This window comes from Variovorax sp. RCC_210 (assembly GCF_041355175.1).
In the GTDB taxonomy this organism is placed as follows: domain Bacteria; phylum Pseudomonadota; class Gammaproteobacteria; order Burkholderiales; family Burkholderiaceae_C; genus Variovorax.
On the sequence record NZ_JBFUPJ010000001.1, the window covers coordinates 1132835 to 1247289 of the forward strand.

Genomic DNA, 114455 nt, shown 5'->3' on the forward strand with positions numbered 1-114455 from the left:
AGCTCAGGGCGCTGCCGGTGCCGGAGCTGGCGGCGCTGGAGCCGGCTGCGCTCGAAGAACCGGTCGACGTGGAAGTGGCCGCAAGGGCCGAGCTGCCCGTTGCCGAAGCAACGCTGCCGACCAGGACCACTGCGATGGCGATGAGAGTCTTCTTCATGATGCTGCCTCTATAGATGTGTGAACAAACCTGACGACCGGACCATCCGGTCATCAGCTGACGGTCAGTGGCACAGAAAAAGAATGCTTCCGTGACGACCGAGGTGCAGTTTCTGCGTCGGGCAGGGAATGAAAAATGCCCCAGGCTGGGTAATGCGAGGCTATGGCGAAAGGTGAGGTCGAAGCGGTTGCGGACCGTCACAAGAAACCGCTTCCACATGCGGAGCCAGGAGTAAAAAATACAACTTTCGATGGACACAAACCGCGATTCGCAACAAGATGCAACCAAAGTAATCAAATAAGCTGAATCTCAAAATTTGAGTAGAAATGAATTAACTTTTGGTCACGAACACGGTGTGCTAGTTGTCACAAAGGGGTTGGAATGGAAAGCGAACTCGACATTTCGTTGACAGACGTCGGTACCGGGGGTAGGAAATATGCCGCCCCAGGCCAATTCGGTGGGTTGCTCTCACCGTCCGCCGACACGCTGCCTTGGCCGGACTTTCTGACCGGCCAGCAAACCAAGCCGGTGCGCGTCCTGCTGGTGGACGACGACCCGTTCGTGCGACGCGTCATCGCCCAGGAATTGCTGGGCGACCTGCGCATCCAGCTCGAAGGGCAGGCCGGCACCTTGCGCGAAGGGCGCAGGCTGCTGCTGCAGCACGAGTTCGACGTGCTCATGGTGGACATCCGCCTCGGGGACGGCAGCGGTTTCGAGCTGATCGAGGAGGCCAAGCGCCACCGCAGCGCGGCCGAGATCATCGTCATTTCCGCGCTCGAGGACGAACCCCAGGTGCTGCACGCCTTCGAGCTCGGCGCCTCCGGCTACCTGGTGAAGAACGCCTGGTTCCAGAGCTACGCCCAGGCCGTGCTGCAGGTAGTGAACGGCGGGGCCGCCATCACGCCGCGGCTGGCGCGCCGGCTGCTCGTGCACCTGGACCACAAGCGCTCCAACGTGAACCCGGTGCGCCCGCCGGACAGCAAGGCGACGTTATCGGCACGGGAGCGCGAAGTGTTGCGACTTGTAGCCACGGGGTACGTCACCGAAGAGATCGCCCTGCAGCTCACCATCAGTGCCCAGACGGTTAACGCGCACGTGAAGAACATCTACCGCAAGCTGCACGCCCACACCCGGGCCCAGGCAGTGAGCTTTGCCTCTCACCGCGGGCTTTTGTAGGGCATCGGATGTTCGCGCAGCAGGTCCTTCACTCACCGCACTTTCTGGAAGACCAGTACGTGTGGCTGTCGATCGGGGCCTGGGCCGCGTTGCTGATCTGGCTGCGGCACCGCGCCTCGCCGCGGCGCCTGGCGATGTGGGCCGCGCTGGCCGGCGCGCTCCACCTGACGCCGGTGGCGGCGCAAGTGCTGCGCGCCGGGGGCGCCGAAAGCCTGCTGCCGGCCGAGCTGCCGCTCGCGTTCTGGACGCTGCAGGCCCTCAATCTGGTGGTGCTGGGCACCATCGTGGGCATCGGTTACTTCTCGCTGCGCCGTGTTGCCCAGGGGCGGCAGACGCAGGCGGTGATGGCCGAGCGCCGCCGCATCGCCAACGACCTGCACGACGGCGTCGGCTCCCGGCTGGTGGCCCTGCTGGCCAGCCAGGACCCGAAGGCTGCGCGCTCCGACGGCCTGTCGATGGCGCTGCAGGCATGCCTGCTGGAGCTGCAGATGACCGTCGACGACCTGGACGACCAGAGCAGCGCCACCGTCTTCGAGCGGCTGGGGCACCTGCGCTACCGGCTGCGCCCGGCGTTTGACCGCATGGGCATCGCCCTTGAATGGAACATCGCGCCCGAGGCGCTGGACTGCACCGTGCCGGCGGACACCGCCACGCAGGTCTGCCGGGTGGCGCAGGAGGCCATGTCCAACGCGCTGCGGCATTCGCGGGCGAGCCGGGTCGAGCTGCGCATCGGCGTGGGCCTCGGGGCGCGGGGCCGGGGGCAGGCGCTGGTGCTGGAGGTGCGCGACAACGGCACGGGGCTCGAAAGCGCCACCGACCCGCGTGGCCTGCAAGCCAGCCTGGGCAAGGGCCTGCGCAGCATGCGCGCCCGCGCCGAAGCCATCGGCGGCGAACTGAGCGTTGCAAGCCTGCGGGCCGCCACGCCGCATGGCCTGTGCGTGCGGCTGGTGGTGCCCTGCGAGGCCGCGGCGCCCGAGCCGCACGGCAAGGACAGCGTGCGGCCCGAGGCCGAAAGCATGCTGTAACACGCCGGCCGGGCCGCCCGGCGGGAGGCCGTGCGCGCCTATGGCAAACTCCCGCGCTTTGCCAGGGACGCGCTCAAGCATGCAGAAAATCATTCGCCAGCTCGCCGCCGAAATCAAGGTCGGCGAGCATCAGGTGAAGGCCGCCGTCGAACTGCTCGACGGAGGCGCCACGGTTCCATTCATCGCCCGCTATCGCAAGGAAGTGACCGACGGCCTGGACGACATCCAGCTGCGCGAGCTGGAAGCCCGCCTTTCGTACCTGCGCGAACTCGAAGACCGCCGCGGCGCGGTGCTGAAAGCCATCGACGAGCAGGGCAAGCTCACCCCCGAACTGCGCGCGGCCATCGAATTCGCCCCGACCAAGCAGGAGCTCGAAGACCTGTACCTGCCGTTCAAGCAAAAGCGCCGCACCAAGGGCCAGATTGCCCGCGAATTCGGCATCGAGCCGCTGGCCGACAAGCTGCTGGCAGACCCCTCGCTCGACCCCGCCGTGGAAGCCAAGGCCTTCCTGCAGCCCGCCACCACGCTGGACGACGGCAAGCCGGGCCCCGATTTCTCGACCGTGCAGCTGGTGCTGGACGGCGTGCGTGACATTCTTTCCGAGCGCTGGGCCGAAGACGCCGCGCTGGTGCAGGGCCTGCGCGAATGGCTCTGGAACGAAGGCCTGCTCAAGTCCAGCCTGATGGCCGGCAAGGACGAGAACAACGCCGACATCGCCAAGTTCCGCGACTACTTCGAATACGACGAACCCATCGGCCGCGTGCCCTCGCACCGCGCGCTGGCCGTGTTCCGCGGGCGCGCGCTCGACATCCTGGACGCCAAGCTGGTGCTGCCGGTGGAGCCCGAGCCGGGCAAGCCCAGCATCGCCGAAGGCCGCATCGCGCTGCACCTGGGCTGGAGCCACGCCGCTCGCCCGGCCGACGACCTGCTGCGCAAGTGCGTGGCCTGGACGTGGCGCGTGAAACTCGCGCTTTCCACCGAGCGCGACCTGTTCACCCGGCTGCGCGAAGAGGCCGAGAAGGTCGCCATCAAGGTGTTCGCCGACAACCTGCGCGACCTGCTGCTGGCCGCGCCCGCCGGCCCGCGCGTGGTGATGGGGCTGGACCCCGGCATTCGCACCGGCGTGAAGGTGGCCGTGGTCGATTCCACCGGCAAGCTGGTCGAGACCGCTACCGTGTTCCCGCACGAGCCGCGCAAGGACTGGGAAGGCTCGCTGCACACGCTGGGCAAGCTGTGCGCCAAGCACGGCGTGAACCTGATCGCCATCGGCAACGGCACCGCCAGCCGCGAGACCGACAAGCTGGCCGCCGACCTCATCAAGCTGCTGGCCAAGATGGCCGAGCAGGCCGGCGCGCCGGAAATGAAGGTCGACAAGGTGGTGGTGAGCGAAGCGGGCGCGTCCGTGTACTCCGCCAGCGAGTTCGCCTCGCAGGAAATGCCCGATGTCGACGTGAGCCTGCGCGGCGCTGCCTCCATTGCGCGCCGCCTGCAAGACCCGCTGGCCGAACTCGTGAAGATCGACCCCAAGAGCATCGGCGTGGGCCAGTACCAGCACGACGTGAACCAGAGCGAACTCGCGCGCACCCTGCAGGCCGTGGTCGAAGACTGCGTGAACTCGGTGGGTGTCGACCTGAACACGGCCAGCGTGCCGCTGCTGAGCCGCGTGTCGGGCCTGTCGGGCAGCGTGGCCAAGGCCGTGGTGCGCTGGCGCGAGGCCAACGGCGCGTTTTCCACCCGCAAGCAGCTGCTCGACGTGAGCGGCTTCGGCCCCAAGGCTTTCGAGCAGAGCGCGGGTTTCCTGCGCATTCGCGGCGGCGCCGACCCGCTGGACATTACCGGCGTGCACCCCGAGACCTATCCGCTGGTCGAGCAGATCATCGTGAAGACCGGCAAGCCTATCGCCGAGCTGATGGGCCGCGCCGACATGCTCAAGACGCTGAAGCCCGAGCTGTTCGCCAACGAGAAATTCGGCGTCATCACCGTCAAGGACATCCTGGGCGAGCTCGAAAAGCCCGGCCGCGACCCGCGCCCCGACTTCAAGGTGGCGCGCTTCAACGACGGCGTGGACGACATCAAGGACCTGGTCGAGGGCATGATCCTCGAGGGCACCGTGAGCAACGTGGCCCAGTTCGGCGCCTTCATCGACCTGGGCGTGCACCAGGACGGCCTGGTGCACGTGAGCCAGCTGAGCCACAAGTTCGTCAACGACGCGCGCGAAGTGGTGAAGACCGGCGACATCGTCAAGGTCAAGGTGATGGAAGTCGACGTGGCGCGCAAGCGCATCGGCCTGTCGATGAAGCTCGACGCAGCGCCCGCAAGGCGCGACGGCCCGCGCGACAACCGCTTCGAAGGAGCGGGGCGCGGCCAGCAGCAGCAAGGCCGCCGCGACAGCTCACCGCAGCCCGCGGGGCAGATGGCGAGTGCGTTTGCGAAGCTGCAGGGGCTGCGCAAGTAGCATCCAGCAAGGTTGCAACCCACCTGTTAAACTAGTCATCTAACTAGTTTGATGGGTGGTGTTATGAAAACCTGGCCTGTTCAGGACGCTAAAGCGCGTTTCAGCGAGTTTCTTGATGCCTGTTTGGCCGATGGGCCCCAAATGGTCACCAAGCGCGGCACCGAGGCGGCCGTGCTCGTGCCTGCTGCCGAATGGCGTCGATTGCATGCAACCGCCAAGCCCTCCTTGAAGGAGTTGCTGCTTTCTACCGACGCCCGCACCGAATTCCTGGTTCCCCAGCGCGGCAACGCACGCCGGCGCCAGATCACGCCCATGCGCTGAGGTGTGCATGTACCTGCTGGACACGAATGTCATCTCGGAACTTCGCCGGCCTCGACCCCACGGCGCGGTCGTCGCGTGGCTCACACCCATTGCGGACAGCGATCTTCACTTGTCCGCGGTAACGCTGGGGGAGATCCAGGCAGGCATCGAGCTCACCCGTGAGCAGGACACCGCAAAGGCCGAAGAAATCGAGCAATGGGCTGCCTTGGTCGCCGGGTCTTACAACGTGCTGTCCATGGACGCGGAGACATTCAGGCTGTGGGCGAAGCTGATGCATCGCAGTTCCAACACGCTGTACGAAGACGCGATGATTGCCGCGACCGCCAAACAGCATGGGCTGACCGTGGTGACGCGCAACGTGACTGACTTCGCGGGTTTCGGCGTCGAGGTGTTCAACCCGTTCGAGCCGGCACAGGCATGAAAGCCCTGCGCATCTACGCCGGCCCCGCGGCCCGCAAGCACATCGAACAGCATGGCCTGCGCCCGCAGGACGTGCGCATCATCCCTGGCGCGGCCGGCGGCCCGAAAGGCCTGATCCTCGGGCCGCTCGACCGCTTCATCTTCGGGCGCTGGCTGCCGCAGTCGACACAGCAGGTGCACCTGGTGGGCGCGTCCATCGGCGCGTGGCGGCTGTCGACGGCTTGCCTGTCGAACACCGAAGCGGCGTTCGAGCGCTTCGAGCACGACTACGTGCACCAGCAGTTCGAAGTGCCGCCGGGCCAGAAGCGGTTGAGCCCGCGCCAGCTCAGCGAGCAGTTCGCGCTGAGCCTGGAGACCTTCTATGGCGGGCGCATCGCCGAGGTGCTGAACCACCCGCGCTACCGCCTGCATGTGGTGACCTCGCGTGGGCGCCACATCCTCGGGCGCGAGGGCAGGGCGCGCACGCCGGTGGGCTACCTCGGCGCCTTCGCGACCAACAGCCTGCACCGCAAGAGCCTGGGCGCGTGGCTCGAGCGCTGCGTGTTCTCCACGCCCGGCGCGTCATTGCCCTTCGGCACGCGCGACTTCCGCACGCGCCAGCATGCGCTGAGCGAGGCCAACTTCAACATGGTGCTGCAGGCGTCGTGCTCCATTCCGTTCCTGCTGGCGGCGGTGCACGACATTCCGGGTGCGCCGCGTGGCGCCTACTGGGACGGCGGCATCACCGACTACCACCTGCACCTGGACTACCGGACTGCCCATGACGGTGGCGGAAATGGTGCCGACGAAGGCATCGTGCTGTACCCGCACTTCCAGCAGGCGGTGGTGCCGGGCTGGCTGGACAAGGGGCTGCGCTGGCGCCACAAGGCGACGGGCTTCCTCGACCGCATGGTGGTGATCGCGCCCGACCCGGAGTGGGTGCGCTCGTTGCCCAACGGCAAGCTGCCCGACCGCAAGGACTTCATTCATTTCGCCAACGACGCGCAGGCGCGCATCGCGGCTTGGGGCAAGGCCACACGCGAGGCGCAGCGGCTGTCCGATGAGTTCGAGGGCTGGCTTGACAGGGGCGAGCCGACGGAGATGCGTTCGCTCTAGGCCCTGGGCCCGGCTTTCCGAGGCCGGGGCGACTTGGTCGACCTGGTCGACTTGGGCGACCGCGAAGGCGCCGCAGCCGCCGCGCAACGCTCGGCGTGCGCCTCGAAATTGCGCCGCACCATCTCCACCAGCACATCGGCCAACGGCGGCAGCCGCTTGCCGGCCAGCCGCACGATGCCGAAGCGGCCCGTGCCGGCGAAAGGCGGCGCAAGCGGGATCTCCTTCAGGCCGTGCGCGCGCGGCGTGTTCTCGACCACCGGGCGGCTGGCCACCAGCACCACGTCGCTGGCTTCGGTGGCCGGCACCAGGTCGTCGAAGCTGTCGCTTTCCATCACCAGCCGGCGCGCGAAGCCCTCGTGCGTGCCCAGTTCGCGCTGCATCGACGCCAGCGCGAAGGTCGACAGCCGGGTGCTCGCGAACTGGAACGTCGCCAGTTCGGCGCGCGACACGGGCCGCCCCGTCAGCAAGGGGTGGCCCTTGCGGCAGAACAGCGCCACCGGCCACTGCGGCAGCGGTTCGATGTGGAGCCGGCTGCGGTCTTCCAGCGCATCGAGCGGAGCGATGTCGGCGCAGAAGATGTCGATCTCGTCGTCGTACAGCATCTGCAGCAGCGTGTCGCTGGCGCCGCGCTTCACCGCCACGTAGCTGCCCTGCGGCAGCCCGCTGGTGGCCGTGAGCATCTGCGCCGCCAGCAGCACGGCGGGCGTGGCGCCCAGCCCGAAGGCCACGCTGCCGTAGCCGCCCGTGGCGAGCAGCTGCAGTTCGTTGCGCATCTGCGCCGCCTCGAAGAGGATGCGGCGCGCCCGCTCGACCACCACCGCGCCGAAGGGCGTGACCTCCACATGCCGCGCGTCGCGCACGAACAGCTGCACGCCCAGCGTTTCTTCCAGCGACTGCAGGCTGCGCGACAGCGCCGGCTGGCTCAGGTGCACGCGGGCGCAGGCGCGGCCGAAGTGCAGCGTTTCGGCGAGCGCGACCACGTGTTCGAGTTTTCGCAGGTCGGGAAGGTGCATGGGAGGCAGGTGCAAGGGGAGGGTGCAGAGGGGACCGCGGCGAGCGTTCTGGACGATGCGTATTCTGCATCCTCGAACGCGAAATATCTCATTGGCCTGCATTCTTGATGCCACCTAGCATCCGCGGCATTCACAGCTCCAAGAACGACGAGACCATGGACACCGCAACGCAACGCACCTCCCAAACCCCCGGCGGCGGCCGGCGCCAGCCGATGCGCGCCGCGCTCGGCGCCTTCGTCGGCACCGCCATCGAGTGGTACGACTTCTACATCTTCGCGACCGCCGCCTCGCTGGTGTTCGCCACGCTGTTCTTCCCGCAGGGCGACCCCTTCCTGGCCACGCTGAGCGCGCTGGGCACGTTCGCGGTGGGCTTCTTCGCGCGGCCCGTGGGCGCGGTCATCTTCGGCTCCATCGGCGACCGGCTCGGGCGCAAGCGCGGGCTGGTCATCACGCTGCTGATGATGGGCGGCTCCACCTTCGCCATCGGCCTGCTGCCCACCTACGAGAGCATCGGCCTGGTGGCGCCGCTGATGCTGGTCCTGCTGCGCATCTTCCAGGGCATCGCCGTGGGCGGCGAGTGGGGCGGGGCGGTGCTGCTGGCCGGCGAGCACGGCGACGCGAAGCGCAAGACCTTCTCGGCCTCGTTCGCGCAGTTGGGCAGCCCGGCCGGAATGATCCTGTCGATCCTCGCGTTCCGCGCGGTGTCTTCGCTGGACACGGCGCAGCTCATGGCCTGGGGCTGGCGCCTGCCGTTCCTGGCCAGCGCGCTGCTGATGATCGTGGGCATGCTCATTCGCCACGGGGTCGACGAGACGCCCGACTTCGCCAGGGCTTCGAGCCGCGCGCGCCTCCAGCGCGCACCGGCGCTGGAGGTGGTGCGCAGCATGCCGCGCCTGCTGCTGCTGGTGGCCGGGGCCAACGCCATCGGCATTGCGGCGGTGTACTTCCTGGTGGTCTTCATGATCACGTACACCACGCACTACCTCTCGGTGCCGCGCACCGTGATCCTCGACTGCCTGTTCTGGTCGACCGTGCTGCAGCTGTGCATCCAGCCCATCGGCGCGTGGATTGCCGACAAGGTGGGCGTGGGCCGCTTCGTGCTCACGATGAGCTGCGCCACCATCGTCACGCCGTTCCTGCTCTACCCGCTGGTGAACGTGGGCACGCCGGGCGCCATCCTGGCCGGGCTGTGCATCGCCACGCTGTTCGGCGGCTGCTTCTACGCGGCCATCGCGGGCTTCTCGGCCTCGTTCTTTCCGCCGGAGGTGCGCTACTCGGCCATTTCCATCGCCTACCAGGGTTGCGGCGCCATCGCGGGCGGGCTGACACCGCTGCTGGGCACGGTGCTCGCCGAGCGCTTTCCGGGCAACTGGGTGCCGCTGGCGCTGGCGTACGCGGGCATCGCCACCTTGTCGAGCGTGTGCATCGCGCTGCTGATCCGGCGTTCGGCAAGCGCCACCGCGCCCGCCGCCCAAGCCCTTGCCTGACCTGTCTTCACCTGTTCCACACGACTTCATGACCTCCACAGACACCCTCATCGACCTCCCATCCCTGGCCGCCGCCGTGCGCGAACGGCGCGACGCGCACGTGCGCATGCTGTGCGACCTGGTGGCCTTTCCCTCGCTGCTCGGGCAGGAGGGAGACGCCCAGCGCTACATGGCGCAGACCTTCGAGCGCATGGCGCTGCAGGTCGACGAGTTCGAGATCGACGATGCCGCCCTGCGCGCCCACCCCGGCTACTCGCCCTCGCTGATGTCCTACGCCGGCCGGCCCAACGTGGTCGGCATCCACACGCCGCGCGGCGCGGCCACGGGGCGCTCGCTGATCCTCAACGGCCACATCGACGTGGTGCCGGTCGGCGACGAGCGGCTGTGGAGCCACCCGCCGTTCTCGCCCGTGGTGCGCGAAGGGCGCGTGTACGGCCGCGGCAGCGCGGACATGAAGGCGGGCATCGTCTCTTACACCCTGGCCATGCAGACGCTGGCCGCGCTGGGTTTCGAGCCCGCGGCGCCGGTGTTCCTGCAGTCGGTGGTGGAAGAGGAATGCACCGGCAACGGCGCCCTCGGCTGCCTGGTGCGCGGCTACCGCGCCGAGGCGGCCATCATTCCCGAGCCCACGCCCGGCATCATGGACGCGCAGCTCGGCGTCATGTGGCTCACGCTGCAGGTGCAGGGCATGCCGGTGCACGCGGCCTATGCGTCCGAAGGCTCCAGCGCCATCGACTTCGCCCAGCACATGTTCGATGCGCTGCGCCGCCTGGCCGACCAGTGGAACCACGCGGGCTGCCGCCATGCGCGCTATGTGGACCATGCGAAGCCGATCAACTTCAACCTCGGCAAGCTGCAGGGCGGGGAGTGGGCTTCTTCGGTGCCCACGCAGTGCGAAGCGCAGATCCGCGTCAGCTACTACCCGGGCGTGACCGCCGACGACGCGCTCGCCATGATCCGCGCCGCGCTGGCCGAGGCCTTCGAGGCGCACCCCAACAAGCAGGCCTTCCACTGGACGATAGAGAACACGGCCGGCTTCCGCGCCGACGGCTTCGTGCTCGACACGCAGATGCCGCTCATTCGCACGCTCTCGCAGTGCCACGCCGACCTGCACCACCGCGGGCCCGACATGGTCGCCTTCACCGGCACGACGGACGCGAAGTTCTTCAACCTCTACGGAAAGACGCCGGCCGTGTGCTACGGCGCGGCGGGCACGTCGATCCACGGCATCGACGAGTCGGTGGCCATCGACGACATGCTGGACACGACCACCGTCATCGCCTGGTTCATCGCGCGCTGGTGCGGCCTGAACGCGATTTGAATCGGGCCGGTTTCAGCGCCGCGCCTTGTCGGCGTGCTGCGCCGGCGTCATCAACGGCGCGCCGCAGTCGAGCACGTTGGCATACACCGTGTCCCCCACATGCAGCACGCCGCCCTCGGGCAGCCGGCCCGTGCCGAGCGAGCGCGAGTGCACGCCGCCCGCGCGGTAGCGCACGAGGGCGTAGCGCGCCGAGGGCCCGCCGTCGGCGCCGCAGTCCTGGTCGGCCAGCACGGCCAGCTCGCCGGCATTGCCGAGGCGTACCACCTGCGCCGCATGCCAGCCAGTGTCGATACTGGTATGGGTGTCGTTGGCCGCAGAGCGGCCGTTGGAATGCGCGTCGAGCGCCGTGCAACCGCCCAGCGCCACGGCCAGGGCCGATGCCCACAGCAACCCGGCACGGCCGGCGGTTGTCACGGCTTCACCCCCACGGCCGCGGTGGCCTGGATCTCGACGCGGTATTCCGAGTCGATCAGCTTCGCGCCCACCGTGGCGCGCGCGGGCGTGTGGCCCTGGGGCACCCACTCGTCCCACACCGAGTTCATGGCGGCGTAGTCGCCCACGGTGCGCAGGTAGATGGTCACGCTCACCAGGTCCTGCTTGGTGGCGCCCTGGGTGGCGAGCATGTCGTCGATGTGGTGGAGGATCTCGCGCGTCTGCCCGGTGATGTCGAGCGACGGGTTCTCCGCCACCTGGCCCGACAGGTACAGCAGGCGGGCGCTGCCCAGGTCGACGGTCACCATCTCGCTGAAGCGGGGGCCCATCTCGTGGCGAATGAGGTTCATGGCTGTGCGGGCTTTTGTGTGGTGTTTGCGGAAGACGAATCGGCGAGCTGCGCGGGCGGTGCGTTCCACCAGCCGCCGCCCAGCGCCTGGAAGAGGGCGGCCGCGTCGGTCAGCCGCAGCGCGCGCGCCTGCACCAGGTTGAGCTGCGCCTGCTGCTGCGCCTGCTGCGCCACGCGCAGCGAAAGCGCGCTGGCATCGCCGAGCCGCACCTGCGTGCGCGTGCGCGCCAGGCTTTGCGACGCGGTGCGCTCGGCCTTCAGCGCGGCCTGCAGGGTGCGCGTGTCGGCGTCGATGGCCTCCAGCGTGTTGGCCACGTCCTGGAAGGCGCCGAGCACGGCGGCGCGGTACTGCGCGGCGGCCTGGTCGAAGGCGGCGCGGGCAGCGGCCTCCTTGTGCCTGAGCGCGCCGCCGTCGAACACGGGCTGCGTCACGCTGGCCGCCAGCGTCCAGAACAGCGACGACGACTTGAACAGCTGCGACAGCGTGTACGCCGACGAGCCATAGTTCACGCCCAGCGTCACGTTGGGCAGCCGGGCCGCCACGGCCACGCCGATGGCCGCGCTCGCGGCCTGCAGTTGCGCCTCGGCGGCACGCACGTCGGGGCGGTGCTCGACCAGCGTGGAGGGCAGCGTCAACGGCAGCTCGGTGGGCAGTTGCAACGCATCGAGGTCGAACTGCGCGGTCACGCCCTCGCTCGGGTAGCGCCCGGCCAGCGTGGCAAGCAGGTTGCGCTGCTGGGCCAGTTGCTTGTCCAGCGGCGGCAGCGTGGCCTCGGTGGCGGCCAGCGAGGCCTCTTGCGCATCGACGTCGGCCAGCGCCACCTGCCCGAGCTGTTGCTGTTTGCGGTAAGCCTGCAGCACCTCTTTCTGGTCCGCGACGATGGCCTGCGTGGCGCGCTGCTGCGCGCGCAGCGAGGCCTCGGTGATGGCCGCGGCCACCACGTTGCTGCTCAGCGAGAGCTTGGCGGCCACCGCCTGGAAGCGTTGCTGCTCGGTCTGCGCCTGCGCGCTTTCCACCTGCCGGCGCGTGCCGCCGAACACGTCGGGCGCGTACGACACGGTCACCTGCGCGGTGTGCAGCGTGTACAGGTTGGCGTTCGACGCCACCGGGCTGGCCACCGCGTCGGCCACGCGTTGCCTCGTGGGCGAGTAGCCCACGCCCACGCTGGGCCAGAAGGCGGCGCGGTCGGCCGCCTCGTTCTCCTGCGCCACGCGCAGGGCGGCGTCGGCGGCCTCGATGTTGGGGTTGCCCGCCAGGCTCTGCACCACCAGCGCGTTCAGCGGCTCCGAGCGAAAGGCCTGCCACCACTGCGCGGGCACGTCGAGCTCCGGCGACAGGCGGGACAAGGGCACGCCCTCGGCCTGCGCCGGGTCTGTTGAAGCGGGCGCAGGCGTGGCCGTGTAGCTCGCGGGCAGCTTCAGCGGCGGGCGCACGTAGTCGGGCCCGACCGCGCAGCCGCCCAGCGTTGCAATGCTGGCCGCGGCCGTGGCCGCCAGCAGCAGGCCCGAGGGTCTAGCAAGGCGTGTGTTCTTCATGTGGTTGTCTCCAGCCTTCTCACCGGTCGCGCCGGGAGCGCGCGCCCCAGCCCTTGCGCTCGAAGAAGCGTTCGAGCGCGAAATACAGCGTCGGCAGGATGAACAGCGTCAGCAGCGTCGACACAACCAGCCCGCCCACCACCACCGTCGCCAGCCCGCGCTGCACGTCGGTGCTCACGCCGGTGGCCAGCGCGGCCGGCAGCATGCCGACCGAGGCCACGGTGGCCGTCATCAGCACCGGGCGCAGCCGCTCGGCCGCGCCTTCGAGCACCGACTCCTGCAGCGCCAGCCCTTCGCCGCGCACGCGGCGGAAGTTCGCGACCATGATGATCCCGTTCTGTATGGACACGCCGAACAGCGCGATGAAGCCCACGGCCGTGGCCACGTTCAGCGTTTCGCCCGCCACGTGCACCGCGATGAGCCCGCCCAGCGTGGCCATCGGCACCACGCCCAGGATGAGCGCCACCTGCCGGATCTTGCCGAACTGGAAGAACAGCAGCACCGCCATGATGCTCACCACGATGGCCAGCGAAATGCCCAGGCGCGACTGCGCGCGCTGCTGGTTCTCGAACTGGCCGGCCCACTGCAGGCGGAATTTTGCGGGGTCGAACTTCACTTCCTTGGCGATGCGTTCTCGCGCCTCGTCGAGGTAGGAGGCCAGGTCGCGGTCGCGGTTGTCCACCCGCACGGTGATCTGCCGCTCGTTCATCTCGTGCGAGATGGTGCTTTCGCCGGTCTGCAGCCGGATGTCGGCCACCTGCGAGAGCGGCACCTTCGCGCCGCTGGAGCTGTTGAGCAGCAGCGCGCCGATGGCCTCGGTGTTGCCCTTGGCGCTTTTTGGCATCTTCACCGACACGTTGTAGGTGCGGTTGCCCGCGTACACCGTGATCACCGGGGCGCCGCCGATGCCGGTCTGAATGAGGTTGGCCACGTCGTTCGCGTTCACCCCGAAGCGCGCCGCCGCCTCGCGGTTCAGCTCGATCACCACCTGCGGAATCGGCGGCTCCTGGAAGAGCGACGCCGAGGCCGTGCCGCGCACCGTGCCCAGCAGCTCGACGATCTGGTTGCCGATGCGCCGGCTCTCCTTCAGGTCGTCGCCGTAGATGCGCAGCACCAGCGGGCTGTGCGCGCCGCCCACGGCGTCGTTCACGCCGTCGATGATCGGCTGGCTGATGCCCACGTCGAAGCCCGGCATCTTCGCGAAGCGCTCGGTGAGCGTGCGCACGAAGGCCGCCTTGTTCACGCCCGCCGGCCACTCGCTGTAGGGCTTCAGGCCCACGGGCACTTCCATGTGCGAAGGGGTCCACGGGTCGGTGCCGTCGTCGTTGCGGCCCAGCTGCGTGACCACGTACGACACCTCGGGGTACTCGAGCAGCACGTGGCGCATTTCGGTCGCCATCTCGCTGGCCTTGTCCAGCGACAGGCCCGAGGGCAACTGCACCTGCAGCCACAGCGCGCCTTCGTCGATGTCGGGCAGGAATTCGCGTCCCGCCGTGGCGCCCAGCACCACCACCGCGGCCAGCGCCAGCGCGCTCAGGCCGTAGGCAATGGCGGGCACGTCGAGCAGCCTGGTCAGCACGCGGCGGTAGGCGCGCGTGAGCCACTCCAGCGGCTTGTTCACGAAGGGCTTGCTCGGCTTGCGCAGCGCCACGTAGGCCAGGCTCGGAATGAGCGTGAGCGCGCAGAGCAGGGCGCCCACCAGCGCATAGCCCACGGTGAAGGCCATCGGCTTGAACAGCTTGCCCTCCGCGCGTTCGAAGGCGAAGAGCGGAAAGTACGCCGTGATGATGATCAGCGTGGCGAAGAAGATCGGCCCCGACACATGGCTCACCGTCTCCAGGATGTTGCCTTCGGTGAGCGTGGCGTTCGGCTCTTCTTCGCGCCGGCGAAGAATGGCCTCCATCACCACGATGGCCCCGTCCACGATGATGCCGAAGTCGATCGCGCCCAGCGAGAACAGGTTGGCCGGCATGCGCGTGAAGTGCATCACGATGAACACCGTGACCAGCGACATCGGAATGGCCACTGCGGCCACCACCGCGCTGCGCGGGCTGCCCAGGAAAAGAATGAGCACGAAGCACACCAGCGCCATGCCTTCGAGCACCGTGTGCGTCACCTTGTCGACCGTGAGCTTCACCAGGTCGTCGCGGTCGATGTAGGGCACGATCTTCACGCCCATCGGCGCGAGCTCGGCCTGCAGCGCGTCGATCTTCTTGTGCACGCCTTCGAGCACGCGCGAGGGGTTCTCGTACTTCAGCATCAGCACGATGCCTTCGATGGTGTCGGGGTTGGTGTCCTTGCCCAGGATGCCGCCGCGCTCCTGGTGGCCGAACTGCAGCCGCCCCAGGTCGCGCACCAGCACCGGCGAGCCGCCGTTTTGCGCCACCACCACCGTGCCCAGGTCGTCCAGCGTGTGGATCTGCCCGATGCCGCGCACCACGTAGCTCTGGTCGCCGCGCGCGATGCGCCCGCCGCCCGCGTTGGCGCTGTTGTTGTTGATGGCCGTGACCACGTCGTTCAGCACCAGCCCGTAGGTCTGCAGCCGCGCCGGGTCCAGCTCCAGCTGAAACTCCTTGGTGAAGCCGCCGAAGTTGTTGATGTCCACCACGCCCGCCACCTGCTTGAGCGCGGGAATCACCTTCCAGCGCTGCAGCTCCGACAGCTCCATCAGGTTCTTTGTGTCCGATTCGAGCGTGTAGCGGTAGATTTCGCCCGCCGGCCCCGCGACCGGCCCCAGCCCGGGCTGCGCCCCCGAGGGCAGCGTGACCTGGCCGATGCGCTCGGTGACGCGCTGGCGCGCGAAGTAGTCGTCGGTGCCGTCCTTGAAGCTCAGGTTGATCAGCGACAGCCCGAAGGTGCTGCTAGAGCGGATCGACGCGAGGCCGGGCGTGTTGCTCAGCGCGCGCTCCAGCGGCGTGGTGATCTGCTGCTCGATTTCTTCGGCGGCCAGGCCGTTGACCTGCGTGGTGACCTGCACCGTGACGTCGCCGAGGTCGGGGTAGGCCTCGACCGTCATCTGCGTCCACGACCAGGCGCCGAACAGCACCAGCGCGATCGACATCGCCCAGGCGAGGTGCCTGCGGCGAAAGAACTGGGTGATGATGAGATTAATCATTCAGCAGCACACCACCACGCACCACCACGCGCTCGCCCGCGGCCAGGCCGCTGCGGATGCGCACGCTGTCGCCGTCTTCGCGGCCCAGCTCCACCATGCGGCGCACGAAGGTCCAGGGCTCGGCCTCCACGAACACGCTCACGCTGTCGTTGTTCATCAGCAGGGCCGAGGCCGGCACCTGCGCCTGCGCCGCCTGCGGCACGCCGAGCACGGCGGTGGCGTACATGTTGGGCTTGAACAGGCCCTCGGGGTTGGCGAAGACGATGCGGGCGCGCGCGCGGCGCGTGTCGGCGTCGAGCACCGCGCTGACGAAGCCCACCTTGCCGCTGAAGCTGCGCCCCGGGTAGGCCGCCAGGGTGACCACCGCGTTCTGCCCCGGCGCCACCGAGCCCACCACGCTCTCGGGCACGTTCACCGTGACCCAGACCGCGTCGAGGTTCGACACCGTCATGAGCGCCGCGTTGGCGTCGTTCAGGTTCGCGCCGGCGGCGGCGTTCAGCGCCGTGACGGTGCCGGCCATGGGGGCGACGATCTTCAGCACCTGGCCTGACGGGGCGTTGCTTCCACCATTGCTGCCATTGCCTCCGGTGCCTACGGTGCCGTCCGCGCCCAGGCTGCGCAGCCGCGCCTCGCTGCGGCGCAGTTCCGCGCCCTGCTGCGCGACGCTGCTCTGCGCGGCCTCCACGTCTTTCACGGCGTTGGAGCCGGCCTCGTTCACGCCGCGGGCGCGCACCAGCGCGCGCTGCGCCAGGTCGAGCGCGTCGCGGGCTTTCTGCGCATCGGACACGGCCTGTGCCAGGTCGGGCGAGCTCATGGTGGCCAGCACCTGGCCGCGCTTCACCGTGTCGCCCAGGCGCACTTTCAGTTCCAGCAGCTTGCCCGTCAGCGGCGGCAGGATGTTGACCGTGTTCGCCGGGTTGGCCTCCACCGTGGCGGGCAGGCTCACCTCGTGCGGCGAGGTCTGCTGGCCCACCGTGGCCACCAGCAGCCGGTCGCGCAGCGGCGAGCCGGCCGGCACGCTCAGTCGGTTGCCCTGGCGCACCAGCATCGGCGCGGGGGCGGCGGCCACCGCGGTGGCGGCATGGGCCGTGTTGTCGAACGAGTCCACGCACAGGGCGGCGCAGGCCAGCACCCCGAAGAAGATGCGGGCGTTGGTCACCTGGTAGAGGGATTTCTTTTTCATCGCAATGCGTCCGTCGCGGGACGGGCGCGCCGTGCACGAAATGCCTTTTCGTGCCCTCGATTCGCTCCCGTCTCCTTTCCGGGGAGCGTATGAAGGCGTGGCTGAAGAAGTCCCCAAGATTTCCTGAAGATTTCTTCAGGATCGGCGCGTTAGGCCGGGCTCGGCGCGAGGGTCCGGGGCAGAACGGCCTGCAGTCAGGAAGACGCGGCATGATCCGCGCCATGAGAATTCTGCTGATCGAAGACGACCGCAAGGCCGCCCGGCTGCTCGCGCGCGGCCTGCAGGAAGAGGGCTTCGTGGTCGACGTGGTGCACACGGCCGAGGAGGGCGACGAGGAGGCCTTCGTCATCGCCTACGACCTCATCGTGCTCGACTGGATGCTGCCCGGCAAGGACGGCCTCACCCTGTGCCGCGACCTGCGCCAGCGCGGCTGCAAGACCCCCGTGCTGATGCTCACCGCCCGCGACGCGCTCAGCGACCGCGTGGCCGGCCTGAACACCGGCGCCGACGACTACCTGACCAAGCCCTTCGCCTTCGACGAGCTGCTGGCGCGCGTGCGCGCCTTGCTGCGCCGCTCGGAAATCACGCGGCCCGTGGTGCTGTCGCTGGCCGACCTGAGCCTGGACCCGGTGAGCCAGCGGGTGCTGCGCGGCGGCATGGTGCTGGAGCTGACGCACAAGGAGTTCGCCATCCTGCAGATCCTGCTGCGCCACGTGGGCGAGGTGGTGAGCCGCTCGCGCCTGGCCGAGCAGGTGTGGAAGGACGACCTGATCGCCATCGACAACCTGATCGACGTGCACATCGGCAACCTGCGCCGCAAGGTCGATGCGCCGCCGGCGGTGCCGCTGATCCACACCGTGCGCGGGCGCGGCTTCAGGCTGGCGGTGGCCGAAGAAAGCACCGGCACCATGGGCGCCCATGCTTAGTTTTCGCAAGCGGCTGGCGCTGGCCCATGTGAGCGCGATCGTGGTGGTGATGGCGATTGCCGCCTTCGCCTCCTACCTGGTGTTCGCGCGCAACGTGCACCGCGAGCTGGACGCGGCCCTGCTCGCGCTGGCCGAAACCGAGATGGGCATGCTGCTGTCGGCCGGCGAGGGCGACACGGTGATCGTGCACGAGGCTCCGCCAGGGCCCGGCGCGCCGTCTTTCGTGCGGCTCGACCGGCTGGTGCAGATCGTCGACGCCGAAGGCCGCGTGCTCGCGCGCAGCGCCAACCTGGGCGAGGCGCAGTTGCCCATACCACCCGTGCTGCGCGAGCGGCTGGCCGCGGGCGAGACCGTGTTCGAAACGCTTAACGGCTTCGGCGAGGAGCCGACGCGCATGGTGTCGGTGCCGGTGCGGGGCAGGGACAACGAAAAAGGCCAGGCCCCGTTGCTGGTCGTGCAGGTGGCCGGCTCGCTCGACGACGTGAACCGCACGGTGGCGATGGCCAGCGTGCTGTTCGTCATCCTCGGTGGCGCGTTGCTGCTGGCGCTGGGCGCGGCGGGCGCGTTGATCACGCGCCGCGCCTTCGGCGCCATCGACGACGTGGTGCAGCAGGCCCACCGCATCGGCGACGCCAACCTGGGCGAGCGGCTGCCGCACCCGGGCACGAATGACGAGATCGGCCGGCTGGTCGACACGCTCAACGCCATGCTGGCGCGCATCGAGCACGGCATGGAGGCGCAGCGCCGCTTCACCTCCGACGCGTCGCACGAGTTGCGCTCGCCGCTGTCGCGCCTGCGCACCGAGCTGGAGCTGGCCTTGCGGCGCCCGCGCGAGCCGGCGGCGTATGTGGAAACCTTGCACTCGTCGCTCGAGGAGGTGGAATCGCTCACGCTGCTGGTCGAAGAACTGCTGGTGCTCGCGCGGCTCGACGCGGGCCAGGAGCGCGACGCGGTGGAAACCGTGTCCCTCAACGTGCTGGCCGAGGAGGCCGTGCGCAGGCTGGAGCCGATGGCGCGGGAGCGGCGGTTGGAACTGCTGCTGGAACCCGCAGCGCCGGTGGCTGCGCGGGTGGCCCGCGGCGCGGCGAGCCTGGCGTTGGCCAACCTGCTTGACAACGCTTTGAAGTTTTCACCCGCCGGCACCACCGTGCGCGTGAGCCTGCGCGCGGATGCCCAAGCGAACGAGGCGGTGGTCAGCGTGTCGGACCGCGGACCGGGCATTCGCGGCGACGAACTGCCGCACCTGTTCGAGCGGTTCTACCGCGGCGCCACGGCGCGTTCGGACGAGAAGACGCCCGGTCTCGGGCTGGGCCTGGCGTTGTCGCAGGCGGTGGTGCATGCGCATGGCGGGCGCATCGAGGCCGCGAACGAGAGCGGTGGTGGGGCGCGGTTCGACATGCGGTTGCCGTTGGCTCGTTGAGCTGTTCTTGTGCCAGCGATGTTGAATGCCGGTTCCGGGACGGGTGAACAGGCCGCCGGGTGCTTCCCTCCGCGAATGTCCCCCGCCTTCGGCTCCTCCTTGATTTCGCTGCGGGAAGCACCCGACGCCCTGTTCACTTGGGCACGCTGCTGGTGAACCGCTCCGGCGTGATCGCGCCCTGAAGGCGGCCCGCATCAGCTACCTGGCACGACCGCTGCTTGGCAAGACGCATGAAGCACTTCATCGTTGAAATCAACTACCTCGTTCCCCTGGCCCGCGTCCAGGAATCCGTGCCCGCGCACCGCGCCTATCTACAGACAGGCTACGACGCTGGCTTGCTGCTGTGCTCCGGGCCGAAGGTGCCTGCCACCGGCGGCTTCATGTTGGCGCGCGCGGCCTCGTTCGAGGCGTTGCAAGACTTCTTCGCGCAAGACCCGTTCAGCACCGAGCGACTGGCGAGCTTCGCGTTCAGCGAGTTCCAGCCCGTGAAGCGACAAGGCTGGGCCGAGGCCTGGTTCAGCGAGGCCTGAGGGTGCAAAGCGCCGGGTGCGTGCTCAAGAGCTTGGCGACCTTGAAATGCCCCGCGCGCATCAAGGCGCCAGCACCAGCACCTTGAACTGGCTCGGCACGATGCGCATGCCCACGATGTTGCTGCGGTTCTGCACCGTGAGGCTGGTCATGCGCGTGCACGGCGAGCCCTTCAGCAGCACGGTGAACGCGCCGGTGATGTGGCGCGACGGCCCCATCACCGTCTGCGACACCACGCCCATCAGCACGCCCGCGTTGTCGCCGTTGGTGATGGGCGTGGTGGTTGCCAGGTTGTGTGCGGGCGTGCCGCCGTACAGGATGTTCCAGGCATTGGGAATGGCCGTGGGGCCCAGCGCGAAGTTGGGGTAGGGAATGGGGACGGCCGGCGGTGTCTTGCAGACATCGGGAAAGGCGAGGTCCATGCCCATCATCTGGGCGTTGGCGAACATGGCGGGTGGCTCCTTGTGGTTCTGGGGCGGTCAGCCCATGTGGATCTGCTCGGCATCGACCTTGACCAGCTCCTTGCTGGTCACCAGCGTGTTCTTCGCGTGCAGGCGCAGGGTGCTCGACGCCTGCATGTCGATCTGGCCGGCGCGCACCTGCTCGACCTCTTCTGTCAGGCGAAAGCTGGAGCGCGTGAGCAGGTGCAGCCGGTCGAGCACCACCTCGCAAGCGCGCCCGACGAAGCGCGAGACCAGCACGCTGAAGCGCACCTCGGCGCCCTGGTAGTCGAGCGTGTCGACCTTGCACTGGGCGCGCTCGGCGTGCAGCTGCCATTCGGGCGCGTGGGTGTGAACGGCGGTGTCCGACTGCAGCGCCAGCGCGCCAGTGCTGCGCAGCGTGAGCTCGCCGCTGACGGCCAGGGTCGCGTGGCCCGGTTCAGCTTGCGCGATGACGGCGATCAGGTAGAGCGCGTCTTCGCTCGCGCCGGCGACCATGACGGTGTCGCCGGGTGCGGGCACCAGCAGGCAGCTTGCGGCGCGGCGGCAGGGCAGGGGATGGGGTGCGCCTGTTGCACTGGACACGCGCACGTCGTGGCTGTCGTCCGAATGGCTGGCCACGACCGTGGCGATGGTGATGCCTTGCACCGATGCGGGTGACGCTTCGGCCTGTCGCGTCGCGGCGGACGCTTTGCGCAGCAAAGGGGCGAGCTCGCTCTCGCTCTCGCGCTCGGTTTTGGGCAATGCGGCAGCAGGCAAGGGTGGCAGGGGCGGCAGGGGCGTTCTCGCGGTCATCGTCATGCGGTGTCCTTCGCGTCGGGGGTAAAGCGGCCGTGGTCGTGGCGCATGCGGCCGTCGATGTCGCGGTCGAGGCGGGTGGCGCGTGCGGGCCGTTGCCAGGCGACCTGCTCGGCCTGGTGCAGCGCGGGGTCGTTGTCGAGCACGCCGATGCGGTCGCTCCAGCGCGAGCCGGCCAGCGTGGCCCGGTGCAGCTGGGTGCGCTGGCACACGGCCTTCTCGAAGTCCGCGCCGCGCAGGTCGGCATAGGAAAAGTCGGCGTACGGGAGCTGGCAGCGCGCAAAGCGCGCGTTCTCGCAGCGGGCGCGATGGAACACGCCCTGCACCAGGCTGGCGCCCGAAAAGTCGGCCGCGTCCAGCCAGGCATCGACCCACAGCGACTGGTCGAGCATGGCGCCGCGGAAGTCTGCGTCGCGCAGGTCGGCTTCGGGGAACAGGCATTGCGGTGCCTGCACGCGCGCCATGCGGGCGCCGTCGAGCGCGGCGCCCTTGAAGTTGCATTGCGTGAGGCGTGCATCTTCGAACCCGCAGCCGGACATGCGCGCGTCCGTGAACTGGCACAGCGCAAGGTGCTGCCCCGCGAACGACTGGCCGCTCAGGTCGGCCTCGGAGAACACGGCGTTGTGAAAGCGCGCGCCCTGGAACCCGACGTCGCGCAGGTCGGCGCGAAAGAACACGGCGCTGGTCAGCGCGGCGTCGCGCAGGCTCGCGTTGCCCATGCGGCTGGCGTTGAAGAGGGTCTTGGTGAGCGTGCCGCGCTCGAAGCTCGCGCCTTGCAGTTCGCAGTCGTAGAACACGGTCTCGGCCAGTTCGACGCCTTCGCAGCGGGCGTCGCGCAGGTCGCACTCCGCGACCACCGCGCGCGGCCAGTGGCTTGCCTCTGCGTTCACGCCGCGCAGGCTGCAGCGCAGCAAAGACACGCCGTCCAGCCGCGCCGCCGACAGCGTCGCGCCGTCGAAGCCGCAGCGCTCGAACACCGAATCGTCGAGGCGGCAGCCGGCCATGTCGGCCTGTGCGAACCTGCACTCGCTGAACATGCCGCCCGACAGGTCGAGGCCCGCGAGCGCCATGCCGCTGAAATCTTCGTGCTCCATGCGCACGCCGCTGCGAATGCGGCCGGCCAGCTCCTGCGGACTCATCGGCCGGGCGCGGTGCGCAAGGCAGGCACGGTCTTGGCCTGCTCGATGTACGCGCCCTGGGTGGCCGTGACGGTGTCGATGCGAATCTGCGACATGTCGGCGCGAAACAGGTTGGCCTCGCGCAGGTCGGTGCCGGCCAGCAGGGCCTTGTTGAAGTTGGCGGTCATGAGGTTGGCGCCGCGCAGGGACGCGCGGCTCAAGTCGGCGCGAATGAACAGGCTGTCGGGTGCCAGCGTGTCGCTGAGGTCGGCGGCGCACAGGTTGCAGGAAGAAAAGTCGCAGGTGTCCAGCGTGGCGCGGGCCAGTCGCGCGCCTTCGAGCGAGATTTCCCTGAGGCTGCATTGCACGAGCGTCGCGCCCTCGAAGCTGGCGTTGCGCAGGCTGCTGTTGCCGGCGAAGCAGGTGGTGCGCAGCAGGGCTTGCGCGAACACCATGCCGTCGTCGCAGGCGGTGTGGGTGAACGCGCAGGCTTCGAGCGTGGCGCCGGTGAAGTCCAGCCGTGCGACGTGGCACGAGAGAAACGCGGCCTTGAAGAGCCGCGCGCCGCGAAAGCTGCAGCCTTCCAGCGAGGCATCGGACAGGAAGCCGACATAGGCGATGTCGGCCGAGCCGAAGTCGCATCCTTGCAGGCGCGAGTCGAGCACGTGCAGCTGGTGCAGCCGCGCGCCTTCGAAGCTGCAGGCCTTGAGCGTCACTTTCTCCAGCTTGGCGCCTTCGAGGTCGGCATGCGAGAAATCGGCCTGCTCGCAGTCGATGCCCGCCAGGTTGGTCTCGCGCAGCACCGCGCGCTGAAAGCTCCCGCCCGAGAGCTGGGCGCGCACCAGCACGGCTTCGCTGAAGTCGGCGCTGTCGCAGCGCGCGCCGCGCAGGTCAGCACTTTCGAGCAGCGCACGGCGAAAGCAGGCGCCGCGCAGGTCCATGCCGGACAGGTCGGCGGCGGTGAGGTCCATGCCGGTGAAATCGCGGTCGCCTTCGAGCACCGACTTGACCTGGGCGCGCAGCGCGGCAAGGCGTTCGGCCGTCGGCGGGTCGACCGTGGCCTGGTGCTGCGCGGTGCTGCGGTACAGCGCGAGCAGGCCACGCTCGCCGGCCTCGGCCATCCGGCGCATCGACTCGACCTGAACCGCGGGCGCGGGTGCGGTGCCTGTTGCGGCAGCGATGCCGGTGAAGCCGCTGAGCACCGACGCGCCGTCCACGCGCGGCGGCCCTTTCACCTCGGTGCGGTCGTGCTCGCGCACCAGCTTGCCGGTGTCGAAGCCGACCTTTCTGGATTCCTTGGCGTTGGCATCGGCCTCGCGCTGCAGCCGCTCGCGCTCGACGGCGCCTTGCGCGCGCTGGGCGCGGGCGTAGGCATCGGCCTGCTCGACGAACTCGGGCAGCTCGTGCAGCGTGGGCAGGCGCTGGAATGGCGCGGGAAGAGGGCGCTCGCGAAAGTGGCGGGCCTTGTGGCCGGCGTCCAGCGCCATCTGCTTGAGCTCGTCGCGGGCCTGGGCGCCGCGTTCGCGCATGTTGCGCACCAGCGCGGATTCAACCTGGTCGGCCTGGTCGAGCCACGGGCCGATCGCGGTCGCCGGCACCAGCTCGTCATCGCGGAACATGTAGAGCGCCCCCTTCTCGGGGTCGCAGCGCTGGCGCAGCACGTTGGCGTAGTGCGCGAGGCCGCGCGGCGTATCGGCCGCTTCCAGCGCGGGCATCACGTGCGTGATGTCGCTGGCGTCGTCTTCCTCGATGGTGGTTTCACCGTGGAACACCAGCGCGATGCGCTCCAGGTGCGGAAAGAACCACGCCGTGGTCAGCCGCTGCGCAATCTCCTCCACGTGACCGGGCGACCCGCGCCGGGCGATGAAAACCAGCGCGCGCCAGTCCGGCAGGCGCCCCTGCTGCACGGCAATGGCCGGGTGCATGTTCCACACGGCGTAGGGCGTGCCGGGCGCGATCTCCATCGCATCGGGCAGGCGCTGGTCGGGCGGCGCGGCGTTGAAGAGCTGCCAGTCCATGTCCTGCGCGAAGCCCGGAAAAAGCTGCGTGCGCCAATGCTCGTCGTGCTGCTTGCCGATCAGGCGCAGGCGCCGCGGCCACGCGATGTCGAGCGGCCCGAAGCTGGCGGGTTCGGGCTGCTCGTCGGGCCGGTGCACGCGGCGCGAAGGGTGCTCGACGTTGGGCAGGCGCTGCACCTCGCGGCCATCGACCGGCTCGCGTTCGTGGCCGCGGCCCAGCGGGTTGTCCGCGAACGAGGGACCGCCGTAGGCACGCGTCCAGTCGACGCGCATGGCCTCGAAGGGCTGCGGCGGTGTCGGGCGCCCGCCGACCCAGTAGCGGTCGCCGAAGACCGCCAGGTCTTTCGAGAGCCCGCCGAGCTGCAGGCGCACGCCGCACATCGTCTTTTCCTGCTGGTGCGCGGTGTAGGCGAAGCCGGTGGCCAGCACCTCGGCGCGGACCTTGGGCAGCCCCATGTCGATGGCGGTGGCCGGGCCCAGCTCGTCGGACAGCGTCTTCCAGAACACCGGTTCGGGCGTGAGCAGGTGCGGCTCGCCCATGGACACCGTTGGCACCATTGGCACCATCGACACCATGCACATCGTGGTCACGGCCAGCCGCTGTTCGCCCGCGCGCAGGAAGGGCCGCGTGATGACGCTGAGGCGCAGCGGCTTGACGGTCTTCATGCGTGCGGCGCTCTGGGGCTGTATCCGTGCCCACGCTCAGGACGCACGCGGAATCTCCAGCGGCGTGCGCTCGCGGTCGATGGCCACCGACGCGGCGTTGCGCGGGTCGTAGCGCAGGTGCACGATCTTCATCGGCTCCTGGAAACGCGGCACCAGCGCGTCTTCGATGAAGGTGCGGATCGACGCGGTGCGCGGCGTGCCGGCGGCGTCGGCGTAGTCCACCTCGAGCACCACGGCGCACACCGTCTGCCCGCGCGAGCCGGCGCGGGTCATGTTGTCGGGGTGAATGCGAAAGCTGCGCAGTACGCCGTCGGCCGGCTGGCCCTGGCCCGCCGTGGCCAGCGACTTCCATAGCGCCTGCTCGGCCGTGTACAGCCGGTTTTCGCGCCGCATGTAGCCGACCGCGCCGATGGCGCACACGATCACCACCGTCATGACGACCGCGAAGACTCCCCACATCAACGTTTCCCACACAGGCATCGGGTCCTTCACATCACGATATGCATGGCCTGCGCATAGGTCGCCAGGCCGTCCATGTAGAAACGCAGCGCGGCCTTGGCGACTTCGGTGGCCTTGTTGGTGATGTCGATGCCCTTGTTGGCGATCTTGAAGGTGATGAAGTCCACCTTCAGCACCGCGTACTGCGAGTTGACGCCGTAGAACTGCTGGCGCACACCCCAGAAGTCGAGCGACAACCCCACCGCGCCGAAGCGAAACCCCGCGCCGCCCGCGCGCGCCAGCCGCCAGTCGCTGCTCTTGGCGTAGTTGTTGGTGTAGCTGACCGAGTTGTTCGTGTAGCTCACCGCCAGGTTGTTGTAGGTGTTCGACGTCGTGTTGTAGACGTTGGTGTTGATGACGTGCTGCGTCGTGTTGTGGATGTGGTTGGTAGTGTTGAAGGTCACGTCCGGCGAGGTGTGCACGGTCGGGCCCGTCACGGTGGTGGTCGAGGGGCCGTTCACCAGCACGATGTTCGAGGTGTCGATGGTGTCGTTGCGCCCGTCGCTCACGAAGCGCACCTCTTTTCCGTCGATGGTGCCGTGGTAGCCGCCGGTGATGGCCGAGTCGACACCGCCGGTGATGGTGTCCTTCAACCCGCCGCCGAGCACGCGGGTCTTGCCGCCCGAGATGGTCTGGCTCACGCCGCCCGTCACCGTTTCGGTGAAGCCGCCGGTCACGCTGCGGGTGTCGCCGCCGGTGATGCTTTCCTTGGCGCCGGCGGTGATGTCGCGCGTTTCGCCGCTCTGGTAGGTGGCCGATTCGTGGCCCTTGATGAGCGTGGTGCGGGTGCCGTCGGTGGTGTGGGTTTCGTCGGCTTCCACCTCGACGTCGAGGTTGCGCTCGGCGTGCAGCAGGATCTGCTCGGCGCCCGCGCGGTCCTCGAAGCGCAGCATGTTGGCCTGGTTGGCCGCGCCGCCGCTGCTCGAGCGCGTGAGGATGCCGCTGGCCGTGGCGTTGGCCGGCAGCTCCCAGGGCGGCATCTGGTCGCTGTTGTAGACGCGGCCGGTGATGAGGGGGCGGTCGGGCTCGCCGCCGATGAAGTCGACGATCACCTCCTGGCCCACGCGCGGCATGTGCATGGTGCCGAAGTTTGCGCCGGCCCAGTTGCTGGACACGCGCACCCAGCAGGAGCTGTTCTCGTCGGACTGGCCGTAGCGGTCCCAGCGAAACTGCAGCTTCACGCGGCCGAAGCGGTCGGTCCAGATTTCTTCGGGGCCGACCACCGTGGCGGTCTGCGGGCCGTTGGTGCGCGGGCGCGGCGTGGTGCGCGCGGGGCGGTAGACCACGCTGGAAGGCAGCACGCTGAAGTCGAACTCGCACACCGATTCGCTGCTGCCGCCCGAGGAGTATTCGGGCTCCTGCAGGTCGTAGCGCGTTTCGATGACCAGGTACTCGCGGTTGTCCGACTCGCGCGGGCAGTGCGTCATCTCGAACAGGTAGCCCGGCGCCATGCCGACGACGTTGGTGTGGCCCGCCGCCAGCTCGTGCGCGCACTGCAGCTCCTGCAGGCGAATGCGCGCGTAGCTGTCGCCCTGCTGGTGCTCGGTGTAGCCGCCGAGCCATTCGTACACCTCGTAGCTCGAGTGGTCGTGCGGCTTGGGGTCTTGCTGCACGCTTTGCAGCGAGGCGCGCGACTTCTTGAAGTCGAAGTCGTCGAGCATCACGCGGCCCGAGGTGATCTGCTCGGCCACGCGCCAGCGGTCGATGCAGGGCTCCAGCGCGTTCAGCACGCGGTCGCGCGGGCGGTAGGGAATGCTGGCGTGGCCGGGCAGGGGCGTGTAGCTGCCGGTGTCGTCGGCCAGCACCAGCAGGTGCGTGCCGTTGCCGTGCTCGAAGTGGTAGGCAATGCCTTCGTGCTCCATGAGGCGGCTCGCGAAGGCGAAGTCGCTCTCCTGGTACTGCACACAGAACTCCCAGGCGGGGTAGCTGCCTGAAAGGCGCTTCTCGAACTGGAAGCCGTACTTGCCCAGCACCTCGTCGAGCACCTCGGGCACGCTCTTGTTCTGGAAGATGCGGCTGTCGGTGGTGCGCGTGAGGTACCACAGCCACGGCTGCACCAGCGCGCGGTAGATGTAGTGGCGGCCGGTTTCGTTGGCGCGGCCCACCAGCTCGAAGCGCACCACGGTGCCGTTCAGGAAGCGCGGGCCGGCCTCGTCGGCCAGCTCCATGGTCAGCGACGTGCCCAGCAGCTGCTTCAGGTCGAGGCTGAAGCTGGTGCTGACCATGTCCACCTCGAACTCGAAGAGCTGCGAGAGCCCTTCGCGTCCCCGCATGGCGCGGAACTTGAGCTGCTCGGCGCTCAGGACGGTGTGGACTTGAACGGTGCGCGGCATTCGGAACTCCCCCTGACCCTGTGGGCTTTCGCGGGTGCGAAGCCTTTCAGGGCAGTCTAGAAATTCCTCATGTCATCGGGATGACTCGCAAGGCGTAGAAGAAGCCCTTACATGCGTGCATGGCCGCACGCTCGCAAGCTCACATGGACGCTTCGAGCATCGCCTTGTAGTCGTCGCGCGTGGCCAGCCGCGGATTGGTCTTGTGGCAGTGGTCGGCCATGGCGCCGTCGATGATCTTCTCGAACAGCGCGGGCGTCACGCCCACCTCGGCCAGGCCCTTGGGCAGGCCCAGGCGCGCGTTCATGTCGCGAATGGCGTCGCCCAGGTCGCCGGCCGAGTCCAGGTGCATGGCCTGCGCCATGCGTTGCAGGCGCTGCTCTTTCTGCACCGACTCGGCGCCTGCGTTGAAGTGGATCACCGCGGGCAGGAACAGGGCGTTGAGTGTGCCGTGGTGCAGCCGCGGATCGACCCCGCCCAGGCTGTGGCTCAGCGAATGCACGCAGCCCAGGCCCTTCTGGAAGGCCATCGCGCCCTGCATCGATGCGCTCATGAGGTTCAGGCGCGCCTCGCGGTCGCTGCCGTCCTTGGTCGCGCGTTCGATGTGGCCCCAGGCGCGCTCCAGCCCGTCGAGGCCGATGCCGTCGGCCGGCGGGTTGAACGCGGCCGACATGAAGGTTTCCATGCAGTGCGCAATGGCGTCCATGCCGGTCGCTGCCGTGAGCTTGGGGGGCAGGCCCAGCGTGAGCTCGGGGTCGCAGATGGCGGCCTTGGGCATCAGGAACCAGCTGTGAAAGCCCAGCTTGCGGTGGTCGTCCACGATGACGATGGCGCCGCGCGCGACCTCGCTGCCGGTGCCGCTGGTGGTGGGCACTGCAATGAGCGGCACCACGCGCTCGGTGATCCTGGGAGACCCGCCTTCGATGGTGGCGTAGGTCTTCAGCGGGCCTTCGTGCGTGGCCGCGATGGCCACGCCCTTGGCGCAGTCGATGGCCGAGCCGCCGCCCACCGCGATGAGCCCGTCGCAGCGGCCGCTGCGGTACAGCTCGACGGCCGCGCGCACCGCGGCTTCGGTCGGGTTGGAGGGCGTCTGGTCGAACACCGACACCTCGAGATCGGCGATGGCATCGAGCGCTTTCTGCAGCACGCCGGCCGCGCGCACGCCCGCGTCGGTCACGATCAGCGGGCGGTTGATGCCGATGCGCGCGCACTCGCTGGACAGCAGCTTGATGGCGCCGAATTCGAACTGGATCTGAGTGAGGTACTGGATGAGGGCCATGGGGTGTGGGGTGCTCCGGAATGCATGGGGAATGCTGGGGGCAGTACGATTGCCGACCAGCCAAATCTAACAAGAGCGAGCCGTCTTGCACACGAAAGAAACCCTTGCCGCTGTCGCGCCCGCAACACCCCGCGCTATGCCGTCCAGCCCGCGCCTCACACCGAAGATGGCCAGCGTGGTCGAACGCATGGCGCGCGCCGGCCATCCGCCGCTCGACCAGCTGACGCCTGAGGAAGCGAAGGCGTCCTACGAGAAGGGCGCGGGCGTGCTCGAGGTGCCCAAGCCCGCGTTGGCACGCGTAGAAGACTTCAGCATCGCCGCGCGAGACGGCGCCGCGCTGCCCGCGCGGCTGTACGCGCCTTCGAACGACGCGCTGCCCGTGCTCGTGTACTTTCATGGTGGCGGCTTCACCGTCGGCAACATCCGCACGCACGACACGCTGTGCCGCGTGCTGAGCCACAAGAGCGGCTGCGCGGTGGTGTCGGTGGACTACCGGCTGGCACCGGCGCACAAGTTTCCGACCGCATCGAACGACGCGTGGGACGCCTTCGAATTCATCGCGAAACAAGGCGCGAACCTGGGCCTGGACCCGCGCCGCATGGCCGTGGGCGGCGACAGTGCGGGCGGCACGCTGGCGGCCGTGTGCGCCATCCTGGCGCGCGACGCGGGCCTGCCGCTGGCGCTGCAGATGCTGGTCTACCCCGGCACCACCGCGCGCCAGGACACCGCCTCGCACGCGCGCCATGCCGACGGCCCGTTGCTGACGAAGGCCATGATCGATTTCTTCTTCGCGCAGTACGTGCGCACCGACGCCGACCGCGACGACTGGCGCTTTGCGCCGCTGCTGGCCGACGACGTCGACGGCGTGGCGCCCGCATGGATCTGCCTCGCCGAATGCGACCCGGTGGTCGACGAAGGCATCGCCTACGCCGACAAGCTGCGCGCCGCGGGCGTGCCGGTCGACCTGGAGATCTACCGCGGCGTGATCCACGAGTTCATCAAGATGGGCCGCGCGATTCCCGAGGCGCTGCAGGCGCACGACGATGCGGCGCGGGCGCTGCGCGAGGCGTTGCAGCCTTGAGCCTGTAGGCCGGGCTCGCGCCGCGTTCCCTTTTTTCCTTTTTTTTCAAAACCGTTCCGGAGACAAGAATGCAACGTAGCGATTTCCGCTTTTTTCACCGCCTGCGCGTGCGCTGGGCCGAAGTCGACATGCAGAAGATCGTGTTCAACGCGCACTACCTGATGTACTTCGACACCGCCATTTCCGACTACTGGCGCGCGCTCGCGTTGCCGTACGAGGAAGCGATGCAGTCGCTGGGCGGCGACCTGTACGTGCGCAAGGCGACCATCGACTTTCGCGGCTCGGCGCGCATGGACGACATGATCGACGTGGGCATGCGCTGCGTGCGCGTCGGCACCTCGTCGATGGTGTTCGAGGGCGGGCTGTTCCGGCAAGACCAGTTCCTGGTCGGCTGCGAGCTGGTCTACGTGTTTGCCGACCCGGCCACGCAGACCTCGAAGCCGGTGCCGCAGGTGCTGCGCGACGTGCTCACCGGCTACGAGGCCGGCGAGCCGATGCGCACGGTGGAAACGGGCTCGTGGTCCGCGCTGGGCGACGGCGCGGGCGCGCTGCGGCGCGCGGTGTTCATCGAGGAACAGAACATTCCCGAATCGATGGAATGGGACGAACACGACGCGGTCGTGCTGCACGCGGTGGCGCGCAACCGGCTGGGGCAGGTCATTGCCACGGGGCGGCTGCTGCACGCGGAAGACGGGGTGTCGCACATCGGGCGCATGGCGGTGCACCGCAACCTGCGCAGCGGCGGCCATGGGGCCGCGGTGGTGCGTGTGCTGGAAGAAGCCGCGCAAGCGCGCGGCGACCGCGAAGTGGCGCTGAACGCGCAGCGCAGCGCCGAGCGCTTCTATGCGCGGCTCGGCTATGCAGTGCATGGCGAGTCCTTCGAGGAAGCCGGCATCCCGCACATCGAGATGCGGCGCGCGTTGCGCTGAAACGAACCGCTTCGAACTTCGATAGCGTCAATAGCGTCAGTAGCGCGGAGGCGGGTCGGGCACGTAGCCCGTGTCGGAGCCGGGGAACGCGGAAGGGCCCGTCGGACGCGGCCAGCGCGGCGGCGGTGGCGGCACCGGGATCACGCCCGCGGCGACCAGGTTTTCGCGGCTGTCGTAGCGAATGCGCACCACCTCGTCGGGCGACGACTGCGCGCGCTCGAAGGTGGTCTTGCCGACATACGAAGTCTCGCGGCGGCCGTGCGCGGTGCCCAGGCTGGGGGCCGGGCGGGCGAGCCTGCCGGCCGGGGCTTCGGCGGCGGCGGCACTCTCTGCCGGTGCGGACTTTGCGCGCGCGTCGCCCATCGACGACGACTCGCTGCGGCGCTCGCGCTCGCCGTATTCGTCGCGGCGCGGATACGGGGTGACGGGCGCCACAGGCGGCGGCGGAGGCGGCTCGGCCACGCGCTCGCGGAACATGGCGACGCCGATCACGCCCACGTCGTCGGGCCGGCCGGTGCGGCTGGCGTACGAGTTGCCGGCCGCGGCGAACTCGAAGGCCGCGATCTGCGAGTCGCTCTTGCGCCAGCCGGTGATGTCGCTGCGCTCGCGCGGGCCGTACACGTAGCCGTTCTGGCCCACGCCGGCGGTTTCGCCGGTGACCACATTGACGCCGTCCACCGACATCACGGCCATGACGCGTTCGCCCATCGCATTGCGCGCCCGGATGGCGTAGCGCGCGCCAGGGCGGCCGGCCACCCAGTATTCGCCGCGGTGAAAGTACAGCGGCAGTTCGGCGCCGGTGCCGCGGTCGACCACGCTGATCTGCATGAGCGAGCCGATGCGGCCTGAAGGTTGGAGCTGAGGCTGGGGCTGCGCCCATGAGGGAAGGGCCGAGGCCGCGGCCAGGGCGCCCAGGGCCAGTGCGGTGGTCGAAAAGAATCTGCGCTTCATGGTGTCTTCCTTGCCGGGAGTGGATCGATGCAGGCTTCTACGGACCAGCATCGGCAGCAGGGTTAAACGTCGCGCAAAAAAAATGGCGCCATCTTTTCGATGGCGCCATGCGGCCCGCTGAACCGGGTGTCAGCGGGCGATTCTTGAGGAGGGCCTCAGATGTCTTCGAGCAGTGCGTAGGGCAGCGGCTCGACCTGCAGCACAGGCCCGTCGGCCGCGCCGGCACGCAGGCCGCCGGCTTCGAGCGCCGAGATCTGCATGGAAATGAGCGCGGCCCAGCCGCCGCCCGGGGCCGAAGCGGCCTGCGCGACGGTGCCCACGGGTTGCTCGGCGTCGTTGGCGGCGAACACCTCTTGGCCGGCGGCCAGGGGCGCGTCGGCCTTCACGAGGTAGGTGCGGCGCTTGAGCGTGCCGCGGAACTGGCTGCGCGCCACCACTTCCTGGCCGGGGTAGCAGCCCTTCTTGAAGTTGACGCCGCCCACCGACTCGTAGTTGATCATCTGCGGCACGAAGGCGTCGATGACCGGCGTGGTCAGCGTGACGATGCCGCTGCGCACCTCGCTCCATTGCCACAGTTGCAGGTCGAGCGCCGGGCCGACGGGCGCGGGCAGGCCGGCCGGCGCGATCCACAGCGCGCGGGGCACGCCGTCGGCCGGGTAGAGGGACACCACGCTCACCTCGTCACTCACCTCGTCACTCACCTCGCCACCCACAGCGGTGCGCTTGCCGGGCAGGGCGGCGGCGTCGAGCCCGTTGGCGGGGAGGGCGGTGCCGGCCAGGCCGTACACCGCGTACTGCTCGGAGGCATCGGTCAGCTTGACCTTGGCGCGCAGCACATACATGGACAGGCGCTTGAGCGTGGCGGCCAGGATGTCGCGGCTGCACACCAGCAGGATGAGTTCGGGTTGCGGCTTGATGCCGATGAAACTTGCAATCACACGGCCCTTGGCGGTGCACAGCGCGGCGAGCCGGGCGTCGGCGTTGCCGAGCAGGGAAAAGTCCTGCGTGAGCTGGCCGTGCAGGAAGCTGGCGGCATCGGGGCCTTCGGCGCGGATCACGCCGAGCGGGCCTGACATGCCAGACAAGGAAGTGGCGGTAACGCCATTGAGTACGACTGTGGTCATCGCTGAATTATCATGGCCGGGCCTGTTCCTTCGGGACGGCAGGGCCTGATGCCCCGCGGCCCGCAGGGCCACCGTTCGTTCCCCGGTCTTCTTCCCACATTCCTCTCCACATCGGACTCGTGCGCAGCTTTTTCCTCACGCTTTTCCTGCTCGCCGCCCTGGTCGCGCTCGCGCTCGGCGGGGCCGGGCTCTGGTGGGTGCACCAGCCGCTCAAGCTGCCGGCGCCCAGCGTCGACCTGTCGGTCGAGCCCGGCACCACGCCGCGCGGCATCGCGCAGGCCGTGGCCGACACCGGCGTCGCCGTGCAGCCGCAGTTGCTCTATTGGTGGTTCCGCGTGTCGGGTCAGGACCGGCAGATGCGCGCCGGCAGCTACGAGCTGGAGCCCGGCGTCACGCCCAAGCTGCTGCTCAACATCCTGGTGCGCGGCGAGGAAGCCACGCGCAGCCTGGTGCTGGTCGAGGGCTGGAACTTTCGCCAGGTGCGCGCCGCGCTCGCCAAGGCCGACCAGCTCAAGCCCGACAGCGTCGGCCTGAGCGACCAGGACCTGATGACCAAGCTCGGGAAGTCGGGCATGCACCCGGAAGGGCGCTTCTTTCCGGACACCTACACGTACTCGAAGGGATCGACCGACGTGGCCCTGCTGCAGCGCGCGATGCGGGCCATGGACAAGAAGCTGGAAGCCGCCTGGGCCGCCCGCGCCTCCGACTTGCCGCTGAAATCGGCCGATGAGGCGCTTATTTTGGCCAGCATTGTCGAAAAGGAGACAGGCAAGGCCAACGACCGCGCGGAAATCGCGGCCGTGTTCACCAATCGCTTGCGCATCGGCATGCCGCTGCAGACCGACCCGACCGTCATCTACGGCATGGGCGCGGGCTTTGACGGCAACCTGCGCAAGAAAGACCTGCAGGCCGACACGCCCTGGAACACCTACACGCGCGGCGGCCTGCCGCCCACGCCGATTTCGATGCCCGGCAAGGCGGCGCTGCTGGCGGCCGTGCAGCCGGCGCAAAGCAAATCGCTGTATTTCGTTTCTCGTGGCGACGGCACCAGCCAGTTCAGCAGCTCGCTCGACGACCACAACCGCGCAGTCAACCGCTACCAGCGAGGCGGCGGCGACCCAAAAACCAAGGCGACCCAATGAGTGGTAATTCAGGCCGCGACACCGCGCCGGGACTGTTCCTGACGCTGGAAGGCATCGACGGCGCGGGCAAGTCCAGCCACCTCGATGCGCTCGAGGCGCTGTTTCGCGCGCAGGGCCGCGCGGTGGTGCGCACGCGCGAACCCGGCGGCACCGCGCTGGCCGAAACGCTGCGCGGGCTGGTGCTGGAGCAGTCGATGGACCCGCTGACCGAGTCGCTGCTGGTGTTCGCCGCGCGGCGCGACCACATCGTGCAGGTCATCGAGCCGGCGCTGCTGCGCGGCGACGTGGTGCTGTGCGACCGGTTCACCGACGCCACCTTCGCCTACCAGGGCGCGGGCCGCGGCTTCGACGACGGCGTGCTGGCCACGCTGGAGCAATGGGTGCAGGCGGGCAGGGCGGGGCGCCCTGCCACGGTGCTGCTGCAGCCGCACATCACGCTGTGGTTCGACCTGGCGCCCGCCATTGCCGCGCAGCGGCTGGCCGGAGCGCGCGTGCCCGACAAGTTCGAGTCGCAGCCGGTCGAGTTCTTCAGCCGTGTCGCGCAGGGCTATGCGGCGCGGGCCGCGGCGGACGCGCAGCGCTTCGTGCGCATCGACGCCAGCCAGGCGCGGGACCAGGTCTGGCAACAGGTCGAGACCGCGCTGGTGGCACGCGGCGTGCTCGGAGGCACGCCACGATGAGCGGAACGATGAGTGCCACGATGAATGCTCCCATGCTGTCCCCTTGGCTGCGCCAGCCGCTGGCCGAACTGCTGCGCCAGCGCGGCCACGCCTGGCTGTTGCAAGGCCCGTCGGGCATCGGCCAGTACGAACTGGCGCTGGCGCTGGCCTCCGCCTGGCTGTGCGAACAGCCGACGCAGGAAGGCACGGCCTGCGGCCATTGCGCCAGCTGTCACGCCATCGAGGTTCGCACCCACGCCGACCTGTGCGTGCTGATGCCCGAAGTCGCCATGCAGGAACTCGGCTGGCCGCTCGACGAGAAGGCGCAGTCGGACATCGACGACAAGAAGCGCAAGGCCAGCCGCGAGATCCGCGTCGAGGCGATGCGCGACGCGGTCGGCTTCGCCCAGCGCACCAGCGCGCGCGGCCGCGGCAAGGTGGTGCTGGTGTATCCGGCCGAGCGCATGAACAACATCACCGCGAACGCGCTGCTGAAGACGCTCGAGGAGCCGGTCGGCGACGTGCGCTTCGTGCTCGCCAGTGAAGCCGCGTGGCAGTTGCTGCCGACCATTCGCAGCCGCTGCCTGGGCTTCACGCTGCCGTGGCCCGAGACCGCCGAGGCTGAGGCCTGGCTGGCCGCGCAGGGCGTGCCGGCCGCCGATGCATCGGCCCTGTTGCGTGCCGCCGGCGGCCGCCCCAGCGACGCCTTGCGGCTGGCGCGCTCGGGGCAGTCGCCCAAGGCGTGGTCGTTGCTGCCCAAGGCCATGAGCCGTGGCGACGTGGGCGCGCTGGCCGACCATGCGCCGGCCCAGGCCGTGGGCGCGCTGCAGAAGCTTTGCCATGACCTGATGGCCATCGGCCACGGCGCCGAACCCCGTTTCTTCGAGGCGGCCGACCTGCCGGCGGCGCCGTCGCGGCTGGCGCTGGCGCGCTGGTCGAAGTCGCTGGCAAGTGCCGCGCGCACCGCCGAGCACCCGTTCAACGCGGGCCTGATGCTGGAAGCGCTTGTGAGCGAGGCGCGAACCACCCTAAACTCTGCCGCTCGTCGCCCATGAACCAACCTGTCGCCCCCGCAGCCCCCGCCCCGTCGCCCGCCCGGCCGAGCGTGATCCAGCTCGCCATCAAGGAAAAGGGCGCGCTGTACGCGGCGTACATCCCGTTGTTCGCGGAGGGCGGCATCTTCATTCCGACCTCGCGCGAGTACCGGCTCGGCGACGACGTGTACGTGCTGCTCACGCTGCCCGAAGACCCGCAGCGCTATCCGGTGGCCGGCAAGGTCGCCTGGATCACGCCGCCGCGCGCCGCCGGCAACCGGGCGCCCGGCGTGGGCATCCGCTTTCCGTCGGACGAAAAATCGCGCCAGCTGAAGGCGCGCATCGAAGCCGCGCTCGGCGGCTCGATGGCCTCCGACCGGCCCACCCAAACCATTTGATGCTTCCGGCGTCCTCGTGACGCGGAACTCCGTTCACGGCGCCATCTCCCACAGGAGCGAGCGCCGCAGCTCGCCATTTCCGATGTTCACAGACTCCCACTGCCACCTCACGTTCCCCGAGTTCGCCGACCAGATGCCGCAGATTCGCGCCGCCATGGCGGCCGCGCAGGTCGACCGGGCCCTTTGCATCTGCACCAAGCTCGAGGAGTTCGACGACGTGCAGGCGCTGGCCGCCAGCTACGACAACTTCTGGGCCAGCGTGGGCGTGCACCCCGACAACGAAGACATCGCCGAGCCCAGCTTCGAAGACCTCGTGCGGCTCGCCGCCCGGCCGCGGGTGGTCGCCATCGGCGAGACCGGGCTGGACTACTACCAGATGGAAGAGCGCAAGGGCGGGCGCAGCATTTCGGACATGGAATGGCAGCGCGACCGCTTTCGCGTGCACATCCATGCAGCCCGGCAAACGCGCAAGCCGCTGATCATCCACACCCGCGAAGCCTCGGCCGACACGCTCGCGATATTGAAGGAGGAGGGCGAAGACGCCTCCCCCGGTTCTGCCGGCGGCGTGTTCCATTGCTTCACCGAGACCGCCGAGGTCGCGCGGGCTGCGCTGGACCTGGGTTTCTACATTTCGTTCTCGGGCATCCTGACCTTCAAGAAGGCGCAGGATCTGCGCGACGTGGCGGCTTTCGTGCCGCTGGACCGCATGCTGATCGAAACCGACAGCCCGTACCTGGCGCCGGTGCCGTACCGCGGCAAGACCAACAACCCGTCGTACGTGCCGTATGTGGCGCAGCAGATCGCCGAGCTGCGAAAGATGCCCGTGGAGGCCATCGCCAAGGCCACGAGCGACAACTTCGACAACCTGTTCAGGGACATCAAATGATGAAAAACTACTTCAAGACATCGGTCTATCTGCTTGTCGTTGCTGCATCTTTTACAGTGCACGCAGGCTCGTTCGACGACTTTTTCAGGGCCGTGCGCGGCGACAACGCGAGCGGCGTGCGCACCCTGCTGCAGCGCGGTTTCGATCCGAACACGCTCGACGAACATGGGCAAACCGGCCTGCTGATCGCGCTGCGCGAGCCGTCGCCGAAGGTGATCCAGGTGCTGATCGATTCGCCGCAGACCAACGTCGACCTCGCCAACCCCAAGGACGAAACGCCGTTGATGCTGGCGGCCATCAAGGGCCAGCAAGACCTGGTCAACCAGCTGCTCAAGCGCGATGCCGCTGTCAACAAGACCGGCTGGACGCCGCTGCATTACGCCGCGACGAGCGGGCAACTGACGATCATGAAGGTGCTGCTCGACAACTACGCGTTCATCGACGCGCAATCGCCCAACGGTTCGACGCCGCTGATGATGGCGGCGATGTATGGGTCGAGCGAAGCCGTGAAGCTGCTGCTGGCCGAAGGCGCGGACACGACGATGAAGAACCAGCTGGGCATGACGGCGGTTGATTTCGCGAACAAGGCGAACCGGTCGGAAGCTGCGTCGTTGATCACGCAGGCTGAGGCTGCGAGGGCCAATGCGCCGAAGCCTGTGCCGAAGGATGGCAAGTGGTGAGCTTTGGGGACCTCCTCAAACTCAACACAATGATGATTATGTTAAATTGAATATTCATATTCCAGCCGGATTGCCAGAAGCAGCCTTCCTCGACGAAGGCCGCTTCCCTCAACCGCTTCCCTAAGGAATGCTCCGCGCCACCACCCCCAGGTCTCTCCAGGCTTGCGGATGGCAACTCAGGATCAGTATCTGGTGCCGCGTCGCAGCGTCGTACAGCACGCGTTTCATCTGACCCAGGCGCTCTTCGTCGGTGTGCACCAGCGCGTCGTCCAGGATCAGCAGCGTCGGCTTGTTCGCTTCCTTGAGCAGATCGGCATACGCCAGCCGCGCGACGACGCCCATCTGTTCCCGCGCGCCCACGCTCAGCTCCTCGAAAGCACCGCTTTGCGCGCCGCGCAGCCCGGGCCGCGTGATGCGACCGGGTGACAGGTCATCGCCGACCTCGACCTGAGCGCCCGGAAACAGAATCTGCAGGTAGTGGTCCAGGTGCTTCTGCAAGGGCGCGCGCAGCCGCCGCGCCAAGGCCGAGCGTTTCTCGCGCAGCAGCTTCAGCAGATGGTCCAGCGCCTTGGCGTGCCGATCGAGTTCCGCGCACCGCCTTGCCACGTGGTCGAGTTCACGCTGCTTTTCCGACGCGATTTCTTCCTGTCCCAGCGCACCTTTTGTCTCCAGCTCGACTTCGAGCCGCGTGATCTCGTTGGCCCGCTGGCTGTGCGCCGACTCGGCCTGCCGCGCGCTGCGCTCCAGCCGCTCCACGTCCTGCGCGAGCACTGGCAGGTTGACGGTCTGCAGCTGCAGCGCCAGGTCGCCAGCCTTTTGCTCGATGGCCGATTGCTGGGCCAGCGCATCGGTCAGCGCCTCGCTGGCTTCGCGCTTGCGGCCGGCGCGCATCGGGTCCGCCAGCGTGGCGCGGACCGCGGCGAGTTCGTCTTCGGCCGCCTTGACCTGTTCTCGGGCATTGCCGGCCTGCACCTTCGCGTCGTTGAGGGCCGAGGAGGCCGCTTCCAGCGCGGCGCGGGCGGCGCCCTCCTCCGCTTCGGCTTGCGCGGCCGATGGCACTGCCGTGGCGTCGGCCGGCGCCATGGTCAGCAGCACCGCCTTGGCCTCGGCCAGCCGCGCCTCGCGCAAGGCCACGTCAGCCGAGAGCGCGCCCAGGCCCTTGGGAGCCAGCGCCGACAACACCGCCTCCGCCGCGCCGGCCTCGGCCTTTCGCAGCGCATGCAGCCGCGTGCGTTCCTCGACGGCGGCCACGTTGTCCGCGCGCAGGGCTTGCAGTTGGCTGGCGAGCGCGTCGCGGGCGCGGTCGCGCTCCACGCCCAGGCTTTCCAGGTCGGCGCCGCCGGGCAGCACCGTGATGCGTCCGACGCCGTCAATATCGATCTCGGTCCGAGCGATGACGGTCTGTCGCGCCGAGCCCGCCACCTCGGCGCCGCCCACGCGAACCCGCGCACCGGGCTGCAGTTCGAAGGCCAGCGCGGTCGACACCGCATCGAGCCGGGCCTGCGCCGTGCGCAGCATGTCGGCGGTGCGTTGCAGCCGCTTCAGGTCGCCATCGGGCACGGCCAGGGCTTGCGCGTCGGCCTGCAGGCGGGTGACCTTGTCCTGCTCGCCCTTGGCCTTGTCCAGGCTTCGCGCCAGCGCGGCGAGCTGTTCGGCCAGGCTTTCGACAGCCTCTTGCTGCGCGACACGCGACGCTGCCTGGCGCGCCAGCCGCAGGCTGTTGCGCGCGCCGGCATCGGCCTGCGCCGCCGCCGCATGGCGCGGCTCCCAGGCCTGCAGCTCGATCAGCGCCTTCTCGAGGCCCAGCCTGACCGCTTCGAGGTTTTTCTCGCGCTGCGCGACCGTGGCCTCCTCGCGCTCCATCGCCTGGAGCTGCGTGCGCCACGACGCCACCTGCGCGGCGACCTGCTTCAGCGCCGCGTCCTGCGCGGCCTTTCGCTCGGCCAGGCCCTTGCCGTCGTTCAACCGCTGTTGCGCCAGCGCGAGTTGCTCGCGCAGCGCCACCCAGGGCCGTGCCGCGTCGTCGCGCTGGTGCTCGCGCCGCAGGCCCGAGAGCCGGTCGACTCCCGAGCGATAAGCCTCGATGTCCGCATGCAGGCGCGCCAGTTCACCCTCGAGTTCGCCGCGCAGCTTGATCGCCTCCGCGAACACGCCCTTGGGCGCGCCGCTGGCGGGCGTCAGCAGCTCGTTGCGCTCCGTTTCGACCGCCTTCAGCACCGCGTCGCCCTGGCTCGAAGCCAGCTCGCCCAGCGATTCGCCGAGCGCATTGCGCAGGTGGTCGCTGGCGAAGCCGACGGCGTTCGAAATGTCGTGCGAGGTGCCCTGCTTGATCCACAGCAGCCCCGGAATGCCCATGTGCTCCGGCGCGCTCGCGCCCTTGCTCGGAAAGCGAAAACCCAGCAGCGCCGCCAGGTGGTCTTCGGCCACGGCGCCGTCCATCGCCTTGCCGTCGATGACGAGCTCGCAGCGCTTCTTGCCGAGAAAGGCCTTGGTGAGCTTGCAGGGCTTGCCGTCGAGTTCGAAGTCGAGCTCGACCGTGGGCGTGACCGAGCTTTCGCCCCAGGGCCGCAGATGCTCCACCACGTTCGAGCGATGGCGCTCGAAGAACGCGGCGCGAATCGCCTCGGCGATGGTCGACTTGCCCGATTCGTTCGGCGCAGCGAACAGGTTCAGCCCGTCCGTGAAGCCGGTGATTTCGAGCGGCGCGCGAAACAGCTTGAAGTTCTCGATGCGAAGGCGTTGCAGCTTCATGCGCCGGCCCCCGTGCGCGCAGCTTGCGCGTCGAGGATGCGCGCCAGCGTCAGCAGCGCGTCGCGTGCCAGCTCGGCGTCGGCATCGCCTTGCTGCGCGCGCAGGTCTTGCAGCGCTTCGCCCACGAAGCCGTCGGCGTGCAGCGCCTGGATGTCTTCTTCCGTCGGCTCCAGCCGCAGCGCCTCGCCGTCCCACACCAGCGCGCGGGCGCGGGCGCGTGCCGCATCGAGCGCGGCGACCAGCTTGTTGTGCCCGCCCAGGTCGCAAGAGCCGACCGCGCGCAGTTGCAGCACGTCGTGGCCACCGACCTGTTCCAGCTTTTCCACCAGTTCGTCGATGTCCGATGCCACCGCGAGCCGGGGTTCAAGCTGCTGCCAGGTGAACTGGCCCGTGCGGACAGGTTCCACCTCGGGCACGGCGCCGGCGCCCGCGATCGACACCAGCAGCGCCTGCCCCGAATCGTTGGCGCGGAAGCGGTCGGTCTCGGGCGTGCCGGCGTACCAGGTGCGCTCGTCGATCTGCCGGGTGCCGTGCCAGTCGCCCAGCGCCAGGTAGTCGAGACCGGCCTCCCCTGCCCGGCCCGCGGCAATCGGGTTGGTCGAGTCGATGTCGTCCGAAAGAATGCCCTGCACGCAGCCGTGCGCCAGGCCGATGCGCGGCAAGGCGTTGCCGTCGGGTGTGTTGCCCTCGGAAGCACCTTCGTTCGGCGCGGTGACGAACCAGTCGGTGAGGTCGCCATAGGTGTGGCGCTGCGTGAGCGGCGCGGGCAGCAGCACGAACTTGCCGGCCACGGTGTGCGGCCTGGGCTCCAGGCAGCACACCACGTTGGCGGGCACGGCGCCCAGCCTTTGCGCCCGGCTCCACACCGATTCGCTCAGCGCCGAATCGTGGTTGCCCGGAATCAGCAGCCACGGGCCGCTGAAGCCCTGCATGGCGTTGAACATGCGGCGGATGGTCTTGTCGGACACGGTCTGCAGGTCGAACACATCGCCCGCGACCAGCACGGCGTCGACATGTCGTTCGGCCGCGATGCCGGCCAGCCGCTCGACCACCTTGAAGCGCGCCTCGAACAGCGCCGCGGCGTCGTCGGGCTCGAACTGCGAGAACACGCGGCCTGTTTGCCAGTCCGCGGTATGGAGCAAAGAAATCATGCGTGGCCCTCCCTTTGCCTCTCGCGTCTTCTCAAAACAGCGAGCATCTTAGAGGGCAAGGCGGACGACTTTGCCGGGCGACCTTGAGGAAATGACGCGAGCAGGCCGCGTCAAGAGACCGCGAAAGCCTCAGGTGCGCGGCGCGGCGCCCGAAGCGCACTCCTGCACCAGCGCGGCCGACTGCGTGACCTGCTCGGCGATCTGGTCCCTCATGCGCTGTGCGTCGCGGCCGGCCGGCCCCTGCAGCAGCCAAAGCGCCATGACTGCCAGGGCGAAGCCGCCGATGACGAACATCCAGTGCGTGAGTTCCATGTAGGCCCCTTCTGACAGAGTGAGGGCCGGAGTCTGCGCATTTCGCGGGCTGCGCGGTATCACCAATTCGGGGGATGCCTTTCGTGGGATGCGATGAATGCCACCGAGGGGCCGCGTGCTCAGCGTGCAGTCAGGTACTGCCTCGGATCCACGGCGTTGCCGCGGTAGCGGATCTCGAAATGCAGCTTGGCCTTGCCGCCCTCGCCGCCGCCGATGTCGGCGATCTTCTGGCCGCGCTCCACGCGCTGCCCCTGCTTGACCAGCACCGTGCGCAGGTTGGTGTAGACCGACATGTACGCGCCACCGTGGTCCACCATGACCACGCTGCCGTAGCCGCGCAGCATCTCGGTGACCGCGACCTTGCCCGCGCCCATGGACACCACCGGGTCGCCGGGGTTGGCGGCAATGTCGATGCCCTTGTTGCTCGAGCCGTTGAAGCCCGCAATCACCTGCCCCGGCGCGGGCCAGCCCCAGTCGCTGCGGCGCGACGCGGGCGGCATCACGGTTTCGGGCTCGCGCGGGCGCGGTGGCCGGGCGCGATCGGCGCCCGCGCTGCGGGTCGGCGGCGAAGCCTCGGACGAGGAGCCCGACGCCGGAGCTGGCCCCGCCGCTGCGCCGCCCGGCGGCACCACGCGCAGCACCTGCCCTGCTTCGAGCTTGTCGGGGTCCTGCAGGTTGCTCCAGCGGGCGATGTCGCCGGCGGAGCGGCCGGTTTTGGAGGCGATGCGGTACAGCGTGTCGCCGGGCTGCACCACGTACTCGCCGGGGCCCGCCACCGGGGCCTTGGGCGAGGTGGAGCAAGCCGCCAGCGTCAATGCCGCGACCAGCGCGAGGGCTGCGCGCCAGTGGCTGCGCGTGTTCGCTGTCCTGCGTGTCTGGCTTGCGTGGCTTGCCTGGCTTGCCTTGTCGGGATGGGGGATGCCTGCTGCTGTCACAACCACTGATGGAGTCCTTCCTGGATGACCTGAAGATCGTGCCCCGCAAGGGGGCGCGCGTTCGAAGAATCCGGGGAGGCTACCAGCAGTCGCGGGCCGTCAAGCACGCGAGCCCAGCCCAGCGCTCGGCCAGGCAAACAGGTCTTCACGCCATCTCGTGCGCGCCGACCGTGCTCCCGGCATGGGCGGGCCGCGTCATGCGCATGCCGGCGGGCAGCCGTTCTTCACCGCCCTTCTTCGCGATGCACATCAGCGACAGCGCGCTCGCCGACGCGCCCGGGTCGCGGCCCGACAGCGCATTGCCCATGCGGTACTTCCAGTGCGCGGGGCCGACCTGCCCCTGGAGTGCATCGGCACCGATCTGGTGGTTGTGCGCATGCACGCGCACGTCGAAGCCCAGCGGCGCCAGCGTCGAGGTGAAGAACTCGCGCGTCACGCCATCGCCGGGCCGGTGATGGATCTCGGTGCGCAGCCCCCACGACTGCTGGCTGCCGGTCTTGTGGAAGCCGTGGCGCGTCACGCGGTACACCCACAGCCGCGCGTCCCACATGAACTTGGCCAGCCCCTTGTAGTCCCAGGCGGTCAGTTGCGGGTCGTGGTCGGTGATGAGCAGGCCCCCGGGCTTCACCAGCCGCGCGCCCTCGCGCAGCACCGCGTGCATGTCGTCGCAGTGGTGCAGCGACGCATTGATGACCACGATGTCGGCCACCTCCGAGCGAAACGGCGTGTGCGCCGCATCGGCCAGCACCGCCGTGTAGCCCTGGCGCGCCGCCAGCTCCAGCGAGCCCGCGGCCACATCCACCCCCACCAGCAACCTCGGCTTGCCGCCCAGCGTGGCGAACACGTTGCCGGGCCCGCACCCCAGGTCGATCACGGTCTTGCCCGTCCAGTCGCCGCCGGCGGCAAGCCAGCGGCTCCTGAAGTGCGCGTCGCGGTGACAAAAGTCCAGATACTCCTGCGCCCACCCCGCATTGCCGAAATAAGTGGCATTGGCGCGCAGGCCTTCCGAATTATTCGGTATATGCCATTCGCAATAGAGATCGCGGCTTTGAAGCACTACGCCGGGTAATAGGATGTCGCTGAGCATGTCGGACCCTCCAATGAATTGGATCTGCAAAGTTGCAGGCGCACCTGAAGTTTTTGCGCTTTTCCGGTTTTGTACAGCGATTTTTTATCCGGTTACAGACTTGGCAATTCAATAACAGCACGAATTCGGGGCGATGTTTCATTTTGCGGGCACCGTGCCCGTGCGTTTTTCGCATGACTCCCCTGTGACGCGCATGCACCAACACCGTTATGCATGCAAACCATCGGGCACCCCCCTCCCACCCGGTATTCCCCCCTGCGTCTCCCCATGAGTACCCCGCCTCGGTAGACCCGTTTCGGCCCAAAAACGAAGCTGAGCACTCACTCGCCTTCTTCAAACCACGCATCAGTTACCTTGTACTGGACAGTTCGGGTAGTACGTTTTCGAAATAACCTTGTCTGGATGTAACGTAGCCCAAAAGACCACACATTGGCCGAAGCAAAACTCCTAGGATCGGGTCAGGAAAAACACCAACAACAGATCCACAGGGCCAATTGAACGGGCGCTATTTTCGCTCATTCAATTAATTCCATCGTATTTCGTCGCCGGGTAATTACATGGAAATTCAAACTGTTTCGACAGTGCGCAAAGAGGCTCCAGACCTGCTTCTGGCAGACCTCTTTTCAATGCGCATCGACCCGGCAGCCTCCCCCGCGCGCCACGCGGTTTCCCTGGCGCTCGAACCCCTGCTGGCCACCGGGCTGCTGCCCGACACCCTGTTCGCCGGTGCCTGGCTGCTGCTGCAGTCGCGCTGGCTCGGCGGTCTCTGGCCCGTGCTGCACGAGGCCGGCCGCGCCCACCGCGTGTCGACCACCGCCGCCTACGACGCCACCCGCGCCGCGGGCGACTGGCTGGCGGAGCTGGACGCGGCGCGCCGTGCCGCCCTGCCCTCCGCTGGCGAACACGACGCACGCCCGGTTGCTTCGCTCTGGCTGCGGGACGACATCGGCGCTGCATATACAGAGCAGACAACCGAGCAAGCAGGCCAGGCCGCACCGCTGCACCTGGGCTACGACGCCGCTCGCGCCTGCCTTCATATAGATGCGGCCGCCAGCCTGATGGACGCCGCCGCGGCCGACGCCCTGCTCGCCGCGCTGGCCGACACCGCCGCCGACCTGCTGGCACGCCCCGACGCACCGCTGGGCGACATCCGCACGCTGCCGCGCGACCATGGCCAACAGCAGGTCGCCACCTGGAACACGGCGGTCTCGCCGCTGGACCGCTCGCTCACCGTGCCCGGCGTGTTCGCCCGCCAGGCGCAAGCCACTCCCGATGCCATCGCCCTCGCGGAGGGCGATGCGCGCATGAGCTACGCCGAGCTGGCCGCCCGCTCCGACGAGCTCGCCCACCGCCTGCAGCGCCTGGGCGTGCGCGCCGGCGACGCCGTGGGCATGCTGCTCGACCGCTCCATGGCCGCCATCGTCGCGCAGCTGGGCATCCTGAAGGCCGGTGCCGCCTACGTGCCGGTGCCCACCGATTTCCCGGCCGAACGCATCGCCTACATGCTGGGCGAGGCCCGCGCGCACCACGTGCTGACCACGCAGGCGCACCACCACCTGGTGTCCACCGCACGCGGCGAACACGCCATTCTTCTGCTCGACGAGTACGCGGACAAGGCAGACCGCAGCGCTTGGAATTCCCCGGCCATCGACGGCGAATCGGTCGCGTACGTGATGTACACCTCGGGTTCGACCGGCACGCCCAAGGGCATCGAGATCGGTCACCGCGCCATCCTGCGGCTGGTGGTCGGCGTGGACTACGTCGCGCTGGCCCCGGGCCGCGCGATGCTGCATGCCGCCCCCCTGGGCTTCGACGCCGCCACGCTCGAGGTGTGGGGCCCGCTGCTCAACGGCGGCTGCTGCGTGGTGCATGAAGAACGCGTGCCCACCGGCCCCGGCCTGGCGCGCACCATCGCGCGGCACGACGTGCACACCGCCTGGCTCACCGCCGCGCTGTTCAACGCCGTGGTCGACGACGACCCGGCCCACCTGGCCGGCCTGCGCCACCTGTTCACCGGCGGCGAGGCGCTGTCGGTGCCGCACGTGCGCCGCGCCCAGGCCGCGCTGCCCGGCCTGGCGCTGAGCAACGGCTACGGCCCGACCGAGTGCACCACCTTCGCGGCCACGCACCGCATTCCCGCTTCCCTGCCGGACGACCTGCGCTCCGTGCCGCTGGGCCGCCCCATCAAGGACACGGTGCTGCGCGTGCTGAGCCCGTCGATGGCGCTGCTGCCCACCGGCTTCATCGGCGAGCTGTGCATCGGCGGCCACGGCCTGGCGCGCGGCTACCTGCGCCAGCCCGAGCTCAGCGCCGAGCGCTTCGTGGCCGACCCGTTCGGCGGCCCGGACGATCGTCTCTACCGCACCGGCGACCTCGCGCGCTGGCTGCCCGACGGCACGCTCGAGTTCATCGGCCGGCGAGACGGCCAGGTCAAGATCCACGGCCACCGCATCGAGACCGGCGAGGTCGAGGCCGCCGTGCTGAGCCACCCCGCCATCCAGTCGTGCGCCGTGGTCGCGCGGCCCGACGGCAACGGCCAGCTGCGGCTGGTCGCCTACCTCGTCGCACGCCCGGGCGCGCAGCAGGTGGCGTGGGACGCCCTGCGCACGCACCTTGCAGCCCGCCTGCCCGCCGCCCTGGTGCCCACGGCCCAGGTGTGGCTCGCGCAGCTGCCCGTCACGCCCAACGGCAAGCTCGACCGCAAGGCGCTGCCGGAGCCCGCGAACGAGCGCCCCGACCTCGCGCAGCCTTTCGAAGAAGCGCAGGACGCCGTCGAGCAGCAGGTGTGCGAGGCCTTCGCGCGCGCCCTGCGCATCGACAAGGTCGGGCGCAACGACAACTTCTTCGACCTCGGCGGCGACTCGCTGCTGGTGCTGCAGGTGCTGGGCGACCTGCAGCGCGGCAGCGGCATGGCGCTGTCGACCAATCTTTTCTTCCGCAATCCCACGCCAAAAGCAATGGGTGCGCGGATGCAGGTGGCGGGCGACCCGTCCGCCACGGCCGCCGCGGTCGGCTCCCAAGCACGCCCGACCGCGGCGGCCCTTTTTGACAAGGCAGCGGCCCGGCAAGGCGCCGGGCTCGACGACGCCGTCGCGCTGGTGGGCACCGCCGGCCGCTTTCCCGGCGCCGCCGACGTGGAGCAGTTCTGGGCCAACCTGGTGGCGGGGCGCGACACCATCAGCTTCTTCGACGACGCCACGCTGGACGCGGGCGTGAGCCAGGCGCTGCGCGACGACCCGCTGTACGTGCGCGCACGCGGCGTGATCGACGGCATCGAAGATTTCGACGCCGCCTTCTTCGGCATCAGCCCGAAGGAAGCGCAACTGATGGACCCGCAGCAGCGCGTGTTCCTGGAGATCTGCTGGGAGTGCCTGGAGCGCGCCGGCTACGTGCCCGACGCCGCCCCCGGCCCGGTGGGCGTGTACGGCGGCATGTACAACGCCAGCTACTTCCAGCGCCATGTGTCCACCCGGCCCGACCTGGTGGAGAACGTGGGCGAGTTCCAGGTGATGCTGGCCAACGAGAAGGACTACATCACCACCCGCGTGGCCAACCGGCTCAACCTGACCGGCCCGGCCGTCAGCGTGCACACCGCCTGCTCGACCTCGCTGGTGGCCGTGGCCAACGCCTTCCATGCGCTGCGCACGGGCCAGTGCTACATGGCACTGGCCGGCGGTGCGTCGGTGACCTGCCCGCCGCGCAGCGGCTACCTCTACAACGAGGGCTCCATGCTCTCGCCCGACGGCCGCACGCGCAGCTTCGACGCGCAGGCCCAGGGCACCGTGTTCAGCGACGGCGCGGCCGTGGTGCTGCTCAAGCGCCTGGCCGACGCGGTTGCCGACGGCGACACCATCTATGCCGTGCTGCGCAGCGCCGCGGTGAACAACGACGGCGGCGCCAAGGCCAGCTTCACCGCGCCCAGCGTCGACGGCCAGGCCGCGGTGATTCGCGCCGCGCTGGCCGCCGCCGACATCGACGCGCGCAGCATCTCGTACGTGGAGGCGCACGGCACCGCCACGCCGATGGGCGACCCCATCGAGGTCGAGGCGCTGGCCGTGGCCTACGCGGAGCACACCGACGCGCTCGACTTCTGCACGCTGGGCTCGCTCAAGAGCAACGTCGGCCACATGGTCACGGCGGCCGGCGCGGCCGGCCTCATCAAGACCGCGCTGGCGCTGCACCACGAAGTGATTCCGCCGACGGTGCACTTCAACGCGCCGAACCCGGTGATCGACTTCGCGCGCACCCCCTTCCACGTGAGCAGCCAGCTGCAGCCGTGGCCGCGCGCCGACCTGCCGCGCCGCGCGGGCGTCAGCTCTTTCGGCGTGGGCGGCACCAACGCGCACGTCATCGTCGAAGAAGCACCGCCGCGCGCGGCCTCGCCGGCTGCCACGGGCGACCAGCTGCTGTCGCTGTCGGCGCGCTCGGAAGCCGCGCTCGCCGTGGCCACCGAGCAGCTCGCCGCGCACCTCGAAGCCACGCCCGGCCTGCCGCTGGCCGATGTCGCCTACACGCTCGCCGTGGGCCGCAAGGCGCACGCCTTCCGCCGCGTGGTGGTGGCCGGCGACACGGCCGACGCCGTGGCCGCCCTGCGCGCCGCCGATTCGCCGTGGCGCGCCAGCGCGCGCACCGCGGCTCGCGCACCCCAGCTGGTGCTGATGTTCCCCGGCCAGGGCGCGCAGTACGCCGGCATGGGCAAGCAGCTGCACGCCGCCGACCCCGTGTTCGCGGCCGCCTTCGACGACTGCATGAACGCCTTCGAAGGCGCGGTCGATTTCGACCTGCGCGCGCGCATGTTCTCCGACGACCCGCAGTCGCTGGCGCCCACCGCAGCCACGCAGCCGGCGCTGTTCGCGCTCGAGTACGCGCTGGCGCGGCGCGTGCTGTCGCTGGGTGCGAAGCCGCAGGCGCTCATCGGCCACAGCGTGGGCGAGTTCGTCGCGGCCGTGCTGGCCGGCGTGATGCGCCTGGAAGACGCCGCGCAGCTCGTGGCCCGGCGCGGCGCGCTCATGCAGGCACAGCCGCCCGGCGCCATGCTGTCGGTGCGCCTGGGCGCGGCCGAGCTGCAAGGCCGGCTGGGCCCGCAGCTGTCGCTCGCCGCAGAAAACGGCCCCACCGCCTGCGTGGCTGCCGGCCCCTTCGAGGCCATTGCGGCGCTGCAGGCCGCGCTCGAAGCCGACGGCATTCCCAGCCGCGCGCTGCAGACCTCGCACGCCTTCCACTCGGCCATGATGGACGCGGCCGTCGCGCCCTTCGAGGCGCTGGTGAACGGCGTGGCGCTGCACGCGCCGCACACGCCCATCTTCTCGACCATGACCGGCCGCCTGCTCGAAGCGGCCGAAGCCACCAGCCCCACCTACTGGGCGCAGCACCTGCGCGGCACGGTGCATTTCTCGCCCGCGGTGCGCAGCGCCATGGCGCAGCTGGCCAACCCGCTCTTCGTGGAAGCAGGCCCGCGCAACATGCTCGCCACGCTGGTGCGCCAGCACGGCGCCACCGGCGTGGTGTCGCTGCTGCAGGGCGAGCCTGCCGGCGAGGCCCGCGCCCTGCACCTGTCGCTCGGGCGCCTGTGGACCCTCGGCGCCGACGTCGCCTTGTCGCGCCTGTGCGCGCGGCCCGGCGCGCAGCGCGTGCAACTGCCGACCACGCCGTTCGAGCGCAAGCGCTTCTGGGTCGATATCGCGGCCGTGCCGGCCGTAGCGGCTGTTGATGCGGCCGTGCCGGCCGCAGTGACTGCTGATGCGGCTGTTTCGACTGTGCCCGCCGCCCCCTCTTTCACCGCGAGCGCGCCCGCCGCCGCCGCGCTCGCCGTTCCCGCTTCCCCCGCCTCTTCCGTTCCACCTACCCCATTGGAGCCGATCGTGACCGCTGCCACGCCTTCGCCACTTCCTCCTCCCGCTTCTTCCCTGGACGCGCGCCTTCGCACGCTGTTCGAGGACATCTCCGGCCTTGACATGGCGCAAGCCGAGGGGCATGCCGCCTTCGGTGAACTGGGGCTGGACTCGCTCACGCTCACCCAGGCCGCCACGCAGATCAAGAAGCACTTCAAGGTCGCCCTCAGCTTTCGCCAGCTGATGGAGAACTACCGCAGCTTCGATGCGCTCTCGGCCTTCCTGCGTGCCAGCCTGCCGGCCGAAGCTGCCGCAGCGGCTGCTCCTACTGTCGCTGCCGTGGCCGCGCCTGCCGCCCCGGCGCCAGTGGCCGCGCCCTCCGCCGTCGCGGTGCCGCATGTCGCGCCGATGCAGCAGATGGCCATGCCCACGTACGTGCCCATGCCCATGCAAGCCGGCATCGCGGGCGGCGCTCCGCTGAACCAGCTGATTTCGCAGCAGATGGAATTGATGCGCCAGCAGCTCGCGCTGCTGTCGGGCACCGCCCAGGCCGCGCCGATGATGACCTTGCAGCAGGTGCAGGCCGAGCCCGCGCCTCAGCCTGTGATGCAACCCGTGGTGCCGGCGGCAGCCGCCGCCGTCGCACCGGCCGCGTCCATCGAAGACGCCCGGCCCGCAGCGGCCACGACGCCGGCCGAAGCGCCCGACACATCGAACGAACCCGTTCGCTACGACGTGAAGAAGGCCTTCGGCGCCATCGCCCGCATCCACACGCAGCGCACCAGCGAGCCCAGCGGCCGCCAGAAGGCGCGCCTGGCGGCCTTCATGCGCCGCTACGTGGAACGCACGCAGAAGAGCAAGCAGTTCACCGAAGCCAATCGCACTCACATGGCCGACCCGCGCGTGGTCAACGGCTTTCGCCCGGTCACCAAGGAGATCACGTACCAGATCGTCATCGAACGCTCCAAGGGTTCGAAGATGTGGGACCTCGACGGCAACGAGTACGTCGACGCGCTCAACGGCTTCGGCATGAACATGTTCGGCTGGCAGCCCGACTTCGTGCAGGACGCGGTGCGCAAGCAGCTCGACGCCGGCTACGAGATCGGCCCGCAGCACCCGCTGGCGGCCGAGGTCACGGCGCTGGTGTGCGAGCTCACCGGCCACGACCGCGCCGGCCTGTGCAACACCGGCTCCGAGGCCGTGATGGCCGCGCTGCGCATCGCGCGCACCGTCACCGGGCGCAGCACGGTGGTGGTGTTCACCGGCTCCTACCACGGCACCTTCGACGAGGTGCTGGTGCGCGCCGGCAAGGCCGGCAAGGGCCTGTCGGCCGCGCCGGGCGTCATGAGCGGCATGTTCGGCGACATCCGCGTGCTCGACTACGGCACGCCCGAGGCGCTGGCCTTCATTCGCGAGAACGCCGACGACCTGGCCGCCGTGCTGGCCGAGCCGGTGCAAAGCCGCCGGCCCGACTTCCAGCCGCGCGAGTTCCTGCACGAGCTGCGCGCCATCACCGAGCAGAACGGCTGCGCGCTCATCTTCGACGAGGTCATCACCGGCTTTCGCGTGGGCCTGGGCGGCGCGCAGGAGCTCTTCGGCGTGCGCGCCGACCTGGCCACCTACGGCAAGGTCATCGGCGGCGGCTTTCCGGTGGGCGTCATCGCAGGCAAGCGCGAGTTCATGGACGCGCTCGACGGCGGCCCCTGGCAGTACGGCGACGACTCCATTCCCGGCGTGGGCGTGACCTACTTCGCCGGCACCTTCGTGCGCCACCCGCTGGCGCTGGCCGCGGCCAAGGCCTCGCTGCTGCACCTGAAGGAAGCCGGGCCCGCCCTGCAGGCCGGGCTGAACGGCAGCACCGCCGCCATGGCCGCGGAACTCTCGGGCTGGTGCAGGGAGGTGGGCGCGCCCATCGAGATCCGTCACTTCTCGTCGCTGTGGCGCGTGAGCTGGCTGGAAGACCACCCGCTGCAGGACCTGTTGTTCGCCATGATGCGCAGCCGCGGCGTGCACATCCTGGACAACTTCCCGTGCTTCCTCACGAGCGCGCACAGCGCCGAGGACATCGCGTTCATCCAGAACGCCTTCAAGGAATCGGTGGCCGAGATGCAGGAGTCCGGCTTCCTGCCGCGCCGCGCCGCCGTGGTCACCGGTTTCGACGTGCGCAAGCCTGTGGAAGACGGTTCCGTGCTGGCGCGCGACATCGACGGCCAGCCCTTCTGGTACGTGCCGGACACCTCCTCCCCCAGTCACCACCTCCTCAACGGAAAGGCAGCAGCATGAACGCCGTTCTCAAACCCACCGCTGTCGGTGGCGTCCTCGAATGCATCGTTCCGACGACGGAATCGCAACGCGAAGTCTGGCTCGGCGCAACGCTGAGCACCGAGGCCTCCATGGCCTACAACGAATCGGTGCTGCTGCGCATGCGCGGCGCGCTCGACAGCGACGCGCTCTCGCGCGCCATGACGCAGCTGGTGGCACGCCACCAGTCGCTGCGCGCGACCATCTCGCCCGACGGCACCTGCATGCTGGTGAGCCGCCCCGGCGACGACACGCTGGTGGTGGAAGACCTGGGCGGCCTGGCGCCCGAGGCCCGCGCGCAGGCCCTGCGCGAAGCGCACGACGCGGCCGTGTGCACGCCCTTCTCGCTGGAGCACGGGCCGCTGTTTCGCGCGGTGCTGTTCCGCCTGGGCGGTAGCGCAGACGACATGGCGCATGAACTGGTCATGTCCGCGCACCACGTGGTGTGCGACGGCTGGTCGTGGGCCGTCATCACCGAGCAGCTGGGCCACCTGTATGCGCTGGAAACCGGCGTGGGCCTGAAGCTGAAGCCGCCGACGCTGTTCGCCGAATTCGCCGCCGACGAAATACTCGAGGCCACGCACCCCGACATGCAGGCGCACGTCGACTACTGGCTGGAGCGCTTCTCGGGCAGCAGCCTGCCCGTGCTGGAACTGCCGCTGGACCGCCCGCGCCCGGCCACGCGCACCTTCAACTCGCGCCGCGTCGAGCGCTTTCTCGACCGCCGCCTGGTCTCCGCCCTGCGCAGCGCCAGCGCCAAGGCCGGCGCCAGCCTGTTCACGGGCCTGCTCAGCGGCTTCGTCGCCACGCTGCACCGGCTCACCGGGCAAGACGACCTGGTGGTCGGCATTCCGGCATCGGGCCAGCTCGCACGCGACATGCCCGGCCTGGTGGGCCACTGCGTCAACCTGCTGCCGCTGCGGCTGGCCGCGAACCCCGAGATGCGCTTCGACGCGCTCATGGAAGAGTGCAACACCGTGGTGCTCGACGCCTTCGACCACCAGGCGCTCACCTATGGCGCGCTGCTGGGCAAGCTGTCGTTGCAGCGCGATGCGAGCCGGCTGCCGCTGGTGAGCGTGGCCTTCAACGTCGACCCCGACGTGGCGGCCAGCGCGCAGGCCTTCCCGGGCATCGACGTGGCGCAGGACTCCATTGCGCGCCAGTACGAGAACTTCGAGATCTTCCTCAACCTGCGCCCGCTCGATGGCGGCCTGCAGATCGAGGCGCAATACAACACCGACCTGTTCGACGAGGCCAGCGTGCTGCGCTGGCTCGACATGTTCGAGTGCGTGCTGCAGTCGGCCGCGCAAGACCCGGGCACGACGGTCGGCCGGCTCGAGGTGCTGTCGGCCGAAGGCGCCCGCGCGCTGCTGGCGCTGCAACCCGCGCGCGTGCCGCTGGAAGGCGAGCCGCTGGCGCATGCCGGCTTCCTGGCGCGCCTGCCGCGCCAGCCCAACCACCCCGCCGTGCGCGACGGCGCGCGCAGCTGCACCTACGCCGAGCTCGAGGCCCTGTCGAACCGGCTGGCGCACGCCCTGCGCGCACGCGGCGTGCGCCGCGGCCAGCACGTGGGCCTGTGCCTGGAACGCAGCATGGAAATGGTCGTGGCGATGCTGGGCATCCTGAAGGCGGGCGCCTCGTACGTGCCGCTGGACCCGGCGTTTCCGCAGGCCCGGCTGGACTACTACGCGAGCGACGCCAAGCTCAGCCTGCTGGTCACCTCGTCGGACATTGCCGCCGCCCCGCGCGACTGGCGCGCCGACGCCGGTGAACGCATCTTCGAGATCGACACCGACAGCGCCTGGCGCCAGGGCCCGGCCGAGCCCTTGGTGCCCAGCGCCGACGACGCGGGGCCCGACGATGCCTCCTACGTCATCTACACCTCGGGCTCGACCGGCAAGCCCAAGGGCGTCATCGCGCACCACCGCGGCGTGGCCCACCTGCTGCAGTGGATGCAGCGGCAGTCGGGCATCGGCCCCGACGACCGCATCGCGGCGGTGACCACGCTGTCTTTCGACATGGCCGTGCCCGACCTGCTGCTGCCGCTGGCCGCCGGTGCCGAGCTGATCATCGTGCAGCGCGACGTGGCCATGGACGGCAACCGCCTGTCGAAGACGCTGGACGACGAGAAGATCACGCTGCTGCAGGCCACCCCCGGCATGTGGCAGGTGCTGCTCGACGCGCAATGGCGCGGCGCCCCCGGCTTTCGCGGCTGGACCGGCGGCGAGGCCCTGCGCCCCAGCCTGGCGCTGGCCCTGTGCGAGCGCATGGAAGGCCTGTGGAACGGCTACGGCCCCACCGAGACCACCGTGTACTCCACGGCATGGCGCGTGCGGCCTGAAGAAATCGCCAGCCGCGGCGTGGCCATCGGCCAGCCGGTGGACAACACCGAGATCTGGATCCTGGACGCCAACCTGCAGCCCTGCCCCGTGGGCGTGCCCGGCGAGATCTGCATTGCCGGCGAAGGCGTGTCGCTGGGCTACCTCGACCGGCCCGAGCTCACGGCGGAGCGCTTCGTGACGGCCCGCGTGCTGGGCACGCCGAAGAAGATGTACCGCTCCGGCGACCGCGGCCGCTGGCGCAACGACGGCCTGCTCGACCACATGGGCCGGCTCGACTTCCAGGTGAAGGTGCGGGGCTACCGCATCGAGCCCGGCGAGATCGAGGCGCGCTGCAACGAGCACCCGGGCGTGTCGCGCAGCGTGGTGGTGGCCCGCGAGGACCATCCGGGCGACGTGCGGCTGGTGGCCTACCTGGCGCTCACGCAGGGGGCCAGCTTCGACCTCGACGCGCTCATGCTGCACCTGCGCAAGCACCTGCCGGCCTTCATGCTGCCGCAGCACGTGGTCACGCTGCCCGCGCTGCCCAGCCTGGTCAACGGCAAGATCGACCGCGTCGCGCTGCCGCCGCCGCAGGCCGTGGCCCACAACGAGGTGCGCCGTGGCGCCGCCCCGCGCAACGAGCATGAACGCAAGGTGCTCGCCACCATGGAGAAGGTGCTGAGCCTGCCGGGGCTGGACATGCACGACGACTTCTTCACCATGGGCGGCCACTCGCTGCTGGCCGCGCGGCTCACCACGCTGCTGAGCCGCGAGTTCCAGGTGACGCTGCCGCTGCGCTCGCTGTTCGAGGCGCCCACGGCCGAGAAGCTGGCCGTGGTCATCCAGGGCCTGCAGCACGCCGGTGTCGGGCTGGAAGCCCCCATCGGCCTGGCCGCCGTGCGCACCAGCGCGCCGCTCACCATGCCGCAGGAACGCATCCGCTTCATGGAAGAGCTGCACCCCGGCCGCTCGGTGTACAACGCGCCCTCGGCGCAGCGTCTGACGGGTGCGCTGGACGCCCGCCGCTTCGAGGAAGCGCTGCGCGAAATGATTCGCCGCCAGCCCTCGCTGCGCACCCGCATCGGCAGCGATGCGAACGGCAATCCACTGCAACTGATTTCGCAGTCCGTGGAATTCTCCCTGCCGATGGTCGACCTGCGCGGCCTGCCGGCCGACCAGCGCGAAGCCGAGCTGGCCGAGCGCATGCAGGAGCTGGCCGACCGCCCCATCGACATCCACCAGGCGCCGATGGCCAACGCCGCGCTCTACCAGCTGGACGACAACGAGCATGTGTTCATGTTCGTGCCGCACCACCTGGTGTGGGACGGCTGGTCTTTCGACCTGCTGCAGCGCGAACTGGCCGCGCTGTACGACGCGGCCGAGCGCGGCCGCCCGCACAGCCTGCCTGCGCTCACCACCACCTACGGCGACTACGCCGACTGGCTCGCCGCGTGGATGGACAGCCCTGCCTGCGAAGCGCAGCTGGCCTTCTGGCGCCAGCGGCTCGAAGGCGCCAAGGCCGCGCGCATGCCGCGCACCGACATGCCGCGCCGCGCGGGCAAGAGCGGCCAGGGCGGCGCGCACTGGATCACCATCGACCTGCAGAGCACGCAGCGCCTGCGCGACATCGCCCGCGACATGGACGTGACGCTCAGCATGCTGACCTTCGGCGTGTACGCGCTGACCATGGCGCGCGTCATCGGCACCGACAGCATCGTCATCGCCAACCCGGTGCGCGGCCGCCAGCAGGCCGAGACGGAAGACGTGATGGGCTTCTTCAACAACGTGCTGCCGGTGTCGCTGGCGGTCGACCTGTCGAAGCCGCTGCCCGAGTTCATGCGCTACGTGAAGCAGGAACTGCTGTCGATGATGAACAACCAGCAGGTGCCCTTCGAGCGCCTGATGGCCGAGCCGGGCTACGCCAGCCAGATCAAGACCTCGGGCCCGTACCAGTCGATGTTCTCGTTCCAGGACGCCCGCGAACGCTCGCGCGCCATCGGCAGCCTGCAGACGCGCCAGATGCACGTGATGCAGCACGGCGCCACCGACGACATCGGCGTGTGGCTGATGGACAAGCCCTTCGGCCTGGAAGGCGCGCTGATCTACAACGCCGACGTGTACCTGCGCGAAACCGGCGCGCAGCTGCGCGAGCGCTACCTCGAGGTGCTGCGCCGCGTGGCGCAAGACCCGCGCGCCACGCTGGCCGAGCTGGCCGACACCGAAGGCTCCACCAGCGCGGCCTACCTGCGCAAGCTGGCCGCGGTGGAGCCCGAGAAGGCACCGCTGGCCACCGCCGCGCAGGGCGAGGCGGTGAAGGCGCGGCAGATTCTGCTGAACCCCGAGCACGCGCCGCTGGCGCAGATCTGGGCCACGGTGATCGGCATCGACGTGGACGACATCCGCGCCAGCGACAACTTCTTCGACCTGGGCGGCGACTCGCTGCTGGTGCTGCGCGCGGTGCAGCAGGCCGCGCAAACGCTGGGCCACCGCGTGGAGCCGCGGCGCTACCTGTTCGAGAACCTCGGGCAGATCGCCTCGTCGGCACGCAGTGTGCCGGAGGGCGTGCCGTCGGACCTGGCCGAGCTCACCGCCGGCACGGCGGCCACCGCGCAGCGCGGCGGGCTGCTCAGCCGCACCTTCGGCAGCTGGCTGCGCAAGGGCTGAGACCATGAACAGCTCCGCCTACGCCCTTTCCATCGACGCGCCGATCTGCCGGTACGTCGACCTGGACAGCTTTACCGACCTGCTGCCCGCCCAGGTGCTGTCGGCGGAAGAGTGCACGCGTGCCGCGAGCTTCCGCTTTCCGGCCGACCGGCAGCGCTTCGTGGCCGCGCACATCGCGCTGCGCCAGGCGCTGGCCGAATACACGGGCCTGCACCAGGCCGCGCTGCACCTGGCCACGGGCTCCTTCGGCAAGCCGTCGCTGTCGGGCCACTCGCGCACCCAGTTCTCGCTGAGCCACAGCCAGGGGCTGGCGCTGATCGCCATCGGCGGGCGCGGCCCGCTGGGCGCCGACGTGGAGCAGCTGCGCCCGATGCCCGACGCCGCCGCGCTCGCGGCCGAGCATTTCACCCGGCGCGAGCAGGAGGCGCTGGCGGCCACGCCCGCGCATGAACGCGACCGCGCCTTTCTCACCTGCTGGACGCGCAAGGAAGCCTGCCTGAAGGCCATCGGCGTGGGCCTGCTGCTGTCGCCGCAGAGCTTCGAGGTGGGCGTGGTGCCGGACTGCCGCAGCGTGGAGCTGTCGGTGGCGGGCCGCATCCTGTGGCTGGTGCTGCGCCCGGCGCCCGCGCGCATGGACTGCGTGGGCTCGCTGGCGGAATGGCGCCAGACGGAGGCGCGGGCAGGTGCTGGCGTGGCCAATTCCACAGCGAGTTCTGCGGCCGCCGCGAACTCCCCTGGTGCTACCGGCGCCTTCGGTTCTTCGAGCCGCCTGGCGGAGGCCCACGCATGACGCACGCCCTGCCCCTGATGTTCGGCCCGGCCTCGCGCCAGGTCTTCGGTGTGTTCCACCCGCCCGAAGAGCGCCAGGGCCATGCCGAGAACACCGCGGTGCTGTTCTGCCCGCCCTTCGGGCAGGAAGGCCTGCGCACGCACCGCTTCTTCAAGGTGCTGGCCGAGCGCCTCGCGCGCTCGGGCATCGCCACGCTGCGCTTCGACTTCTACGGCTCGGGCGATTCGCCCGGCGACGAGAGCGAGGGCGAGCTCGACGGCTGGCGCCGCGACCTGTGCTCCGCGCACGAAGAGCTGCGCCGGCGCGCGCCGGGCGCCTCCATCGTGTGGATCGGCGCGCGCCTGGGCGCCACGCTGGCGGTGCTGGCCGCGCGCAGCGGGCGCTGCGACCCGGTGCGCCTGGTGCTGTGGGAGCCGGTGATCGACGGCAAGCGCTACGCCCGGTCGCTGCGCGAACAGCACGTGGCGGCCATCGACACCACCTTCTGCATTCCCGACCTGGCATGGCGCCGCGGCCTGGCGCAACAGCCCGACGTGCTGCCCGAAGAGGCGCTGGGCACCACGCTGTCGGCCGCGCTGCGCGGCCAGCTCGCGGCGCTGGTGCCCGAGTCGCTGCCGCTCACGGCGCTGCACGACACCCTGGTGCTGGCCGGCCCCGACGACGAACACACCGCGCAGTGGGCCGCCGACCAGCAGTCGCGCCACATGCCGGTGCGCCTCGCGTACTTCAGCCACCAGCTCGACTGGACGTCCGACCCGTACCCCAACAGCGCCATGGTTCCGGCCGATGCGCTCAACCGCCTGCAGGGAGCTCTTCATGAATGACTCGAAACAGACCCCCGTGCGCTTCGGCCCCGGCGACGCGCTGATGGGCATGCTCACGGCACCCGGCGGCGTCGCTGCCCGCCAGGCACCCGGCGGCGTCGCCGTGCTCATGTTCAACATGGGCGCCAACCACCGCGTGGGCCCGCGCCGCATCAACGTGAAGCTGGCCCATGCGCTGGCCGCGCGCGGCATTCCCAGCATGCGCTTCGACCTGGGCGGCATCGGCGACAGCGACGCGCTGAACACCGCGCCCGACGTGCAGACCCGCGCCATGCACGCGCTGGAAGCCGCCATGGACATGGCCGAGCGCCAGCTGGGCGCCCGGCAGTTCGTGATCGTGGCGATGTGCTCCGGCGTGGAGCAGGCCATGGGCGTGGCCGCCGACGATGCGCGCGTGGTGGCGGTGTCGCTGTTCGACGGCTTCGCCTTTCCCGAGCGCCGCTCGCGCTGGGAACGCACCGTGCGCCGCGCGCTCGCCGCCCCCGCGCACCCGGCGTTTCCGGGCAAGGCCAAGCGCTGGCTGCAGCGCCACCTGCTGAAAAGCCATTCGACCAAGCCGCTGCCCGGCTTTTTCACCGAGAGCAAGCCGGCGGAAACCAACGCCGCCTGGTTCGGCGCCACGCTCAAGCGGCTGGTCGAACGCAAGGTGGCGGTGCAGCTGCTGTATTCGGGCTCGCTGCATGTGCGCGACCGCGGGCGCGACCAGCTCGGCCCCTTCGCCCGCGAACCCTATGCGCAGGCGCTGCACTACGAGTTCATGCGCGAGGTCGACCACACGGTGTGCACCGAGCGCGGCCAGCAGCTGTTCCTGCAGTGCGTGGGCGACTGGGTGACCGACCGCTGCTTCGGCGCCTCCACGGCGGCTGTAGAGGCGGTGGAGCCAAGCGAAGCCACCGAGACAGCGGAGCGGCGCACCCCCGCGCGTGCCACCACGAGCCCGGACCGCGGCATGCCCACCACCTGGGCGGCGCCATGAACCGCGCCCCGGCCCTGCCCTTCGTGCCCTCTTCCAGCAACCCGCCCCCCCACCGTCAACCGGCCGTCAAGGAGACCACCATGGAACGCCTCGATCGAGCGACGCAGTCACGAGACATGCGCCCCCTCTCCGCCAGCGCACAGGCCCAGGCGCGCATGCAGATGCGTGCCCGGGTGGAAGACAAGTTGCGATGGATGGGGCTGTCCCTGCTGCTGGCGCTGGGCCTGCTCGGGCTGTCGGGCTGCGCGCCGGGCTTCGGCACGCCGGGCGCACTGGGCTTCACCCCCACCACGGGCGACAGCACTGCCTCGGCCGAGAGCGGCAAGATCATTCCGATCACGCCCGACCTGGTGCGCGCGCAGATGGCGCAGAAGCCCAAGGAAGTGTCCGCGGCCGTCAAGCGGCTGTTCACCGTGTCGCCGGTCTACACCATCGGGCCGGGCGACGTGGTCGGCATCATCGTCTACAACCGGCCCGAGCTGCTGCCCAACGCCGGCGCGGTGATCGCGCAGCAGTCGGACCCGACCGGCGTGAGCGTGGCGCCCGGCTTCATCGTCGGCGCCAACGGCGAGATCAGCTTTCCGTACATCGGCCGCGTCAGGCTGCAGGGGCTCACCGAAAGCGGCGCCTCGGAGCTGATCGAGCGGGCCATCAAGGAGTACGTGAAAGACCCGCAGGTCACGGTGCGCATCCAGTCGTTCCGCAGCCAGCGCGCCTACGTGCAGGGCGAAGTGCGCACGCCGGGGCTGCAGATCTTCACCGACATCCCGATGACGCTGTCGGAGGCCATCAGCCGCGCGGGCAGCTTCACCACCGCGGGCGACCGCTCGCGTGTGTCGCTCACCCGCGGCGGCGTGACCACGGTGGTCGACCTGCCGCTGCTGGAGTCGCAGGGCTTCGACGGCAACGGCATCGCGCTGCGCAACGGCGACATCGTCAACGTCGGCTCCCGGGAAGACAGCCGCGTGTACGTGATGGGCGAGATCAGGGCGCCTTCGGCCCTGCAGATGCGCCTGAACGGCCGCCTGAGCCTGAACGAGGCGCTGGGCGATGCCGGCGGGCCCGACCTGCTGTCGTCCGACCCCGGCCAGATCTACGTGGTGCGCAACGCGCCGGGCAACCCCGACGTGCAGCAGATCTTCAACCTGAACGCGAAGAACCCGGTGGCGCTCGCGCTGGCCGACCGCTTCGAGCTGCTGCCGCGCGACGTGGTGTACGTCGACCACGTGCCGCTGGTGACGTGGAACCGCGTCATCAGCCTCATCCTGCCGGCCGCCCAGGTCGCCAACCTCAGCCGCGACACCGCCCGCCGGTGAAGCACCTTCCTGCTCATTTCAGCAACACGAAAAGGTGAACCCCATGAATGCGCGCTGGCAAGCTTCGCTCCCCGCACCCGCGTCCGCGTCCGCACCTGTTGCGGCCATCGAGGCCGGGTGGGTACGGGAATCCCGCTTCCAGGAGTACCTGGACATCCTCATCGACAGCCGCTGGCTCATTGCCTCCATCACGGCGCTGGCGCTGCTGCTGGGCGTGGGCTACGCGCTGTTCGGCCCGCGGGTGTACGAGGCCAACATCCTGATCCAGGTGGAAGACCCCGACCGCTCGGGCGGCAACTTTCCGGGTGATTCCACCGCGGCCGCGGGCATCGGCAACAAGACGCCGGTGTCCGGCGAGACCGAGATCCTGAAGTCGCGCATGGTGCTGGGCCAGGCGATGGAAGACACGCGCATGTTCATCAGCGCCAAGCCCAACTACATCCCGCTGGTGGGCGAGTTCCTGGCGCGCCATTCGAGCCAGCTCTCCACGCCCGGCATCCTGGGGGTGGGCAACTACGTGTCGGGCACCGAGCGCATCGCCGTCGCGCAGATGGACGTGCCGGCGGCCTTCGAGGGCAAGAAGTTCACCCTGGTGGCGGGCGACGGCGGCACCTACACGCTGACCAACCCCGGCCTCGAGGCGCCGCTGAAAGGCACCGTGGGCGTGCCGCTGGACGCGGCCGTGCCCGGCGGCACCCTGCACCTGCTGGTGGGCTCGTTCGACGCGCAGCCCGGCGGCGCCTTCGAGCTGGTGCGCCAGTCGAAGCAGCTCACGCTGCTGGGCCTGCAGAAAGACCTGCGCGTGGTCGAGAAGGGCAAGCAGTCGGGCGTGATGGACATCAGCCTGCAGGCCGAGAACCGCAACCAGCTGGCCGACGTGCTCAACGAGATCTCGCGCCTGTACGTGCGCCAGAACATCGACCAGAAGACCGTGCAGGCCGAACGCGCCCTGGCCTTCCTGGGCACCGAGCTGCCCAAGTTCAAGTCGCAGCTGGAGCAGTCGGAAGACAGCTACAACCAGTACCGCAACCAGAACGGCACCATCAGCCTGGACGACGAGGCGCGCAACGCGCTGGCCCAGAGCGTCGACCTGCAGGCCAAGCTGCTGGACGCCAAGCAGAAGCGGCTCGACCTGATGGGCAACTTCACGGCCAAGCACCCGGCCGTGGTCACGCTGGACACGCAGATTTCCTCGCTGAAGAAAGAGCTCGGCGGCGTGGAAGGCCGCATCCGCCGCATGCCCATGATGCAGCAGAACTCGCTGCGCATGCAGCGCGACATCAAGGTCAACACCGACCTGTACGCCACCCTCTTGAACAGCTCGCTGCAGATGCGCCTGGCCAAGGAAGGCAAGGTCGCCAACGTGCGCGTGCTCGACCAGGCGCTGGTGGCCGAGAAGCCCGTGCGGCCCAAGCCGCTGATCGTGGTGGCGCTGTCGCTGGCGGCCGGCCTCTTCTTCGGCGGTGCCGCGGCCATGGCGCGCAAGAACCTGCGCCGCGCCATCGTCAGCCCCGAGCAGATCGAGGCCACCACCGGCCTGAACGTGTACAGCACCATCGCGCTGAGCACCCAGCAGCGCGTGCTCGACCGCGCCGTGCGCGCCGGCAAGCCCGGCGTGAAGGTGCTGGCCGCGCTGCACGTGGAAGACCCGGCGCTGGACGGCCTGCGCCGGCTGCGCACCGCGCTGAAGTACGTGATGCACACGGCGCCCAACAACCGCATCCTCATCGCCAGCGCCACGGCCGGCGCGGGCAAGACCTTCGTGTCGTCGAACTTCGCCACGCTGCTCGCGGCGTCGGGCAAGCGCGTGCTGCTGATCGACGCCGACATGCACCGCGGCAGCCTGAGCCAGGAGTTCGGCCTGCTGCGCAAGGACGGGCTGTCTGACGTGATCGCCGACGGCGTGCCGCTGGAGCAGGCCATTCACCACCACGTGCTGCCGCACCTGGACGTGATGAGCTCGGGCAAGCCGCATGCCGACCCGGCCGGGCTGATTGCCAGCGAGGTGTTCACGCACGCGCTGCAGACGCTGTCGGCCCGCTACGACGTGGTGATCGTCGATGCGCCGCCCACGCTGGTGGCCGCCGAGACGGCCGAGATGGCGCCCATCATGGGCACCCTGCTGCTGGTGGCGCGCGCCGACGCCAGCGAAATGGGCGAGCTGGTGGAAAGCGCCAAGCGGCTGGCCCACGTGGGCGCGGCCTTCCACGGCGTGGTGTTCAACGCCGTGGACACCACGCAGCGCCACTACCGGGGCTACAGCTACGGCTACAGCTATGCGCCCTCCCCCGCGCGCCGCGAGCCTTCCTACGCCATCGACACCGCCGACACCGTGATGCCCAAGCGCATCGAGCCGGAGCACGTGGCATGAACACGCTGCGATCGGACACCACCACCGCGCCGGGCGCCGGCTCGGGCACCGGCAGCGGCGCCGCGCCGGGCAGCGCCGCCAACACGCCCGTGTACGGCCCCATCGGCGGCGCGCCCTGGCTGCGCCACGCCAAGCGCGCCATGGACATCGCCATGGCCGGGTCGTTCTTTTTGTTCTTCGGCTGGGCCTATGCGCTCATCTGGCTGGGCGTGCTGCTGACCTCGGGCGGCCCGGCCATCTACATGCAGCCGCGCTACGGCAAGGACGGCAAGGTCTTCAAGTTCTACAAGTTCCGCTCGATGGTGGCCGAGTCGGACGCCGTGCTCGCGCGCCACCTGCGCGAGAACGAGGCCGCGCGGCGCGAATGGGCCGTGTACCAGAAGCTGCAGAACGACCCGCGCATCACCCGCTTCGGCGCCATCCTGCGCAAGTACAGCATCGACGAGTTCCCGCAGTTCTGGAACGTGCTGAAGGGCGACATGAGCATGGTCGGCCCGCGCCCCTGCATGTTCACGCAGAAGGACCTGTACGGCGACTACTGGGGCCACTACTGCGCGGTGCGCCCGGGCATCACCGGCCTGTGGCAGATCAGCGGGCGCAACGAGATCAGCTACCGCCGCCGCGCCGCCATGGACGCGGAGTACGTCGCGCGGCTGTCGCTGTGGGGCGACCTGGCGATCCTGCTGAAGACCTTCGGCGTGGTGACGGGTGCGCGCGGGTCGCGCTAGGCACGCCTCCCCTACCGATACGTCGACACACCGAACCACCTCCACTCCTCATCGAAAGAACCTATGCGTATCTTTGTTGCGGGTCACCACGGCATGGTCGGCCAGGCGCTCACCCGGCGCCTGGGCGAGATGGGCCACGACGTGCTCACCCGGCGCCGCGCGGAACTCGACCTGCTCGACCAGGCTGCCGTGGCGCGCTTCTTCGCGAGCGAGGCGGTCGACCAGGTCTACCTGGCCGCGGCGCGCGTCGGCGGCATCCACGCCAACGCGACCTACCCGGCCCAGTTCATCTACGAGAACCTGATGATCGCGGCCAACGTGACGCACCAGGCCTTCCTGGCCGGCGTGAAGCGCATGCTGTTCCTGGGCTCCAGCTGCATCTACCCGCGGCTGGCCGCGCAGCCCATGCGCGAAGAGGCCTTGCTCGGCGGCGAGCTGGAGCCCACCAACGAGCCCTACGCCATCGCCAAGATCGCCGGGCTCAAGCTGTGCGAAAGCTACAACCGGCAGTACGGCGAGAGCCACGGCATCGACTACCGCAGCGTCATGCCGACCAACCTGTACGGCCCCGGCGACAACTACCACCCCGAAAACAGCCACGTGGTGCCGGCGCTGATCCAGCGCTTTCACCTGGCCCGCCTTGCCGGCGCGCCCAGCGTGTCCATCTGGGGCAGCGGGCAGGCGCGCCGCGAGTTCCTCTATGTCGACGACATGGCCGAAGGCTGCATCGACGTGATGAACCTGCCGCGCGCCGGCTACCTGCAGCAGACGCAGCCCATGCGCGGCCACATCAACCTGGGCACCGGCGAAGACGTGTCCATCGCCGAGCTGGCGGCGCTGGTGCGCGAGGTGGTCGGCTACGCCGGCGACATCGACTACGACCGCGCCAGGCCCGACGGCGCGCCGCGCAAGTTGCTGGACGTGTCGCGCGCCAACGCCCTCGGATGGCAGGCCCGCGTGTCGCTGGCCGAAGGACTTCGCCGCACCTATGCGGCTTTTCAGGCAACCCATGCCACCCCCGCCGCCGAACAGGCCAATGCGGTCACACCCCACACCACCCCCCATACCCAAGAGGTCGAACATGTCTAAGCGCGCACTCATCACCGGCATCACCGGCCAGGACGGCTCCTACCTGGCCGAACTGCTGATCGAGAAGGGCTACGAGGTGCACGGCATCAAGCGCCGCAGCTCGCAGTTCAACACCGGGCGCATCGACCACCTGTACTCCGACGTGCACTCCAAGGCCGAGCGCCACCTGCACCTGCACCACGGCGACCTGGCCGACGGCAGCGCGCTCACGCGGATCATGCAGGAGGTGCAGCCCGACGAGGTCTACAACCTGGGCGCGCAAAGCCACGTGGCGGTGAGCTTCGACAGCCCCGAGTACACCGCCGACATCAACGCGCTCGGCACGCTGCGCCTGCTCGAGGCCATCCGCCTGCTGGGCCTGCAGACGAAGACGCGCTTCTACCAGGCCAGCACCAGCGAGCTCTACGGTCTGGTGCAGGAGCCGCGCCAGAGCGAGACCACGCCCTTCTACCCGCGCAGCCCCTACGGCGTGGCCAAGCTCTACGCGTACTGGATCACCAAGAACTACCGCGAGGCCTACGGCTTCTATGCGTGCAACGGCATCCTGTTCAACCACGAGAGCCCGCGCCGCGGCGAGACCTTCGTCACGCGCAAGGTCACGCGCGGCCTCGCCAACGTGGCGCAGGGCCTGGAGCAGTGCCTGTTCCTGGGCAACATGAACGCGCTGCGCGACTGGGGCCACGCCCGCGACTACGTGCGCATGCAGTGGCTGATGCTGCAGCAGCCCACCGCCGTCGACTACGTGATCGCCACCGGCGTGCAATACAGCATTCGCGATTTCGTCACGCGCGCCGCCGCGCGGCTCGGCATCTCGCTGGTGTTCGAGGGCAGCGGCGTGGACGAGGTGGCGGTGGTGACTGATGTGGTGGGCGACGACGCGCCGGCCGTGTGCCGCGGCGACGTGCTGGTGCGGGTGGACCCGCGCTACTTCCGCCCGTCGGAAGTGGAGACCCTGTGCGGCAACCCGACCAAGGCCTCCGACGACCTGGGCTGGGTGCCCGAGATCTCTCTCGACCAGATGGTTGCCGAGATGGTCGCCGGCGACCTCGAGCTCGCCAAGCGCCGCGCCCTGCTGCAGCGCCACGGCTACCTCACGCCGCAAAGCATCGAAGCCTGAACACGGCTGTGCACCGCACGCAACCCCACCCCTCCAGGCTCACCATGAGAACCCTCTCCTTCTGGTCCGGCATCGTTTGCGCGCTGCTGTGCGGCCTGGTCGATCCGGTGTGGGGCTACGCGGCGGTGTTCGCGCTGTCGCTGGTCCAGCTGTCGATGCTCGGCGGCTCGGGCGGCAGCGTGTTCCTGCTGGTGCACTACGCCACCATCCTCACCTACTTCTCGCTCGCCCCGGCGATGCAGATCGCCTACGACGTGAGCTTCTGGGAGGCCGGCGTGCTCACCACGGCATCGCACACGCAGGCGCTGGTGCTGCTGCTGCTGTACATGGCCGGCGTGGAGGCCGCGCGGCTGGGCGTGGCCGACGGGCCGGTGCACCTGCCCGGGCGCCACGACACCCACCTGGTGGGCGTGGCCCACCCGCTGCTGCTGTTGCTCAGCTGCTCGCTGGCGGCGTTCGCCACGCTGTTCATCCGGCCCGACCTGAACTTCGTGGCGCGCGGCATCGTGAGCGACGAGGAAGGCGTGCCGATCGACTTCATCTTCTATTCCACGCTGCCCAAGATGGTGGTGCTGCTGTGCTTCGTGGCGCTGGCCATCCACGCGGTGCGCAGCAAGACGCTGTGGGCCTGGTGCGCGGCGGGGCTGGCCGGCGTGCTGGCGGCCATCGCGGCCAACCCGGTGAACACGGCCCGCCAGATCCTGCTGATCGGGCTGCTGCCGCTGCTCATCCACGCCTTCGGGCGCGGCCGGCGCTGGGTGCTGGGCGCGGTGATCTTCGGCGCCATCGCGGGCCTGGGCCCGGTGCTGAACCTGATTTCCCGCGGCAGCTTCTGGGGCGAAGAGCTCACGACCTTTCCGTTCAGCCAGGACTTCGACGCGCAGTACGTAGTGGCCGGCATCCTGGAGCGCGCGCCCATTCCCGACCTGGGCTGGGGCCGCTACCTGCTGTCGGCGGTGTCGTTCTTCCTGCCGCGCGACCTGAAGATGTTTCCGGACTTCGACCCGCTGGGCTGGTCGGCCATCCTGGGCAACTTCTCGCAGAGCAACCTGTCGCTGCCGCCCTTCACCACAGCCTACTTCGACTTCGGCCTGGCCGGCCCGGCGCTGCTGGGGCTGGTGCTGTCGGCGGCCTTCCGGTGGGTGGACCGCGCCATCGACCCGAACCGCGCGCTGTCGGGCGGCTACCTGGCGGCGCTGGTGATGCTGGCCGCCTACGTGCCGTTCATGCGCGGGCCCATCCTGGGCTGGGGGCCGTTCGCCACGTCGGGGCTGATCGCCGCGCTGGTGGCCGGGGTGCTGTGCTCGCGCGCCCGCCGTGTTCGCCGCATTCACCTTGCGCAGCTGCAAGTCGTCCCTCGCGACCTGCCCCACGCCTGAGTCACACACCATGGCCACCTACCTGTACTACGACACCATCCGCCTGAACAAGGCCGCCGGCGGCGTGCTGAACGTGTCCGAGGTGCTGCTGCGCAACATGCGGCTGTCGCGCGACGACCGCATCGAGGCCGTCAGCGAGCGCCATCCGCGCGTGTATGCGCTGGCGCAGCGCCTGCGCATGAGCCGCTTCGTGCTCGACACGCTGCTCTACAACTTCCATTTGCTGCGCACGCTGTTCACCGGGGAGCGCGTGCTGTCGATGTTCCCGAACTACTTCCTGCCGTTCGCGCTGTTCGGGCGCCACCGCGACTCGATCGTCATCGTTCACGACCTGCAGTACAAGGCCTACCCGCAATACTTCAGCCGCCCCAAGCGCATGTTCCTGGACTGGAGCCTGTGGCGCGCGGCACGCAGCGCGGCCGACGTGGTGTTCATCAGCAAGAGCAGCCAGAACGACTTCGAGCGCCACTTCGGCCGCTGCGCGCACGCGGCCGTGATCTTCAACCCGGTGGACGCGCCGCGTGCCACGGCACCGGCCGAGGCATCGCTTTCGCCTTCGCTTTCCCCCCAAGGCGCACCGCCGCGCGAGCGCTACCTGATCGCGGCCTACCACTACTACCCGCACAAGAACTTCGGCGGCATCCTCGCGCTGTTCGAACGCATGAAGCGCGCGGGGCTGGTCGATTTCCTGGACATCACCGGCAACGGCGCCGCCGACGTGGAGCGCATGGTGGCCGCGCTGGCACCCGAGGTGCGCGGCTTCGTGCGGCACCGCGGGCTGGTGTCGCGCGAGGAGCTCATTCGCCTGTACATGGGCGCGACCGCGTTCATCTCGCTGTCGACCTTCGAGGGCTTCAACCTCTCGGCCGCCGAGGCCGCCACGCTGGGCGTGCCGCTGCTGCTCTCGGACATTCCGGTGCACCGCGAGCTGTTCGCGGGCTACGGCTTCTTCGTGGGCAGCGCGTCCAGCGACCCCTACCGCCTGGCCAAGTACCTGGCGCGCCACGAGCGCACGCAACCGGCCTGGACGCTGGCCGCCACCTGCGCGCCGGCGGCCGTGGCCGGGCGCTACCTCACGCTGAAGCGCGGCGCGGTGTCGTTCACCAGGGCCCTGCCATGAAAACCGTGGTCGCCGTCGGCGTTCGCGTGGTGGCCGCGGTGCTCTTCGGGGCGGCGCTGGTGGCGGTGATCGCGCAGCCCAAGCCACAGGCCGCAGTGCAGGCTGGTGCACAGGCTGCAACGCAGAAGCCGGCGCAGCAAGCCCAGCAACCGCAGCAAATCCAGGCCGGCGAAAATGCCATGCCCGGCTTCGGCGTGATGGTGCATTACCTGCCCGACAAGCAGAGCATCCGCGAGATCAAGCGCTTCGACGTCGAGGCCTTCGCCAACCAGCTCGCGGACATGCGCGCGTCGCACCTCGTGCTCACGCTGGGGCAGAACAACGGGCAGTACATCGCGCCCAATTCCGCGCTCGAGGTGCTGTGCCCCGAAAGCGCCAAAAACCGCTCGCCGCGCGACCTGCCGCTGGAAATCGGCCAGGCCCTGCGCAGCCGCGGCATCGCGATGATCCTGTACCTGCCGTTTCGCGCGCCGCAGTCCGACCGCTACCTCATGGGCTGCCTGGGCGATGTGAACGAGCAGCAGCCGCCGCCGCAGAAGTTCGTCGCGGCCTGGGCCAGCGTGATCCGCGACTGGTCGGAGCACTACGGCCCGCTGGCCGCCGGCTGGTGGTTCGACGGCACCTACAACACCAAGGGCATCACCAGCGCCGGCTGGGACCAGCTGTGCGACGCCTCGCGCAGCGGCGCCGCCAACCGGCTGCTGGCCTTCAACGCCGGCGAAGGCCCGGAGCGCTTCGCCCTCAAGTCGGCGCCCTGCCAGAACCTGATGGCCGGCGAGTACATGGAGCCGCCCGAACGCCCGGTGGCCGCGCCGTCGGAGCTGATGTTCCACGTGCTCACGCCGCTCACCGCCACCTGGGGCCACGACGGGCCGCCGCGCTTCACGCCCGCGCAGCTGCGCAACTGGATGTCCGAGGCGGCCACCGCGCGCGGCCTGTTCACGCTGGAAATGCCCATCGACGCCACCGGCCGCTTCCTGCCGTCGCAGGTCGCGCTGGTGCGCGGCGTGACGGCGCGCAAGCCCTGAGCACCGAACGCCCACCGGCCCACCGAATTCGACTTCCGCTGTCACACCCTTTCATCACTCCTCACCCAACGCCATGAAATCCTCCCTGCCCTTCATCGTCGTGGAAGACCGCCAGAACAAGACGCTCGCGCTGTGCCGCGAATCGGCCGTGCTCGCAGGGGAGCAACTGTTCGTGCTCGCCCAGACCGATGCCGGCGCGAGCTACGAGCGCTTCTGCAAGTCGTACGTGCACCTGTCGAGCAACTCGCCCGAGTTCGAGAAGATCTGCTTTCGCCGCTACTTTCTTCTTGCGCAGTTTCTGGAATCCAACCCCGAAGTGCGCGAGTTCGTGCTCATCGACAGCGACGTGCTGCTGTTCCAGGGCGCCTCGGCGCACATCGCCCACCTGGTCGGGCGGGCCGACTTCTCGGGCTCGGCGACGCAGGCCGGTGACGGCTGGAACCCCTGCCAGATTTCCCCGCACGTGAGCTACTGGAGCGCCAGCGGCCTGCGCCGCTTCGTGGCCTACGTGCTCGACAGCTACGCCACGCCCTCGGGCCGGCGCAAGCTGCGCGAAATCGCGGCGCGCTTCGCGGCGCGCGGCGTGCGCGGCGGCGTGTCTGACATGACGCTGCTGTACCTCTGGGCGCGCACCACGGGCAACGACGCGCCCATCAACCGCCAGCTCGACGCCACCGTCATCGACCACAACATCAACGGCGGCCAGAACCTGGTGCCGCGCGAGTTCAAGGTTCGCGGCGGCGCAAAGCGCGTGGCCTACCGCGACGGCAAGGCCTGGCTCACCACCGAAGGCGGCGAGGCCACGCGCGTGGTGGCGCTGCACTTCCAGGGCAGCGCCAAGATGGCCATGCCCTATGCGCTGCGCGGCCACATGCACACCGTGGCGGCCGTGACCTACGCGCTGCAGATGGCACGCAGCGCGAAGAACAAGGCCTTCAGGGCCGCCACCTTCGCGCGCCGGCTGCTCGACACGCGCAGCGTGGCCCACGCCCCGTCCGGCAAGTGATGCCTGGAGCCGCGCGATGAAGCCCTTCAGCCCGTCACTCGCCCTGCCAGGCGCACGCATGGCCTGGATCTCCGGCCTGGGTGCGCTGGCCTCGCGGCTGTACGTGTACCTGTCGGGCTTCCTGGCCGTGTTCCTGATGGCGGCGACCATTTCGCCGGCGCGCTTCGGCGAGTACTCCATCTACCAGTCGGTCATCGAGGTGGCGCTGGTGCTGGGCACGCTGGGCAGCTCGCTGCTGTTCTCGCGCAACGCGGCCAGCGTGCCGCCGGGCGTGACGCGCGGCGACGTGGTGCGCACGCTGTGCATCGGGCTGCCGCTGGCCACGGTGCTGGTCACCATCGTGCTCACCGTGCAGCGCCTGCCGGTGGGCGACGCGCCCTTCCTGCTGGTGGTGGCCACGCTGGCGGTGTTCGCCTTCAACAGCCTGCGGCTGTCGTTCAGCCGCGGGCTGGGGCATGCGGGGCTGCTCAACCTGGAGGCGGGCATTCGCTCGACCATCCTGGTGGCGGGCGTGGGCCTGTGCGCGGCGCTGAAGTTCGACCTGGGCGTGGCGCACCTGCTGCTCATCAACCTGTTCGCGCTGGTGGTGGTGTGCGCGGCCATCGGCCTGCCGGGCAACGGCGCGGCGCCGCCGGCCGGGCGGCACGCCATCGGCTTGCTGCAGCAAGGCACGGCCACGCTGTATTCGCTGCTGATGTTCCTGCTGCGCAAGTCCGACCTGCTGGTGGTGGCGTACTTCATGCCGCTGAGCTACGTGGGCGCGTTCAAGCTGGCGTTTCTTCTGGCGGAGGCGCCTTCGCAGTTCGTGCAGGCCTTCCTGTTCACCAAGACCCGCGCGATGCTGGAGGCCGACCCGAAGCACTTCGGCACCGCGCAACTGGGGCTGGCGCGCCATTCGTTCCTGCTGGGGTGCGCCCTGTTCGTGGGGCTGGGCTGCGTCATGGCGGTGGCCGCGCCGCTGCTGAAGCTGGGCGAAGAGGCCCGCAGCATCTTCCTGTGCATTGCGCCGTACTTCCTGCTGCGCACCTACACGATCCACCACGAGATGGTGCTGTCGCTGAAGACCTCCATGGGCTCGCTCGGGCGCTGGGCGCTGCTGGAGGTGGCGCTGCGCTTTCTTTCCTACGGCGTGGTCATCGTGCTGTTTCCGGGCAAGCCGCACTACGTGTTCCTGCTGGCCTGCGTGTCGGACTTCGTGCTCTACGAGACACGCATGCGCCTGGTGTTCGGTTTCTTCCCCATTTACCGCCTGCTTCGCATGAGGTCGACACCGTGAAAATCCTTCTCTACTCGATGAACTTCACGCCCGAGCTGGCCGGCATCGGCAAGTACTCGGGGGAAATGGCGCAATGGCTGCACGCGCGCGGCCACGACGTGCGCGTGATTGCCGCGCCGCCCTTCTTTCCGCAGTGGTCGGTGTTCGACGGCTACTCGGCCTGGCGCTACCGCAAGACGGTGTGGAACGGCATCACCGTGTGGCGCGCGCCCACCTGGGTGCCGAAGAAGCCACGCACGCTGGCGCGCATGGCGCACCTGTTCTCCTTCATGCTGTCGAGCATTCCGCTGCTGGTGGCGCAGATGCGCTGGAAGCCCGACGTGGTGTTCGTGGTGGAGCCGCCGCTGTTCTGCGCGCCCTCGGTGCTGTTCTTCTCGAAGCTGGTGGGCATCAAGTCGTGGCTGCACATCCAGGACTACGAGGTGGACGCCGCCTTCGGCCTGGGCCTGCTGAGCGGGCAGCGCGTGCAGCGCTTCGCGCGCTCGGCCGAGCACTGGCTGCTGAGCAAGTTCAGCCGCGTGTCCACCATTTCCAGCGCCATGGTCGACAAGGCCAGGGGCAAGGGCGTGGCCGAAGGCCGCGTGGTGCTGTTCCCGAACTGGGTGGACGTGAAGTCGATCCACCCCGCGCCGCGCAACACCTCGCCCGACGGCTACCGCGCGATGCTGGGCATTCCGGAAGACGCGGTGGTCGTCCTGTATTCGGGCAGCCTGGGCAGCAAGCAGGGCATCGAGCTGCTGGCCGAGGCGGCGGCGCTGCTGGCGTGCTCGCACGACATCCACTTCGTGTTCTGCGGCAACGGCCCGAGCCGCGAGTCACTGAAAGACGCGTGCGTGCGGCTGGCCAACGTGCACTTTCTGGACCTGCAGCCGTTCGAGCGCCTGAACGAGCTGCTGGGCATGGCCGACATCCACGTGCTGCCGCAGCGCGCCGACGCGGCCGACCTGGTCATGCCCTCCAAGCTGGGCGGCATGCTGGCCAGCGGGCGCGCCGTGATCGTGACCGCGCATGCCGGCACCGAGCTGAGCAACGTGGTCTCGGGCCGCGGCGTGGTGGTGGCGCCCGGCGACGCGGCGGCGCTGGCCGATGCGATCGAGCAGCTCGCCATGTCGCGCCAGACGCGCGAGGAAATGGGTGCGGCCGGCCGGCGCTTCGCCGAGTCCGCGCTCGACCAGGACGCCATCCTGCAGCGGCTGGAGCACGAGCTGCAGCGCTGCGTGGCCGTCGGCTGACCCCGTCACCCCTTCACGTACCCACGGAGCACCGACCATGAGCCTGCCGAACAAGATCCTCGTGACCGGCGGCGCCGGCTTCATCGGCAGCCACACCTGCGTGGCGCTGATCGAGGCCGGCTACCAGCCGGTGGTGCTCGACACCCTGGTCAACAGCGACGCGCGCTCGCTGCACCGGGTGGGCTGCATCACGGGCGTGACGCCGTTGCTGGTGCGCGCCGACGTGCGCGACCCCGCGGCGCTGGACCGCGTGCTGGCCGACCCCGCCATTCGCGCGGTGGTGCACCTGGCGGGCCTGAAGGCCGTCGGCGAATCGGTGGCCGACCCGGTGAGCTACTACGACGTGAACCTGGCCGGCACGCTGGCGCTGGTGCAGGCCATGGCGCGCGCCAGCGTGCGCACGCTGGTGTTCTCCTCTTCGGCCACGGTGTATGGCGACGCGCAGCATTCCCCTATTCCAGAGAGTGCGCCTTGCGCTGCAGTGAACCCCTACGGCCGCACCAAGGCCATGGTGGAAAGCGTGCTGGCCGACCTGGCGCACGCCGACCCGCGCTGGGGCATTGCCTGCCTGCGCTACTTCAACCCCGTGGGCGCGCACGAAAGCGGCCTGCTCGGCGAGCGCCCGCACGGCCCGCCCAACAACCTCATGCCCTACATCTCGCAGGTGGCCGTGGGCGAACGCGAGCACCTGGTGGTGCACGGCACCGACTACGACACCGTCGACGGCACCGGCGTGCGTGACTACGTGCACGTGATGGACGTGGCCGAAGGCCATGTGGCCGCGCTGCGCCATGCCACGCACACGCCCGGCATCCTCATGAGCAACCTGGGCACCGGCCGCGGTGCCTCGGTGCTGGAGGTGGTGGCCGCCTTCGAGCGCGCGAGCGGACGGCGCATCGCCACCCACCTGGGCCCGCGCCGCCCCGGCGACGCGCCGGCCTACTGGGCAGACGCACGCGGCGCGCTCGACGTGCTCGGCTGGCACGCGCAGCGCGACCTCGACCAGATGTGCGCCGACAGCTGGCGCTGGCAGGCGTCGAACCCGCACGGCTTCGACGACCCGGTGCCGACGCACATGCAGCCGCATCTTCAGCCTCACCTGCAGCCGCATCTGCAGCCGCATCTGCAGCCCCATACACAGCCCCACGCGCATCCCGAGTGGGCTCCCGATGCCGGGCTCGTCCCCGTCTTCGCCGCGGACATGCCGCGCTTCCACACCTCCAACCTGGGGCACTCCAATGTCTGACAACGCATCTCCCTCCTTCGGTGAACAGAACGACGGCCGCTCGGGGTATCCGCCGGGCATTCTTCCGCCGGCCGCGCCGCTGTGGCCCGGCTTTTTGACCGGGCAGCAGGACGCCCCCGTGCGCGTGCTGCTGGTCGACGACGACGAGTTCATGCGCCGCGTGATCGCGCAGGAGCTGCTGTCGGACCTGCGCATCCAGCTCGAAGGCCAGGCCGGCAGCCTGCGCGACGGCCGCCGGCTCATCGCCACGCACGCCTTCGACGTGCTCATGGTCGACCTGCGCCTGGGCGACGGCACCGGCTTCGACCTGATCCGCGAGGCCAGCAAGCTCAACAGCGCGGCCGAGATCATCGTCATCACCGCGCTGGAGGACGAGGCCCACGTGCTGCAGGCCTTCGAGCTCGGCGCCACCGGCTACCTGCTGAAGGACGCGTGGCTGCAGAGCTTTGCGCAGGCCGTGCTGCAGGTGGTGAACGGCGGCGCGGCCATCACGCCGCGGCTGGCGCGCCGCCTGCTGGCCCGCCTGAGCCACCGGCCCGCCGGCGCGCCGCCCGCGGTGGAGGCGCCCCAGCGCGAGGCCACGCTCACCGCGCGCGAGTGCGAGGTGCTGCGCTTCGTGGCGCGTGGGCATGTCACCGAAGAAATCGGTACCAAGCTGGGCATCTCGGGGCAGACCGTCAACGCCCACATCAAGAACATCTACAAGAAATTGCACGTGCATTCGCGTGCGCAGGCCGTGAGCTACGCGGCGTATTCGGGGCTCATCTGAAGCGCCCGAAACCCTTTTCGTTTCCCTTCACCTGTCACACCCACCCCCCTTTTTCCTGGCGATCATGAACAACACACTCATTCATCCCGTGGTTCTTTGCGGCGGCAGCGGCACCCGCCTGTGGCCCCTTTCGCGCAAGGCGCTGCCCAAGCAGTTCGCGCCGCTGGTGGGCGGCAAGAGCCTGCTGCAGATGACGCTGGAGCGCCTGCGCGTGCTGAACCCCGACATCACGTGCATCGCGTCCGAAGACCACCGCTTCATGGTGAAGGAAACCGTGGAGGCCGCGCAGACCACCGGCCGGCAGATCCTGGAGCCGATGGCGCGCAACACCGCCGCCGCCATGGCCTCGGCCGCGCTGCTGGCCGCGCCCGACGACCTGCTGCTGTTCGCGCCGTCGGACCACCACATTCCCGATGCCGAGCTGTTCGCGCGCACCGTGCGCGCCGGCATCGACGCCGCGCTGGCCGGAAAAATCGTCACCTTCGGCGTGGTGCCCAGCTTTCCGAGCACGGCCTACGGCTACATCGAGGCCGGCCAGCCTTCGGGCGACGGCCACAGCCAGGCCGTGGTGCGCTTTGTTGAAAAGCCCACCGCTGCCGTCGCCGAAACGCTGCTGCTGCACGGCGGCTACAGCTGGAACGCCGGCATCTTCCTGGTGCAGGCGCGCACGCTGGTGGCGGCGCTGCGCGGGCATGCGCCCGACATCCTGCTGGCCTGCGAGCGCGCGACCGACGCCGCGACCACCGACGGCAGCTTTCTGCGGCTGGACCAGGCGGCCTTCCAGGCGTGCCGCAGCGACAGCATCGACTACGCCGTGCTCGAGAAGCACAAGGACATTGCCGTCGTGAAGTTCGAGGGCCTGTGGAGCGACGTGGGCAGCTGGAACGCCGTGGCCACCCTGCACCCGGCCGACGAGACCGGCAACCGCCTGAGCGGCAAGGCCAGCGCGCTGAATTCGCGCAACACCTTCATCCACGCGCCGCACCGCCAGGTGGTGGCGCTGGGCACCGACGGGCTCATCATCGTGGACACCCCCGACGCCGTGCTCGTGGCAGGCGCCGGCTGCGCCGAGCAGGTGGCCGAGGTGGTGCGCAAGCTGTCGCTGGACGGCTGCGTCGAGGCCACCGAACACCGCCGCGTGGTGCGGCCCTGGGGCGCTTATGACAGCGTGGACAACGGCGAGCGCTTCCAGGTCAAGCGCCTGACCGTGAAGCCGGGCGCCAAGCTGTCGCTGCAGATGCACCACCACCGCGCCGAGCACTGGATCGTGGTGCAGGGCACGGCCAAGGCCACCTGCGACGGCGTGGTGACGCTGGTGCGCGAGAACGAATCCATCTACCTGCCCTCGGGCGCCATCCACCGGCTGGAGAACCCGGGCAAGACGATGCTGGAGGTGATCGAGGTGCAGACCGGCGGCTACCTGGGCGAAGACGACATCGTGCGTTTCGACGACACGTATGGGCGGTGCGGGCCGGGGCATACGTTGGCGGATGCGGTGAAGGTACCGGTGCATGTGCCGGGGGGGGCGGTCGCTTCAGCTGAAGCGGCGGCTTCGGAGGTGGAGGCGATGTCGGTGGGGACTTCGGCTGGGTCGGGGGCGAGTGCGGCGCTGCATGCGCCGGTGGCTCACTGAGCTGCGGCCAATCAGCCCAAAGAATGAAACACAGCGCGACCGTCGCCCCGACGATCCCCGTCGCGGTGCAGGTCGGCTTTGGTGGCTCGCGCGACTTCTTCGTGGGCATGAAGGTGCTCGACGACGAGCGCCGCGAGCTGGAAGCCCAACTGCTCGCGTTGCTGACAGACGTGCTCCGGCGCCTGCCTGAGGCCTTGGGGATGTCGAAACATCATTTCCTTTGCGGCGTCTCGCAGGTCGCCATCGGCGCGGACGCGCTTTTCACCCAAGCGTGTGCAACCCTCGCCATTCCGCAGCGCGTCCTCTTGCCACAGGAAAAGCACGCCTACCTAGAGGCAGCTGATAGCGACGGCACGCCAGACTTCAACGCGGCACAGCGCCAGCACGCCATCGAACTGCTTCAACTTCCCCATGTGGTCGAGGAGCGGGTCGTCAGCGATTCTTCGGAACGCAGCGACCAGTTCGTCGACGCCAACCTCGCCATATCGCGCACCGCAGACGTCATCATCGGCATCGTCCGTCGCAGCGCGAAACACAAGGTAGGTGGCACCTTCGACCTGATCGAACGCGCCGCAAGCCTCGGCAAACCGGCGCTGATCATGGAGGTCGCCATCGAAGGGGACAAGGCACTCATGTCGCCTTTGCTACCAGTGGGGCAGTGGTTGAATGGGCAGGGCTTTGTCGCTCCTGGCATCCCGGGCGAACTCAAGGGCGTCGGCATCGAGCCGGTTGACTTCGTGACGCCCGACGTCGATGCCTATCTGCAGACCATCGGACGGGAGGCCGGCGAGCGGTCCAAGGCGCACAGCAGCTTGTTCAAGCGAGGCGCGCTGACTGTGTTGATCTTTCACGTCGCAGCCACGCTGCTCGCCACCTTCGCCAACAAGTTCCACGACGGCTCGCTCGCTTCCGCCCTTCTCTTCACGGAATTGGCATGCCTGGGAGCCGGCCTTGGCGCGCACCTGATGTTGCACAAGGGCCATGCGGTGCATGTCTGGGCAGTGACAAGGCTGGTAGCGCAGATGATGACTTCACTCCAGGCCGTGCGTGCAGCGGGAGGCTCACTTGGTTACGCCGTGCTGATGACCTGGGAGGAGGAGTTCTTGCCCTTGCTTCGCACGTGCACGGTGCTGCATCTGATGCAAACGCGACAGCAACGGTGCGAGCCAACCGCGAAGCTCTCGCTCGAAGCACGCAGGGATGCTTACTGCCGCAGTCGAATCGAGGAAGACGGCCTGGGACAACTGCACTACTACCGAAAGCAGGCGAGACAAGCCAAGTACCGCCGCAAGGTGGCGACGGTAGCGTTCTGGATTTTTAGCCTCGGCGCGGTTATGGCGACCTCGCTCAAGTGGGCTTCGCTGCACGGATGGCTCGGCAACTGGGGGCACCACATGCTCGATTGGGGCGGATTCTTCGCCATCATCCTTCCTGTGATCGCGGTCGGCTTCCTCTCCTGGTCCGGCGCCAGCGACCTAGAGGCCCGTGCTGCGACCTTCTCGGCAATGAGTGCGTTCCTGGAACGACAGTTGCCGCAGTTGCGCGCCGCCACGAGCGACCACGAGCTCGATACGCTCGTGAGGGAAACTGAAACACGCTTGCTGGGCGAAAGCCACCACTGGTTTTCACGCCGATCTTTCACCGATGTCACTTGAGCCGAAAACGCCTGGAGTCCTCATGGTCAACCTCGATCGCACAGTGACCACCATCGAACTCAAGTCGTCTACCTGGCCCTTCTTCTGGATCAAGTGGGCCACCGTATGGATTCTTGCGATGGCAATCTGGACAGCGTTGCGGCTGCCCGTGCTGCTGCTCCAAGGAGAGTTTCAAACAGCGTTGTATGCGGCCGTTCTGTTCTCGCCTCTGTACTTGGCCGCGTGGGTCGTGTGGAGGAATGTGAGCGTTCTGAGGTCGATCGTCGACAGGTGGATGTTGCCGGCGCTTTGGCTACTGGTGGTCTATTGCGTAGCCGTGATAGTCCTCGTAGCGATGGCACTGAGCGAAGGCGTGTCGTCAAAGACAGAGCAATTTAACAACCTCGCAAACGGCTTCTACGGCGTGATGGGTGTCATGCTAGTCGCTCCGGCCATTGCAGCAATCCTTTGGTGTCGAAAGATGAAGATCGACGGCCTCGATGCCTCGCTAATGACAGTGTGTGGCGGGTTTTCTCGCTCGAAGACCAACACGCTTGGGCATCGCCCGAAAGCCAATCCCCGAGGCTGGCTATGGATCGGCGCAGCGCTGGCCCTGACGATATGCGCGGACTACCTGCTGCCCTTGGAACTCCTCATGGAGAACGAGGCACTGCGGCCGCTACGTGATGCCGTCAACTTGCTCGAGCTTCTGGCCGTCTTGAGGGCACGGTCCGCATTTCAGCCAGACGCGGCTGCGCTGCTGGCAGCAGACCCGCGCCCGCCGGTGCTCTACCTGAGGTCCTTTTCGGACGATCTGGTCCGGCAGCGTTCCAACTCCGCAGCAAATCTCATCGATTACAACCTCGAGTCCAGACTCGCGGCTGATTTCTCTGCGAAAGGCCCCTTCGTCGCTGTTGCGGCTCCGAAGAGCAAGGCGATTACCTTGGGAGCAGCTCGTGCAAGCCTGACCGACGACCAATGGCAGGCCCAGGTGATCAAGTGGATGGACGAGTCATCGCTGATCGTCATCTTGGTCGGCGTAACTGCCTGGGTCGACTGGGAGTTGCGACAAGTGCTCACGCGAAAGCTCGAATGCAAGCTCCTGGTTTGCTTTCCCCAAATGGGCCTGCCAAATTTTTTTGCCAGGGACAGGCGGCTTCGATCTCGTGAAGCAGTCGCCCGCATGCGCCTCGACACCCTGCAGGCCGCATTCGTTGGAACCGACTGGCATGCGCAGTTGATGACGCTTCAAGATCCGACCACTTTGCGTTGCATCGTCTATCGGCCCGACGGGCAAGTCGTCGCGATCCGTGCGAAATCCAAGAGCAGGAACTCGCACCATCTGGCGGCGCTGATTGGGTGCTATCTGCTTGAGCGCGGTCAAGCTGCTGCGGTGCTTCGCTGAATACTATTGGAGCGGAATTCATTCGGAATCTGGAGCGAGCCGGAGGTGCCGGTCTAACGTGCCCGAATTTCCGCCTGAATCTCCTTGATCACGCCCTCCTTCGCCCGGTTGTAGACCTCCGGGTTCACCGGGTCGATCTCATGCGCGTGGTCCTTCGCGGCCTCGTACTTCGCGCGCAGGTCGGCCCGCTCGTTCAGGATCTTCATGAACGCCAGCGAGTCCACGTGCACCGGATCGCCCCGGTGGCACACGTGGATGTTGATGTTGAACCTGCGCCCTTCGTGCACGACGCTTGCGCACACATAGGGCTTCTCGTCGGTGTCCACCCACACGGGCCGGCGGTGGAAGCCGAGCCGCTCGAATTCGCGCTGCACGGCACGCAGGTCTTGCGCGCTGGCGATGGCGGCGGCATCGACCATGGGCTTGCCCCTCAAGCCCGCGATGGCGGTGCTGCCGATGTGCACGAGTTCGACGCCCTCGAGCCGGTCTTCCACATGGCGCTGCACGCGCGCGAACACCTCGGCATACGCAGGGCTGTAAGGCACGATGTTGCGTTGCTGCAGGCTCTCGTCGAAGGCATCGATCTTCATGGCGTCTCCTTGCGGTGGTGTGGTTGCCGCAGTGCGTTGCTTTGGTGTCGTGGGCGTCAGGCCTTGCCCTGCCCCATCGACCGCACGGCCTCGTCCCATTGCTCGAGCAGCTCGGGCCGGCGCAGCCGCCGTGCCGCCTGCCGCAGGTGCGGATTGCCCGCCAGGCGCGTGAGCAGCTGCAGCTTCTGCCGGGGCGTGACACCGCTGGCCACGATGGGCGCCAGCCAATGCCGCGCGGCTTCGGCCGCGGTGTCGCGCACCACCTTGGCCGCGCCCGCGACCTGCAGGCCCAGTTCGTTGCAGAAGGCCTGCAGCCGCGTGGGGCTGAGGATGGCGTCGGTGTGCTGCTTGTCGCCGCCCGGCATCAGCCGCAGGGCATGCCCCCTGGCGCCGTTGTAGAGCAAGGTCGCGGTGATGTCGTAGGCCGGCGCCAGCTGCGCATGGTGGCGGTCGCGGTAGAGCAGCCCGAGGTTTTTCAGGTGCATGTCGGCATTGCCCAGCAGCTCGTTGACCTCGATGCGCCGCAGCAGCTCGTGCACCGCCGGCTCGCCGCATTCGGGCAAGCCCAACAGCACGGCGGCGATGGCGAGGTAAGACTCGGCGTACTTCTGCTCGGGCGGCACGCCGAAGACCTGCGCGAAGTCTTCGAAGTGCACCTTGCCGCCCTTGACGTGATTGAGGTGAGCCTCGCGGTCGAAGCGGGTCACGGCGAGGAACTGGCCGTCCACCTCGTCGCCCAGGTCGTAGCGGTGCGGCGCGGCCAGGGCCGACATGGGCGCCAGCTCGAACCGGCACACGGCCACGCCCGCGAGGCCGGCCAGCGTCATGCTGAGGTTTTCGAGCTGCGGCATGCGCGCGTACTCGGACGACGGCAGCTTGGCGATGATGGCCGCGTCGCCCTTCGACGTGCGGCCCACGAAGCGACCCTCGGCGTTCTTGTTGACGCCGATCTTGGGCTGCACGCCCGAGATCGACAGCGCGTCCTGAAAGGGCTCGGACCACACCGAGGCCTCGAGCGCGTCCTGGTTCTGGGTGACCAGGCGCTGCAGCGTGGCGCGCGAGATGTCTTCCCACTCGGCGGTGACCGCGCCCGGCATGTTCTTGCCGCAGGCGGCAATCATGCCCATGTGGTCCAGCGGATCGATGCGGGCCTCTTCGGCCACGAAGCGGCGGAACACGCCTTCGGGCAGCAGGTTCTGGAAGAACGGCGGCAGCTGGTAGTCGCCCTTGCCGCCGAGCACGGTGTTGAATTCGGGCCGGGTCACGTCGAGCCAGAACGATTGCTGCTGCGCCGGGTCGGCCGCGCGCATGGACTCCGAGAGCACATCGGCCTCGTCCCACGGCAGCCGCGCGTAGCCCTCGTCGGCGACGAAGCGCATCACGGGCGGTGACGCGGGTTGCTCGTACTTGAACAGGCAACCGATGCGCCGGCCATACAGCTTGATGACGAGAACGGGCACGTTCATTTGCGGCGCTTTCTGGTGGCAGGGGCGGCGGGAACGGTGGGGGCCGCCGTGGCCAATGCAGTCGCGGCGATGGGTGCCACGGCGTTTTTCTTGAGGCCTGCCAGCCGGCGCTGCACGGCGGACAGCACGTGGGCCGAAGCAGCGGGCGGGCTGACCGCGTTGGTGGTGGCCTGGGCCCTTGCCTGGGTCGGCACTGGCGCTGCATCGCGCAGGTCGAGTTCGGGCAGCGCGCGCTTGAGCGCCCGGGGCACGGTGGCGAGGTCGAGTTGCAGCACCTCCATGACGGCCAGCAGGGTCGACACCTGCACGTCGTTGCCCTTGAACAACCGGTACACGGCCTGGCGGCTCACGCCAGCCTGCTCGGTCAGCTGTCGCCGCGTCAGGCCGCTGGCGAGCCGGGCGGCTTCCAGGCGTTGGGCCAGTTCCAGCGAGGTGCTCATGGTGTTGCGTATTCGATGATATTTATCGCAACTTACCGTATTCGCAACCTTATTGCAAGTTGCGTATTCGATACGTTTTAGATAATTTATCGTATTCGATACGAAGTTGAGGCGTTCGGAGGGCGCAGCGGCTCTTCGTGCGCTGGAAGACCTGGGAGCGGGCACGCCGCTGCGCGCCGTGCCCGCCCCTCCCTTCACGCCCCTGCGAACGGGGCGCTACTCAACAGGCTTGGTTCAAGCCTTCTTGTTCAGCTCGCTCGCGCATTGCTGGAACAGCGTTTGCGCCTTCTGCGCCAGCTCCCATGCGAGCCACAAGACGTTGTCGAGGTGCTCCTTGCTTTCGCGCTCGCGCCAACGGGTGCCGTCGCCGTGGCAGGCCCAGAGGAAAGAGGTCAGTTGCGCGAGCGTGTTCTCGAGCAGGTCCGAGGGGCCCGGGCCGTCGGGCATGGCGGGTGCGTTGGAGGGTGCCGGCCCGTAGGGCGGGGCTATAGTGCGATCAGCCATTTGTGGTGCGTTTTCTTTCAACGGTTTTGCACTTCATGTGGTCAGACGGTCGGAGCGGTTGTGCGCTCCGGCCGTCGCCTTTTGTGCCTGGTGTTTCTTTGGTGTCTTTGGTGCCTCGCGATTGCTGCCGATGCCCCATGCACCGGCGCATGCGCTGCGAGACCAAGCGGGTCCGGTTCAAAGGGGTGCTTGCGTGTGATGCCTTCCTTGCCCACGGGTGGGGCGTGAATGTCAGGGGCATTCACTTTAGGCAAGAGAGGGGCGCGCGGGGGGAACGGATGCGCTAGAAAGTCTCAGTTCGCGCGACTAAGTCGTGTGGCTGAACATTGACAACAATTCGGGCGCTTTGTAAACCGATGAAGCCCCTGGAGAACATGCGCGTTGTTCTCGAAGGGCCGTCGCTTCACCAGTCACTTCGCGTTGCGCGGCCCGGTGCGTGGGCGCGGGCCGGCGCCCTGCGCGCTCAATGCATTTCCGCCAGCGCCTCGCGCACGCCCTGCTCCTGCAACGGCGTGTCCGCGCCTTCCAGGTGCAAGGCCGCGTGCGCCGGCACGGGCGTGGCGCAGTCCTTGTGGATCACGCCGTCTTTCATGACCAGCTGCACCTTGGCCGGGTCCGTCAGCAGCGCCAGGTTCTGCAGCGGATCGCCATCGACCAGCACGATGTCCGCCAGGAAGCCGGCCTTCAGCTGCCCCAGTTCGTCGGGCCGCTGCATGATCTGCCCGCCGAGCCGGGTCGCGGCCATCAGCGCCTCTTTCGGGGTCATGCCGATGTAGTCGACGAAGTACTGCAGGTCGTTGGCGTTGGTGCCGTGCGGCATCCACGCAAAGCCGTAGTCCCCGCCGGGCAGGATGCGAATGCCGCGCTTGTGCATCTCGCGCAGCGAGGCCGACGCAATCTCCAGCTCGCGCTTGTAGCCCATCTGCGTGGCCACGGCTTCGGTGATGCCGTACTCGGCCGCGTTGTAGGTGGTGCGAATCAGCCAGCCGATGCCGGGCGCCACGAAGTGCTTGTCCTTCGCGGCTTCGAGCATGTCGAGCGCTTCGGCATCCGCAAAGCTCGCGTGGTAGACCATTTCGATGCCGTGGCGCACGCACTGCTTCACCGATTCGCTGGAGCGCGCATGCGCGGCCATGCGCTTGCCGTAGCGCTTGGCCTCCTGGGCGAGCATGGCCACTTCTTCTTCGGCGAAAGGCGACATCTCCGCCGGCAGCCCGGCGATGTATTCGCCCGACAGGTTGATCTTCAGATGGTCGACGCCGTACTTGATGAAGGTGCGCGCGGAGCGGCGGATTTCTTCCGGCCCGCTGCACACGCTGCCGAAGCTCAGCTCCTCGAACTTCATGTGCGGCAGGGTGTTGTCGCCCAGCGCGCCGATGGTGGTGATTTCCTGGCTGCCCGCGAGGTAGCGCGGGCCGGGGAATTCGCCGGCCTCGATGGCGTTGCGCAGCACCACGTCGAGCCGCGGCTTGGCCGCCGCCGCGCCGATGGCCGATGTCCACCCCATGTCGAGGTAGCGCTTGGCCACGCGCACGCACCACAGCATGTGCTCCTCGGGCGGCATGAACTGGATGGCGGCCAGCGAAGGCTGGTCGTTCCACGAGAAATGCGTGTGCGCCTCGGTCATGCCGGGCATCAGGAAGCGCCCTTTGCCGTCGATGACGCGCGCGTCGTCGGTGCTCACGCGCCGCGGGCTGCGCGCCACGTCGACGATGCGCTTGCCCTCGACCAGCACGTCGCCGGTGTAGGTGTCTTCGCCCGAGCCGTCGAAGATGCGGACGTTGGTGAATGCAATGCGGGTCATGGCTTGTCTCCTCCGGCCCGTGGCGCCGGACATGGGTTGATGAATACGTGATCGCCTGAAAGAAAAAAGATGTCAGCGCAGCGCGGCGTAGAACTGCTGCAGCTCCTGCATGCAGCGCTGCGGCTTCTCGAAGGTCGTCCAGTGGCCGCAGCCTTCGACAACCACCTGCCTGGCGCCCGCGATGCGCGCGGCCATGGCGGCCACGTTGGCAGGCGGCGCCACGCCGTCTTCGTCGCCGGTCACCAGCAGCACGGGCACTCCGATGCGCTCGATGTCGGCCGACTGCGCGCCGGCCAGCGCCTCGCAGCTCTGCGCATAGCCTTCGGGCGACTGGCGCATCACGCTCTCGCGCACCAGCGCCAGCACGGCCGGCTGTTGCGCCTTGGTGTCCTGGCTGGTGGCGCCCTTGACGATGGCGTCGGCAATGTCCTGCAGGGCCGCCGCGCCGCCACGCGCCGCGGTGGCGCGCGCACGGATGTTCGGGCGACCCGCTTCGGGCGGCGCGACCAGCGGCCCGAAGAGCGCCAGCGACCGCACCTTGCCCGGGTTGCGCACCGCGAAGTGCTGCGCCACGATGGTCCCGAGCGAATGCGCGGCGATGTGCAGCGACTCGACGCCCAGGCTCGCGAGCAGCGCCTCGAGCGCCGAAACGTAGCCTTCGATGGACAGCGCCTCTTGCGGCAGCGCGGAACGGGCGCTGCCCGGCAGGTCGGGCCGAATCGCCTGGAAGCTCGTCATCGCCGCGAGCACCGGCGTCCATGTGTTCGACGAGCCGCCCAGCCCGTGGATGCACAGCAGCGCCTCGCCGTTGCCGTCGATTTCCACGGCCATGCCTTGAATGATTTGCGTGGTCATGGCGGTGCTCAGACGAACTTGTTCTCGATGGCGCCGAGCCGGTCGATCTCGACCCGCACCACGTCGCCCGCCTTCAGGTAGCGCGGCGGTGCCATGCCCATGCCGACGCCGGCCGGCGTGCCGGTGGCGATCACGTCGCCGGGGTACAGCGTGATGCCGCGCGAGATGGTCTCGATGAGCGTCGGAATGTCGAAGATCATGTTTTCCGTCGGGCCGTCTTGCCGCAGCTCGCCGTTCACCCAGCAGCGCACGCGCGTCTTCGTGCCGTCGAACTCGTCCGCCGTCACGATCCACGGACCCATCGGGCAGAAGGTGTCGAAGGACTTGCCCATGTCCCACTGCCCGTGGCGAATCTGCACGTCGCGAGCGGTCACGTCGTTGACCACCGTGTAGCCGAACACGTGCGCCATCGCGTCGCCGCGCGCGATGTTCTTGCCGCCCTTGCCGATGACCACGGCCAGCTCGGCCTCGTAGTCGATCTGCGTGGACACCGCGCCGGGCAGCAGCACCTCGTCGTGCGGGCCGACCACGCATTCGGGCACCTTGGTGAACACGATGGGCCATTCGTCGGTCTTAGCGCTGTTGTCCTTGAAGACCGAGGCCGACAGCTCCTTGGCATGCGCGTGGTAGTTGCGGCCCACGCACCAGAGGTTGCGGCGCGGCTTGGGCAGCGGTGCGTCGAGCGTCACGTCGGCCACCTTGACGGCGGCGCCGCTGGCCGCGGGCAGCGTGCCGCCTTCGGCCAGCGACTCGATGAGGTGCAGGGCCCCGGCGGCGGCCTGGGCCGGCGTGAGGGCCAGGGTGTTGATCGTCTGGCCGTCTTCGGACACGAGTCCCACGTGTCGGGTGCCGTCGGAAATGTAGGTGGCGATGCGCATGGCTGCTGGCTCCTGTGAGGTGTTGTTGCGAAGGGTTGTCGCGGGGATGGCGCAACTTTAGAAACGGGCGGCCGCGGCCGCTTATCGGTGCATCCGGCGGCGTATCAAGGAGTCAGGTGAAGTGCTAGGGACTTACCCGATGGGGCCATTTCGCGGGCCTCGCGCGGGCGAACAATCGCGCCGTAGACCCCACGAACGACGAACCAAGGACACGGAGACATGGCGGAGGCATACGCACTGCATGAAGGCGCGTTCGGCACGGCGATCGTCCTGGAGTCGCGCGCCAACCTGGTGGCGCACGCGCATTCGGAATCGCAGCTGGCCTTCTGGCTCGGCGGCACGCATGCGGTCGCCCATGTGGGCAACGAGGTGGTGCCCTACGGCGAGAACGTGGCGCTGGGCGTCAACGCCTTCGAGGCGCACGACATGGTCATGGAGAGCTCCGGCGGCTGCCTCTTCCTGGTGTTCATGATCTCGCGCCAGTGGCTGGACGACCTGGGCAATGCCACCGGGCGCAGCTTCAGGTTTCCGTCGCCGCGCGTGCCCATCAACGCGGCGCTGCGCCGCTCGTGCTGGCGCGTGCTGGACCTGATCATTTCGGCGAGAGGTGCGCGCCCGGCCATCGACGACGAGGTGGAGCGGCTGCTGGAAACGGCGATTGCCACATCCACCGCCGGTGGCGTGGAGCCGCCAGTGAACGGCATCGGTGGGGTCGGCGGCGTCGGGGTCATGCTCGACCAGCGCCTGCGCAGTGCCATCGCCTACATGCGCGAGCACGTGTCCGAGATCACGACCATCGACGAGATCGCGGCCAAGGTGGGCTTGTCGCGCGGCCACTTCTTCGCGCTGTTTCGCGACCAGCTCAACACCACGCCGCAGGTGTTCTGGAGCGGCGTGCGCGTGGAAGAAGCCATGCGGCGCGTGGCCGAAGGCAGCGCGCTGACCGACGTGGCGCTCGACCTGGGGTTTTCCGCGCCGGGCAATTTCTCGCGCTTCTTCAAGGAGCACACCGGCGTGTCGCCTTCGATCTTCAAGCGCGCGACGCGCGACCCTTCGCCGGTGACGGTCACGGGGATTCCGAGGGAGCCGAGCGTCTAGCTTGCGTTGGGGCGGCCCCCGCGCTCACCAGCCGTGGAACCGCCCCCACGTCTGCAACGCGCCGTCTTCCCCCAGCGCGTGGTATTCCGGAAACTGCGCCCCCGTCGCGCAGGCATGGTTCGGCAACACGCGCAGCCGCGTGCCGATGGGAAAGCGCGCGGCAATGTCCGTGTCGGCCGTGCCTTCGCGCGACAAAATGCCGTGCTCCTGGTTCGCGCCGCTCAGCACATAGCCCTCGAGCACGGTGCCATCCACCGCGCACACCTGCCCATAGCCGAAGTCGCGCTTCTGCTTCTGCGTGCCCCGGTCGCGGCTCATGGCCATCCAGCCGGCATCGACGATGGCCCAGCCCTTCTCGACCTGGTGGCCGATGACGGTGGTGAGCACGCTGAGCGCGATGTCGCTCTCGCTGCACACGCCCACGTTGCGCATCACCAGGTCGAAGAACACGTACACGCCCGCCCGCACCTCGGTCACGCCTTCGAGCGACTGCGCCATCAACGCCGTGGGCGTGGAGCCGACGCTGACCACGGGGCACGGCAGGCCCGCATCGCGAATCCGCTGCGCGGCGTGCACGCAGCCCGCGCGCTCCTGCTCGGCCATGGCGCGCAGGGCCTCGGGCGTGTCGAGCTCGTAGCTGGAGCCGGCGTGCGTCATCACGCCGCCCAGGCGCATGCCGCCTTCGTGCAGCGAGCGCGCGACCTGCAGCAGCGCGTCTTCCTCGGGGCGGATGCCGGAGCGGTGGCCGTCGGTGTCGACCTCGATCAGCACGTCGAACACCTCGCCGTTCGCGCGGCCGAACTCGGCGATGGCGCGCGCCGACTCGGCGCCGTCCGTGATGATGACCAGCGCGCAGCCGCGCCGGCGCAGTTCCATCGCATGTTGCAGCCGGTGCGGCGCCATGCCGACGGCGTACAGGACGTCGGTGAAGCCGTGCGCGAAGAACTGCTCGGCCTCTTTCAGCGTGGACACGGTGATGCCCTGCGCGCCCGCATCGCGCTGGGCCCTGGCCACGTCGATGCACTTGGTGGTCTTCACATGCGGACGAAAGCGCACGCCGAGCGCGTTCATGCGCTGCTGCATGCGCTCGATGTTGCGCTGCATGCGCGTGCGTTCGATGAGGGCTGCGGGCGTGTCCAGGGTGTCCAGGGTGTCGAGCGTGGCGAGTGTGTTCATGGGTTCTCTTCAGGTGTTCAGGTCCGCGGCCCGTGGGCCGAACGATTGCAGCCACGGCAACGCCGGCGCCAGCGTGTCGCCCTGCAGCTCGGGCGGCGGCGCGCCCTGCGGCAGCGACAGGCCCACGCGGTTGTGCCAGAAGGTGCGCAGCCCGACCGCCGAGGTGCCGAACATGTCGTAGCCCGAGCCGGCGACGAAGGCCGCATCCGCCGCCTTCACGCCGAGCCGGTCGAGCGCCAATTGGTACGGGCGCGGGTCGGGCTTGTAGAAGCCGGCCTCCTCCGACGTGACGACCACGTCCCACTCGATGCCCAGCCGCGCCGCCGCCTGGTGGCCGAGCCGCTTCGAGCAGTTGGTGACCACGGCCAGCTTGCAATGCGGCTTCAGCGCCAGCAGCAGCTCGCGGGCGCCGTCCCACACGGGCAACGTGTGCCACTGGGCTTCGAGCGCATCAGGGGCCGAGGCGGCCATGCCGGTGTTGCGCGCGGCGTCTTTCACGAGCTGTTCGTAGGGCACGTAGGCGCCGCAGCCGTAGGTCAGGCGCAGGTACTCGGCGCGCCAGGCGCGGCCCTTGTCCTCGGCGCCGGCGGCGGTGTTCCACACGGCCCAGGAATCGAGCAGCGCGGTGAGCAGGTCGAACAGCACGGCGCGGGGGTAGCGCGCGGAATCTTGCAGCGCTTCTTGCGGTCGATCCTGCGGTCGGTCTTGCGGGGAAGTGGGTGTGTGCATGGCCACGGACTCTACGTGCCAAGACCCCGCCTGTGCTTCAATGTGCGCTCATCAATCGTTAAGCACACGTTAATGATCCAGGTCGAAGACATGCAGCTCGCCGCCGCCCTGCTGCGCGAGCCTTCGCTGAGCGCCGCGGCCCGCGCGCTCGACGTGACGCCGCCGGCCCTGTCGATGCGCCTGCGCAAGCTGGAGGCCACGCTGGGCCTGTCGCTGGCCACGCGCACCTCGCGCCGGCTGGCCCTCACGCCCGAGGGCGAACGCTTCGCGCGCGAAGCCGCCGCGCTGCTCGGGCAGATCGAGGGGCTGCGCGAATCGATGCAGCGCGACGACCAGCGGCTCACGGGCACCTTGCGCATCGCCGCGCCGTTCGGCTACGGCCGCCAGTACATCGCGCCGATGCTGGTGCGCTTCGCCCGCCTGCACCCCGGCCTGCACATGCAGCTGGACCTGCGCGAAACGCCCTGGCCCGACCGGCACGACGCCGACGCGGTGATCCACATCGGCGCGGTGCGCGACTCGTCGTGGGTGGCGCGCACGCTGAGCGACAACGAGCGCTGGCTGTGCGCCAGCCCCGACTACCTGCGCCTGCGCGGCACGCCCCACCTGCCGCGCGACGTGATGGCACACGACTGCATCTGCATTCGCGAGAACGACGAAGACGTGACGCTGTGGCACCTGCGGCCGGCGACGACGGGTGCATCCGTTCGACCTCGGCCCGCGAAGACTGGCGCGGCACTTCGAACCCGGCCGATGAAGGCCACCACCCGCGAAACCCTGCGCATCAGCCCCGCCTACGTGACCAACGACGGCGCCGTGGCCCGCCAGTGGGCCGAGCAAGGCATGGGCCTGGTGCTTCGATCGCAGTGGGACGCGGCCGAGTCCGTGGCGCGCGGCACGCTGGTGCGCGTGCTGCCCGACTGGCAGTTCGACAGCGCCCCGGTCACGCTGCTGGTGCCCAGCCGCAAGGGGCGCACGGCGCGCGTGCAGGCCATCGTCGCCTTCCTGGTCGAGAGCTTCGGCACCGCCGGAAAGTAGCTGCGCGCATATCCATAGCCGCATTCATTCGTTGTTGGCGCCGGGGGCGCGCGCCAACACTCCGGGCTTCCAAACATTCCGGTGGAGAAGCTCCGATGAACGTTCCTCTCGATCACTTGCCGCCCTCGCGCCGCAGCGTGCTGCAGGCCGGCGCCGCCGCCGCCGTGGTCGGCTCCGCGGCGCTGCTGGGTGCCTCGGCCTCGTCACAGCCGCGCAAGCTCACCTTCGCCTGGAGCCAGGCCGGCTTCTGCCTGGCACCGGTGCCGGTGGCCCTGGAGCGCGGCTTCTTCGAGAAGAACGGGCTCGATGTCGACCTGCTGAACTGGGCCGGCTCGTCGGACCAGATGCTCGAGGCGTTGGCCACCGGCAAGGCCGACGTGGGCGTGGGCCTGATCCACCGCTGGGTGAAGCCGCTGGAAGCGGGCTTCGACGTGAAGGTGGTGGGCAGCGTGCACGGCGGCTGCCTGCGGCTCATCGGCGCCAAGGCGGCGGGCGTCACGTCGAACGTGGCGAGCCTGAAGGGCAAGACCATCGGCGTGTCCGACCAGAACAGCCCGGCGCGCCAGTTCTACGCCATTCACCTGGCCAAGAAGGGCATCGACATCGACAAGGACGTCGACTGGCGCGTGTACCCCGCCGACCTGCTCGACGTGGCCGTGAAAAAGGGCGAAGTGCAGGTGATTGCCGACGGCGACCCGAACGTGTTCCTCATAGAGAAGCGCAACCCGGGTGTGTTCGTCGAACTGGCCAACAGCGCCAAGGGCGAATACGCCGAGCGGCTGTGCTGCATCGTGGGCGCGCGCGGAGAGTTCGCGCGCAACGACAAGCCGCGCGCCGCCGCCGTGGTGCGCGCGCTGGCGCAGGCGTCTGACTACGTGTCGGAAAACCCGAACGAGGCCGCCAGGATCTATTCGAAGTACGCACCCAAGGTGCCGCTCGAAGACCTGCAGAAGCTGCTCGCCGAGCTCACCTACAAGCACCACCCGGCGGGCAAGGCGCTGCGCAACGAAGTGGAAGCCTTCGCCACTGACTTCCGCAACGCCGGCATCCTGAAGAAGAGCACCGACGTGACCCGCTTCGCGAACCAGGTTTCGCTGGACGTGCTCGCATGACGACCGCCGAACAACTCCTGGACGCGCCGCTGGGCCGGCACGGCGACGCGCCTGCTCCACAGCGTGCGCAACGCGCGCCCGTTGCGGCAACGAGAGCTGCAGACACCGTCCTGCTGCGCCCCGCCGCCCCCACGGGTCTCTGGGCCACCGGCCTGCTGGCCGCCGCCGCCTGGTTCGCGCTCGGCCTGCTCACGCTGCTGTGGCCGAACAAGTCGGTGGGCTTCAGCGACTGGGCCTTCACCGACGAGTTCGGCATTGCCACGCTGGTGGTGGCCGCCGTGCTGCTGGCCATCGGCCTGCTCGGCTCGCGCGCGGGCAAGGTGACGCAAACGCTGCGCCCGGCCGGCCAGTGGCTGGTGGCGCTGGCCGTGGTGTTCGCCGTGTGGGAGGCCGCCACGGCCAAGCTCGGCGTGCTGCCCTCCCCCTTCTTCGCGCCGCCGCAAAGCCTGATCGACGTGGTGAACGAAGACTGGCAGCGCCTGGGCCTGTCGACCGCGTACTCGCTGCGCCTCCTGGCCAACGGTTTCGTGCTGGGTGCGCTGGTGGGTTTCGTCACGGGCGTGCTGATCGGCTGGTCGCGCATCGCCGGGTACTGGGTGCATCCGCTGCTGCGCTTTCTGGGGCCGGTGCCCGCGTCGGCGCTGCTGCCGCTGGCCTTCTTTTTCGCGCCTTCGAGCTACGTGGCGGCGGTGTTCCTGGTGGCGCTGGCCACCTTCTTCCCGGTGGCGGTGCTCACCTGGTCGGGCGTGGCCTCGGTCAACAAGAGCTACTACGACGTGGCGCGCACGCTGGGCGCGTCGGAGCGCTTCCTGGTGCTGCGCGTGGCCATTCCGGCCGCGCTGCCGCAGGTGTTCGTGGGCCTGTTCATGGGCCTCGGCGCGTCGTTCTCGGTGCTGATCACGGCCGAGATGATGGGCGTGAAGGCCGGGCTGGGCTGGTACCTGCAGTGGGCACAGGGCTGGGCCGCCTACGCCAACATGTACGCGGCGCTGTTCGTCATGGCCGCGCTGTGCTCGGGCCTGATCACATTGCTGTTCAAGGTGCGCGACCGCGTGCTGTCGTGGCAGAAAGGAACCGTCAAATGGTGAACGCCGTGCTTCCCCCCGCGCCTGCGCCGACCGACGCTGCAGCCACCGTGACAGCTGCGGCAACTGCTGCAACGACGACCAAGGGCGCGCACATCGACATCCGTGGCGTCAGCCACTGGTTCGAGGTGTCCGGCGGCGTGCTGCAGGTGCTCGACGGCATCGACCTGCAGGTGCAGCCCGGCGAGTTCGTGGCGCTGCTGGGGCCCAGCGGCTGCGGCAAGTCGACGCTGCTGCGGCTGGTGGCCGGGCTGGAGCCCGCCACCACCGGCACCATCACGCAAGACGGCCAGGCCATCACCCGGCCCGACCCGTCGCGCATCGTCGTGTTCCAGGACCCGACGCTCTACCCCTGGCGCAGCGTGTGGGACAACGTGGCGCTGGGCCTGCAGGCGCGCGGCGTGCTGAAGGAGCAGCGCAGCCGTGTCGACGAGGCGCTCAAGCTCGTGGGCCTGACCGATTTTGCGAAAGCCTTTCCGCACCACCTCTCGGGCGGCATGGCGCAGCGCGTGGCGCTGGCGCGCGCGCTCGTCAACGACCCGCAGCTGCTGGTGCTCGACGAGCCGCTGGGCAAGCTCGATTCGCTCACGCGCATCGCCATGCAGAGCGAGCTGGTCAACCTGTGGCAGCGCGCGGGCTTCTCCGCCCTGCTGGTCACGCACGACGTGGAAGAGGCGCTGTTCCTGGCCAACCGCGTGATCGTGCTGAGCGACCGGCCGGCGCGCATCGCTGCGGAAATCGTGGTCGACCTGCCCTACCCTCGCCACCGCGGCGACGCTCGCCTGGCCGAGCTGCGGCACGAGGCGCTGAAGCACCTCGGGCTCGACGCCACCTGGTGACATGGGCAGCGTTCCCGAGGCCGATTGGCTCAACCTGCTGATCGGCCTGCTGCAGGGGGCGCAACTGCAACTGCTGCGCGTGCTCGATGCGCTGGGGCTGGTGGTGCAGGCGCACGGCCAGCCGGCGTGGCCGTGGGACCACCGGCTGTCGGGCGAGAACCTGCTGATCGACCTGGGCCAGGCGAGGCGCCTCGGGCTGACGGTGGTGGTGCTTGCCGTGGCATTCGTGGTGCTGCTGCTGGCCCTGCTGTGGCGCCGCCGCCGGCTGTGGCTGGTGGCGCTGACCACGCTGCTGGTGGTGCTGGCGCCCTGGCCCGAGGCCAACGTGGTGCTGGTGCCGGCCTACCCGACCAGCTTCCAGCAATCGCCCACGGGCTTCACCGCCGCCAGCATCGACCGCGGGCGCGTGCTGTATGCCGCCCAGTGCGTGGCCTGCCACGGCACCGATGGCAAGGGCCAGGGCCCGCTGGCCGCCGCGCAGCCCGTGTGGCCGCCCAACCTTGCCGGCCCGCTGCTGTGGCGGCGCGCCGATGGCGACGTGCTGTGGCACGTGCTGAACGGCGTGCGCGACCGGCGCGGCGCCGTCACCATGCCCGGCTTCGGCCCCGCGCTGCGCGACGAAGACGCCTGGGCGCTCATCGATTTCATGAAGGCCCAGGGCGCAGGAGAAAGCCTGCGCGCGGCCGGCCTGTGGACGCAGCCCATCGCGCCGCCCGACATGGCCGTGCAATGCAAGGGCAAGCCGCGGCGCATGCTGAGCAGCTGGCGCGGGCAGCGCCTGCGCATCGTGGCGGCCGGCGGCGGGCAGCCCCTGCTCGAAGACCCGCGCATGGTCACGGTGTTTCTGAAGCCGAACGCGCAGGCTGGCGATGCCCAATTTGGCGATGCTCAAACCGGTGATTGCGTGGCCGACGCGCCCACCGCATGGTCGGCCTTCTCGCTCATCGCCGCGACCGACCGGCTCGCGGGCACGCAGCTCATCGTCGACCGCGACGGCTGGCTGCGCGCGCGCGGCGAGCCCGGCAAGAACGAATGGAGCGACGACGACCTGCTGTGCCGCACCGACGCGCCCGCGCGCGCCGGTTCAAAACCCCTGCCCCTGCCGCCCGACGGACTCGGCGCCCTCATCGCCCGCATGGACGCCGAGCCGGTGCGCTTCGTCAAGGGCGGCTTCGTCCACTAGCGCAACAGGACTACGATGTTTTTGCCTGCCGCCTTTTTTCAACCACCCTGAAGGAGACGCTCCCATGTCCAACCACGTCTACAAGACCCTCGAGCTCACCGGCTCGTCGCCCACCGGCATCGAAGACGCCGTGCAGACCGCCATCGCCAAGGCGCACGAAACGGTGCGCAACATCCAGTGGTTCACCGTGACCGAAACGCGCGGCCATGTGGTCGATGGCAAGGTGGCGCACTGGCAGGTGTCGCTGAAGATCGGCTTCACGCTGGAGTGATCGGACTCGATGGGGCAAGGTGCCCCTGGCCCAGCCCCGGCAAACCGGCCACGCTGTCGCGCAGCCAGCGCTGCGCCGGGTGCGCGTCGTTGCGCCGGTGCCAGGCCATCACGAAAGGCACCGGGGCCAGCGCCAGCGGCGGCGGCTGCACGCACAGCTCGCCTACGTAGCCCGATGCCAGCACCACGCCGTGCATCAGCGTCGCGACCATGTCGGAGTGCGCGACCAGCATGGGCGCCGCGTACATGTGCGGCAACGTGAGCCCGAGCCGGCGCTGAAGCCCCTGCTGCACAAGCTGCGCGTCGACCAGCCCGAAGCGCTCGTTCTCGGGCGACACCAGCAGGTGCGTGAGCGCGACGAAGGCATCGAGCGTCAGCGGCACCGTGGCGGCCGGATGGCCCTTGCGCATCACGCACACGAAGCTTTCCTCGAACAGCGGCTGCGTCAGGATGCGCCCCGACGGCGACGTGGGCGGCACGCCGACCGCCAGGTCGACCTCCCCCGCATCGAGCAGCGCCACCGCGTCGTCGCGCGCGGTGAAGCTGCGCACGCGCAGGTCCACCTGCGGCGCGACTTCGGCCAGGAAGGCGATGAGCCGCGGCAACAGCACGAAGGCCGGATGCTCCGACAGCGCGATGCTGAAGGTGGCCGGCGACGAGCCCGGATCGAAGGCTTGGGTGAACTGCAGGATGCGCTGGATCTCGGCCAGCGCCTGGCTCAGCGGCTCGCCGATGTCGAGCGCGCGCGGCGTGGGCTGCAGGCCGTTGGGGCCGCGCACGAAGAGTTCGTCTTTCAGCAGCATGCGCAGCCTGGCCAGCGCGGCGCTCACCGCTGGTTGCGAACGGTAGATGCGGGCGCCCGCGCGGGTCACGCTGCGCTCGGCGAGCAACGCATCGAAGGCGACGAGCAGGTTGAGGTCGATGCCATGTAAATCCATGGAACGAATGCTCTCACATACCGTCAATCGATTTTACTTATGACCGCCGAATTCTTACGCTGGCGGCATGAACTCACACACCACTGAAACCAACGCCGCGCCGGCGCTCGTCGCCGGCCTCTCCGCCGCCGAACGGCACGCCATCGAAACCCTGTACCGCGCCTTCAGCGAGGGCGACACCGACCTGCTCGACGAGGTGCTCGCCGAAGACTGGGACGACGTGCCGCTCGCGCCCGGCCAGGGCCCCGGCCGCGAAGGCATCAAGCCGATGGTGGTGGCCTTCCGGGCCGCCTTCTCGGACCTGCGCATCACCGTGCACGAAATGATCGGCGTGCCGGGCCGTGCGGCGGTGCGCGCCGCCATCACCGGCGTGCACACCGGTGAATGGTTCGGGGTGGCGCCCAGCGGCAAGCCGTTCGAAATCGCCATCCACGAATTCCACCGCATCGCCGACGGACGCCTCACGCACACCTGGCACCTGGAAGACTGGTTCGGCTGGTTCAACCAGGTGGGCGCCAGCCCGGCCGGCGGAGCCGCTGCATGAGCCGCGCCACTGCCGCATCCACCGTGTCGACGCTCTCGGTCGTCTTCTTTTCGGGCACCGGCACCACCGACCTGCTGGCACAGGCCATCGGCGAAGGCGCGGCCTCGGTCGACGGCGTGCAGGTGAAGCTGCTGCGCGTCACCGGCGAGCAGATCGACAAGGGCCGCTGGCAGGACGACGCGGTGCTCGAGGCATTGAGCGCGTCCGACGCCATCGTGTTCGGCTCGCCCACCTTCATGGGCGGCGCGGCCGCGCCGTTCAAGGCCTTTGCCGATGCCACGGCGGGCATCTGGTACGGCCGCGGCTGGGTCGGCAAGTTCGCGGGCGGGTTCACCATCAGTGGCAGCCCGAGCGGCGACAAGCTGCACACGCTCGCCTACTTCAACCTGCTGGCGGCGCAGCACGGCATGACCTGGCTCAACTGGAACGAGCTGCCGCACCAGGCAGACGGCACCAACCGCCTGGCCTCGTTCATGGGCCTGATGGCGCAGAACGGCGGTGCGCCGGGCAGCCCGCCGGCGCTGGACCCGGCCGATGCGCTGTCGGCCGGCAAGCACGGGCGCTACCTGGCGCAGCATGTGCGCCGGTACGCGGCAGTCAGCCAGCCGGAAGCCGTGGCGGCGGCCGCCTGATCTGCCGGCTTGCCCGCGGGAAACGCGCTGAGCGCGCGCTCAGCGCGCCAGCAGCTGGTTGAGCTTCTGCTGCGCGTATTCCTCGTTCGTGGTGCCGTCCGGTGCCTTCGCGCCCCAGAAATCGGCGTTCCACTTGATCGCCTTCTTCTCCACCTCGGGGCTGTTGGTCCAGTAGTCGCGCAGCTTGGGGTCGGCCGCGGCATACACGCGCGGCGACGGCAGCGCCACGCTGGTGGCCTCGGCCACGCGGGCGGCGCGCTCGGCGTCCAGCCGGTACGACAGCAGCTTGAGTGCGGCGTCGTAGTGCGGCGCGTCCTTCGGAATGGAGAAGAAGTCGTAGTAGGTAAAGGCCTGGTCCCAGGTCAGCTCCAGCGGGGCGTTGGCGTCTTCCTTCTTCAGGCGCGCCACCGGTCCGGTGTAGGACAGGCAGGCCGAGGCCTCGCCGTCGAGCAGCAGCTGCGGCGCCTGCGAATTGGTCAGCCACCACTTGACCACGTGCGGCTTGATCTCGGCGATCTTGCGCAGCGCGCGGTCGAAGTCGACCGGATAGATCTTGTCGGCCGGCACGCCGTCGGCCAGCAGCGCCGACTCGAACACGAAGCGCGACCACTGCGGCAGGCAGCGCTTGCCCGGAAAGTCCTTCACGTTCCAGAAGTCGGCCCAGGTCTTGGGGTACTTCTTCGACGGAAAGGCTTCCTTGTTGTAGACCAGCGCCACGCCGATCACCTGCAGCGCCACGCCCTTGGGCCGCACGGCCTCCTTGGGCAGCGAGGCGACGGTCTTCTGCGCCTCGGGCGTGAGCTTCTTGTAGTCGATCTCGGCCAGGTAGGGGTCGAGCTGGCGCACCTCCTGGTCGAAGATGAAGCTCAGGTCCCACTCGGTGCGCTTGGCCTCCACCTGCGCCTTGACGCGCGGGCCGCCGCGGGCCTCCTGCACGGTGAGCACCTTGATGCCGGTGTCCTTGGTGAAGGGGTCGTACACCAGGCGGCGCAGGTTCTCGCCGTAGGTGCCGCCCGGGTCTTGCGTGACCACTTCCTTGGCCTGGCTCCAGGCCGGGCCGACGCCGCAGGCGCTGCCCAGCGCGATGGCCAGGGCGAGCAGGGTCTGCAGCGGACGGGGACTCGATTGCTTCATGCGGATGCTTTCTTTCTTCAAATGACAAACAGAAACGGGAAGGCGCTGTGGCTCTTTGATTGCTCAGCGCCGCTGGCGCGCGGCCCAGGCCGAGCGCGCGAAGAACAGGCCGGCCACGATCAGCGCCACCTCGAAGGTGGCCACCACCGCCGGCACGGGGTCGAGCTTGTAGTTGACGTTGCCCCACAGCCGCAGCGGCAGCGTGGTCATGCGCGCGCCGCTGAGAAACATCGACAGCACGAGGTCGTCGAAGGAATGCAGGAACGCGAAGAACGACGCCGCCAGCACGCCCGGGCGAATGGCCGGCAGCGTGACGAACCAGAACACCCGCAGCGGCGATGCGCCATGCACGGCCGCGGCCTGCTCCTGGCGCATGTCCACCGCCTGCAGGCTGGCCGCGACGATCACCAGCACCAGCGGAATGCCGCCGATGGCATGGGCCGCGGCCAGGCCCGGCACGCTGCCCGCCAGCCCGGCGCGCAGGAACAGGCTGTACAGCGACAGGCCCAGCACCACGCCGGGCACGATGAGCGGGCTGACCAGAAAGGTCATCCACGCCGTCTTGCCGCGCAGCGACGAGCGCACAAGGCCGAACGCCGCCGCGGTGCCGAGCACCACCGAGATGACGGTGGCCAGCAGCCCGACCGCCACCGAGGTGCCGAGCGACGACATCCACACCGGGTCCGACAGGAACTTTTCGTACCAGCGCAGCGAGTACGCGGGCGGCGGAAAGCGCATGTAGGCCGAGTCGCTGAACGAGATGAGCGCGGCGATGGCGATGGGCAGCAGCAGCGTCAGCAAGGCCACGGCCGCCAACGCGCCCGACACCAGCCGCCCCAGCCACGCCGGCACCGCGCCGAGCGCACGCAGCAGCGGCCAGCCGAGCGCATCGGCCATGCGGTCGAGCACACGCCCGAGCACGGCGTGCCGCCATGAAGCCGCGCCGCCGCGGGCCACATCACGCACCGGCTTGCCCGCCTTTTGCCCGCCCCAGATGAACTCCAGCCCCAGGAAGCGCGCCGCCACCGCGACCACCAGCAAGGTGACCGCCAGCAGCACCGCCGCCAGCGACTGCAGGAAACCGCCGCTGGCCAGAAAGTCCGCCTGCTGGGTGATGTGCATCGCGAACATCTGGTCGGCCGGCCCGCCCAGCAGCGAGGGCGTGATGAAGAAGCCCAGCGCCGAGATGAACACCAGCAGCACGCCCGCCAGCAGCCCCGGCAGCGTCTGCGGGAACAGCACGCGCCAGAACACGGCCAGCGGCCCTGCCCCGCTGGCCGTGGCCGCGCGCTGCACCAGCGGATCGATGCGCGCCAGGCTGCCGCCCACGGTGAGCACCATCAGCGGCAGCAGCACCGCGCTGATCGAGATGAGCACCGACGCGCGATTGAAGATGAGCGGCAGCGGCGCATCGACCACGCCGAGCGCCAGCAGCAGCTTGTTGATGGGCCCGTTGCGCCCCAGCAGCACCATCCACGAATAGGTACGGATCAGCACCGAGATGAAATACGGCAGCACCACCGCCGCCGTCAGCACCAGCTTCCAGGTGCCCCGCGCGCGGTGGATGAGTAACGCCGTCGGGTAGCCGAACAGCGCGCACAGCGCCGCCACCGCCGCCGCGATGCCGAAGGTGCGCACCAGCGACTCCCAGTACAGCGGCACCTCGAACACACGGGCGTAGAAAGACAACCCGGCGTCGCCCGCCACGCTCAGCTGCAGCAGGTTGAGCAGCGGCAACACGTAGAAGAAGGCGAAGAACAGCAGCGCCGGCGCGAGCAGCCACGCGGGGTTGCGCAGGTTCACGCGGGCCCGCCAGCGCGGCCCTGTGGCTGCGGCCGTTGCATTCATACCAGCAGTCTCGACAGCAGTCACGCCAGCACCCACGCGTCGCCGGCCTGCCAGGCCAGGTGTACGGTGTCGCCGATGGCCGGCACGTGGCCGTCGCGCGGGTCCAGGCCGCGCACCTGCAGCCTGCCGCCGCCGGGCAGCACCGCATCGACGCGCAGTATCTCGCCGAGGAACACGGTCGATTCCACTGTCGCGGCCAACGCGCCCGCCGTGCCCGCGGCCACAAGCGCCACCCGCTCCGGCCGCACCAGCACCTTCACCTGCTGGCCGGGCGACAGCGGCGTGCCGGCATGCCGCGCCTCGAAGGCCTGGCCGTGGTCGATGTGCAACACGGCCGCCTCGCCGTGCACGCGCAGCACGCGCGCATCGAGCACGTTCGACTCGCCCACGAAGCGCGCCACGAACTCGTTGCCCGGCTGGCGGTACAGCGCGCCCGGCGTGCCGACCTGCACGATGCGGCCCTTGTCGAGCACCGCGATGCGGTCGCTCAAGGCCAGCGCCTCGCCCTGGTCGTGCGTGACGAAGACGATGGTGGTGCCCAGCGTGCGGTGCAGCGCGCGAATCTCGATCTGGATGGCCTCGCGCAGCCGGCGGTCGAGCGCGCTCAGCGGCTCGTCCATCAGCACCACAGGCGGCCGCCGCACGATGGCGCGCGCAATGGCCACGCGCTGCTGCTGGCCACCGCTGAGCTGCGCGGGCAGCCGCTCGGCGTACTCGCCCAGGTGCAGCAGCGCCAGCGTTTCTCCGATGCGGCGCGTGCTCTCGGCGCGGCCCAGGCCGGCCATGCGCAGCGGAAAGCCGACGTTCTGCGCCACCGTCATGTGCGGGAACAGCGCGTAGTGCTGAAACACCATGCCGAAGCCGCGCTGGTGCGGCGGCACGCCGCGCACCGAGCGGCCGTCCACCAGGATGTCGCCCTCGTCCACCGCCGCGAAGCCCGCGATGGCGCCCAGCAGCGTGGTCTTGCCGCTGCCGCTGGGGCCCAGCAAGGTGACGAATTCGCCGGGCTCGATCTGCAGGTCGACGTTGTCCACCGCGGTGAAGCGGCCGAAGCGCCGGCTCAGCCCGCGAATGGCGATGCGGCTGCCGATGGAAGCCGACGGCGCCGCGCTGCGCACGCCGGCCGGCGCGTGCGAGGTGTGTGCGCCCAGGGGCGCGTCGGTCGCGATGGAACTCATGAAGGAACAGCTTCTGCAAAGGGTTGGCCGTGCACCACGCGCCCGCCGACCAGCGTCAGCTCCGCGTGGATGTGGGCGAGTTGGTCCACCGGCACGGCCAGCGGGTCGGCGTTCAGCACGGCAATGTCGGCCCAATGGCCCGGCGCCAGCGTGCCCTTGCGGTCTTCCTCGAAGCTCAGGAAGGCGCCGTTGCGCGTGACGGTCTGCAGCGCCTGCAGCCGGCCCAGCGCCTGCGCGGGCGCGATGGCGCGGCCCGTGGTGCGCTCCTGCCGCGCCACCGAAGCCCACACGGCCGTGAACAGGCTCACCGGAATGTTGTCGCTGCCGGCGGCCAGCGGCAGGCCGGCCTCGAGCAGGTCGCGCTGCGGCAGGAAGGTGTCTTGCCTCGCCTGGCCGGCCTCGTCGTGTTGGTCCACCAGCCGCGACGCGCCGTTCTTCCACAGCATGTAGAACGGAATGCTGGTCACCATCAGGCCCAGGCGCTTCACGCGCGCGATGTCCTGCGCCGTCACATAGCCCACGTGCTCCACCACCCAGCGCCGCCCCGCGAGCGGAAAGCGCGCGTCGATGGCCTCGAACACGTCGAGCACCTCGGTGAGCCGGTCGACCACCACGCTGTGCACGCGCAGGTCGTGCTCGGCCGCGAGCCAGGCGTAGTCGCGAAAGTCTTCCACCCGGTTGGCCCACTCGACGAAGCCCATCCAGCCGGTGTTGGGCAGCGCGCGGCGCACCGCGTTGGCCGCCGCCTTGTCGCCGCCCAGGCCGATGTAGATGCCGCTCACCGCGAGCATGGGGTCGCCGGTGCCTCGGCCGCGTGCGTACGAGAGCCAGTCGCGCATCGCGAGCCGGGCCTCCTGCACGTTCGACCACGTCGGGCTCACGCACAGGCGGGTGCGCATGGTGAGGCCGCCCTCTTCCCACAGCCGGCGGTACACGGCGATGGTCTCGGGCGAGGAGCCGTGCCCTTCATAGATGCTGGTGGTGCCGCAGGCGTGGTACAGCGGCAGCGAGCGGCGCAGCCCCTCGAGCCGGTCGTCGAAGCCGAAGGCCGGCACCTGCGTGAGCACCGAGAACTCCACCAGCGGGCGCTTGTTGGTCTCGACGATCACGCCGTTGGGCTGGCCGTCGGCGCCCAGCTCGATCTGCAGGCCGCTGCAGTCCGGGCAGGTGGCGTCGTCGATGCGGTGCAGCGCCAGCGCCCGGCTGTTGAGCGCGCTGTGCCCCGGCGGCACGCCCCAGTTGCCGAACAGCCCCGGTATGTAGACGAGGTGGTCGGGCGCGACCGCGTCCAGCTCGTGGCGGTCGGGCATGCGCCCTTCGGCCAGGTTCGACGGGCCACCGAAATAGAACGGCGGCTGCCCCACCGGCATGGTGACGATCCACGCGCCGCGCGGCAGGCGCGCCGCCTCGGCCGCGACGACCGCCAGCACATCGGCGATGTTCTTCGCATGCGCCAGGCTGGGGCGCAGCGTTTTCAGGCCTTCGCGCTCCATGTGCGCATGCGCGTCGATGAGGCCCGGCACCAGCGTGCGGCCCGCCAGGTCGACGACCCGCGTGCGCGCGCCGCGCGTCGCCGCGACCTCCGCATTGCTGCCGGTGGCCAGCACGCGCCCTTGCGCCACGGCCACGGCCTGCACCGGCGCCGCGCCGGGCACCATGGTGAGCACCTGGCCGTTTTCGAAGATGAGCTCAGCGTCTTGCATCGGCGCCGTACCAGGGGAAGAAGCGATGCAGCAGCCACGCGAAGAGCTGGTCGGCCACGAAGCCGATGGCGCCCAGGAACAGCAGGCCGACGAACATGATGTCCACGCGAAACACCAGGTGCGCGAACGAAATCAGAAAGCCCAGGCCCTGCTCCGCCCCCACCAGCTCGGCCGCCACCAGCACCACGAAAGACACGGCCGTGGCCTGGCGCAAGCCGGCGAACACGAAGGGCAAGGCCGCGGGCAGCGCGACCTGCACGATGGTCGCGAACGGGCTGGCGCCCAGCGCGGCCGCCGAGCGCAGGTACACCACCGGAATGTCGCGCACCCCGATGAAGGTGTTGACCCAGACCGGAAAGAACGCGCCCCAGGCGATCAGCATCACCTTCGACAGGTCGCCCAGCCCGAACCACACGATGGCCAGCGGCACGATGGCAATGGCCGGAATGGCGCGCAGCCCGTGCAGCACCGGGTCGCTCAGGTGGCGCAGCGTGGCGTTGCGCCCGGTGAGCACGCCGGCTACCACGCCCAGCGACGCGCCCAGCAGGAAGCCCCACAGCGCGCGCAGCAGGCTCGCGCCCACGTGCGGCCAGATCTCGCCGGTGCGAAAGGTCATGTCGATGAACACACCCACCACATGCGAGGGCGGCGGGAACATCTTCAGGTTGATGCCGGGCACCACGCGCGGCGCGATCTCCCAGGCCAGCAGGAAGGCGATGACGCCCACCACGCCCAGCAGCAGCTGGCGGCGCCGGCCGCTGCGGCGCTGCGCGAGCTGCGCGCGCCGAAAGTCCTGCTCGATGGCCAGGCGGCGGGCGGCTTCGGCGTCGGTGCGCGAGGGCACCGGGGCGCTCTCTTGCTGCTGCTCTCGCGCCGTGCCGTCTTCAGCCGCGCCCAGGCCGCGAAGGTCGTTCAACGCCGCGCTCATGCCGACGCCTCCTCGGGCTGCGCAAAGGCCGCGCCGATGCGCGCATACAGCTCGCCGAAGGCCGGGTCAGCGCGGTCGCGCGGGTATGGCAGATCGATGTCGACGATCTCGCGGATGCGGCCCGGGTGCGCGCTCATCACCACCACGCGCTGCGCGAGGAACACCGCCTCCTCGATGTTGTGCGTGATGAAGAACACAGAGAGCTTCAGCTCCTGCCAGATGCGCAGCAGCTCGCGCTGCAGGCTGGTGCGGGTGAGCGCGTCGATGGCGGCGAAGGGCTCGTCCATCAGCAGCACCTGCGGCTGCGTGGCCAGCGCGCGCGCCACGGCAATGCGCTGGCGCATGCCGCCCGACAGCTCGAAGGGAAAGCGCGTGGCCGCGTGCGACAGGCCCGTGAGCACCAGCAGTTCGTCGGCACGCCGGCGGCGCGTGGCTGCGTCCAGCCCCTGCATCTTCAAGCCGAACTCGATGTTCTTGCGCGCGGTGAGCCACGGGAACAGCGCGTATTCCTGGAACACCACGCCCCGGTCGGCGCCCGGGCCGCTCACGCGCTGGCCGCCTGCCGTCACCGTGCCGGTGGTCGGCTGGATGAAGCCCGCGATCATGTTCAGCAGCGTGGTCTTGCCGCAGCCGCTGGGGCCGATGGCGCAGACGAACTCGCCCTGGCCGATGTCCAGGTCCACGCCGGTCATGGCCCAGTTGAGCTCGCCGCCCGAGGAGGCATAGAGCTTGGAGGCGTCGCGCACGCTGACGCTGGGCGGCGCCGCGCTTTTCATGGAGGCGGTCATGCGCGATGTGCTCAAGACAGCGTCACGCGGTCGGGCGCGGCGGCCTTCAGCGCGTCGGTGTAGATCAGCTTTCGGTACAGCGCGCGCAGGTCGTCCTTGGTGGGCGTGGCCAGGCCGGCCTCGACCGCCCATTGCGCGTTCAGCACCAGGTCGTCGAGCAGGCGGTTGTCCAGCCGCACGCCGACGGACACGGTGTCCAGCCCGGCCTTGGTGGTGTCCACCGTGGCCTTGGTGCGCTCGGCCACCAGCGCGATGGCGTCGGCGGTTTGCGCGCGGTAGAACTTCTCGGCGTCCAGCAGGCTGCGCACGGCGGCCTCGACCAGCTTGGGCTTGCTCTGCACCAGCGACTCGTTGGCGGTGAGCACGTAGTGGCTCAGGAAGACCTTTTCCAGCCCCGTGTCGTCGAGCACCTTCACCTTGCCGCCGCTGTCGGCAATGGCCTTCTGGCCCGCGTCCCAGCCCCAGGCGAAGGCGTCGATGTCGCCCTTGGTCACGGCGGTGACGGCGTCGGGGCCGCGCAGGTTGACCAGCGTGATGTCTTTCAGCGTGAGGCCGTGCAGCGACAGGAAGCGGCTCAGGAAGTAATGGCCGCTGGTGCCGATGGTGGTGGCCACGCGCTTGCCCTTGAGCTGCGCGCCGCCCTGGATGCCACGGTCGGTGCGCGCGGCCACGACCATGCCGCTGGACAACCGCGAGAACTCCGCCACGATCACCGCCGGCACGCCGTTGGCGCCCGCCAGCCCGACCACGCTGTCGGTGGAGGTGGCGAACTGCGCTTTGCCGGCCACGGCCGCGTCGAAGGCCAGCCGGCCCGAGGTGAACTGCAGCGTGGTCGCCTCGATGCCGTGGTTCTTCCAGTAATTCTTGCTGGTGGCCAGGTACGGAATGGCCCAGCTGAAGCCCTGGCTTTCGGCGACGACGATTTTTTCAGTGGCTTGCTGGGCCCACGACGGGGTGTGAAGGGCCAGGCCGGCGAGGCTGGCAAGGCCGAGGCCGAACTGGCGGCGGTCGAGGGAGGTCGAGATGGTCATGCGGGTATCCGGGGAACGTGGGAAGAGCGAAGAGCGAATAGCTAATAGCGAAGTGAAAAGCGGGTATCAGCCGTACCCGTAGGGGTTGGGCACGTCGCCCGCCAGCAACCAGGCGCCGATGCTCTGATGCCGGTAGTCCAGCGGGTCGTGCAGCGTGTGCACGCGCACGTTGCGCCAGTAGCGGTCGAAGCCGTGGCGCGCCGCGGTGGCGCGCGCACCGATGAGCTCGAAGATCTGCGAGGTCACGTGCAGCGCGGTGCGTGCCGCCTGCGCGCGGGCGGAGGCCACGTCGATGGCGAGCGCGGCGCGCTCTTCGGCCGTGAGCGCGGCGCCGCGCTCCCAGGCCTGCTGGAAGCGCGCGTTGGTGTGGTTCGACAGCGCAATGGCCGCCTGCAGGCCGGACCACATCTCACCCGCGCGCAACTGCAGCAGCCGGTCGTCCTGCGAGCGCTCCACGCCGGCCATGGGCCAGGGCTGGGTCTGCGTGCGCAGGTAGTCGATGGCCGCGCGCAAGGCGCCCAGCGCATTGCCCAGGTAGATCTCGGTGAGCACGACCTGGCCGATGAGGTTGCGCAGCGTGGCGCGCGGGCTGGAGGCCACGCCGGGCGGGCCGAGCAGCTCGTCGTGCGCGATGCGCACATGGTCGAAAGACACGCTGCCGCTGTCGGTCTGGCGCTGGCCCATGTTGTCCCAGTCGTCGTTCACGCGAATGCCCGCGCGCGACGTGGGCACCACCGCGAACACGCGATCGGTCGGCAGCGGGCCGAGCACGGCCGACACGTTGAGCACGTCGGAGTCGGTGGCGCCGGAGCAGAAGGCTTTCACGCCGTCGAGCTCGATGCCCTCGGGCGTGCGCACGGCGTTCAGGCGCGTGTCGCGCGCGTTCACCGCGTTGCCCCAGAACCAGCGGTGCTCCACGGCCTGGCCCAAAAAGCGCGCCTGCTGCGCGTCGGAGCCGAACAGCAGCACGCTCGCCACCTGCAGGTGCTGAAAGCCGAACAGGTGCGCCAGCGAGCTGTCGGCCTGCGCAAGCCGGCGCAGGATGCGGAAGATGAGCGGCCACGCGGCCTGCTGCCCGCCGTGCGCGCGGGGAATGGCCAGCGTGAGCAGTCCGCTCTGGCGCAGCAGCTGGCGCTCGGCCAGTGCGGTGCCGCCGGCGCGGTCGCGTTCAGCGGCGGTGGCGGCCAGCGAATCGGCCAGCGCATTCACCGCGGATGTGAACTCGCCGAAGTCTTCGGTGAACGGGTCCGGAAACACGGACGAAGCGGACGACGCGGACGAAACAGAAGGCGCTGAGAGCGCGGAAGGCGCGAGGGAGGAAGGCTGTGAAGACAAGGCGATTCCGGCAGGCCGCCGAGGCAGCAGTGGTGCGAGACAGCGAGAAGGCCGCCCGGCAATGGAGCCAGAAGTCTAGAAACGGAAGTCCTCACCCGGAACGAAGAAAAGCGCATGAACAAATGCGAACTTCGTTGCGGCCGGACGCGCACGCGCAGCCGGCCTGTGCTGTTGCACGGGTGGTGCGCCGGCAGTCCGCTGGTGCTGCGCCAGCGTTGCCGCGGTGCTCAGGAAGCCGGCGCGTTCTCTTGCGGCTCGCCCAGCGACAGCATCAATCGGTTGGCCCAGTTGAAGAAGGCCGCGCCGTGCACCACGTCGGCAATGGCCAGGTCGTCCAGCCCCTGCGCGCGCAGGTTGTCGATGTGCGTGCCGTCGAAGGTCGAAGGCGTGGACGACAGCGCGACCGACGCTTCGACGATGGCGTTCCAGCGCTCGCCCAGCTCGGCCTTCACCCCCTCGTCGAGCAGGCGTTGCAGATCGTCGGTGCGGTGCGAGAAGTGCGAGGCGAAGCGCGCGTGCACCGACGCGCAGTAGATGCAGCCGTTGTAGCGCGAGGCTGCGGCCGCCGACAGCTCGCGCTCGGCGCGCGGCAGGCCGGCTTCGGGGTTGTAGAAGATGTCCTTGTCGGTGCGGGTGCGCGCGCCCAGGATGTCGGGGTCGCGCGCCAGCAGCCGAAAGTACGGCGACTTGGCGCGCGCCGCGTCCACCAGGCCCGCGAAGTGGCGCTCGGTGAGCTCGGCTTCGGGCAGCGGTGGCAGCCAGGGCAGCCATTCGAGCTGCGCCTGCGTGAAGGCCGTGGGGTGCATGTTGCCGGGGTGGCGCAGGGTCTGTTCGGTCTCGGTCGTCATGGGGTTCAGTCGATGTGGGCTGCGGGACGCCGTGCCAGTGCCTTCAGGCCGATGACGACGCGGATCTGGAACGCAAGAAAAGACACGAGCTGCGACAGCGTCACGACCTCGGTGCTGGTCCAGCCCGCGTCGAGCAGGGCCTGCAACGCCGCCGCGCTCGCGTCGCGCGGATGAAAGACCAGCAGGTGCGCGTGCGCCAGGGCCGCGGCTAGCTTGCCGCCGAGCACGTCGCGGTGCGCGTCGCTCACGGTGTAGGAAGGGCCTGCCGTGTCTTCCACGCTGAGCCGGCCCGCGAGGTAGCTGCCGTACGGGCCTTGCGCCTTGCCGCGCGCGACCTCGGCGGCGATGGCATCGGCCACGCCGGCGCGTGCGCCCTGCCCGGCCAGGTGCTGTGCATAGAAGCGCGCCACGTCGGCCTGGCCATGCAGCCCTGCCACGAAGGCCGCGACCGCGAACCGGTCGCCGATGTCGAACTGCCCGAACACCGGCGGCGTGGGCGCGAACAGCGACAGGTAGCTTTGCTGCGCGTTGATGCGCGCCTGATCGCGCTGCACGCGAAGCTGGTCGAGGGAATCGCCGGGCGCGATGCCGACCAGCTGGTCGATCACGTCGGGAACGGGGGTGGATGCAACGGCGTTCATGCGGCCTTGAGAAGTGAAGCGGAGGGAATGTCTGGCGCCGTGGCAGCCTCCGCAGGCTCGCGAACCCAGCCCAGGGCCGGCGCGACCACGGTGGCGGTCAGCTCGATGGAGCGCAGGATGGCGGCATGCGGCGGATCGACCGAGTGCACCTGGCACACCAGGTCGGTCACGCGCGAGAGCGTGCTGTCGGCGCGCAGCGAGGCGATCACGTCGTCGGGCGAGCCCACGTGCACGTCGTAGGCGGCAATGAGCTGCGCGAGCGTGGCGTCGGGGCCGGCACGGTCCGCCAGCCCGGCCTGGCCCGATGCGGCAAAGCGCGCGGCCGAGCGCCGCAGGCCGATGTCGGCCAGCCGCAAGGCCTCTTGCCGGGTGTCGGCCACGAACACGCTGCGCGAGCCCACGATGCGCGGCGCGCGCCCCGCTGGCAGCGCCGCCAGGTAGGCATCGACGATGGGGTTCTGCATGTCGGCCAGCGTGGCGCCAGGCGCGTCGAGCGGGCGCGGCTGCGTGCGCGACAGCATCAGCCCGTCGCCTGCCAGGCCGGCGCGCGTGCCGCCGCTCACCGAGAAGGTGGCTTGCCAGATGCGCTCGAGCAGCTGCGAGCCCGCGGGGTACAGCGTGTCGCCGCCGGCGAGCGGCTGGCCGGCCCAGGCGGCGCGCACCGCGTCGAGCTGCCGCGCGAACAGCGCCGAGCGGTCGTTGCCGTCGAGCCCGAAGGCCGCGAAAGACTCAGGCGTGCCGCCCGTGCCCACGCCCACGTCGAGCCGGCCGCCCGAGAGCAGGTCGAGCACGATGGCGTCTTCGGCCACGCGCACCGCGTTTTCCAGCGGCAAGGTGACGATGCCCGTGCCCAGGCGAATGCGCCGCGTGCGCGACGCCACGTAAGACAGGAACACGAAAGGCGACGGCAGCCCGCCCTCGTGCTCATGGAAGTGATGCTGCGCGACCCAGGCGGAATCGAAGCCGAAGGCCTCGGCATGGGCGATCTGCGCGGCCACGAGGCGGTAGCGCTCGGCCGCGGTGGCGTCGTCGAGCAGGCGGCTGAAGAAGCCGAGGCGCAAGGGAGGTCGTTGAATGGCTGGCAAGGTGCGGCGCGCCCGACTGTGAAGGCGCAGGGCAATGAAAGCGCAGATTGGGCCCCCAACCTTGCCCGCGCGGAACGCCGGATTTCGCGTTTGCTTATCCGTTTTTCGTCGATGCCGCCCGCGGGCTTCAGCGCAGCGCGTAGCCCCCGTCGACGTAGATCGACGCGCCGTTCATGTTGCCGTTGTCCAGCAAGAACAGCGCTGCGCCCGCGGCCTCCTGCACGGTGCCGAGGCGCCGGTTGAGCGTGAGCTTCTGCCAGGCCTGGCCGACCGCGTGGTAGACCTCGGGCGGCTTGTTGCGCCACAGCTCGCTGTCGATGGTGCCGGGCGACACGCAGTTCACGCGAATGGGCGCCAGCTCCAGCGCCAGGGCGCGCGCCAGCCCTTCGACCGCGGCGTTGCAGGCCGCGTACGCCGGCGCCCCGATGGGCCGCACCGAGGCCGCGCCCGACATCAGCACCACCGACGCATCGGCCGCCAGGTACGGCAAGGCGGCATGCACCGTCCAGTACTGCCCCCAGAACTTGGCCTGGAACACGGCCTCGGCCTGTTCCTGCGTGTCTTCGCGAAACGAGACCGAGTGGTTGACCGAGCCCGGCGTGAACAGGCCGGCGAGCGTGCCGTTGCCTTCATGACCCTGGGAAGAGCCCTGGAAAAACCCCTGGAAGAAAGCAGCGATGGAGGCGCGGTCCCTCGCGTCGACGGTGCGCGCGGTGGCCAGCGCGCCCAGCTTGCGCACGGCCGCGTCGGCCTTGTCACGCGAGCGCCCGCCCAGCAGCACGCGGTCGCCGCGCGCCACCAGTTGTTCGGCCAGGGCGAAGCCCATGCCGGAAGTGCCGCCGACGATGGCGTAGGTCTTGCTGTTTCTTGCGGTGCTCACGGGGGTGCCTTCGTTGGGTGCTGGTTGAAGGCTTCGATGCTAGGAAGCGGTCGGCCGCAGGTAAAACGATAAGATTTCCGGACACCCGCGCGCCGGGTTCCGCAATCGCCTCCCTTCCGGTTTTTCTCCTTCTTGCCGCATGTCCCATCTCGAGCCGAAGGGCCCCATCCGCGTCTTCCTGGCCGTGTGCGACGCGGGCAGTTTCGCGAAGGCCGCCGACGGCCTGGCGCTGTCGGCCTCGGCCGTGGCCAAGACCGTGGCGCGGCTGGAGGCACGGCTGAAGGTGCGCCTGTTCGACCGCACCACGCGCCGCCTGTCGCTCACGCCCGAAGGCCGCACCTACCAGCAGGCCTGCGCCCGCGCGATGGGCGACATCGCCCGCGTCGAGGCCTCGCTGGCACAGGCCGTGGCCACCCCCAGCGGCACCTTGCGCGTGAGCCTGCCGCCGCTGTTCGGCACCGAGGTGATCGCGCCCGCGCTGCATGCGCTGTGCGACCGCCATCCGGCGCTGAACGTCGACATCTCGCTGGACACCGAACGCATCGACCTGATGGCGCGCGGCGTGGACCTGGCGGTGCGCATCGGTGAGCTGCCCGACGTGGCCGGCCTGACCGCGCGCCGGCTGGGCCTGCAGGAGGTGGTGCTGTGCGGCGCGGCGAGCTACCTGGCGCGCCACGGCGAACCGGCCACCCAAGCCGACCTGGCCGCGCACGCGCTCATCACGACCACGCACCGCGGCCAGCCCGTGCCGTGGCAGCTGCTGGGCGACGACGGGCGCGTCGTGCCGTGGTCGCCGGCCTCGCGCATCAGTACCGACAGCACGCTGCTCACGCTGGCGGCCGTGCGCGCGGGGCGCGGCCTGGGGCTGCTGCCGCGCTGGCTGGTGCAAGGCGACCTGGCCGCGGGGCGGCTGCGGGTGCTGATGACGGGGCCTGGGCCTGGGCCTGGGCTGGAACGCATCGCCGGGCACCTGCCGGTGCACGCGCTGTGGCTGAGCGCGCCGGTGATGCTGCCGAGGCTTCGGGTGGCCATCGACGCGGTGGTGGCTGCGGTGGCCGCCGTGCTTGCGGTGCCTGCCGTGGACACAATCGTTAGCAAAGCCCCTTGAGGCTGGTACATTTCTCGCGCAAAAGAAACAAAGGGGCACAGGTGTCACTCGCAGCGGCCTTGGCCGGTCTTTCCATCCTCATCATCGGGGACAGTCATCTCGCACAACCCACCTACCTGATCACGTCGTTGCACGACGACCTGCAGCGGCAAGGGGCGAAGGTGCATTCCATCGGCATGTGCGGCGCCATGCCCTATGACTGGATCGTGTCGAAAGCCGGCACCTGCGGCGGCGCGGAGCGCGTGGGCAACCGGCCCGTCGTTCGCAGCGAAACCGGCCGCACCGTGGCCATTGCCCAGCTGGTGAAGACCGAGCACCCGGACCTGGTGCTGGTCGTGATGGGCGACACCATGGCCGCGTACCACCAGCCCGACTTTCCGATGAACTGGGTGTGGCAGCAGGTGGGCGCGCTCACCGGCGCCATCGCCGCCACCGGCACGCGCTGCGCGTGGGTGGGCCCGGCTTGGGGCCAGGAAGGCGGCAAGTACGGCAAGAACTACGCACGCGTCGAGCTGATGAGCCGCTTTTTGGCGACCAACGTAGAACCTTGCACTTACATCGACTCGCTGGAGATGTCCAGGCGCGGCCAGTGGACGACGGTCGACGGCCAGCATTTCAACGCCAGCGGCTACCAGGCCTGGGGCAACGGCATCGCCAGGCAGGTGATGCAACTGCAATCGGCAAAGACCGCCAGCCCGATCAACATCAACGCCACCGGCACTGTTCGCCAATGAGTTACCCAATAGCGAACCGCGCCTGCCGCCTACCGCTGCTTGCGGCCCTGTTTACCGTGTTCGCCCTGCTGCCCGCCGCGTCCTTCGCCGCCCCGCGGCTGTACGACACCGGCCCCGCGCAAGACCTGGCGCTGGTGCGCTTCGTCAACGCGGGCCCGCAACCGCTGACGGTGCACAGCGGCGCCAAGACCAGCCTCGAGGTGCCGCCGACCGCCCCCGTTACCGATTACCTGCCCGCGCGCTCCGACGCGCCCGTCACCGGCCAGTGGCAGGCGGGCGGCAAGAAGCTGCCGATCTCGCTGCGCGTGAAGGCCGGCGGCCAGGCCTCCTCGGTGGCCTGGCCCGATGCCGACGGCAACCTGGCCGGCGCCAGCTTCGCCGAAGAGCCGGCGCAGTTCGACCCGCTGCGCGCCTCGCTCGCCTTCTACAACGCCGACGCCCGCTGCACCGCGGGCCTGCAGGCCGCCAGCCAGGGCAACCCGGCCATCTTCGAGAACCAGGCCGCGCTGGCCAATGCCCGCCGCGCCGTCAACCCGGTGAAGCTGGTGGTGCAGGCCACGTGCAACGGCCGCGCCGTGGAAGGCACGCTGGACCTGGGTTCGCTGCAGGCCGGCCAGCGCTACAGCGTGTTTCTTGTTCCCGCGGGCAAGGGCGCCCGGCTGATCGGCCTGCAAGACCGCATCGCGCGCTGAGCGGCCGTGGTCTTCGCGTCGCTCGAGTTCCTCTCGGTCTTCCTGCCTGCCTTCCTGCTGCTGTACGCGGTGACGCCGGCGCGCGCCAGGAACGCGCTGCTGCTGGCGTCGAGCTGGCTGTTCTACGGCTGGTGGAGCCCGCTGTTCCTGCTGCTGTTCATCGCGCTCACGGCGCTGGCCTGGGCGGGCGGCCTGCTGGTGGAACACGCGGGGCGGCATCGCAAGGCCGCGATGGTGGTGCTCATTGCGCTCAACCTGGGCGTGCTCGCGTGGTTCAAGTACGCCAACATCGTGGTCGAGACCTTCAGCGCGGGCCTGGTGCACATGGGCGCGATGCCCATCGCGTGGCAGCGCATCGCCCTGCCCATCGGGCTGTCGTTCACGGTGCTGCAGGCCATTTCGTACTTCGTGGACATCTACCGCGGCAAGTTTCCGGCGGAGCGCCGGCCGGTCGATTTCGCGACCTACCTCGCCATGTTCGGCCACCTGGTGGCGGGCCCGATCATTCGCTACGACTGGATCCGCCAGCGGCTCGCGCACCGGTCGATGCGCTGGGCCGGCTTTGCCAAGGGCGCGCGGCGTTTCATGATCGGCATGTCGATGAAGGTGCTGGTGGCCGACACGCTCTCGCCCGTGGTCGAGCAGGTGTTCGCCACGGCCGGTCCCAGCCTGGTGGACGCATGGCTGGGCTGCCTGGCCTACACGCTGCAGCTGTTCTTCGACTTCGCGGGCTACAGCGCGATGGCCATCGGCATCGGGGCGATGCTGGGCTTCAGGTTTCCGGAAAACTTCAACACGCCCTACCTCGCGCGCAACGTCGCCGACTTCTGGCGGCGCTGGCACATCTCGCTGTCGTCGTGGCTGCGCGACTACCTCTATGTGCCGTTGGGCGGCAGCCGCCGCGGCAACGGCCGCACCGTGGCCAACCTGATGCTCACCATGGGCATCGGCGGGCTCTGGCACGGCGCGGACAGCTGGAACTTTCTGTACTGGGGCCTGGCCCACGGCGCGGCGCTGAGCGTGGTGCACCTGTGGCGCGGGCGTGGTTTCACACTGCCA

The 114455-nt window shown here is 69.3% G+C and carries 95 protein-coding genes and 1 pseudogene (2 of these 96 running past the window's edge); 53 read left to right on the forward strand and 43 right to left on the reverse strand.

Annotation, left to right across the window (positions count from 1 at the left end; translation table 11 throughout):
* A protein-coding gene (locus AB6807_RS05395; RefSeq protein WP_371083771.1) for a hypothetical protein crosses the window boundary here: on the reverse strand, positions 1-157 show its 5' end (the start). Its footprint begins 533 nt before the window's first position; only the first 157 of its 690 coding nucleotides appear in the window; its start codon is at positions 155-157; its stop codon lies off the left edge, out of view.
* Between the two features lie 381 nt (positions 158-538).
* Between AB6807_RS05395 and AB6807_RS05400 the strand changes: the two genes are divergently transcribed.
* The 6 genes from AB6807_RS05400 to AB6807_RS05425 all read left to right on the forward strand — a co-directional run bounded on the left by AB6807_RS05400 (position 539) and on the right by AB6807_RS05425 (position 6649).
* Positions 539-1333, forward strand: a complete 795-nt coding sequence (locus AB6807_RS05400) for a response regulator transcription factor (RefSeq protein ID WP_116907766.1) — start codon at positions 539-541, stop codon at positions 1331-1333.
* 8 nt (positions 1334-1341) lie between these two features.
* The gene (locus tag AB6807_RS05405; protein ID WP_371083772.1) at positions 1342-2358 is read left to right on the forward strand and encodes a sensor histidine kinase; all 1017 of its coding nucleotides are present in this window, start codon (positions 1342-1344) and stop codon (positions 2356-2358) included.
* A gap of 79 nt (positions 2359-2437) precedes the next feature.
* Positions 2438-4813 (forward strand): Tex family protein, encoded by a 2376-nt coding sequence (locus AB6807_RS05410; RefSeq protein ID WP_371083773.1) that lies wholly within the window; start codon positions 2438-2440, stop codon positions 4811-4813.
* A gap of 63 nt (positions 4814-4876) precedes the next feature.
* Positions 4877-5134: a type II toxin-antitoxin system Phd/YefM family antitoxin gene (locus AB6807_RS05415; protein ID WP_371083774.1), complete on the forward strand. Its 258-nt coding sequence runs from the start codon at positions 4877-4879 to the stop codon at positions 5132-5134.
* Positions 5135-5141: 7 nt separating this feature from the next.
* Complete coding sequence (locus tag AB6807_RS05420; RefSeq protein WP_371083775.1) at positions 5142-5555, forward strand: type II toxin-antitoxin system VapC family toxin; 414 nt, start codon at positions 5142-5144, stop codon at positions 5553-5555.
* Positions 5552-6649 (forward strand): phospholipase, encoded by a 1098-nt coding sequence (locus AB6807_RS05425; protein WP_371083776.1) that lies wholly within the window; start codon positions 5552-5554, stop codon positions 6647-6649. The genes AB6807_RS05420 and AB6807_RS05425 overlap by 4 nt, the downstream gene beginning before the upstream one ends.
* Here the strand turns inward: AB6807_RS05425 and AB6807_RS05430 are convergent.
* Positions 6646-7662, reverse strand: coding sequence for a LysR family transcriptional regulator (locus tag AB6807_RS05430; protein WP_371083777.1), 1017 nt, complete (start codon positions 7660-7662; stop codon positions 6646-6648). The two genes, AB6807_RS05425 and AB6807_RS05430, sit on opposite strands and share 4 nt — an antisense overlap.
* 155 nt (positions 7663-7817) lie before the next feature.
* Here AB6807_RS05430 and AB6807_RS05435 point away from each other — a divergent pair, with 155 nt between their 5' ends.
* Together AB6807_RS05435 and AB6807_RS05440 are read left to right on the forward strand one after the other, a co-directional pair.
* Positions 7818-9149 (forward strand): MFS transporter, encoded by a 1332-nt coding sequence (locus tag AB6807_RS05435; RefSeq protein ID WP_371084156.1) that lies wholly within the window; start codon positions 7818-7820, stop codon positions 9147-9149.
* Between the two features lie 28 nt (positions 9150-9177).
* A complete protein-coding gene (locus AB6807_RS05440) occupies positions 9178-10470 on the forward strand; it encodes an ArgE/DapE family deacylase (protein ID WP_371083778.1) in 1293 nt (430 codons plus the stop codon).
* Between the two features lie 12 nt (positions 10471-10482).
* On the opposite strand, the gene AB6807_RS05445 is transcribed toward AB6807_RS05440, so the two are convergent.
* From AB6807_RS05445 to AB6807_RS05465, 5 genes are read right to left on the reverse strand one after another with little or no spacing between them, the layout of a single operon-like run.
* Positions 10483-10884, reverse strand: a complete 402-nt coding sequence (locus AB6807_RS05445; RefSeq protein ID WP_371083779.1) for a hypothetical protein — start codon at positions 10882-10884, stop codon at positions 10483-10485.
* Positions 10881-11252 carry a RidA family protein gene (locus tag AB6807_RS05450; protein WP_116907759.1) on the reverse strand — a complete coding sequence of 124 codons (372 nt, stop codon included), beginning with the start codon at positions 11250-11252 and terminating at the stop codon, positions 10881-10883. Before AB6807_RS05450 ends, AB6807_RS05445 begins: the two co-directional genes overlap by 4 nt.
* Positions 11249-12787 (reverse strand): efflux transporter outer membrane subunit, encoded by a 1539-nt coding sequence (locus tag AB6807_RS05455; protein ID WP_371083780.1) that lies wholly within the window; start codon positions 12785-12787, stop codon positions 11249-11251. The genes AB6807_RS05450 and AB6807_RS05455 overlap by 4 nt, the downstream gene beginning before the upstream one ends.
* Positions 12788-12806: 19 nt before the next feature.
* Entirely contained in the window at positions 12807-15902 is a 3096-nt protein-coding gene (locus tag AB6807_RS05460; protein ID WP_371083781.1) for an efflux RND transporter permease subunit, read from the reverse strand.
* Positions 15895-17085, reverse strand: coding sequence for an efflux RND transporter periplasmic adaptor subunit (locus tag AB6807_RS05465; protein ID WP_371083782.1), 1191 nt, complete (start codon positions 17083-17085; stop codon positions 15895-15897). Before AB6807_RS05465 ends, AB6807_RS05460 begins: the two co-directional genes overlap by 8 nt.
* A 221-nt stretch (positions 17086-17306) precedes the next feature.
* Here AB6807_RS05465 and AB6807_RS05470 point away from each other — a divergent pair, with 221 nt between their 5' ends.
* The 3 genes from AB6807_RS05470 to AB6807_RS05480 all read left to right on the forward strand — a co-directional run bounded on the left by AB6807_RS05470 (position 17307) and on the right by AB6807_RS05480 (position 19961).
* Positions 17307-18011: a response regulator transcription factor gene (locus AB6807_RS05470; RefSeq protein ID WP_371083783.1), complete on the forward strand. Its 705-nt coding sequence runs from the start codon at positions 17307-17309 to the stop codon at positions 18009-18011.
* Entirely contained in the window at positions 18004-19431 is a 1428-nt protein-coding gene (locus tag AB6807_RS05475) for a sensor histidine kinase (protein ID WP_371083784.1), read from the forward strand. Before AB6807_RS05470 ends, AB6807_RS05475 begins: the two co-directional genes overlap by 8 nt.
* Before the next feature lie 230 nt (positions 19432-19661).
* The gene (locus tag AB6807_RS05480; RefSeq protein WP_371083785.1) at positions 19662-19961 is read left to right on the forward strand and encodes a YciI family protein; all 300 of its coding nucleotides are present in this window, start codon (positions 19662-19664) and stop codon (positions 19959-19961) included.
* Between the two features lie 60 nt (positions 19962-20021).
* Here AB6807_RS05480 and AB6807_RS05485 read toward each other — a convergent pair whose 3' ends face one another.
* The 7 genes from AB6807_RS05485 to AB6807_RS05515 form a co-directional block, all read right to left on the reverse strand.
* Positions 20022-20408, reverse strand: coding sequence for a DUF4150 domain-containing protein (locus AB6807_RS05485; protein ID WP_019652627.1), 387 nt, complete (start codon positions 20406-20408; stop codon positions 20022-20024).
* 30 nt (positions 20409-20438) lie between these two features.
* Complete coding sequence (locus tag AB6807_RS05490) at positions 20439-21200, reverse strand: DUF3540 domain-containing protein (RefSeq protein WP_371083786.1); 762 nt, start codon at positions 21198-21200, stop codon at positions 20439-20441.
* On the reverse strand, positions 21197-22336 hold the full coding sequence (locus tag AB6807_RS05495; RefSeq protein ID WP_371083787.1) for a pentapeptide repeat-containing protein: 1140 nt from the start codon (positions 22334-22336) through the stop codon (positions 21197-21199). The genes AB6807_RS05490 and AB6807_RS05495 overlap by 4 nt, the downstream gene beginning before the upstream one ends.
* The gene (locus tag AB6807_RS05500; RefSeq protein ID WP_371083788.1) at positions 22333-24999 is read right to left on the reverse strand and encodes a DUF2169 domain-containing protein; all 2667 of its coding nucleotides are present in this window, start codon (positions 24997-24999) and stop codon (positions 22333-22335) included. The genes AB6807_RS05495 and AB6807_RS05500 overlap by 4 nt, the downstream gene beginning before the upstream one ends.
* A gap of 36 nt (positions 25000-25035) precedes the next feature.
* Positions 25036-25458 (reverse strand): hypothetical protein, encoded by a 423-nt coding sequence (locus tag AB6807_RS05505; protein ID WP_371083789.1) that lies wholly within the window; start codon positions 25456-25458, stop codon positions 25036-25038.
* A gap of 29 nt (positions 25459-25487) precedes the next feature.
* Complete coding sequence (locus AB6807_RS05510) at positions 25488-27830, reverse strand: type VI secretion system Vgr family protein (protein ID WP_371083790.1); 2343 nt, start codon at positions 27828-27830, stop codon at positions 25488-25490.
* 139 nt (positions 27831-27969) lie between these two features.
* A complete protein-coding gene (locus tag AB6807_RS05515) occupies positions 27970-29106 on the reverse strand; it encodes an iron-containing alcohol dehydrogenase (protein WP_371083791.1) in 1137 nt (378 codons plus the stop codon).
* A 136-nt stretch (positions 29107-29242) separates the two neighbouring features.
* Here AB6807_RS05515 and AB6807_RS05520 point away from each other — a divergent pair, with 136 nt between their 5' ends.
* A complete protein-coding gene (locus AB6807_RS05520; RefSeq protein ID WP_371083792.1) occupies positions 29243-30187 on the forward strand; it encodes an alpha/beta hydrolase in 945 nt (314 codons plus the stop codon).
* A 68-nt stretch (positions 30188-30255) separates the two neighbouring features.
* Positions 30256-31116: a YbgC/FadM family acyl-CoA thioesterase gene (locus AB6807_RS05525; RefSeq protein WP_371083793.1), complete on the forward strand. Its 861-nt coding sequence runs from the start codon at positions 30256-30258 to the stop codon at positions 31114-31116.
* Between the two features lie 36 nt (positions 31117-31152).
* Here AB6807_RS05525 and AB6807_RS05530 read toward each other — a convergent pair whose 3' ends face one another.
* Together AB6807_RS05530 and AB6807_RS05535 are read right to left on the reverse strand one after the other, a co-directional pair.
* Positions 31153-32067, reverse strand: coding sequence for a hypothetical protein (locus AB6807_RS05530; protein WP_371083794.1), 915 nt, complete (start codon positions 32065-32067; stop codon positions 31153-31155).
* 155 nt (positions 32068-32222) lie between these two features.
* On the reverse strand, positions 32223-33191 hold the full coding sequence (locus AB6807_RS05535) for a folate-binding protein YgfZ (protein WP_371083795.1): 969 nt from the start codon (positions 33189-33191) through the stop codon (positions 32223-32225).
* Positions 33192-33310: 119 nt separating this feature from the next.
* Between AB6807_RS05535 and mltG the strand changes: the two genes are divergently transcribed.
* From mltG to AB6807_RS05565, 6 genes are all read left to right on the forward strand, one after another.
* A complete protein-coding gene (gene mltG, locus AB6807_RS05540; protein WP_371083796.1) occupies positions 33311-34333 on the forward strand; it encodes an endolytic transglycosylase MltG in 1023 nt (340 codons plus the stop codon).
* Positions 34330-35013: a dTMP kinase gene (gene tmk, locus AB6807_RS05545; protein WP_371083797.1), complete on the forward strand. Its 684-nt coding sequence runs from the start codon at positions 34330-34332 to the stop codon at positions 35011-35013. Before mltG ends, tmk begins: the two co-directional genes overlap by 4 nt.
* 20 nt (positions 35014-35033) lie before the next feature.
* Positions 35034-36047, forward strand: a complete 1014-nt coding sequence (locus AB6807_RS05550) for a DNA polymerase III subunit delta' (protein WP_371083798.1) — start codon at positions 35034-35036, stop codon at positions 36045-36047.
* Positions 36044-36424, forward strand: coding sequence for a PilZ domain-containing protein (locus AB6807_RS05555; protein WP_116907741.1), 381 nt, complete (start codon positions 36044-36046; stop codon positions 36422-36424). Before AB6807_RS05550 ends, AB6807_RS05555 begins: the two co-directional genes overlap by 4 nt.
* An 82-nt stretch (positions 36425-36506) precedes the next feature.
* The gene (locus AB6807_RS05560) at positions 36507-37310 is read left to right on the forward strand and encodes a TatD family hydrolase (protein WP_371083799.1); all 804 of its coding nucleotides are present in this window, start codon (positions 36507-36509) and stop codon (positions 37308-37310) included.
* Positions 37310-37990, forward strand: a complete 681-nt coding sequence (locus AB6807_RS05565; protein ID WP_371084157.1) for an ankyrin repeat domain-containing protein — start codon at positions 37310-37312, stop codon at positions 37988-37990. Before AB6807_RS05560 ends, AB6807_RS05565 begins: the two co-directional genes overlap by 1 nt.
* Before the next feature lie 120 nt (positions 37991-38110).
* Here the strand turns inward: AB6807_RS05565 and AB6807_RS05570 are convergent, their stop codons facing one another.
* The 5 genes from AB6807_RS05570 to AB6807_RS05590 form a co-directional block, all read right to left on the reverse strand.
* On the reverse strand, positions 38111-40741 hold the full coding sequence (locus tag AB6807_RS05570) for an AAA family ATPase (RefSeq protein ID WP_371083800.1): 2631 nt from the start codon (positions 40739-40741) through the stop codon (positions 38111-38113).
* Positions 40738-41892, reverse strand: a complete 1155-nt coding sequence (locus tag AB6807_RS05575) for an exonuclease SbcCD subunit D (RefSeq protein WP_371083801.1) — start codon at positions 41890-41892, stop codon at positions 40738-40740. The genes AB6807_RS05570 and AB6807_RS05575 overlap by 4 nt, the downstream gene beginning before the upstream one ends.
* A 129-nt stretch (positions 41893-42021) precedes the next feature.
* Positions 42022-42204 carry a hypothetical protein gene (locus AB6807_RS05580; RefSeq protein WP_116907736.1) on the reverse strand — a complete coding sequence of 61 codons (183 nt, stop codon included), beginning with the start codon at positions 42202-42204 and terminating at the stop codon, positions 42022-42024.
* A 119-nt stretch (positions 42205-42323) separates the two neighbouring features.
* Positions 42324-43145, reverse strand: coding sequence for a peptidoglycan DD-metalloendopeptidase family protein (locus AB6807_RS05585; protein WP_371083802.1), 822 nt, complete (start codon positions 43143-43145; stop codon positions 42324-42326).
* 139 nt (positions 43146-43284) lie between these two features.
* A complete protein-coding gene (locus AB6807_RS05590; RefSeq protein WP_116907735.1) occupies positions 43285-44226 on the reverse strand; it encodes a class I SAM-dependent methyltransferase in 942 nt (313 codons plus the stop codon).
* Positions 44227-44783: 557 nt separating this feature from the next.
* Here AB6807_RS05590 and AB6807_RS05595 point away from each other — a divergent pair.
* The 21 genes and pseudogenes from AB6807_RS05595 (at position 44784) to AB6807_RS05695 (ending at position 80282) form a co-directional block, all read left to right on the forward strand.
* Positions 44784-52340 (forward strand): amino acid adenylation domain-containing protein, encoded by a 7557-nt coding sequence (locus tag AB6807_RS05595; protein ID WP_371083803.1) that lies wholly within the window; start codon positions 44784-44786, stop codon positions 52338-52340.
* The gene (locus AB6807_RS05600; RefSeq protein WP_371083804.1) at positions 52337-57343 is read left to right on the forward strand and encodes an amino acid adenylation domain-containing protein; all 5007 of its coding nucleotides are present in this window, start codon (positions 52337-52339) and stop codon (positions 57341-57343) included. The genes AB6807_RS05595 and AB6807_RS05600 overlap by 4 nt, the downstream gene beginning before the upstream one ends.
* A gap of 4 nt (positions 57344-57347) precedes the next feature.
* Positions 57348-58133 carry a 4'-phosphopantetheinyl transferase superfamily protein gene (locus AB6807_RS05605; protein ID WP_371083805.1) on the forward strand — a complete coding sequence of 262 codons (786 nt, stop codon included), beginning with the start codon at positions 57348-57350 and terminating at the stop codon, positions 58131-58133.
* The gene (locus tag AB6807_RS05610; RefSeq protein WP_371083806.1) at positions 58130-58957 is read left to right on the forward strand and encodes a serine aminopeptidase domain-containing protein; all 828 of its coding nucleotides are present in this window, start codon (positions 58130-58132) and stop codon (positions 58955-58957) included. Before AB6807_RS05605 ends, AB6807_RS05610 begins: the two co-directional genes overlap by 4 nt.
* On the forward strand, positions 58950-59933 hold the full coding sequence (locus AB6807_RS05615; RefSeq protein ID WP_371083807.1) for a hypothetical protein: 984 nt from the start codon (positions 58950-58952) through the stop codon (positions 59931-59933). Before AB6807_RS05610 ends, AB6807_RS05615 begins: the two co-directional genes overlap by 8 nt.
* Before the next feature lie 80 nt (positions 59934-60013).
* Positions 60014-61249, forward strand: a complete 1236-nt coding sequence (locus AB6807_RS05620; protein ID WP_371083808.1) for a polysaccharide biosynthesis/export family protein — start codon at positions 60014-60016, stop codon at positions 61247-61249.
* Between the two features lie 43 nt (positions 61250-61292).
* Positions 61293-63620, forward strand: a complete 2328-nt coding sequence (locus AB6807_RS05625) for a polysaccharide biosynthesis tyrosine autokinase (protein WP_286515962.1) — start codon at positions 61293-61295, stop codon at positions 63618-63620.
* Positions 63617-64348, forward strand: coding sequence for a sugar transferase (locus tag AB6807_RS05630; RefSeq protein ID WP_371083809.1), 732 nt, complete (start codon positions 63617-63619; stop codon positions 64346-64348). The genes AB6807_RS05625 and AB6807_RS05630 overlap by 4 nt, the downstream gene beginning before the upstream one ends.
* A gap of 63 nt (positions 64349-64411) precedes the next feature.
* Positions 64412-65437, forward strand: a complete 1026-nt coding sequence (locus AB6807_RS05635) for a GDP-L-fucose synthase family protein (RefSeq protein WP_371083810.1) — start codon at positions 64412-64414, stop codon at positions 65435-65437.
* Positions 65430-66554 carry a GDP-mannose 4,6-dehydratase gene (gene gmd, locus AB6807_RS05640; protein WP_116907726.1) on the forward strand — a complete coding sequence of 375 codons (1125 nt, stop codon included), beginning with the start codon at positions 65430-65432 and terminating at the stop codon, positions 66552-66554. The genes AB6807_RS05635 and gmd overlap by 8 nt, the downstream gene beginning before the upstream one ends.
* 44 nt (positions 66555-66598) lie before the next feature.
* Positions 66599-67933 (forward strand): hypothetical protein, encoded by a 1335-nt coding sequence (locus tag AB6807_RS05645; protein WP_371083811.1) that lies wholly within the window; start codon positions 66599-66601, stop codon positions 67931-67933.
* A gap of 10 nt (positions 67934-67943) precedes the next feature.
* Positions 67944-69053 carry a glycosyltransferase gene (locus AB6807_RS05650; RefSeq protein ID WP_371083812.1) on the forward strand — a complete coding sequence of 370 codons (1110 nt, stop codon included), beginning with the start codon at positions 67944-67946 and terminating at the stop codon, positions 69051-69053.
* Positions 69050-70081 (forward strand): hypothetical protein, encoded by a 1032-nt coding sequence (locus AB6807_RS05655; protein ID WP_371083813.1) that lies wholly within the window; start codon positions 69050-69052, stop codon positions 70079-70081. The genes AB6807_RS05650 and AB6807_RS05655 overlap by 4 nt, the downstream gene beginning before the upstream one ends.
* 73 nt (positions 70082-70154) lie before the next feature.
* Positions 70155-71087 (forward strand): hypothetical protein, encoded by a 933-nt coding sequence (locus AB6807_RS05660; RefSeq protein WP_371083814.1) that lies wholly within the window; start codon positions 70155-70157, stop codon positions 71085-71087.
* A 16-nt stretch (positions 71088-71103) separates the two neighbouring features.
* A complete protein-coding gene (locus tag AB6807_RS05665) occupies positions 71104-72363 on the forward strand; it encodes a lipopolysaccharide biosynthesis protein (protein WP_116907721.1) in 1260 nt (419 codons plus the stop codon).
* On the forward strand, positions 72360-73595 hold the full coding sequence (locus AB6807_RS05670; RefSeq protein ID WP_116907720.1) for a glycosyltransferase WbuB: 1236 nt from the start codon (positions 72360-72362) through the stop codon (positions 73593-73595). Before AB6807_RS05665 ends, AB6807_RS05670 begins: the two co-directional genes overlap by 4 nt.
* 37 nt (positions 73596-73632) lie before the next feature.
* A pseudogene (galE, locus tag AB6807_RS05675) lies at positions 73633-74652 on the forward strand (UDP-glucose 4-epimerase GalE); the annotation flags it as partial.
* Positions 74653-74833: 181 nt separating this feature from the next.
* Positions 74834-75610 (forward strand): response regulator transcription factor, encoded by a 777-nt coding sequence (locus tag AB6807_RS05680; RefSeq protein ID WP_116907718.1) that lies wholly within the window; start codon positions 74834-74836, stop codon positions 75608-75610.
* Positions 75611-75674: 64 nt separating this feature from the next.
* Positions 75675-77243: a mannose-1-phosphate guanylyltransferase/mannose-6-phosphate isomerase gene (locus AB6807_RS05685; RefSeq protein WP_371083815.1), complete on the forward strand. Its 1569-nt coding sequence runs from the start codon at positions 75675-75677 to the stop codon at positions 77241-77243.
* 23 nt (positions 77244-77266) lie between these two features.
* Positions 77267-78898: a hypothetical protein gene (locus AB6807_RS05690; protein WP_371083816.1), complete on the forward strand. Its 1632-nt coding sequence runs from the start codon at positions 77267-77269 to the stop codon at positions 78896-78898.
* Between the two features lie 22 nt (positions 78899-78920).
* Positions 78921-80282 (forward strand): hypothetical protein, encoded by a 1362-nt coding sequence (locus AB6807_RS05695; RefSeq protein ID WP_371083817.1) that lies wholly within the window; start codon positions 78921-78923, stop codon positions 80280-80282.
* Between the two features lie 53 nt (positions 80283-80335).
* Here the strand turns inward: AB6807_RS05695 and AB6807_RS05700 are convergent, their stop codons facing one another.
* The 7 genes from AB6807_RS05700 to AB6807_RS05730 form a co-directional block, all read right to left on the reverse strand.
* Entirely contained in the window at positions 80336-80872 is a 537-nt protein-coding gene (locus AB6807_RS05700; protein ID WP_371083818.1) for a GrpB family protein, read from the reverse strand.
* 56 nt (positions 80873-80928) lie between these two features.
* The gene (locus AB6807_RS05705; protein WP_371083819.1) at positions 80929-82338 is read right to left on the reverse strand and encodes a type II toxin-antitoxin system HipA family toxin; all 1410 of its coding nucleotides are present in this window, start codon (positions 82336-82338) and stop codon (positions 80929-80931) included.
* On the reverse strand, positions 82335-82778 hold the full coding sequence (locus AB6807_RS05710; RefSeq protein ID WP_371083820.1) for a helix-turn-helix domain-containing protein: 444 nt from the start codon (positions 82776-82778) through the stop codon (positions 82335-82337). Before AB6807_RS05710 ends, AB6807_RS05705 begins: the two co-directional genes overlap by 4 nt.
* Before the next feature lie 234 nt (positions 82779-83012).
* Positions 83013-83282, reverse strand: coding sequence for a hypothetical protein (locus tag AB6807_RS05715; RefSeq protein ID WP_116907713.1), 270 nt, complete (start codon positions 83280-83282; stop codon positions 83013-83015).
* Positions 83283-83745: 463 nt separating this feature from the next.
* Positions 83746-85086 (reverse strand): amidohydrolase family protein, encoded by a 1341-nt coding sequence (locus tag AB6807_RS05720; RefSeq protein ID WP_371083821.1) that lies wholly within the window; start codon positions 85084-85086, stop codon positions 83746-83748.
* 72 nt (positions 85087-85158) lie between these two features.
* Entirely contained in the window at positions 85159-85941 is a 783-nt protein-coding gene (locus AB6807_RS05725) for an alpha/beta fold hydrolase (protein ID WP_371083822.1), read from the reverse strand.
* Between the two features lie 8 nt (positions 85942-85949).
* A complete protein-coding gene (locus tag AB6807_RS05730; protein WP_116907710.1) occupies positions 85950-86819 on the reverse strand; it encodes a fumarylacetoacetate hydrolase family protein in 870 nt (289 codons plus the stop codon).
* A 219-nt stretch (positions 86820-87038) separates the two neighbouring features.
* Between AB6807_RS05730 and AB6807_RS05735 the strand changes: the two genes are divergently transcribed.
* On the forward strand, positions 87039-87917 hold the full coding sequence (locus AB6807_RS05735) for a helix-turn-helix domain-containing protein (protein ID WP_371083823.1): 879 nt from the start codon (positions 87039-87041) through the stop codon (positions 87915-87917).
* A gap of 24 nt (positions 87918-87941) precedes the next feature.
* Here AB6807_RS05735 and AB6807_RS05740 read toward each other — a convergent pair whose 3' ends face one another.
* Both AB6807_RS05740 and AB6807_RS05745 read right to left on the reverse strand, forming a co-directional pair.
* A complete protein-coding gene (locus AB6807_RS05740) occupies positions 87942-89093 on the reverse strand; it encodes a DSD1 family PLP-dependent enzyme (protein ID WP_371083824.1) in 1152 nt (383 codons plus the stop codon).
* Between the two features lie 9 nt (positions 89094-89102).
* Positions 89103-89822: an HAD family hydrolase gene (locus AB6807_RS05745; protein ID WP_371083825.1), complete on the reverse strand. Its 720-nt coding sequence runs from the start codon at positions 89820-89822 to the stop codon at positions 89103-89105.
* Between the two features lie 72 nt (positions 89823-89894).
* Here AB6807_RS05745 and AB6807_RS05750 point away from each other — a divergent pair, with 72 nt between their 5' ends.
* The 6 genes from AB6807_RS05750 to AB6807_RS05775 all read left to right on the forward strand — a co-directional run bounded on the left by AB6807_RS05750 (position 89895) and on the right by AB6807_RS05775 (position 95350).
* On the forward strand, positions 89895-90860 hold the full coding sequence (locus AB6807_RS05750) for a LysR family transcriptional regulator (RefSeq protein ID WP_371083826.1): 966 nt from the start codon (positions 89895-89897) through the stop codon (positions 90858-90860).
* Positions 90861-90955: 95 nt separating this feature from the next.
* Positions 90956-91972 (forward strand): ABC transporter substrate-binding protein, encoded by a 1017-nt coding sequence (locus AB6807_RS05755; RefSeq protein WP_371083827.1) that lies wholly within the window; start codon positions 90956-90958, stop codon positions 91970-91972.
* Positions 91969-93060, forward strand: a complete 1092-nt coding sequence (locus tag AB6807_RS05760; protein WP_371083828.1) for an ABC transporter permease — start codon at positions 91969-91971, stop codon at positions 93058-93060. Before AB6807_RS05755 ends, AB6807_RS05760 begins: the two co-directional genes overlap by 4 nt.
* Positions 93054-93896: an ABC transporter ATP-binding protein gene (locus AB6807_RS05765; protein ID WP_371083829.1), complete on the forward strand. Its 843-nt coding sequence runs from the start codon at positions 93054-93056 to the stop codon at positions 93894-93896. Before AB6807_RS05760 ends, AB6807_RS05765 begins: the two co-directional genes overlap by 7 nt.
* 1 nt (position 93897) lies before the next feature.
* Entirely contained in the window at positions 93898-95079 is a 1182-nt protein-coding gene (locus AB6807_RS05770) for a cytochrome c (RefSeq protein ID WP_371083830.1), read from the forward strand.
* A 64-nt stretch (positions 95080-95143) separates the two neighbouring features.
* On the forward strand, positions 95144-95350 hold the full coding sequence (locus AB6807_RS05775; protein WP_371083831.1) for a dodecin: 207 nt from the start codon (positions 95144-95146) through the stop codon (positions 95348-95350).
* Here AB6807_RS05775 and AB6807_RS05780 read toward each other — a convergent pair.
* Positions 95337-96287, reverse strand: a complete 951-nt coding sequence (locus AB6807_RS05780) for a LysR family transcriptional regulator (RefSeq protein ID WP_371083832.1) — start codon at positions 96285-96287, stop codon at positions 95337-95339. The two genes, AB6807_RS05775 and AB6807_RS05780, sit on opposite strands and share 14 nt — an antisense overlap.
* Before the next feature lie 67 nt (positions 96288-96354).
* Between AB6807_RS05780 and AB6807_RS05785 the strand changes: the two genes are divergently transcribed.
* Together AB6807_RS05785 and AB6807_RS05790 are read left to right on the forward strand one after the other, a co-directional pair.
* Entirely contained in the window at positions 96355-96831 is a 477-nt protein-coding gene (locus AB6807_RS05785) for an ester cyclase (RefSeq protein ID WP_371083833.1), read from the forward strand.
* Positions 96828-97463 carry a flavodoxin family protein gene (locus AB6807_RS05790; RefSeq protein WP_371083834.1) on the forward strand — a complete coding sequence of 212 codons (636 nt, stop codon included), beginning with the start codon at positions 96828-96830 and terminating at the stop codon, positions 97461-97463. The genes AB6807_RS05785 and AB6807_RS05790 overlap by 4 nt, the downstream gene beginning before the upstream one ends.
* Positions 97464-97502: 39 nt before the next feature.
* On the opposite strand, the gene AB6807_RS05795 is transcribed toward AB6807_RS05790, so the two are convergent.
* From AB6807_RS05795 to AB6807_RS05850, 12 genes are all read right to left on the reverse strand, one after another.
* The gene (locus AB6807_RS05795) at positions 97503-98597 is read right to left on the reverse strand and encodes an ABC transporter substrate-binding protein (protein ID WP_371083835.1); all 1095 of its coding nucleotides are present in this window, start codon (positions 98595-98597) and stop codon (positions 97503-97505) included.
* Positions 98598-98660: 63 nt separating this feature from the next.
* Positions 98661-100400 carry an ABC transporter permease subunit gene (locus AB6807_RS05800; RefSeq protein ID WP_371083836.1) on the reverse strand — a complete coding sequence of 580 codons (1740 nt, stop codon included), beginning with the start codon at positions 100398-100400 and terminating at the stop codon, positions 98661-98663.
* Between the two features lie 65 nt (positions 100401-100465).
* On the reverse strand, positions 100466-101623 hold the full coding sequence (locus tag AB6807_RS05805) for an ABC transporter ATP-binding protein (RefSeq protein ID WP_371083837.1): 1158 nt from the start codon (positions 101621-101623) through the stop codon (positions 100466-100468).
* Positions 101620-103326: an amidohydrolase gene (locus tag AB6807_RS05810; RefSeq protein ID WP_371083838.1), complete on the reverse strand. Its 1707-nt coding sequence runs from the start codon at positions 103324-103326 to the stop codon at positions 101620-101622. The genes AB6807_RS05805 and AB6807_RS05810 overlap by 4 nt, the downstream gene beginning before the upstream one ends.
* On the reverse strand, positions 103313-104254 hold the full coding sequence (locus AB6807_RS05815; RefSeq protein WP_371083839.1) for an ABC transporter permease: 942 nt from the start codon (positions 104252-104254) through the stop codon (positions 103313-103315). The genes AB6807_RS05810 and AB6807_RS05815 overlap by 14 nt, the downstream gene beginning before the upstream one ends.
* Positions 104251-105042 carry an ABC transporter ATP-binding protein gene (locus tag AB6807_RS05820; protein ID WP_371083840.1) on the reverse strand — a complete coding sequence of 264 codons (792 nt, stop codon included), beginning with the start codon at positions 105040-105042 and terminating at the stop codon, positions 104251-104253. Before AB6807_RS05820 ends, AB6807_RS05815 begins: the two co-directional genes overlap by 4 nt.
* A gap of 11 nt (positions 105043-105053) precedes the next feature.
* A complete protein-coding gene (locus tag AB6807_RS05825; RefSeq protein ID WP_371083841.1) occupies positions 105054-106073 on the reverse strand; it encodes an ABC transporter substrate-binding protein in 1020 nt (339 codons plus the stop codon).
* Between the two features lie 66 nt (positions 106074-106139).
* Complete coding sequence (locus AB6807_RS05830) at positions 106140-107330, reverse strand: acyl-CoA dehydrogenase family protein (protein ID WP_371083842.1); 1191 nt, start codon at positions 107328-107330, stop codon at positions 106140-106142.
* A gap of 305 nt (positions 107331-107635) precedes the next feature.
* Positions 107636-108256 (reverse strand): alkylhydroperoxidase domain protein, encoded by a 621-nt coding sequence (locus AB6807_RS05835; protein ID WP_371083843.1) that lies wholly within the window; start codon positions 108254-108256, stop codon positions 107636-107638.
* Positions 108257-108261: 5 nt separating this feature from the next.
* Positions 108262-108897, reverse strand: coding sequence for a CMD domain protein (locus tag AB6807_RS05840; protein WP_371083844.1), 636 nt, complete (start codon positions 108895-108897; stop codon positions 108262-108264).
* On the reverse strand, positions 108894-109958 hold the full coding sequence (locus AB6807_RS05845) for a putative FMN-dependent luciferase-like monooxygenase (protein ID WP_371083845.1): 1065 nt from the start codon (positions 109956-109958) through the stop codon (positions 108894-108896). The genes AB6807_RS05840 and AB6807_RS05845 overlap by 4 nt, the downstream gene beginning before the upstream one ends.
* A gap of 151 nt (positions 109959-110109) precedes the next feature.
* Positions 110110-110862, reverse strand: a complete 753-nt coding sequence (locus tag AB6807_RS05850) for an SDR family oxidoreductase (RefSeq protein ID WP_371083846.1) — start codon at positions 110860-110862, stop codon at positions 110110-110112.
* Positions 110863-111001: 139 nt separating this feature from the next.
* Here AB6807_RS05850 and AB6807_RS05855 point away from each other — a divergent pair, with 139 nt between their 5' ends.
* The 4 genes in view from AB6807_RS05855 to AB6807_RS05870 are tightly spaced (at most 41 nt apart) and all read left to right on the forward strand, a layout consistent with a single transcriptional unit that may run on beyond the window.
* Entirely contained in the window at positions 111002-111970 is a 969-nt protein-coding gene (locus tag AB6807_RS05855; RefSeq protein WP_371083847.1) for a LysR family transcriptional regulator, read from the forward strand.
* Positions 111971-112011: 41 nt separating this feature from the next.
* Positions 112012-112704, forward strand: coding sequence for an SGNH/GDSL hydrolase family protein (locus AB6807_RS05860; RefSeq protein WP_165840267.1), 693 nt, complete (start codon positions 112012-112014; stop codon positions 112702-112704).
* Entirely contained in the window at positions 112701-113396 is a 696-nt protein-coding gene (locus AB6807_RS05865; protein WP_371083848.1) for a cell division protein FtsQ, read from the forward strand. Before AB6807_RS05860 ends, AB6807_RS05865 begins: the two co-directional genes overlap by 4 nt.
* A 6-nt stretch (positions 113397-113402) precedes the next feature.
* Positions 113403-114455, forward strand: partial view of an MBOAT family protein gene (locus AB6807_RS05870; protein WP_371083849.1) — the 5' portion only. The gene runs 342 nt beyond the window's last position; the window shows 1053 of its 1395 coding nt (coding positions 1-1053); the start codon lies at positions 113403-113405; the stop codon falls past the right edge of the window.

Excerpts from the sequence above, each read along its gene's own strand:
- AB6807_RS05400 (WP_116907766.1), top strand. The coding sequence starts at position 539 with ATGGAAAGCGAACTCGACATTTCGTTGACAGACGTCGGTACCGGGGGT.
- AB6807_RS05405 (WP_371083772.1), top strand. The coding sequence starts at position 1,342 with ATGTTCGCGCAGCAGGTCCTTCACTCACCGCACTTTCTGGAAGACCAG.
- AB6807_RS05410 (WP_371083773.1), top strand. The coding sequence starts at position 2,438 with ATGCAGAAAATCATTCGCCAGCTCGCCGCCGAAATCAAGGTCGGCGAG.
- AB6807_RS05415 (WP_371083774.1), top strand. The coding sequence starts at position 4,877 with ATGAAAACCTGGCCTGTTCAGGACGCTAAAGCGCGTTTCAGCGAGTTT.
- AB6807_RS05420 (WP_371083775.1), top strand. The coding sequence starts at position 5,142 with ATGTACCTGCTGGACACGAATGTCATCTCGGAACTTCGCCGGCCTCGA.
- AB6807_RS05425 (WP_371083776.1), top strand. The coding sequence starts at position 5,552 with ATGAAAGCCCTGCGCATCTACGCCGGCCCCGCGGCCCGCAAGCACATC.
- AB6807_RS05430 (WP_371083777.1), bottom strand. The coding sequence starts at position 7,662 with ATGCACCTTCCCGACCTGCGAAAACTCGAACACGTGGTCGCGCTCGCC.
- AB6807_RS05435 (WP_371084156.1), top strand. The coding sequence starts at position 7,818 with ATGGACACCGCAACGCAACGCACCTCCCAAACCCCCGGCGGCGGCCGG.
- AB6807_RS05440 (WP_371083778.1), top strand. The coding sequence starts at position 9,178 with ATGACCTCCACAGACACCCTCATCGACCTCCCATCCCTGGCCGCCGCC.
- AB6807_RS05450 (WP_116907759.1), bottom strand. The coding sequence starts at position 11,252 with ATGAACCTCATTCGCCACGAGATGGGCCCCCGCTTCAGCGAGATGGTG.
- AB6807_RS05455 (WP_371083780.1), bottom strand. The coding sequence starts at position 12,787 with ATGAAGAACACACGCCTTGCTAGACCCTCGGGCCTGCTGCTGGCGGCC.
- AB6807_RS05460 (WP_371083781.1), bottom strand. The coding sequence starts at position 15,902 with ATGATTAATCTCATCATCACCCAGTTCTTTCGCCGCAGGCACCTCGCC.
- AB6807_RS05465 (WP_371083782.1), bottom strand. The coding sequence starts at position 17,085 with ATGAAAAAGAAATCCCTCTACCAGGTGACCAACGCCCGCATCTTCTTC.
- AB6807_RS05470 (WP_371083783.1), top strand. The coding sequence starts at position 17,307 with ATGAGAATTCTGCTGATCGAAGACGACCGCAAGGCCGCCCGGCTGCTC.
- AB6807_RS05475 (WP_371083784.1), top strand. The coding sequence starts at position 18,004 with ATGCTTAGTTTTCGCAAGCGGCTGGCGCTGGCCCATGTGAGCGCGATC.
- AB6807_RS05480 (WP_371083785.1), top strand. The coding sequence starts at position 19,662 with ATGAAGCACTTCATCGTTGAAATCAACTACCTCGTTCCCCTGGCCCGC.
- AB6807_RS05485 (WP_019652627.1), bottom strand. The coding sequence starts at position 20,408 with ATGTTCGCCAACGCCCAGATGATGGGCATGGACCTCGCCTTTCCCGAT.
- AB6807_RS05490 (WP_371083786.1), bottom strand. The coding sequence starts at position 21,200 with ATGACGATGACCGCGAGAACGCCCCTGCCGCCCCTGCCACCCTTGCCT.
- AB6807_RS05495 (WP_371083787.1), bottom strand. The coding sequence starts at position 22,336 with ATGAGTCCGCAGGAGCTGGCCGGCCGCATTCGCAGCGGCGTGCGCATG.
- AB6807_RS05500 (WP_371083788.1), bottom strand. The coding sequence starts at position 24,999 with ATGAAGACCGTCAAGCCGCTGCGCCTCAGCGTCATCACGCGGCCCTTC.
- AB6807_RS05505 (WP_371083789.1), bottom strand. The coding sequence starts at position 25,458 with ATGTGGGGAGTCTTCGCGGTCGTCATGACGGTGGTGATCGTGTGCGCC.
- AB6807_RS05510 (WP_371083790.1), bottom strand. The coding sequence starts at position 27,830 with ATGCCGCGCACCGTTCAAGTCCACACCGTCCTGAGCGCCGAGCAGCTC.
- AB6807_RS05515 (WP_371083791.1), bottom strand. The coding sequence starts at position 29,106 with ATGGCCCTCATCCAGTACCTCACTCAGATCCAGTTCGAATTCGGCGCC.
- AB6807_RS05520 (WP_371083792.1), top strand. The coding sequence starts at position 29,243 with ATGCCGTCCAGCCCGCGCCTCACACCGAAGATGGCCAGCGTGGTCGAA.
- AB6807_RS05525 (WP_371083793.1), top strand. The coding sequence starts at position 30,256 with ATGCAACGTAGCGATTTCCGCTTTTTTCACCGCCTGCGCGTGCGCTGG.
- AB6807_RS05530 (WP_371083794.1), bottom strand. The coding sequence starts at position 32,067 with ATGAAGCGCAGATTCTTTTCGACCACCGCACTGGCCCTGGGCGCCCTG.
- AB6807_RS05535 (WP_371083795.1), bottom strand. The coding sequence starts at position 33,191 with ATGACCACAGTCGTACTCAATGGCGTTACCGCCACTTCCTTGTCTGGC.
- tmk (WP_371083797.1), top strand. The coding sequence starts at position 34,330 with ATGAGTGGTAATTCAGGCCGCGACACCGCGCCGGGACTGTTCCTGACG.
- AB6807_RS05550 (WP_371083798.1), top strand. The coding sequence starts at position 35,034 with ATGAATGCTCCCATGCTGTCCCCTTGGCTGCGCCAGCCGCTGGCCGAA.
- AB6807_RS05555 (WP_116907741.1), top strand. The coding sequence starts at position 36,044 with ATGAACCAACCTGTCGCCCCCGCAGCCCCCGCCCCGTCGCCCGCCCGG.
- AB6807_RS05560 (WP_371083799.1), top strand. The coding sequence starts at position 36,507 with ATGTTCACAGACTCCCACTGCCACCTCACGTTCCCCGAGTTCGCCGAC.
- AB6807_RS05565 (WP_371084157.1), top strand. The coding sequence starts at position 37,310 with ATGAAAAACTACTTCAAGACATCGGTCTATCTGCTTGTCGTTGCTGCA.
- AB6807_RS05570 (WP_371083800.1), bottom strand. The coding sequence starts at position 40,741 with ATGAAGCTGCAACGCCTTCGCATCGAGAACTTCAAGCTGTTTCGCGCG.
- AB6807_RS05575 (WP_371083801.1), bottom strand. The coding sequence starts at position 41,892 with ATGATTTCTTTGCTCCATACCGCGGACTGGCAAACAGGCCGCGTGTTC.
- AB6807_RS05580 (WP_116907736.1), bottom strand. The coding sequence starts at position 42,204 with ATGGAACTCACGCACTGGATGTTCGTCATCGGCGGCTTCGCCCTGGCA.
- AB6807_RS05590 (WP_116907735.1), bottom strand. The coding sequence starts at position 44,226 with ATGCTCAGCGACATCCTATTACCCGGCGTAGTGCTTCAAAGCCGCGAT.
- AB6807_RS05595 (WP_371083803.1), top strand. The coding sequence starts at position 44,784 with ATGGAAATTCAAACTGTTTCGACAGTGCGCAAAGAGGCTCCAGACCTG.
- AB6807_RS05600 (WP_371083804.1), top strand. The coding sequence starts at position 52,337 with ATGAACGCCGTTCTCAAACCCACCGCTGTCGGTGGCGTCCTCGAATGC.
- AB6807_RS05605 (WP_371083805.1), top strand. The coding sequence starts at position 57,348 with ATGAACAGCTCCGCCTACGCCCTTTCCATCGACGCGCCGATCTGCCGG.
- AB6807_RS05610 (WP_371083806.1), top strand. The coding sequence starts at position 58,130 with ATGACGCACGCCCTGCCCCTGATGTTCGGCCCGGCCTCGCGCCAGGTC.
- AB6807_RS05615 (WP_371083807.1), top strand. The coding sequence starts at position 58,950 with ATGAATGACTCGAAACAGACCCCCGTGCGCTTCGGCCCCGGCGACGCG.
- AB6807_RS05620 (WP_371083808.1), top strand. The coding sequence starts at position 60,014 with ATGGAACGCCTCGATCGAGCGACGCAGTCACGAGACATGCGCCCCCTC.
- AB6807_RS05625 (WP_286515962.1), top strand. The coding sequence starts at position 61,293 with ATGAATGCGCGCTGGCAAGCTTCGCTCCCCGCACCCGCGTCCGCGTCC.
- AB6807_RS05630 (WP_371083809.1), top strand. The coding sequence starts at position 63,617 with ATGAACACGCTGCGATCGGACACCACCACCGCGCCGGGCGCCGGCTCG.
- AB6807_RS05635 (WP_371083810.1), top strand. The coding sequence starts at position 64,412 with ATGCGTATCTTTGTTGCGGGTCACCACGGCATGGTCGGCCAGGCGCTC.
- gmd (WP_116907726.1), top strand. The coding sequence starts at position 65,430 with ATGTCTAAGCGCGCACTCATCACCGGCATCACCGGCCAGGACGGCTCC.
- AB6807_RS05645 (WP_371083811.1), top strand. The coding sequence starts at position 66,599 with ATGAGAACCCTCTCCTTCTGGTCCGGCATCGTTTGCGCGCTGCTGTGC.
- AB6807_RS05650 (WP_371083812.1), top strand. The coding sequence starts at position 67,944 with ATGGCCACCTACCTGTACTACGACACCATCCGCCTGAACAAGGCCGCC.
- AB6807_RS05655 (WP_371083813.1), top strand. The coding sequence starts at position 69,050 with ATGAAAACCGTGGTCGCCGTCGGCGTTCGCGTGGTGGCCGCGGTGCTC.
- AB6807_RS05660 (WP_371083814.1), top strand. The coding sequence starts at position 70,155 with ATGAAATCCTCCCTGCCCTTCATCGTCGTGGAAGACCGCCAGAACAAG.
- AB6807_RS05665 (WP_116907721.1), top strand. The coding sequence starts at position 71,104 with ATGAAGCCCTTCAGCCCGTCACTCGCCCTGCCAGGCGCACGCATGGCC.
- AB6807_RS05680 (WP_116907718.1), top strand. The coding sequence starts at position 74,834 with ATGTCTGACAACGCATCTCCCTCCTTCGGTGAACAGAACGACGGCCGC.
- AB6807_RS05685 (WP_371083815.1), top strand. The coding sequence starts at position 75,675 with ATGAACAACACACTCATTCATCCCGTGGTTCTTTGCGGCGGCAGCGGC.
- AB6807_RS05690 (WP_371083816.1), top strand. The coding sequence starts at position 77,267 with ATGAAACACAGCGCGACCGTCGCCCCGACGATCCCCGTCGCGGTGCAG.
- AB6807_RS05695 (WP_371083817.1), top strand. The coding sequence starts at position 78,921 with ATGGTCAACCTCGATCGCACAGTGACCACCATCGAACTCAAGTCGTCT.
- AB6807_RS05700 (WP_371083818.1), bottom strand. The coding sequence starts at position 80,872 with ATGAAGATCGATGCCTTCGACGAGAGCCTGCAGCAACGCAACATCGTG.
- AB6807_RS05705 (WP_371083819.1), bottom strand. The coding sequence starts at position 82,338 with ATGAACGTGCCCGTTCTCGTCATCAAGCTGTATGGCCGGCGCATCGGT.
- AB6807_RS05710 (WP_371083820.1), bottom strand. The coding sequence starts at position 82,778 with ATGAGCACCTCGCTGGAACTGGCCCAACGCCTGGAAGCCGCCCGGCTC.
- AB6807_RS05715 (WP_116907713.1), bottom strand. The coding sequence starts at position 83,282 with ATGGCTGATCGCACTATAGCCCCGCCCTACGGGCCGGCACCCTCCAAC.
- AB6807_RS05720 (WP_371083821.1), bottom strand. The coding sequence starts at position 85,086 with ATGACCCGCATTGCATTCACCAACGTCCGCATCTTCGACGGCTCGGGC.
- AB6807_RS05725 (WP_371083822.1), bottom strand. The coding sequence starts at position 85,941 with ATGACCACGCAAATCATTCAAGGCATGGCCGTGGAAATCGACGGCAAC.
- AB6807_RS05730 (WP_116907710.1), bottom strand. The coding sequence starts at position 86,819 with ATGCGCATCGCCACCTACATTTCCGACGGCACCCGACACGTGGGACTC.
- AB6807_RS05735 (WP_371083823.1), top strand. The coding sequence starts at position 87,039 with ATGGCGGAGGCATACGCACTGCATGAAGGCGCGTTCGGCACGGCGATC.
- AB6807_RS05740 (WP_371083824.1), bottom strand. The coding sequence starts at position 89,093 with ATGAACACACTCGCCACGCTCGACACCCTGGACACCCTGGACACGCCC.
- AB6807_RS05745 (WP_371083825.1), bottom strand. The coding sequence starts at position 89,822 with ATGCACACACCCACTTCCCCGCAAGACCGACCGCAGGATCGACCGCAA.
- AB6807_RS05750 (WP_371083826.1), top strand. The coding sequence starts at position 89,895 with ATGATCCAGGTCGAAGACATGCAGCTCGCCGCCGCCCTGCTGCGCGAG.
- AB6807_RS05755 (WP_371083827.1), top strand. The coding sequence starts at position 90,956 with ATGAACGTTCCTCTCGATCACTTGCCGCCCTCGCGCCGCAGCGTGCTG.
- AB6807_RS05760 (WP_371083828.1), top strand. The coding sequence starts at position 91,969 with ATGACGACCGCCGAACAACTCCTGGACGCGCCGCTGGGCCGGCACGGC.
- AB6807_RS05765 (WP_371083829.1), top strand. The coding sequence starts at position 93,054 with ATGGTGAACGCCGTGCTTCCCCCCGCGCCTGCGCCGACCGACGCTGCA.
- AB6807_RS05770 (WP_371083830.1), top strand. The coding sequence starts at position 93,898 with ATGGGCAGCGTTCCCGAGGCCGATTGGCTCAACCTGCTGATCGGCCTG.
- AB6807_RS05775 (WP_371083831.1), top strand. The coding sequence starts at position 95,144 with ATGTCCAACCACGTCTACAAGACCCTCGAGCTCACCGGCTCGTCGCCC.
- AB6807_RS05780 (WP_371083832.1), bottom strand. The coding sequence starts at position 96,287 with ATGGATTTACATGGCATCGACCTCAACCTGCTCGTCGCCTTCGATGCG.
- AB6807_RS05785 (WP_371083833.1), top strand. The coding sequence starts at position 96,355 with ATGAACTCACACACCACTGAAACCAACGCCGCGCCGGCGCTCGTCGCC.
- AB6807_RS05790 (WP_371083834.1), top strand. The coding sequence starts at position 96,828 with ATGAGCCGCGCCACTGCCGCATCCACCGTGTCGACGCTCTCGGTCGTC.
- AB6807_RS05795 (WP_371083835.1), bottom strand. The coding sequence starts at position 98,597 with ATGAAGCAATCGAGTCCCCGTCCGCTGCAGACCCTGCTCGCCCTGGCC.
- AB6807_RS05805 (WP_371083837.1), bottom strand. The coding sequence starts at position 101,623 with ATGAGTTCCATCGCGACCGACGCGCCCCTGGGCGCACACACCTCGCAC.
- AB6807_RS05810 (WP_371083838.1), bottom strand. The coding sequence starts at position 103,326 with ATGCAAGACGCTGAGCTCATCTTCGAAAACGGCCAGGTGCTCACCATG.
- AB6807_RS05815 (WP_371083839.1), bottom strand. The coding sequence starts at position 104,254 with ATGAGCGCGGCGTTGAACGACCTTCGCGGCCTGGGCGCGGCTGAAGAC.
- AB6807_RS05820 (WP_371083840.1), bottom strand. The coding sequence starts at position 105,042 with ATGACCGCCTCCATGAAAAGCGCGGCGCCGCCCAGCGTCAGCGTGCGC.
- AB6807_RS05825 (WP_371083841.1), bottom strand. The coding sequence starts at position 106,073 with ATGACCATCTCGACCTCCCTCGACCGCCGCCAGTTCGGCCTCGGCCTT.
- AB6807_RS05835 (WP_371083843.1), bottom strand. The coding sequence starts at position 108,256 with ATGACGACCGAGACCGAACAGACCCTGCGCCACCCCGGCAACATGCAC.
- AB6807_RS05840 (WP_371083844.1), bottom strand. The coding sequence starts at position 108,897 with ATGAACGCCGTTGCATCCACCCCCGTTCCCGACGTGATCGACCAGCTG.
- AB6807_RS05855 (WP_371083847.1), top strand. The coding sequence starts at position 111,002 with ATGTCCCATCTCGAGCCGAAGGGCCCCATCCGCGTCTTCCTGGCCGTG.
- AB6807_RS05865 (WP_371083848.1), top strand. The coding sequence starts at position 112,701 with ATGAGTTACCCAATAGCGAACCGCGCCTGCCGCCTACCGCTGCTTGCG.